Consider the following 115,343-nt stretch of genomic DNA (forward strand, 5'->3'; position numbering starts at 1 on the left):
TCTTCTTTAAACTGCGCCAATACCCTGCCGCCTTTATAAAAGTAACGGCTGTAATAAGCATCGTCAAGGCTGCTTATAGCAACACCTTTCATTGAAGCATGTGCAAACCTGTTATTACCCAGGTAAATGCCGATGTGCGAAATGCTGCGGCTATGTATTTTAAAGAAAACCAAATCGCCTTCTTTTAAATCATCTTTACCAACCGGGCTAACCATGCTAAAAATATCGCGCGAGTTACGTTTAATATCTAAATTAAAAACCTGGTTGTATAACTGTTTTGTAAATGCAGAACAATCAACGCCCTTTTTTGAACTGCCGCCAAAACGGTAAGGGGTTCCTATCCAATCATATACAAAATTAAAAAGCTTCATGTTTGATGTTGCAGATACCGCAACATGCATAATTTGAGAAAGATAATCCTTCGCTAAACTCTCTTGTTCGTCTCCGGGCTTGTCGGCCGTTTGGTTTGGAACACTTTTTGTTTGGGCCTGAACGGCTAAAACGCTGAAAAATAAGGCGATGGCCAATACTGTTTTCTTCATTTATTCCTTGTTTCGTTCTTGTTTAACGGACAAACTGTCCATAATGTTACACACATTGAATAAGGTTGGATACAAAACTATCCATTTTATCCGTAATCACAAATAAAAGCTGATTTTTATTGACATTATTTAGTTTTCCACATTTGGGGATTAACGAGCAGCGGTTTGAAAGTGGAGATCAGGCGATTTACACCGATAATATTTTCGCTTTTGTCGCAAAAAAACAAAAACGCATTGTCATATAAAACTAATCTCTGACCACTAATCCCCAATCACATAAAAATACTTCGCAACAAATCCGTTCGGGTTTCGATAATTTGGAAGATATAATTAGATTTGCGCATTATACTTAAATTGGTTGTTTGACAAATGAGTTCAATCGAAATAAATAAAGACACTTACTTAAAGTGGTACGAGTCTATGCTTTTGATGCGTAAGTTCGAAGAAAAAGCCGGGCAATTATACGGTCAGCAAAAAATAAGGGGCTTTTGCCACTTATACATTGGCCAGGAAGCTGTTTTAGCCGGCGCTATATCTGTGTTAAAAAAAGGCGACAGCATGATCACCGCTTATCGCGATCACGCGCATGCTATAGCTCAGGGCGTAACCTCAAAATCTATCATGGCCGAGCTGTATGGCAAGGCTACCGGATGCTCAAAAGGCAAAGGCGGCTCTATGCACATGTTTAGTAAAGAGCACCACTTTTACGGCGGCCACGGCATTGTAGGCGGGCAGATCCCATTGGGTGCCGGTATAGCCTTTGCCGAAAAGTTTAAAGGAACCGACTTTGTAAACGTAGCCTATATGGGCGATGGTGCCGTGCGCCAGGGTGCATTAAACGAAACCTTTAACATGGCCGCGTTATGGCAACTGCCGGTAATATTTATTTGCGAAAACAATGGTTACGCAATGGGTACATCAGTAGCGCGTACTACTATCCAAACTGATATCTATAAATTGGGTTTACCTTACGGCATCCCTTCATCAGCTGTTGATGGCATGGACCCTGTTGCGGTACATAACGCCATGGACGAGGCTGTACAGCGTGCGCGTAACGGTGAAGGGCCAACCTTCCTTGAAATGCGTACCTATCGCTACAAGGGCCACTCGATGTCCGATCCGCAGAAATACCGTACTAAAGAAGAGCTGGAAAGCTATAAAGCCAAAGATCCGATTGAAATCACAAAAGTTGCTATCGAAAAAAATGGCTACGCCGATGAAAAATGGTTCGAAGAGATCGACGCTAAAATAAAAGCCGAAGTTGACGCAGCGGTACAATTTGCCGAAGAGTCGCCATGGCCGGAAGCATCAGAATTATATACTGATGTTTACGTACAGAAAGATTACCCATATATAATGGACTAACAATTAGCCAATTATTGAATTAATGAATTATGGAATTGTTGATTTAAATCACGGAGGTTTATCAAGAAAACATGCTAAGACATCATTATTCAATGCTATTTTTGCTAATCAATAACTCATTAATTCAATAATTCAATAATATAATGGCCGAAGTAGTTAAAATGCCAAAAATGAGCGATACCATGACTGATGGTGTGGTAGCTAAATGGCATAAAAAAGTTGGGGATAAGGTAAAATCAGGCGATGTATTGGCCGAGATAGAAACCGATAAAGCCACCATGGATTTTGAATCGTACCAGGATGGTGTATTATTATTTATCGGTGTAGAAGAAGGTAAATCTGTCCCGGTTGACGAAGTAATAGCCGTTTTAGGTAAAGAGGGCGAAGATTATAAGACAGCTTTAACGGGAGGCGACGCGCCCCAGCCCCCTAAAGGGGGAGCAACTGAACCAGTTGCAGAAGATAAAAAAGCAGATAAACCAACACAAGATAAAGCACCGGCAGCAACACCGGCCCCGGCAAAGGTAGATACCTCAAGCATCCCGGCAACGGTTATTCGCATGCCTGCCTTGAGCGACACCATGACTGAAGGCATCATTAACAAATGGAATTTTAAGGTTGGTGATAAAGTAAAATCAGACGACTCATTAGCTGATGTTGAAACCGACAAGGCTACTATGGAAGTTGTTGGTTACGAAGCCGGCACACTATTATACATTGGCCCTAAAGAGGGCGAAGCTGCACCGGTAAACGGTATTATAGCCATTGTTGGTAAAGAAGGAACAGATATTACGGCGTTATTGCAAGATGCGCCTGCCGCACCTGCAGCAGCTAAACCAGCCGACGCAGCTCCTGCTGCCGCTGCAACTGAAGAAAAAGCTGCCGAAACTGAAACAACGCATAGCGACAGCCGTGTAAAAGCATCGCCGTTAGCGCGCAAAATAGCTAAAGAAAAAGGCATCGACATCAACGCGGTTAAAGGAACTGCCGAAGGTGGCCGTATTGTTAAAAAAGATATAGAAGACTTTAAGCCAGGTGCCACTCCTGCTGCCGCGCAAGGTGCACCGGCTACCGATAGCGCTCCTGCTGCGGCAAGTGCTCCGGCAAAAGCTGCACCGGCACCGGTTGTTTTACCAACGTATACCGGCGTAGAGAAATTTACCGAGAAACCGGTTAGCCAGATGCGTAAGGTTATTGCCAAACGTTTGTCTGAAAGCTTGTTTACCGCGCCGCATTTCTATGTTACCATGTCGATAGATATGGACCAGGCTATAGCTGCCCGTAACAAGATCAACGAAATTGCTCCGGTTAAAATATCATTTAATGATTTTGTGCTTAAAGCATGCGCCATAGCATTAAGGCAACACCCAACTATCAACTCATCATGGTTGGGCGATAAGATCCGCACTAACGAGCATATCCACATTGGCGTTGCCGTTGCGGTTGATGAAGGTTTATTGGTACCGGTTATCCGCTTCGCTGATGGTAAGTCTTTAAGCCATATCTCTGTAGAGGTTAAAGACTTTGCACAACGCGCCAAGGCTAAAAAACTACAACCTGCAGATTGGGAAGGCTCAACCTTCACCATATCAAACTTAGGTATGTTTGGTGTTGACGAGTTTACGGCTATTATTAACTCGCCTGATGCATGTATCCTTGCAGTTAGCGGCATACAAGCTGTTCCGGTTGTTAAAAATGGCGCGGTTGTTCCGGGTAACATCATGAAGGTAACCCTAAGCTGCGACCACCGTGTGGTTGATGGAGCTTCAGGTGCTGCATTCTTACAAACACTTAAATCATTATTAGAAGAGCCGGTTAGGCTGTTGATATAAGCTTCAGAATCAAGAGTTAAGATTCAAGAATTAAGAGCGATGGGTTTCCTGTCGCTCTTTTATGTTTTAAGAATTGATATCTTCTTTTTGATGATGGACTGCTTGAATTTCAATTAAATCTCCAGTTATAGTATAAAAGATATAGAAATCATTCCAAACCAATCGATAAATACCTTTTTGGCCTGTGTCAATACCCATAAAAGGCAATCTTTTTAACAGATCAAATTCCTTAAAAAGTAGCTTAACAATTTTTCTGGAATATACAGAAGACTTATTTCTAAGGTCATTAAATTCTATAATTCTATCTATATGGAGATAGGCATTCCTGGTAACAGCTAATCTTTTAGCCATTTTTCATATCGCTTCTCCAACTGTTCCAGTGTAAGAAAATCACCATTTTTCATATCCCGCATACCTTGCTCGATACTTGCCATATGTCGTTCAGGAATTTCAATCACTTCGTCTTTTTGATTTATCATGGTATTCAACCGCTCCAAATACTCGGGGTCATTCAGGCTGTCCACCTTTTCGTGAATTGATTTTTTGAGCTCTAATACTGTCATAATATAAAGTTAAATAATTTTCACCTGATATTCTGTCATAAACATCTTATATAATCAACACTTATACCAGTTTTTGTAACTTGGCACTTTGATTGTTAAATCAACATTAATGAAACAAAAATTTTATGATACTGCTGTGAAGCAGGAACGGGCGGTGCTGGTTGGTGTAATTACCGCTAACGAAACAGATGAACGCGCCAGAGAATATTTAGAAGAATTACAATTTTTAGTAGATACCGCCGGTGCAGAAACCGTTAAAATATTTACCCAAAAACTGCAAAAGCCGGATCGCGCGACCTTTGTTGGCTCGGGCCGGTTAGAGGATATTAAGGTATTTGTAAAGGAAGAACAAATAGACATTGTTGTGTTTGATGATGAGCTAACGCCGTCGCAATTACGTAATATAGAGAACGAGCTACAGGTTAAGATCCTGGATCGCAACAACCTGATACTGGATATTTTCGCCAACCGCGCGCAAACCGCGCAGGCAAAAACACAGGTTGAGCTTGCACAACTGCAATACCTGCTGCCCCGCCTTACCCGCCTCTGGACCCACTTAGAGCGCCAAAAAGGTGGTATTGGTATGCGCGGACCGGGTGAGAGCCAGATTGAAACTGACCGTAGGTTGATCCTGAATAAAATTGACCTGCTTAAAGACAGGCTTAAACTGATAGATAAGCAAAACGCTACACAGCGTAAAAATCGTACGGCTATGGTTAGGGCCGCGCTGGTAGGTTATACCAACGTTGGTAAATCAACCATCATGAATATGATCTCTAAATCGGATGTATTTGCAGAGAATAAGCTGTTTGCAACCCTGGATACTACGGTTAGAAAAGTGGTGATTGAGAATGTGCCGTTTTTATTGTCTGATACAGTTGGGTTCATCCGCAAGTTACCGCATGATTTGGTAGAATGCTTTAAATCGACCCTGGATGAGGTACGCGAGGCCGATCTGTTAATTCATGTTGTTGATGTATCACATCCAAGTTTTGAGGACCATATCCGCGCGGTAAACGATACGCTGAAAGATATCGGTGCCAGTGATAAACAAACCATCACCGTATTTAATAAAATAGACGCTTACAAGCCTATCCAAATGAACCCGGATGAGGAAGTTGAACCGTTAACGCTTGAAGATTTTAAACACAGCTGGATGGCCAAAAACAACAGCCCGGCCATATTTATATCCGCTACTGAAAAGCAAAATATCGATGAGTTTAGAAACCTGATCTATAAGTATGTAATGGAATTACATGTGGACAGGTATCCGTATGATAATTTGTTGTATTAACCCCCCCGCCCCCTGAAGGGGGAGTAAGTATGTCAATTTTTATTTATCCTGCTATTCCTCCCCCTTTAGGGGGTTAGGGGGCCTAAGAATATTTCCTGTTCTACCTTTGGTATTATCCCCTTCTCCAAAGCCGTGCTAAACAACAAGTTTATCGCTTTCCTGCCTTCTTCGCCCAAATCAACGGAGTATTTATTTACATACAGCTCAATGTGCTTATACATTACCTCCTCGCTCATTTCCTGCGCGTGCTGGCGAATAAAATCTAATCCTGATTTTGGGTTGGCAAAAGCAAACTCCACCGATTTACGCAGCACCCGGTTTATTTTATGTTGAACGTCCAATGGTAAATTACGGTTGGCCACAATACCCCCAAGCGGGATGGCACAACCGGTTTCTTTTTCCCAATAATCACCCAGGTCAATGATCTTGTTCAACCCTTTATCCTGGTAAGTAAACCGATTTTCATGGATGATCAGTCCAACATCTACCCTATCTTCTAAAACAGCATTTTCAATATCAGAGAATACCAGCTCTACCTTGTTAGTTGCGTTTGGAAATGCCAGTCCCAATAAAAAGTTAGCGGTAGTGTATTTGCCGGGGATACCTATTTTGAGTTGTGAGTTGTGAGTTTTGAGTTTTGAGTGGAGTTCTTCAGGATTGCCTTTGCAGATCAGCATGGGGCCAACGCCGAAACCCAGCGCACTGCCGGCATCAAGCAAAACGTATTGATTAGCCACATACGCAAAGGCATGATAGCTTAGCTTGGTAATATCCAGTTCGCCGCGGAAGGCTTTTTGATTAAGCGTTTCTACATCATCATAAAACACCTCAAACTCCAGGCCTTCAGTATCTATCTTATTATGAATAAGTGCGTCGAATATAAAAGTATCATTGGGGCAAGGCGAAAAGCCGAGAGTCAATTTCATGTTGTACGTTTTACGTGGGACGTTGTACGTTAAAGAACTTAAAAAATACGTACCACGTATAACGTCAAACGTACAACCTTTAAAGCTCCTTTATCAAGTCCAGCGCAAAGGTATTCAGATTTTTAACAGCAAGCCCTATTTGCCAGTTGTCGCGGTTACGTTTTTCTACATAATTTGACACTGCCCTGATCTGTACACAAGGCACCTTCAGTTCGCGGCAGGCATAAAAAAACGCGGCGCCTTCCATGCTTTCTATTTGGGGATTAAAGCGACTGACTATCCCGGCAATACTTGCATCATTGCCATGTACCGTATTTACAGTAATAGCTGTTGCCTTTGGGGGATTAATAGCTGTAAAATGACTAAGGTTGCTGGTTGGATTAAAAATACCGGCGCCAAGGCCCAATCGTTCAATACTGATAAAGCGGGTGTCATCTTCGGCACCCAGTTCGGCAAAGGTGTCTTTGGTTATTTCGTATACTTCGCCAAGCGGGAAACTCCGATCGAACGCGCCGCCCACGCCTAGGTTAATCACCAGGTTGTATACATTGTGGGGCAAATGCTTGCCCAGCGCAAACGCTGTTGGCACCATGCCAGCTCCGGTTATTAACACCGAGCAGTTAGCCACCGATATATGGCGTGGAACAAATAGGTTATCCGCCTCGTCTGACTTTTGCATACCCAATGCATCCATCATTGGTTGAACTTCGCCCTGGGTAGCAGCAACAATTAATATCCGCATGTCATTTTGTTTATTCAACTAAGATAAACAAACGCCCTTATAATTGTTTTGTATATTTGCACCCATTAAATATTATGATGATACACATAACACGCAAGGAACATTTTAATGCAGCACATAAAATGTACCGTGATGAGTGGAGCGCCGAAAAAAATGCTGAAGTGTTTGGCAAATGTGCCAACCCAAACTGGCACGGGCATAATTATAACCTTTTTGTAACTGTAAAAGGAGAGATTACCCATGCAACAGGTTATTTAATTGATTTGAAAGAGTTGAAAGTGATCATTAACGATTATGTTATTGAGAAGCTTGATCATAAAAACATTAACCTTGATGTTGATTTCATGAAAGGTAAAATGGCATCGACCGAATTGCTTTGCATTGAAATATTCAACCAGCTAAAAGCCCCGATAGAAGCTTACGAAGGTGTATTTTTACACTCGGTACGTTTACATGAAACCGAAAATAACTCGGCCGAGTATTTTGGCGACTAAACCTGCACAATGATTTACGACGACGACAACCTTCCGGACAGGAACGACGATATTAACGGCTACGAAAAAGTTGACCGCTATAACCCCGAATTGATTGAAAGCTTATCGGGCCATTATAAACAAGTATTAAAGCAATTGGGCGAAAACCCGGAGCGTGAGGGACTGCTAAAAACACCCGAACGGATTGCCAAAGCCATGCTGTACCTGACCCATGGTTACGACTTAAATCCGAAAGAAATATTAAACTCGGCTTTATTTAAAGAAGAATATAGCCAGATGGTGGTTGTTAAGGACATTGAAGTATACTCGATGTGCGAGCACCACATGCTGCCATTTTTTGGCAAAGCGCATATCGCCTATATCCCTAACGGGCATGTAGTGGGGCTAAGCAAAATACCGCGCGTGGTTGATGCCTATGCACGCCGCCTGCAGGTACAGGAACGTTTAACTAACGAGATCCGCGATTGCATCCAGGAAGCACTACAGCCTATTGGTGTAGGTGTGGTTATTGAGTGCCGCCACCTTTGCATGTGCATGCGTGGTGTACAAAAACAAAACTCAGTTACTACAACATCAGCCTTTTCGGGCGGGTTTTATCACGAAAAAACAAGGGCAGAGTTTTTGCACTTAATTTCGTCAAAACTTAGTTAAGTGGGTGAGTTGTTGATTAAGTGAGTGGTTGCAAGGCCAGGTAATTTGATCAATCTATCAACAAACTAAATTTCTAAATTTGCGTGGCAACTACCCACTCAATCAACTTAATAAACCATTAAACTAACTAATGAAAGCATACATTTTTCCAGGACAAGGGGCACAGTTTGTAGGTATGGGTAAGGACCTGTATGAGCAATCAGAAAAAGCACGCGAGCTATCTGAGCAGGCTAACCAGATCTTAGGTTTCCGCATTACTGATATTATGTTTGACGGTACCGATGAGGACCTTAAACAAACCAATGTTACGCAACCGGCCATATTTTTACACTCGGTTATATTAGCTAAAGTATTACCTGATTTTGCGCCTGATATGGCTGCGGGGCACTCGTTAGGCGAGTTTTCGGCACTAACAGCTGCAGGCGCATTGTCGTTCGAGGATGGGTTGCGCCTGGTTGCGGCACGTGCCAACGCCATGCAAAAAGCCTGCGAGATCCAGCCATCAACCATGGCGGCTATTTTGGGTTTGGATGATTTTACCGTCGAGGATATTTGCCAGCGCATAAGCGATGTAGTTGTACCGGCAAATTATAACTGCCCGGGCCAGCTGGTGATATCGGGTACCATATCAGGTATTGATAAAGCCTGCGAATTAATGACTGCTGCCGGCGCTAAAAGAGCGTTAAAACTGAATGTAGGCGGGGCGTTCCATTCGCCATTAATGGAGGCTGCAAGGGTTGAGTTGCAGCATGCAATTGTAAACACTACCATTAACCAGCCTATTTGCCGTATCTACCAAAATATTGATGCTAAGCCATACACTGATCCGGAGCAGATCAAACATAACTTAATAGCCCAGCTTACCGGACCGGTTAGATGGACGCAAACAGTGATGCATATGCTGGAAGATGGCGCTACGTCATTTACAGAAGTAGGGCCTGGTAACGTTTTGCAGGGCCTGGTTAAAAAAGTAGACCGGGCAATGCCTACAGCAAGTGCCTCATTTCAACAATAATTTTATAAGCCGCAAACTAAAGCGGCTTTTTTTTATTGTAAGTTTACATAAGTCTATTTACAACCTTTGAGTTACGCAGGAAAAATACGTTTAATGCTGGCATTATTGGGTGCCAGCTTGTTGTTAACGGCAATTATTGTGCGGTCTACTTACACGTCTGCCATTAACTTAACGCAGACGGCAAAAATGCTGGAGGATAATCTTTATAAAAAAGAAGGTTATATAAACCAGGCCATAAATACACCTGCAGGGTTTAACAGGTTTAAAAACCTGAGCAACAACAGCGAGGATGGTTTGAAATGCCTGCAGGAATTCACTACAGACCGCAACATTATTGTACTAACATTTAAAGGGAATAAACTTACCTATTGGAGCGATATTACCTATATCCCCAACCGCCCCATCAAAGACGGCTACTCGTTTATTAAACCACCCGAAGCACCTAATGGCTATTACGAAGTAATTAAAAAAAGCGAGGGTGATTTTTCTGTTATCTTTCTCATCCCGGTAAAAATAAATTACACGGTTCAAAACCACTACCTGCAAAACACATTTTCTACAGATCTGCTAAAAGACAATAATATTAATATTGCAGACTTTATGGATGGAAACACCTATGCCATACATAGCCTTACGGGTGTTTATCTTTTTGCTGTTAAGGAAATCCATAACGAGGTTAATTACCGGTTCTTTTATTTCGAGCTGGTTATATGGCTGTTAACCTTTATTGTAATATGCATACTTGTACAAAATATTTGTTTTTACCTGGCCAATAAAGGGCACCTTTTACTGTCGTTTTTTTTGCTGGCTTTATTTATAGTTGGGGTAAGGTTTGTTAACCTGGAATATAGCTGGCCAAATTTTACCTATAAGCTCGAAATTTTTAACCCTAAGCTATATACCACCAACAAAGTTTTCCCATCATTGGGCGACCTTTGTATAAACATACTGATGCTTAGCTGGTTAACCGCCTACCTTTATCGTCAACGGTTTAAATTAATAAGATATAGACCCGGCAAAGCGTTAGGCTATGTTGTAGTTGGAGGCTGTATTCTGGTACTTATAGTCATATCAACCGAGCTGCTAAAAGTATTTTACGGCTTAGTAGTTCGGTCAAATATCAATTTTGATGTAGATGATGTGTTAAGTCTGTCTGTATATAGTTACTGCGGTATATTAATGCTATGCTTTAGTTTCTTTATATTTTATCTGCTCAATGAGGTTTTCTTAACTATTTGCATCCGGCTGCCTGTACCACCAAAACACCAGCTTATATTATTGGGTACGGGCATTTTGCTAACCACAATTTATTATAGTTTTTACCGACACGAATTTATTGCATTTTACCTGTTATGGTCGGTTATAGTAATTATTCGCGGGTACGCTTACCGCTATAAAAACGGCAGAATCACCACGTTTACGTTTGCGGCGGTGCTGTTTATTTGCGCAGTAATTTCGTCGGTAAATCTTACTCACTTTGAAGAGAATAAAGAACATCAAACCCGTAAGGCACTGGTAAAAAAACTGGAGAATCCTAATGATGCGACAGCCGAGTACCTGTTTAAAAAAATAGAGAAGCGCATAACTACCGATCCTATTATCATCCGCTATTTTAGCGACACCCTGCACAATAACGATTACCTTGAAAACCGTTTCCAGAAACTTTATTTTGATAGCTACCTGTCAAAATACGATTTTAAAATCCATGAATTTGATGCTGCGGGACGGCCGCTTTCGGAGGACAAAAATTACCAATTGGATGTTTTTAAGGATATGGTGCTTTATAGCTCCATCAAAGTATCAAGCTATTTTTACCGCGAGAACGAGTCGTTTGGGTTCCAAAATTATTTTGCCATACTCCCTGTTATTCAAAAAGATAAAAACCTGGGCTCAATTGTTATCGAGCTAAAATCCAAAGCGCTTAAAACCTCAAGTTATTTCCCTGAACTATTGGTTGACAGGCAAGCAACGGATGATGATGATTTTAAAGACTATTCTTATGCCTTTTACTCGGATGATAAACTGTTAGCGCAAAGCGGCGAGTTTGTTTACAAGCTAACGCGCGACGAAAAAGTTAAATACCCTTTAAAAACGTATGTTTTTAAAAGGGTAGCGGTAGATAACGCGGCCTGGTACAGCCCTTTTGCAGCCTACAGCCATTTAATTTATAAACCTACAGAGCGTAACCAAATAGTAATAAGCAAGCAGGAAAATACCATTTTTTACAACATCACTTCGGTAACTTTCTTTTTTGTAGTGTTGCTGGCTTTTAGTGTGATAACACTTGCAGCAAGCTGGGCATGGTTGCGTATTAAAATATTAACCATAACCAACAACAAGATTAAGTGGGGAATAAAAATAACGCTCGATAAAATACTGTATAAAACACGCATCCAGTTTTCGATGGTGTTTGCTGTAGTTGTTACCTTAATATTAGTTGGTATAATAACTTATGTATCAATAACTGCCCAGTATCAAACCCAGCAGGAAAAAATGATCCGCGATAAGATCATTAAAATAACCGATGTGTTTGAAAATGGACTGTTTGATAAATCCATGACCAATATTACAGAGCAGAGCCAAATAGCTTTTGATGCTCTGGCCACATCATATTCGACAGACTTGGTTTTGTTTGACAGCCATGGATCATTATTAATTACTACCCAACCGCGCATTTACGATTATGGGCTGATTGCCCGGCACATGAATGCGAAGGCATTTTTGAAACTAAATACCGAGCGGCGGTCTGAGATTATAAATGAGGAAGTAATAGGCGGCCTTAGTTATAAAACGGTTTATGCGCCTTTACGAAATACAAAAGGCGACATAATGGCCTTCTTGCAGCTACCCTATTTTTCGAACGAGTATGATTATAAAGAACGTATTGGCTCATTATTAAATGTAATGATCAATATTTATGCGTTGATATTTATAGCTATAGGCTTGTTTGCAGTAATTATTGCCCGCCAGATAACTAACCCGCTAAGCTTTATACAACAAAGCTTAAGCAAAACCATTTATGGCAAAAAGAACGAACCTATAAAATGGGACCGCGATGATGAGATAGGTGCCCTGGTAACCGAATATAATACCATGATAGCCGCTTTGGAGAATAGTGCTGCAAGGCTGGCACAATCTGAAAGGGAAAGCGCCTGGCGCGAGATGGCTAAGCAGGTTGCGCATGAAATTAAAAACCCGTTAACTCCGTTAAAACTTGGTTTACAGTTATTAGAGAAATCCTGGCGGGAAAAAGATCCTAAGTTCGATCAGAAATTTGAGCGGTTCAGTAAATCGTTTGTGGAACAGATAGAGAGCTTATCGCAAATTGCTTCAGAGTTTTCGGCTTTTGCAAAAATGCCGGATACCCGTATGGAACGCTTTAATATTTTTGATGCGATAAACCAGGCCGTTACCATTTTTAAGCAGATGGATAACTTTAACATTATTTATAAAATGCCCGACACGCCATTTTACGTAAATGCCGATAAGGACCAAATATTACGCTGTTTTAACAACCTGTTAAAAAATGCTACCGAAGCCATGCCAGCCGATAGGTTTGGCTTATTAGAGATCAATAACGAAATAACGGATAAAGATATATTGCTAACTGTTAAAGATAACGGCAACGGTATACCCGAGGGCACACGCGAAAAAATATTTGAACCTAACTTTACCACTAAAAGCTCGGGCACCGGGCTTGGCCTTGCGTTTGTTAAAAACTCTATCGAAAACGCCGGCGGGAAAGTATGGTTTGAAACAGAGTTGGGTGTGGGTACAACATTTTTCCTGCAATTGCCTGGTACAGTTTAAATTTGCCGTGTAATTAATTGCCTAAAATACTTGTATAATATTCATTAAAACTTTTCGTTATATTTACCTTAATTACCAAAACACGAAAAACTCTTGATGAGATTTACTTTCCTTCTGGCTTTTTGTATACTAAGTTTAACAGCGTCGGCACAATTTTGGCGTCGCAAGCCTAAAGCCCCCCAACCCGAATTAGAATCGGTACACCCTGCATTTTCAATAGTAAATAAAATACCTTTAAGTGCCACAGCCGGTAATTTACCTGCCGTGCAATTAACCCACTCTGTTTACCAGCTTGAAATTGCCGAAGAGGCCATGTTAAAAGAAGCTAAACACAACATGCGCTTTAGGATTTACAATTTAGCCAGCTATAACTTTAGCGACCTGGCTGCATTGTATTTACAGCAAAACAGGTTCTCTGAAGCCAAGTGGTATTTATTGCAAAGTAATGCAATTGCCCGCCAGGCCGAAAACACCAGGCATCTTTTAGACAACTTATTGATATTAGCCGATATAAAAACCACCATTGGCGAGAACGCGCTCGCAATGGTCGATCTGCAGGAAGCACATGATGTAGCCACAGCAAAAGCCATGTTAACGGATCTTACAGCAATCGACAATAAAATAAAATACCTGCAAACCAATAAACTTATTGCCGCCAAAGTAGCCTTACGCTATGCCGATGCGGTAGAGGTTGCAAACGCCAATAAAGCCGCGGCCACTGTAAATTAAATCAAGTTTTATAACAATTTCGTAAAATACTTAACGCAATAGCAAAACAGTAAAACATTATTGTAATATTGTTACTTGTTATTAGTCTTACTATATAGGAGGTGGTTTACTGTCTCTTATTTTACAAATAAAAAACAGGCACAAGTATTGATGTACCCAATAAGAACACCCGAATTAACGTTAGTAAAAGATATGTTTAAAAGATTTTATTTTGTGCTGGCCATTAGCGCCGCACTGGCCTGTAAAGCAGCACCCGCCCGACCTGTTACTGTACCGGGTTCAAATAACCTGGAGCCATCCGAGCAACAAAGTATGATTTGCAAAACGGTAGCCAAGTTTATATCGCAATACAACTATAAAAAGGTTGAGTTAAATGATTCCTTATCGGCAGTGATATATGATCGTTATATAAAAAGCCTGGACGAAGGACATAACTACCTTATCGCATCGGATATAAAGGATTTCGATAAATACAAAAATTCGCTTACTGACGATATTAAAAATGGCAATTTAAATGACATTTATTACATCTTCAATGTATTCCAAAAAAGATATACCGAGCGTATTAAATACTCTATTGCGCAATTAGATAAGACTTTTGATTTTACGCAAAAAGAATCATTCACTTATGACCGGGCCGACCTGCCATGGGTAGCGACAGAGGCTGACATGAACGCCGAGTGGACCAAACGCGTAAAATATGATATGCTTAATTTAACCTTAGCCAGTACAGATATGGCTAAGAATAAAGAGAAGTTAAAAAAACGTTACGAGGATTTGCTGGTACAAAACAACAAATTAAACTCAAACGATGTGTTCCAGATCTTTATGGACGATTTCACCAATGCAATTGATCCGCACACTAATTATTTCGACCCATTCCATGCAGCACAGTTTAACATGGAGATGTCAAGATCATTACAAGGCATTGGCGCTACATTAGAAACTAAAAACGAATACATAAGCATTCAATCGCTTGTAGCAGGGGGCCCTGCCGATAAAAGCCACCAGATAAATGTTGGAGACCGGATATTGGCCGTTGCACAAGGCAAAGACGGCGAGTTCCAGGATATAATAGGCTGGCGCATTGATAATGCTATTAAACTGATCCGTGGCACTAAAGGCACGTTGGTTAAGCTAAAAATTCTTCCGCAAGGTAAAACAGCGGCCGATCAGCCTAAAATTGTAGAGATCATTCGTGAGAAGATTGTTTTGAAGGACCAGTTGGTTAAGCAGGAAATTAAAACTTATAACAACAACGGCAAAACTTATAAAATAGGGGTAATTAACGTACCCGCTTTTTATGCTGATTTTGCTGCACACCGCGCCGGCGATCCTAACTACCAGAGCACTACCCGCGATATGCGTTTAGTTATTGACACGCTTAAACGTGCCGGCGTAGACGGTATTGTTGTTGATCTGCGCCAAAATGGCGGCGGTGCGTTAGATGAGGCTATATCACTTACCGGTTTATTTATTAAAACCGGCCCGGTAGTACAAGTTAGAGATACCCGTAATGAAATTGATGCACAGAAAGACGAAGATCCATCTATAGCTTATAGCGGCCCAATGGCGGTGTTGATTGACCGTTTCAGCGCGTCGGCCTCCGAGATTTTTGCCGGTGCTATCCAGGATTATGGCCGTGGCTTAATAATAGGCACACAATCATACGGTAAAGGTACTGTACAAAATCAAGTCGACCTGGATAAGATCATCACCCCATCTGTTGCCGAGCAATTAGGTTTAACAAAATCTAAAACAGTATCAACCGGTAGCGAAAACATGTTTGGGCAGTTAAATTTAACTATTGCTAAGTTTTACCGCATCAGTGGTAATTCAACGCAACATAAAGGTGTTATTCCTGATATCTCGTTCCCATCTTTGATCCCATTAGATAAATATGGTGAGGATACTGAACCATCTGCCTTACCGTTTGACATTATCCCTAAAAGCGATTATGTTAAAGTTGGCGATTTTAGCGGTGTTATACCCCAGCTAACTAAAATGCACGATCAGCGTGTAAGCACCAACACAGGTTATAAAGCGCTGGTACAATCAGTTGAAGATTTCAAAAAAGCCGAGAAAGAAAAAACAGTAAGCCTTAACCAGGAGCAGCTAAAAAAACAACGCGCCGAGGATGAGCAAAAAACGCTCGATCGTGATAACAGTGTTCGCATTTCATTAGGCTTAAAACCTTTAAAGAAAGGCGACCCAAAACCTAAGAAAGAAGATCTTGACCCGCTGAAATTAGAGGCAGGCCAGATATTGATAGATTATATTAACCTGGATAATAAAGTAACCCGTGTTGGTGTTCCTGCTAAAAAATTCTAAGTTATCTTAATAACATAACGACAAAATCCTGGCCCTTGCCGGGATTTTGTCGTTTAAAACCAATTGGGTTTACAAGCGTTAAACTTATATGGCTAAGAAACCGTTGCTTGAGTTTACCGACAGGGGGATATACTGCGCTAAAGGCAAATTTTACATTGATCCCTGGAAACCGGTTGACGATGCCGTAATTACCCATGCCCATGCCGATCATGCCTATTTGGGCCATAAGCATTACCTGGCCCATCACCTGTCGAAAGAAGTATTGCTTTACCGTTTAGGCGAGATCCAATTACAAACTATTGAATATGGCGAAACCGTAATGAAAAATGGCGTGGCAATCTCGCTTTACCCTGCTGGGCATGTAATTGGTTCGGCACAGATAAGGGTAGAATACCAGGGCGAAGTTTGGGTAGTATCCGGCGATTATAAAACCGAGGACGATGGCATCTCTACTCCTTTCGAGCCGGTAAAATGCCATCATTTTATTTCTGAATGCACCTTCGGTATGCCCGTTTATCAATGGAAACCGCAGGTACAGATATTTGACGAGGTAAACAACTGGTGGCGCAATAATGCCAATAATGGGGTGGCTACGGTTATAGTGGGTTACTCGTTAGGTAAAGCGCAACGCATCCTTCAAAATTTAGACCTGTCCATAGGTAAAGTATACACGCATGGGGTAATTGACAATACTAACGAAGCGCTGCGACGTAATGGGGTAATTTTAAACCCGACCGAAAGAATAACGCTTGACACTCCGAAAGAAGAAGTACGTAAAGGCATAATTATCGCTCCGCCATCATCCGTAGGTACGCCGTGGATGCGCAAGTTCCAACCCTACAGTTTTGGGTATTGCTCGGGCTGGATGGCTATCCGCGGAGCGAAAAGAAGGCGCGCAGCCGACAGGGGGTTTATATTATCCGACCATGCCGATTGGGATGGCCTGGTAAGCGCCATTGACGCTACCGGTTGCGAAAAGGTATATCTTACTCATGGCTATACCGCCAGCTTTACCCGTTATTTAAATGAAATAGGTTTTGACGCGCACGAAGTGCATACTTTGTATGGTGATGATGAAGGAGCCCCCACCCAACCTCCCCCGGAAGCGGAGGAGCTTAGTGAGTACGGTGATATAAGAAAAAAAGTCTCCCCTACCGGGGGAGATTTAGAGGGGGCTGGTGTTGCCATATGAGAGCTTTTGCCCAACTCTTCCTGTCATTAGATGAAACCAATAAAACCAACGAAAAGGTTAAAGTATTAAAGGACTATTTTAACAGTGTGCCCGATACGGATAAAATGCATATGCTGGCACTGTTTACGGGCCGCAAGCCCAAACGTGTTATTAACGCTACACAAGTTAGAACCTGGGCCACCGCGATCACTAACATACCCATCTGGTTGTTTGAAGAAAGCTACCAGGTAGTTGGCGACCTTGCCGAAACGATGGCTCTGTTAATGCCACAAAATACCACCGGCACCAGCAGTAAAACTTTAACCGATTGGATAGGCGAACTAAACGAGCTGGCCGCCAAAACCGAAGAGGAGCGCAAGCTTTGGCTCATCGATTCATGGGCGATGCTGGATACGCAGGAACGTTTCGTTTTTAACAAGCTGTTAACCGGCAGCTTCCGTGTGGGGGTATCGCAAAGTTTGGTTATTAAAGCATTGGCTGATATTACCAAACTTGACGCAGCTACGCTGACGCATAGGATAATGGGCAACTGGATGCCCCAGACTTATACCTATGAGCAACTGGTACAGGAACAAGGCGCGTCGGACGATATATCGCGCCCATATCCTTTCTTTTTAGCCTACCCTATACAAGAGACCTCGGAAAAACAAAAATCGGCAGGCGACCTAAAAAACGCTCTGGGCGACGCCAGCGAATGGCAGGCCGAATGGAAATGGGATGGCATTCGTGCGCAACTAATAAAGCGGGATGGCAAGATCTTTATCTGGAGTCGTGGCGAGGATTTGGCTACAGAGAAGTTCCCTGAACTACACCCGTTTTTGAATGCATTGCCGGACGGAACGGCGCTGGATGGCGAAATACTCAGTTTTCAAAATGGGATGCCGATGTCTTTTAATGTTTTACAAACCCGCATCGGCCGTAAAAATCTCAGCAAAAAAATATTGGAAGAAAGCCCGGTTGCCCTGATAGCTTATGATTGCCTGGAATATGCCGGTGAAGATATCCGTACCAAAACACAAAGCGAGCGACGGGAAATCTTAGAAAAATTACAAGGCAGCACTGAGTTTCCGGAGTTATTCAGGATATCGGCCTTAATAAAATTTGATAGCTGGGACGAATTGGCAACGGTGCGCGAACAATCAAGAGCAATGATTGCCGAGGGTATTATGCTTAAACGCAAAAGCGCCACCTACCAGGTGGGCCGCAAGCGTGGCGACTGGTGGAAATGGAAAATAGATCCCTTATCGGTAGACGCGGTAATGATCTACGCCCAAAAGGGTCATGGCCGCCGCGCCGACCTATATACCGATTACACTTTTGCCGTTTGGGATGGTGATAAACTGGTGCCCTTTGCCAAAGCCTACTCGGGCCTTACCGATGCGGAGATAAATAAGGTTGATTATTTTGTAAAACGCAACACACTCGAAAAATTTGGCCCGGTACGCACCGTAAAACCCGAGCTGGTTTTTGAAATAGGATTTGAAGGGATCAACCGATCTACAAGGCATAAATCCGGCATTGCATTAAGGTTTCCGCGGATACTAAGATGGCGGCATGATAAACCAAAAGAAGAGGCTGATACGCTGGATAATTTAAGGGATTTGTTGGGGGATTAATTTATTTCCACGCAAAAACCTCTAACCCAATATCCTTATCCGCCCCGCCTGCAATATATATTTTATGATCTAACGCCGTACCGCCAACACCATTGCGGGCTTTGTTAAGGCTTGGGGCAACTCTCCATTCCTTGTCCACTTCAGGGTCCATGTAAAATACATCAGTTTGCGGGCCGTTTGGTTTGGTTGCTGTAGCGCGTTCGCCGCCTATATAAAATATCTTGTTATCCAGATTTACGCAACTGCCTCCGCCTGTGCCCATAGGCAGCTTTGCAGTAAGCGTACTCCACTTACCTGTTTTAAAATCATAGCAATCTACCTCCAACACTACCTTATCAAAAAACGACATGAAATTATTAGCATCGTGCAAGCTGGTATTGCGCCCGCCTATGGCATATAGTTTATCCTTAACCACTACTGCCATACTATGATCGCGGATATGCGGCGCATCCGGTAAAGCAGCCCAGGTATTTGTTGCCGGGTCGTACACATCAAACAGTCCGTTAGTGCCATTATTGTGCCCGTGTAATATGCCGCATACCAGGTAAAGCTTGCCTTTATGGGTTGCCGCACCTGCCCCGCCACGCCTGCGATCTTCGGGCAATCCGGCTAATTGGTTCCATACGTCGGCTTGGGTATCGTATGCATAAGCGTTAGCTAAGGGTATTTGATTAGGATAATTCCGGTCAGAAAAAGCATCCAGCACATAAAGCTTATCGCCCATAGCCACCGGCTGAAAGTGGTGCATGATGGATGGCGCGGTTGCACCTTTGCTCCAGCTTGACGTTGCAGGGTCATAAATCTGAATGGGCATTGCAGGCGCGTCGCCACCCACTAAATATAGCTTGCTGTTTACTGCTACAAACCCGCATTCGTTACGCGATGGCGGGGCGTAGGTTGATTGTACCAGTGTCCACACACCCTCAGCTTTATAAAATGATAACATTGTTAAAACCAACACGGGCAATAAGAAGATCCACTTTTTCATATTGATAGAATTTACTTTAAATGTAACCTCTTATAAACATCATGGTTTTAAATTACATAAATTAAAGTATATGGGCTAAAAACTATTAAATTGGCTACATGAAAACCTTCAAACCAACATCACTAATTCCTTTAATTGTTTTACTGATTTTTACGGGCTGTAAAAGTTCGGCAATTATATCAAAGAGTAAAAAATCAGCAAATTTAAGCGTGCACTTAGGAGCTCGCAGAGGAGCTATCTTTACTGAAAAATACAGCATTTCAAAGATAAATGCATCAGGCTTTAACCCTTCAAAAAGATTTACCCCTACGCGAAAGGAGATCGATAAAATAGATCGAATACTTTATGCTCAGGTTATTGGTTATGGCAAATCAAAGGGTAATGTTTACAAACCGTCGCCTGTTCTTGATAGAAATTCACATACCTTAAGAAATTATTTTTCTCAGTATGTGGGCTATATAACTCCTGACGGAGAGAAAGTGATACATACCAATTTCGTTTGGAATGAAAATAAACTAATAGGTGTAGACAACGATTACGTGGCTGAAGCCGATACTGAAAATCTTAATTGGCAGGTGGATATTAATTTGACTACCCAAAAAGTTATCGACGTAAGAATTAACAACTTAAACAGATAAGTTACGCCCTTGTATCATTCCCATTATAAATGCTCAAATAGCTTTCATAACGGGATAGTTCGATCTCGCCTTCTTCTAACGCGGCAAGCACGGCGCAGCCGGGTTCGTTGATATGGCGGCAATTGTTAAAGCGGCAATTGTGCATACGCGAGCTCATCTCCGGGAAGTAGCGGCCAAGCTCTTGTTTTTCAATATCTATCACACCTAACTCGCGGATACCAGGGGTGTCAATAATAAATCCGCCTTGCGGCAGCTCAAACATTTCGGCAAAGGTGGTGGTGTGGGTTCCTTTATCGCTCCATTCAGATACCTCGCTGGTGCGCAGTTCCAGATCAGGCAGCAGGGCATTGATCAGGCTTGATTTACCTACACCAGAATGGCCCGAGAATAGTGTTACTTTATCTTTTAGCAGGTCCTGTACCTGGCTCATGTTTGTACCTTCAAGTGCGGATACCTCGTAGCATGGGTAGCCAATGTTTTCGTAAACCGATTTATAATCAGCCAATATTTCCAGTCCCTCGTCGCTAAAAAGGTCAAGCTTATTATAGACTAATTTTGCGGGGATATCATAAGCCTCAGCAGTAACCAAAAAACGATCTATAAACCCCAAAGAGGTCCTCGGCGAAGCCAAAGTAACTACCAATAGCGCCTGGTCTAAATTAGCGGCAATGATCTGCCCTTGTTTTGATAGATTGATGGATTTACGAATGATATAGTTTTTACGCTGATGCAGGTTGGTGATAACCCCGGTTTGCTGTTCGGGTTCCAGATCAAAGTCAACAATATCACCAACAGCAAGCGGATTGGTGGTCGTAATCCCTTTAATCCGGAATATGCCTTTTATACGGCAATCGTATCTTTTCTTATCAGGCGTTTGCACCTGGTACCAGCTTCCGGTTGATTTTGTTATTAGTCCCTGCATTAGTTGCAGTAAAATTAGGCCTTTTTACCTTCAAAGCCACTTTTTTTATTTTATCCTTGCTTATTAAAAAAATATCTACTTACTTTACAGACATTATATGAAACTGTTAAACACAACATCAACAACGATTACAACCACCGGCAAAAGCCACGGAGGAAGCTAATCGTATGGTGTAAAACATAAAAATACAAACCACATGAGCGCCTTCCTCCACACAGAGGAAGGCGCTTCTGTTTTAAATAAGCTAATAACGATGAAAATTCTAAAATTTGGCGGAACATCCGTAGGTTCGGTCGAAAGTATTCAAACCCTGTTACACATCCTTAAGGGTGAGGTTAAACAACCCGCCCGTGATAAACCGGTAGTAGTATTATCAGCCATGAGCGGCGTAACCAACCTGCTTATCAACATGGCGGAGGAAGCAGCCAAAGGCAACGATTTTGCTGCGCAACTGTCCGATCTTGAAAAACGCCATTTCGACGTAGTAAAAGGCCTCTTAGAGATCCGCGATCAAAACCCGGCACTAACCCGTTTAAAGATCAACTTTAATCAACTGGAAGAATTGCTGCAAGGCATTTTAACGCTGCGCGAGTTAACCCCTAAAACCCGTGACCTGGTTGTAAGTTATGGCGAACGTTGCTCGACCCTAATGATCAGTAAGATAGCCGCACAATATTTCCCGGCTGTTTTTGTTGATGCCTCTGAAGTGATAAAAACTGACAGCTCTTTTGGGCAAGCCAAAGTAAATACCGAACTATCAGAACAATTAATTCGCGGATTGTATAGCGAGAATAAAGATAAAACCTTGTTTGTTACCGGCTTCATAGCCAGCAATGATGAGGGCCAGATAACTACCCTTGGCCGGGGCGGCAGCGATTATACAGCCGCAATATTCGGCGCAGCGCTAAATGCATCCGAGATCCAGATCTGGACCGATGTTAACGGCATGATGACCGCCGACCCGCGAATGGTAAAAAAAGCCTTCTCCTTAACCGAGCTGACTTATACCGAGGCGATGGAACTTTCTTACTTCGGCGCTAAGGTTATCTATCCGCCAACAATGATTCCGGCGTTTTTGAAGAAGATCCCTATCGTTATTAAAAACACTTTTGAGCCCGAGTTTGAAGGCACTATTATACAGCATGTTTGTAAACCGTCAAACCTGCCTATAAAAGGCATCTCTACTATCAATAACATCAGCATATTAAATGTTGAGGGTAGCGGCATGGTGGGTAAATCCGGCTTTAGCGGCAGGCTGTTTTCACTACTGGCGCGCGAGCAGATCAACGTAATATTGATCACCCAGTCATCATCAGAGCATAGTATAACCTTCGCCGTATCGCCCGGCGACACCGAGCGTGCCCGCCAGGTTATTGAGCAGGAGTTCGAATTGGAGCTTTTAGCCAAAAAATTGGAGCATGTGGAGATAGAAAAAAATCTGGCCATATTAGCCGTTGTGGGTGAGAATATGAAGGAAACTCCCGGAGTGTCGGGCAAGTTATTCCACTCGCTGGGCCGTAATGGTGTTAACGTTAGGGCCATCGCGCAAGGATCGTCAGAGTATAATATATCTGTTATTGTATCAGCAACCGACCTGGCAAAAGCCTTAAACGCGGTGCACGATGCCTTTTTTGTGCAGCTAACCAAAACCCTGCACGCTTTCTGTTTAGGTACCGGCAATATTGGTAAAACTTTATTCAGGCAGCTAAACGCGCATACTGCGTTCTTACAGGACAACAATGGCATACAAGTTAAAATAGTTGGTATAAGCAATACCCGCAAAATGGTTTTTAATGAGGATGGGGTCTCATTAGATAATTGGGAAGAGACACTTGATCAATCAAACGAGCAGGCCGACCTGGCAACGTTCATCGCCAAAATGAAAGCCCTGAACCTGCCCAACTGCGTGTTTATTGATAACACCGCCAGCCCGGTACCAATCCAGTTTTATGACGAGGTATTAAAGTCGACTATATCTATTGTTACTTGCAATAAAATTGGCAACTCGGGCAGCTACCAGCAGTATAAAACTTTTAGGGACAGCGCCCGGCAGCACGGTGTAGATTTTTTTTACGAAACCAATGTGGGTGCCGGCCTTCCTATCATCCGTACTTTAAAAGACCTGATGAACAGCGGCGACAGGGTGCAAAAGATAGAAGCTATCTTATCTGGCACGATATCTTTCCTGTTTAACAATTTTAAAGGCGATGCTAACTTCCACGATACTGTAAAACTGGCGCAGGACAAAGGCTATACCGAACCCGACCCACGCGACGACCTGCGCGGTACCGACTTTATGCGTAAAATGCTGATACTGGCCCGCGATGCCGGCTATGCTTTAGAAACCGCTGATGTATCGATACAAAGCATGTTACCACAAGCCAGTTTGGATGCTGCAAGCGTTGACGATTTTTATCAAACATTAAAAGATGAGGATGCTTTCTTCGCCGACATTAAGAATCGCGCGGAAGCGGAAAATAAAGTATTGCGCTACATAGGCAAGCTGGAAGACGGTAAAGCGTCCATCACTTTGGAGATGGTTGATGAGAACCACCCCTTCTATATGCTATCGGGCAGTGATAACATTATATCGTTCACTACTGACAGATATAAAGAACGCCCGCTTGTAGTAAAGGGCCCCGGCGCAGGCGCCGAGGTTACCGCCGCAGGTGTATTTGCTGATTTGATTAATGTGGGAAGTAACTAAAGCCCCCCACCCCTCTAAAGCGGGGAACTATAATTCGAAAATAAAATGGAAGAAAATAAATTACAATCAATACAAGCCGCTACCACATCAGCCCCCCCTTTAGGGGGCGGGGGGGGCGTCGCCTCTGGCTCGTCGATTAAGGTTTTTGCCCCGGCAACCGTCGCCAATGTAGTATGCGGATTTGACGTACTTGGTTTCGCGGTTAATGCGCCGGGCGACGAGGTGATTATGCGCGTTACCGATAAACCGGGCATCACTATCAGCAAAATTACCGGTGATGACGGTCGCCTGCCTATGGACCCGGCTAAGAATACGGTGAGCGTAAGTGTCAAGCACTACCTGGAAAGCATTGGCCGTACCGACTTAGGTTTGGATATCGAACTACATAAAAAAATGCCCATAGGCAGCGGCTTGGGCTCAAGCTCGGCCAGTACGGTGGCCGGGTTATTTGCTGCCAAGACTTTGTTAGGCGATACCAGCGACCCGATCCACCAGTTACCTTTTGCCATGAAAGGCGAGGAAATGGCCTGCGGGCATGGGCATGCGGATAACGTTGCGCCTGCCTTGTTTGGCGGTTTTGTATTGATCCGCAGTTATGAGCCGTTGGACGTGGTGCGTTTACCGCACCCTAAAGGTTTGTATTGCGCTATTGTGTTCCCGGATGTTGATGTGCCTACCCGCGAGGCGCGGCAGATCATCCGTAACAAAATAAACATGAAGGATGCCGTGACCCAATGGGGCAATATTGCGGGGCTGGTAAGCGGTTTGTTTATGAATGATATCGACCTGATTGGCCGCAGCATGCAGGATGTATTGGTTGAACCGGTACGTTCTATGTTGATACCCGACTTTTACAAAATGCGCGAAATGGCAATGGAGCTGGGTGCAGTTAGCTTTGGTATCTCCGGGTCAGGCCCGTCTGTATTTGCGTTTACCCGCGATGAGGCAACGGCGCATGCCATCACTCAGAAATTACAGGCTCATTTAACAGGAATTAAGATAGGATCACAAGGGTATGTATCGCCGATAAATGATGCGGGACCCAAGGTGATAGGCTAGTTTGTTTTGTTTCACGAAATTGCGAAGCAAATGAAACAGGTGAAACAAGATTTCGACTTAACAAATTGAAAGTAAGAACATTATAAAAAATAGGTGAAACAAAATGAAACAACTTATCAGTCATCGTTTTTAAGTTCGGTTTTATTATTAAATACTGATAATCAAATAAATACAAAAAAGGTTAAATGAGCGGGGTGAAACACCTATTTTGAAACAAGATGAAACAAAATTAACATCCCTAAATCCGACTAAAATGAAATTCTACAGTACCAACAATACCGCATCGCGGGTAAGTTTTAAAGACGCTGTTTTTAACAGTATGCCCCAGGATAAGGGCCTTTATTTGCCACTTAGTACCCCTATATTACCGGATAAGTTTATCAATAACCTGGATAGCTATACCCTGCCCGAAATCGCTTTTCATGTTGCGCAAAATTTATTGGGTGATGACATTCCCGCCGATGATCTGAAAGCGATAATTGATGATGCCATCAACTTTTACGCGCCGATAGTACAATTGGAAGACGATGTTTACGTGCTGGAGCTTTTTCACGGACCATCATTAGCGTTTAAGGATTTCGGCGCCCGCTTTATGAGCCGGGTAATGAGCTATTTTTTAGAGGAAGGCGAAAAACAGCTTGACGTTTTGGTAGCCACATCGGGCGATACCGGCGGCGCGGTAGCTTTGGGCTTTTTGGGCGTACCAAACACGCGGGTTACTATTCTTTATCCCAAAGGGAAGGTGAGCGAGATCCAGGAACTGCAATTAACCACCAACGGGCAAAACATCCGCGCGCTGGAAATTGACGGCACATTTGATGATTGCCAGGCGCTGGTTAAACAGGCATTTACTGATGCCGAGCTAAATGCCAAATACCGTTTAACATCAGCCAACTCTATCAACATCGCAAGGTTAATACCGCAGACTTTCTATTATTTTAATGCTTATGCGCAGGCTTTAAAGCAAGGCAAAAGCAAGATCGTATTCTCGGTGCCCAGCGGTAATTTTGGTAATATTGGCGCGGGTTTGCTGGCCTGGAAAATGGGCCTGCCGGTGCAGCAGTTTATAGCGGCTACTAATGCCAATGACGCTGTTCCGCAGTTTTTAAAGAGTGGGGTATATCAGCCCAAGCCTTCGGTTGCAACCTTATCAAACGCTATGGATGTAGGCAACCCAAGCAACTGGGTACGTATTGCCGATATGTTTAAAGACGATATGAGCGAGCTTAACAAACTTGTAACCGGCTATAGCTTTAACGATGAGGAAACCTTAGCTGCCATTAATGCAATTTACGATCACGATAAATATGTGGCGTGCCCACACACCGCTATTGCCTGGCAGGCATTGAAGGATTATCAGCAGGACGTACCTATTGACGGCACCGCCGGAATTTTCCTGTCAACCGCGCACCCATGCAAGTTCCCGGATGTTTTCCCGGCGCATATTGCTGCTAAAGTTGATGTACCAACGCAGGTGCAAGAGTTGCAGTTGCGTGATAAGCAGTCAATTGCATTGGGTAAAGATTTTGAGGGATTTAAAGATTATTTATTAAAGAATGCTTAAACAAAACCTATTTGTCATGCTGAGGAACGAAGCATCTGCCCGGCGGCGATTGCAAAGTTCACAGATTCTTCGCTATCGCTCTGAATGACAAAAGAATTGAAAAGCAAAAGCTACCCTTTGTCATGCTGAGGAACGAAGCATCTGCCGAGCGGCGATTGCAAAGTTCACAGATTCTTCGCTATCGCTCTGAATGACAAAAAGAATTGAAAAGCAAAAGCTACCCTTTGTCATGCTGAGGAACGAAGCATCTGCCGAGCGGCGATTGCAAAGTTCGCAGATTCTTCGCGATGCTCAGAATGACAAAACTCTTTTTTAAGGATTATTATCAGGGATAGGCGGCCATTCCATCACTTCGTTGTTTAAGAAAATCCAATTAGGGTTATCTATCTCTATCAAAGTATTTTTCTTAGCCCTTGTCCAACCTTTAATTTCTTTCTCCCTTCTTATTGCGTGATTGATATATTGATATCGTTCAAACCAAACAAGGTAAAAACACTTATACTTACCTGTAAAACTGCCTTTTTGATCTGTACCAAAATAATGTTCATAAAGCCGGCGTTCCAAATCATTGGTAACGCCGGTATATAAATCTTCCTTTCATAATTGGTCAATATATAGGTGTAGAAATTATATTGACGCATTACTTCTTACTTCCTCAACTTCTTAAACTCCGATCCGTCTTTCCATTGCGGGAAGGTGCTTTCAAAAGCAAGGCGCTTACCTATCTGGAAAATCAGCTTCACATCCTCTAAGCCGCCCTCAAGTGTCCAACTTTTGTCGTATTCATCAGATGGCTGGTGATAGTGCTGGGCGGTGTACTCATCCTGTAGCTTCTTGCCGTATTCTTTGCCTTTAACGGCATCGTCCATACCACCGTCTACTGTGATAGACGGCACGCCTACCTTAGCAAAGCTAAAGTGGTCCGACCGGAAATACAGGCCCGCTTCCGGGTGTGCTTCGGGCGCAAGGTAGCGGCCGGTTTTCTTCAGTTCTGCTTTTAGATAGTCTTCAAGGTCTGATTGTCCCTCACCTGATATAGCCACATCCTTGGTCTTTCCGAAAGCCGTTATCCCATCAATGTTGATATTGGCTACGGTTTTATCCAACGGGTAAACCGGGTTCTCGCCATAATATTCAGAGCCTAACAAGCCCTGCTCCTCGGCTGTTACAGACAGGAAAACTACCGTTCTTTCGGGCGGGGTCTTCATGCTTTTAAAGGCTTTGGCAATTTCTAAAAGGGCCGCCGTACCGCTGGCATTATCCAATGCGCCGTTATAAATAGTGTCGCCTTTTTTATCCGGCGCGCCTACACCTAAGTGATCCCAGTGAGCGGTGAAGATGATGTACTCATCAGGGCGTTTGGTACCAGTTATCTTCGCAATAACATTATGCGATTTATTGAACACCACCTTAGTGTTCATGGTAGCCGATACCTTAAGGCCCATATCAAACCCTTTAAAACCTTTGGTATTCGCGGTATGCAGTACGCTGGTATCTTTGCCTGCAGCCTGTAATAATTTAACCGCGCTTGGGTGCGTTACCCAGCCCTGCATAGCCAGTTGATAATCATGGCTGGCGCTTTTATCCAGGTGCAGCTTAACGCCACCGTTTGAGGTTTGTACCACCTGGAACGGATAAGACGCCGCGGCTGTGCTATGAACTATCAAACAGGCTTTGGCACCCTGGCGGGCAGCCTCTTCGTATTTATAGGTCCAGCGGCCATAGTAGGTCATGGTTTTGCCTTTAAACATGGTGGTGTCGCCGGTTTCAAAACCGGGGTCGTTTACCATTACCATTACTACTTTGCCTTTTACATCCAGCCCGGCGTAGTCATTCCAGGCATACTCGGGCGCTACCACGCCAAAACCTGCAAACACCAGCTCATCATTAGCTAAGGTTTGTACGGTATCGGTGCGTTTGGTAAACACCACGTAGTCTTCAATATTTTTTAGTTCGAAACTGCCTTTGGGTCCCTGCACTTTTAGTGATGTTACAGCTTTAGGGCTAATCTCCACCATAGGCACATCCTGCAAATAGCTGCTGCCGTTGCCCGGCTCAAGGCCCAGGCCCTTATAGGTTTTTTGGAGATAGTCGATGGTCTTTACTTCACCATCGGTAAACGGGCGGCGGCCCTTATACTCGTCCGACCCCAGGGTGATGATGTGCTTAGCCAGGCTGTCCTTATTAAAGGTAGCCAGGCCGTCGTTCTCGTCGGGTTTTGAGGTTTGGTTACATGCCGATATAGCGATAGCCGCCGTACCCGCCAATAGCAAATGCTTGATAAACTTAGCCATAGTGAAATTTGATTTTAACGAATATAAGAATTTACCCAATGGCTTTATTAATTTTGGTGCTTAATTAGCGTTATGATAACAAAGGTTTCTTTCAGGCTTCTAACAGGTATATTTTTAGTTTTAGCAATGGCAGGCTGCACCAGCAGCAAGTTCGACCGTGAAAAATGGAGCTACGGCGACGGCCTGGATTACCCGCTGCGTAATGATATCGTGGCCGACCTGATGGACAACCACCATATCAAGGGCCTTACCTTTCGCCAGGTTATCGACTCGTTAGGCAGCCCGCAACGCCGCGACTCGCTGAAATTCACCTACCAGATCATTGACAATAGTTACAACTACGGTAAAAAGCAACCCGTGCATAAAAAGAACCTCATCGTTTATTTTAATAAAGACTCGGTAGCCGTAAAGTTTGAGATCTACGAACATACGGATAAGGAAAAGAAGAAAAAATAACGGTGCTCTGTTTCACGCGCGTGTGAAACAGATGAAACAAGTGAAACAAGATTTCGATCGTACGCATTGATTATCAGCCTATTGCAAAAATAGAGTGAAACAAAATGAAACAAGCTTTTTGAATTAACTATTTGATAATAAAGCGATTGTGAAAATAAAAAATGTTTAAACATGCGAAACAAAATCACTGACAAGTCAGTCAGCGTGTTTAAGCGTGAATTTAGTTTATCATTCTCAAAATCAAACAATTAAAAATCGAGCGTTTTTCGCCATTTTTGATGGATGGATCAGTAAAAGTGGATCACCTGCTTTGATTTTTCAGGGTATTGATGTGGGCGTTTCCCCTCTTTCATCGGGGTCGGGTCATCCGCTCATACTGCGCGAGGCCTTAAGCGCAAGGCCGGTATCCGCTACTGCCCCTAACGCAAATGGTGTAATCACGAGTACACCACGTTATGGCTTGCGCTGCATACTCGCATCAGATGTGGGATAGGTTGACGCTTTCCTGCTATTATTTACTGATGCATCACAAACGGGGCGCTTGCATAGCGAAGTATAATTCCGGCTATTTAAAATAAATGTTGCTAATGTTTTAATAGTTTAATATCTTGCCTAACAATACCGGTACCTAAACCGTATAAGTTAATAACTTTAACCTTATCGCATGACAAAAGAGTTCCCTCGCAAAAAAATATTGTTTAAACTTTCTGTCGTATTGCTAACCTGCTTGATGCTGTTTGTGATACATAGTTGTAAAAAGAATTTTACCGGTAACGGTGCCGAGACGCAAATTACCGACCCCGAAGTATCAGCAGCCAAAAGCTGGTATAACGAAGCTTATCCCGTTAATAAAATTGACAAATCGGGTTTGCAAACTAATAGCGTACAGGAAGTTGACGTGAGCCAAAAAATAAAACCCGACTGGCAACGGCCATCGCATTATAAAAGATTTAACAATGATGTGATTGAGATCCCGCTTGATCCCTCGGCTAAATTTAACGCGGTGCTAAAAAATACCGATTATAATAAGGAGCTTAACACGCCCGAACAAAGCCGCAGTTCATTTTTAATGCTAAAAAACAACGGGAAGTACGAAGCTTATATAATGACCATTATAGGCGATGCTGATTATTTAAAAGGCGATGTGTCTAAACTGGCTCGTAACACCTACAGTAAGCGCGATACTAATTTTAGCGGCCTGGTATTTTATTTTACACCAAAGGGACGTTACTTAAGCGGGTATCGTTATAAAAACGGGCACCAGCTAAAACCGCAGCAGGCCCAGTCGCCACAGGTGCAAAATGTAAAGCTGAAAACAAATAATAATCTTCACGTAGACTGTTATGATGTTATTAATACAATAACTACCAATGGCGTAATAACAGCTCAGTATGTGGCGTTTTCTTTTTGCACTGTAGCTTACAGTGACGAGACCCCGCCCCCCAGCAGTGGGGGAGGATCTTCAGGTGGTGGCGGCAGTACGCCTGTACCCCCGCAATGCCCGCCGGGCACAGTTGTAAATTCCATACATTTACAAGTTAATGGCAATGCGCCGCCGGGCGAGGAACCTATAGATCCCAATAATCCGGGATTTCCGCCGCCGACACCGTCGTCGCAGCAGTGTACAATAATTACGCAACCAACTGCGAAAGTGGACAGCCTGTCAGATGAAAATTTAGAAACTCTAATAGAATGTGATAGCTTACAACTGCTGCAACTTGCAGCCTATAATAACTTTGGAAACATGTATCAAAATGTTGCCAGCTTCCACCCAAGCCAGTCTGTAATGAATAGAATCAGTAGCTTGCAAACCATTTCTACTGAACTTCAATCAATAGACCCTTTTGTTCTTCAAAATTTAGATAACGCATTCGGCACTGTTGTGAACAGCGATTTTTTCCCTATCCAAATTACATCAATGCCAACAGGGATGAATATGGCGACGCTTACCGAATATTTCAGGCAAAATATAAATAATTTTACATCGGGTAAAGCTACTTTTAGTCCGTATGTTGGTTTTGGCGTAAATGAAACGCAGTTATTTAACCAATATGGCGCAGGGTCACTTGGTGCAGTTGTACACATTGATATGGCAGATGATGGTACAGTTATTGAATCCGACTATCAAAGTAATAATTATGGTACATATTTTAAATTTTCTACTATGACATCTCCATTTGATTTTAATCACCCCGTGTCAGGCAACAGAGAATTTGGCATATATCCGGACTCAAATAATCCAGGAACATATACCTTTTATACAATGGGGGTAGATCGCACTTCCGATTGGATGTTTGCTTTTGCGAATAACTTTAATGCGGTATTTAATGGAGCAGATCAACTTTGGACGGCTATGCAAACCAACATGATAAATTATATCAATACCCACGGGGGGCAGGCCAGTTTCTATAATAAAAAAAATTATGTTGCACGGCCTAATTATAATTTGGTAAGGGATTATTTGAATAAGAAAATGACATTAGCACAATTGAAAAGTTTAATAGGATGTTAACCAAAAGAACATATAAAATAATTATAGGAGTACTATTATCAAATTTGATATTAATAATATTAAGCGGTTTTTCTTTGTTTTATATGCAGCCCTTTTTTATAGAAAAATTATATTGGGAAAGTTTAATATCAACCTTTTTTATAACAGCGTTATTTATTATAATAACTACTTTGCTTTTTATACTTTTTTATCACGTTTATTTAAAAAACAAAACTAAAAACTTGTTTTTTTGGGGATTAAGTTGTGTGTTAATTAACACTATTCTCTTACTATTTTCAATGGGCCCATTTTTTGAAATAAATAGATTTTTGATGAGTTCATTATGTATAAGCACATATTGCTTTTTTATACCCTATACGTATGTTAAATTCGGGGGAATATTTAACGAGAAGTAGATAAGTTTATTAACTGGGATCAACCGTATGAAAAAACTTTAATCCCCGTTGGTCCGGATTTGTAATCCCGGACCATATTACGGGGGATTTGCAATCCCCATAGGCAATGCCCCGCGGATCAGGAGATCCGCAACAAATTTAGTCCGGGATTATAAATCCGGACTAACCTGGAAAAAAATTCTGTACAGTTATGCATTCCCTCCCCACGGGAGGGGTGCGGCTGCCTGTGAAGTGGCAGGGAGGGGTTTAGACGCTAATGCATATCGGCTAAACCCCTCCCTACACCCTCCCGTTGGGAGGGATCCGATAGCTATCGGATCGCACGAGCCGCCGTGCTTTCGCGTTAAGGATTGAAGCGGATACTCCGAAGGAGTCCTTTGGACCGGCCTGTGATTAAGGCCTGCGCAGTATGAGCGGAAAGCCTGACCCCGATTTTAATCGGGGGAACGCCCATACCCGTAATTTTAATTAGTAACATTAACCCGGGCAGTTTATAAACATTTGGGAATGATATTTGTATCTTTCTTATAGATTTCCACAAATCTCAAATAAACCCCTACGATGAATCAGCTTTCCCGGTCTTTTAAAAACATGATTGCCGTGGCGCCTTTGCCCATGGCTATCGTGGACACGGAGATGCGGTACCTGGCTGTTTCAGAAAAGTGGATCAGCTTTTATAGTCTCGAAAATACGGTCGTGATCGGCAGATCGCATTATGAGGTTTTCCCCGAGATTGGCGAAAACTGGAAGAGGATCCATACCGGGTGCCTTGCCGGAAAAGATCAACAATGTGACGAGGACCGTTTTGAGCGCGCGGACGGCACCGTGATGTGGCTAAAATGGGAGGTGCGCCACTGGCGGAATGATGAGGGGCAGATAGGCGGGTTGGTGATGAGCAGCGAGGATGTAAGTGACAAAACCCGGATCTTTAGTAACGAAAAGCGGTTCCAACTTTTTATGGACCAGTTGCCGGGCCTTTGCTGGATAACCGATAAGCATAACGTACTGAAGTACGCTAACAAATGTTTTTATGACACCTTCCAACTTACCAGCGACGTAATAGGCAAAAGCAGCGACGAAATATTTGGCCGCGAGATTGCCGGCCATTTCCAGGAAAACAACGAAATTGTTCTAAATTCAGGGCAGGGCAAAGACTTTCAGCAGACTGTAAGGGACGCGCACGGGCACCCTCAAGTTTTTAAAACTCATAAATTTCCGTTCAAAGTGGCGGATGAGGAAATGGTGGGTGCCATAGCTTTTAATATCACCAAAAGCAAATTACTGGAAGAAGAGCTGTACCAGAGTGAAACGCAGTTTAAGCTGGCTTTTGAACACTCCCTGATCGGCATGGCGCTGATTACACCTGACGGAAAATTGAAAAGGGTAAACAAGAGCCTTTGCCAGATGCTGGGCTATACCGAAGCGGAGATGAAGGGCCTGACTATCCAGGGTATGACCCACCCGGATGACCTGGAAAAAAGCGTTATGACGTTAGATGACCTGGGTAACCGCAAGATCGACAAGATCAAATTCGAGAAGCGCTATATGCATAAAAACGGTAAAACCATTTGGGTAGTTATTGCCGCTACCATGCTTTATGACGGATCAGGTCAGCCGCTTTATTATGTTTCGCAGATCGAGGATATCACTAAAAGAAAAGAGATCGAAAATGACCTGGTGCTTAGCGAAAAAAAATACCGAACCATTTTTGAAAATGTGCAGGATGTATTTTACCAGACCGATCAAAATGGCCTGGTAACCGAGATCAGCCCTTCCATCGAGAAATATTCGGGATACCCGCGCAAGGCTATTATTGGGCAGCCCGTGGCCAATTTTTATTTCTATGTGCAGGATCGTGAGCGGATAACCGAGGCCCTGCGCACCCGGGGGTTCGTGATTGATTTTGAGGTGCGCCTAAAAACCAGCGACAACCAGTTGCGCTATGCTTCTGTTAATGCCCACCTGATTATTGAAAACGGGGTAATGATAGCCACAGAGGGCAGCATGCGGGATGTGACCATCCGCAAGTTCCATGAAAATGCCCTGCAAGCTCTTAATACCGAGCTAACTGCATCCAACGAACAAAAAAATAACCTGCTGTCCATTATCGGCCATGACCTGAGGAACCCGATATCCGGGAGCCTGCAATTGCTGGACTATACGCTGGCCGACTTTGAATCAAGCACCCCGGACGAAGTACGCAGTTCTCTTTCACTGATGAAACAGGAATTGTCCAATGCGAATAACCTGCTGGAGGACCTGTTAGCCTGGGCAAAATCCCAGTTTAATGCCGTTAGTTTTAACCCTGTTAAGATCGCCGATCTGGCCGGCCTGGTTGAAAAATGCATGCAAACAGTGCAGCCAATGGCTTTAAAGAAAAGGATCAAGGTTGTACGGCAGATGCCCGATGGGGCCGACCTGACCGCTGATAAGGGTATGCTGGAAACTGTTATCCGTAATTTGCTTACTAACGCCGTTAAATTTACGAACACCGGCGGCGAGGTGGTCATTAGCGTCGCTAAAAACGAGGTGGAAACCTTATTTTCAGTGCAGGACAATGGCAAAGGGATCCCTAAACAAAAGATAGGTGAACTTTTTAATAAGCATACTAATTACACCACCTATGGCACCGCTGGCGAAAAGGGCACCGGCCTGGGCCTGAACCTATGCCATGACTTTGTGCTTAAACATGGCGGGCGGCTGTGGGTTGAAAGTAAGGAAGACGTGGGCAGTACTTTCTTTTTTACTATACCCGCTACCCTTACAATGGCTCAACCGGCGTAATTAGCTTAAAATATTGCTTCGGCTATCCGTTTGGTTGGGCCGGGGTTTCCCATGGTATAAAAATGTAGTACCGGCGCGCCAACTTTTATCAGCTCTTTACATTGGTTGATCATAAATGCTATCCCAACCTCTTTCACTTCGGCTTCTGATTTGCAGGCATGCACCGCGTCGCTAAGGTCGTCAGGGATATCTATATGAAATACCTTGGGCAAAACAACCAATTGTTTTGATGATGTAATTGGTTTAAGGCCCGGAATGATGGGCACGTTGATACCATTATCGCGACAATTTTTTACAAACTCGATGTATTTACTGTTGTCATAAAACATCTGGGTAACGATGAAATCCGCCCCGTTAGCTACCTTTTGTTTAAGATATTTAAAGTCGGTTTTTAAGTTGGGGGCCTCAAAATGTTTCTCGGGGTAGCCGGCAACGCCGATGCAGAAATCGGATTTTACCGCTTCATGGTCTTCGTGCAGGTACTTGCCCTGGTTCATATTGGTAACCTGCTCCAACAAGTCGGTAGCATAGTTATGCCCGCCAGGTGTAGGTACAAATGATGATTCGGTTTTACGGGCATCGCCGCGCAGAACCAATACGTTTTCGATGCCTAAAAACTGCAGGTCGATGAGCGCGTACTCGGTTTCTTCCTTAGTAAACCCACCACAAATTAAATGAGGAACAGCATCAACACCATATTTATTCATGATAGCCGCACAAACCGCCACGGTACCCGGGCGCTTGCGGTAGCTTACCTTCTCCAGCAAACCGTTGGCATGCTCTTTATAAACATGATCCTCGCGCGACGAGGTAACATCAATAAACGGCGGCTTAAACTCCATTAGCGGATCAATGGCATTGTAGATGCCCTGGATGCTTTGGCCTTTTATGGGAGGAAGTAATTCAAACGAAAAAAGGGTTTTGCCTTTGGCGTTTGTTATGTGTTGCGTGATTTTCATTTTTGTTGTAGGTTGTAAGTTTCAGGTTGTAAGTAAATTACTCTGAATAATATCGGATAAACCCGTTTAGCAGCTTGCGTACGGTTTCCAATTGACTTAAAATGTCGTCTAATTGAGTCGAGTTGATGAACCCCAAATCATTACTTAAATAAAGTTAAGTTTCGAGTTCGTATAATGAGCCTCTCGATATATAAAAAAACTGTAAACTATCTTTTTTATGATTACGTCCACAACCTTCGGCAATATTTGATGGGATAGATACTGCGCATCGTCTCATCTGATTGGTTATTCCAAATTGCCCTTCTTTCGGGAATAATTTAGTTATCGTATAAACTATATTGACAAGCTTTCTTGCATCGATCCATACACTAAGTTCAATATATTTTTTATACTCTGTTTGCATACAACTTATAACCTACAACTTGCAACAATATTAATAATTCAAATTAGGGCCCAACCATCTTTCAACAGTTTCTACGCTCATGTTCTTTCTCACTGCGTAGTCTTCGATCTGATCTTTACTAATTTTATTCAGACCAAAGTACCTTGACTGCGGATGCGCGAAATAGAAACCGCTTACGGATGCAGCCGGTGTCATGGCTAAACTTTCGGTTAGGTGCATATGGGCATTTTCTTCAGCTTTTAGCAGATCGAACAAAGTTGTCTTTTCGGTATGCTCCGGGCAGGCAGGATATCCCGGTGCCGGGCGAATACCCTGATACTCTTCTTTAACCAGTTCTTCAACTGTAAGGCTCTCGCCGCTCGAGTAGCCCCAGTATTCTTTACGTACCAGCTCGTGCATTTTTTCAGCGAACGCTTCGGCTAACCTGTCGGCAATGGCTTTGGCCATGATGCTGTTATAGTCGTCGTAATCTGCTTCGTATTTAGCAACCAGCTCATCGCAACCTATACCGGTTGTTACGGCAAAGCCGCCAAAGTAATCGGCCACGCTACTGTCTTTAGGCGCAACAAAATCTGATAACGCGTAATAAGGCTCGCCTTTTACTTTTTCTGATTGCTGGCGAAGGGTGTGGATGCGTGATAATAATTGTGTGCGGCTCTCGTCCGTATACAATTCAATATCATCACCCACCGCATTTGCAGGCCAGAAGCCGATAACGCCATTAGCCTGCAACAGGTTATTATCAACAATTTCCTTTAAAAGCTTTTGGGCATCATCAAATAATTTCTTAGCCTCAACACCTACAAACTTATCATCAAAGATCTTAGGGTAGCTGCCACGCAGTTCCCAGGTATGGAAGAAAGGTGTCCAATCAATATAAGGCACCAAATCAGCCAGTGGATACGCTTCAAAAACCTTGGTACCGGTAAAGGCAGGTTTTGGGGCGACTTTAGCCAGGTCTATCTGGAACTTATCTGCTCGTGCCTGCTCCAGCGTAACAAAGCGTTTGTCGGATTTTTTATTGGCGTGTGCCTCGCGGGCTTTTTCGTATTCGTCTTTTATGCCCTGGATATAACTGTCGCGGGTATCCTTGTTCATCAGGTTACTGCAAACTGTTACGCTGCGTGATGCATCCAGTACGTGTATAGCGGCGCCCGAATAGTTTGGTGCCACCTTTACAGCAGCATGGATGCGGGATGTAGTAGCGCCACCAATAATTAATGGGATGGTGAAGTTTTGACGCTCCATTTCTTTGGCAAAATGCACCATCTCATCCAGCGATGGCGTGATCAAACCGCTTAAGCCAATAATATCAACTTCTTGTTTTATCGCTTCTTCAATTATCCGCTGCGCGGGAACCATTACCCCAAGGTCAATGATCTCGAAGTTATTACAGGCCAGTACTACGCCTACTATATTTTTGCCGATATCGTGCACATCGCCTTTTACCGTAGCCATCAATATTTTTCCGGCATTGGCACGGCTTCCGCTCGAATCCTCGCCGGCATCAATAACACGCTGTTTTTCCAGCTCGATAAACGGTAATAAATAAGCCACCGCTTTTTTCATTACACGGGCCGATTTTACAACCTGCGGTAAAAACATCTGGCCTGCGCCAAACAGATCGCCCACTATGTTCATTCCATCCATTAGCGGGCCTTCAATCACTTCCAGCGGTTTGCTGTAAGCCTGCCTGGCTTCCTCTACGTCGGCATCTAAATACTCAATAATACCTTTTACCAACGCATGCGATAAACGCTCTGCAACGGTCCCTTTGCGCCATTCTTCGTCGCGTACGATCTCTTTGCCTTTGCTTTTTACCGTATCGGCATATTCAACCAGGCGTTCGGTAGCGTCATCACGGCGGTTAAGCAGTACGTCTTCAACCAGTACCAATAATTCCTTATCAATTTCCTGGTAAACCTCCAGCATGCCGGCGTTAACAATACCCATATCCATACCGGCTTTAATAGCGTGGTAAAGGAACGCCGAGTGCATAGCCTCGCGCACTACATTGTTCCCCCTAAATGAGAACGAGATATTACTTACCCCACCGCTAACTTTAGCATACGGCAGGTTTTGCTTGATCCAGCGGGTGGCTTCAATAAAATCAACCGCGTAGTTATTATGTTCTTCAAGCCCCGTAGCCACGGTTAAAATATTCGGGTCGAATATGATATCCTGCGGCGGGAAGCCAACTTCATTTACCAATATATCATATGATCTTTGGCAGATCTCTTTACGGCGCTCTAAACTATCGGCTTGTCCGGTTTCATCAAAAGCCATTACAACTGTAGCCGCACCATAGCTTAATATCTTACGGGCGTATTCTTTAAACTTCTCTTCGCCTTCTTTCAGCGAGATAGAGTTAACAATACCCTTACCCTGGATACATTTTAAGCCAGCCTCAATAACTGTCCATTTGGACGAATCGATCATTATCGGCAGTTTAGAGATGTCCGGTTCGGACGCGACCAAATTCAGGAATTTCACCATTACGGCTTCCGAATCGATCATCCCCTCATCCATGTTGATATCAATAACCTGCGCACCGCCTTCTACCTGCTGGCGGGCAACGGTTAGGGCCTCTTCATAATTCTCGGCCAATATCAGCTTTGAGAATTTTGGCGAACCTGTAATGTTGGTACGCTCGCCCACGTTAACAAAAATGCTTTCGGGGGTTATGGTAACAGCTTCCAATCCGCTTAAGCGCATAAAAGGTGCAACCTCCGGTATCGGGCGCGGCGGATATTTAGCAGCTTTGTCTCCAATACATTTAATGTGATCGGGCGTGGTACCACAGCAACCACCTACAATGTTTACCAGGCCGGCCTTCATGAAGTCGTCAACCTGGTGCGCGGTTTCATGCGCGGTTTCATCATACTGACCAAACTCGTTTGGCAAGCCGGCATTTGGATAGGCCGAGATAAACACATTTGCTTTCTCAGACAACTCCTGGATATGCGGGCGCATTTCTTTTGCACCCAGGGCACAATTTAATCCTACAGATAATAAGTTAGCATGGCTTACCGAGTTCCAGAATGCCTCGACCGTTTGCCCCGAAAGGGTACGGCCCGATGCATCGGTAATGGTGCCTGATATCATTATAGGCAAATGTTTGCCGCTTTCGTTTGCATATCTGTCAACGGCAAATAATGCCGCCTTTGCATTTAAAGTATCAAAAATCGTTTCAATCAGTAACACGTCCGACCCGCCATCAACCAGGCCGCGTACCTGGTCATAATATGCATTGGCCAGGTCATCAAAAGTAACGGCACGGTAACCCGGGTCATTTACATCAGGCGACAGCGATGCAGTACGGTTGGTTGGCCCAACGGCACCGGCCACAAAACGTGGTTTGTCCGGCGTTTTTAAAGTGTATGCGTCTGCGGCCTCACGCGCTATACGGGCACCTTCATAACTTAGCTCATAAGCCAGTTCTTCCAGGTGATAATCGGCCAGCGAAATTACTTGTGTGCTAAAAGTATTTGTTTCGATGATATCCGCGCCAGCATCCATATACTCGGTATGAATAGCTTTGATGATATCGGGGCGCGTAATATTCAACAGGTCATTATTTCCCTGCAGGTCACTTGGGTGATCCTTAAATCTTTCTCCGCGAAAATCCTTCTCGGTCAACTGGTACCGTTGTATCATGGTACCCATTGCACCGTCAATAATGAGGATGCGTTTTTTTAGTTCTTCTTTTATATCCATTGTAGATTAGTAGTTGCAGGTTGAAAGTTAAAAGTTGAAAGAAAGGACGCAAACGTACAACTCACAACATATAACTTACAACATAAAGGCTTATTTCGAAAAAGTCGGGTGTTGATATTGACTTTCACTTATCTGTCCCGTCTGCCTGAGGCAGACTGAGTAGAATTTAGCACCTTGTTAAGTAACAGGTTGCTAAGACATCGCAGGGTCTAATCCCTCCGTCTTTCTCTATAAGCAGTGCAAAGATGCGTAATATTGTTGTAAAGCGCAATAGGTTATCCTTAAGGAATCTCCTCTGTATGCAATAAAAAAAGCTGCCTTTTTTGGAGGCAGCTTTTAATAAATTATTAGGTATTATCTTCTTCTGCCGAAAATGCGCAATAGCATCAGGAACAAGTTGATAAAATCAAGGTACAGGGTTAATCCACCCATCAAGGCATATTTTTTTGCTGACGCATCGCCATACTCAAGGCCGGCACCAATACGTTTTAGCTTTTGCACATCATAAGCAGTTAAGCCTACAAATACTGCAACGCCTACGTAAGATATAATTACATCTAAACCGGTGCTATGTAAAAAGAAATTTACCACGCTGGCTATGATGATACCAAATAGCAGCATGATCATGATAGAACCAAATTTAGTTAAGTCCTGGTGCGTGGTATATCCGGCAATAGCCATAACACCAAATAACAATGATGCGGTTAAAAACACACTGATAACAGAACCAGCTGTGTAAATAAGCAATATAAAGCTTAAACTGATACCTGTTAAAGCTGCATAAGCAATAAATGCCAGTCCTAAAATGGGGTAAGATATGCTGTTTAAGCCAAAGCGAATTAAAAGCACAAATGCCAAAGGCGAAAACATAGCTATATAAGCAAATACGGTTAACTGATGTGTTGATTCATCAACCAATAATTGCAATAATGCAGGTGTGTTTGCAAAAGCATAGGCCGCAAAAGTTGATACGCCCAAAGCCACAAACATCCATAAAAACACATTAGCTAAAAACTTACGCGATGCATCGGCATCGGTTATTTGCATTACGTTTTCGTAAACGTAGTTTGGATTATTGTTTTCCATTTTTAATTATAGTTATTAATTGATATCAAATTTAATATAAAGATCAGAGATTAGTATATTAAAGGTTAGTTGATTTACAATTGGACTACAAAACTTTTCAATTGTTTCAATTTAACCGTTTAATCAGTTGCTCTTCTACCTTCTTAAACAATTGCAGCGGCTTTAAAGCCCGCCAGTTCAAATCATCCAGTTCGCCGCCGAAGTTGATATAGTAATCGATGTTATTGCGTTTAAACTCTTCTATCACATGCTCGCGGAAGTTGATGCCGGCAATCCAGCCATCTTCCACGTCCTGGAACCATTCCTCATAATAACAATCGTCGGACGAGTGAAAGTTCAGCACATTCTCGCCTATCAGGATAAACTGCGTAATGCCATTATCAACCATCAGCTCCAATATCTCGCGCTTTAGCAGCATAATGTCATTGTTAATGGCATCGTTCCATTCGCCAATAAACTCTATGATGGCATAAGAACGGTCATAATCCGCATAAAGTACTTTCATGTACAGCGTGTTCGACCCAAACGAATCCCACTGCGGGTGCAGCAGGAAATTGTACACCTGCTTATCAAACTCAAACTCATTATACTGCGTAGCATAAAAAGGCGAATATTCGTCCTCTGATGCTACATAGTCATCCCGCCATTTATAATATGGTTCTATCTCGTGCATTCTTTCAATTCAAAATTAAAAAGTCAAAATTCAAAAAGCCTGTCCGGCTTATTTATTTTGATTATAATAGTCTACAGCTTTTCTTACGCTATCATTTTTCTTTAACAGTTCTGCCGCAGTTGCTTCATCTACCCCGATTTCGGCCATTACCATTTTGGTGGCACGGTCTACCAGTTTATAGTTTGATAGCTGCATATCGACCATTTTGTTGCCTTTTACCTTACCCAGCTGTATCATTACAGTTGTGGTTAGCATGTTTAAAACAAGCTTTTGGCCGGTGCCTGCTTTCATACGGGTACTACCGGTTAAAAACTCGGGGCCGGTAACTAGTTCAACGGGGTAATTGGCTTCGGCGGCTACCGGGCTGCCACTGTTACAAACAACGCAGCCGGTTGTTATTTTATTTTGATTAGCTGCTTTTAACCCACCAATAACATAGGGTGTTGTGCCCGATGCCGCGATACCAACCACTACATCTTTATCTGTAATGTTATAGGCTGACAGATCTTTCCAGGCCTGCTCAGTATCGTCCTCGGCAAACTCAACCGCTTTTCGGATGGCGCCATCGCCACCGGCAATAATACCTACCACCATATCAAACGGAACGCCAAAGGTTGGCGGGCATTCAGACGCGTCAACCACTCCTAACCTGCCACTTGTGCCGGCACCAATATAAAACAGGCGGCCGCCGGCTTTCATCCGTTCGGTAATAGCTATGGCTAATTTTTCTATCTGCGGCAACGCCTTACTAACAGAAATTGCTACAGTTTTATCTTCGTAATTTATGTCCTTCAGAATTTCGGCTACACTCATCTTATCCAGGTTGTTGTAGTTCGATTCCTTTTCGGTAGTGTTTTGCATTCTTTTGATGGTTTTTTTGCCAAAATTCGGTAAAATTCCTGATATGGTTTAATTATTGAGGTAAGTAATTACAACCCTATGGCTGCAAATTAGTAGTTTTGTAATAGATATTTATGAAGAGAGCGGCAGGTATTATTTTCAGGTCTGTTATCCTGCTTTTACTGGGGGTGTTTATTGGTATTTTGGTAACAAATAAAGACCTGAATACCAACATTTCTTTTGACGGGAAGGATAAGGTTTCCAGGGTTTTAGACTTGGTTAGGCATAACTATGTAGACTCGGTAGATGTGGACAGCATCGAAGGCTCGACCGTAAATAATCTTTTACAAAATCTTGATCCGCATTCGCTTTATTTACCCGCACAACAAGCATCATCAATAAACGAACGGCTGGAAGGTGGCTTTACCGGCATTGGCGTTGAATATATTTTGCTGCGCGATACATTAATTATTACCCAGGTTAGCGCCAATGGCCCTGCTGCTAAAGCGGGTGTATTGCCCGGCGACCGTGTAATTGAGATAGATCATAAAAACTTTTCGGGCACGCATCTAACCGTAAGCAAAGTCAGCAAAGTTTTCAGGGGGGTAAAGGACTCGCAATTGTTAATGGCAGTAATGCCGGCAGGGAGCAAAACAACTAAATTTTATAACGTAAAGCGCGACCATGTTGACCTAAGCAGCATGGATGCTGCCTATATGTTAAACCCGGTTACCGGTTATATCAAAATAAGCAAGTTTGCATCAACTACTGATGCTGATTTTCGCAAAGCACTGATCAAATTAAAAATTGAAGGCATGAAACAGCTGGTGCTGGATATCCGCGGCAATGGCGGCGGCTACCTAAATACCGCGACTGCTTTGGCCGATGAGTTCCTCACAAAAAAACAACTAATAGTTTACACCAAAGGCGTGCATGACCCACGTACGGATTACTTCGCGACAGACTCTGGCAATTTCCAAAACGGCAAGTTAGCTGTATTGATTGATGAATATTCTGCATCGGCCAGCGAAATATTGGCAGGCGCGCTGCAGGACCTTGACCGTGCTGTTATCGTAGGCCGCCGGTCGTTTGGTAAGGGCTTGGTGCAGGAGCAATTTGCTTTTCCTGATGGCTCGGCAGTTAATTTAACTATTGCAAGGTATTATACGCCTTCGGGCCGGTCTATCCAAAAATCATATAGTGCCGGCGTTGAGAGTTATCGTAATGAGCTGGCACAACGCATGCGTAAAGGCGAATTATTTTCTGAGGAAAACAGTTTAAGGGATAGCGCCTTTAACCAGCCTAGTAAATTCCACACCTCAAACGGGCGAAAGGTATTTAGCGGCGGCGGTATTATGCCTGATATTTTTGTGCCAGCCGATACCACACAAAATACTTACATGATAAGGGAGTTAAGCAACCAGCAGCTTTTTAGCGCGTATGTGATCGACCGTATGCAGCCTACACTGAAAAGGTATACTTCCGACGATTTTTTTAAGAATTATATAGTTACCGATAACGACTTTGGCAATTTTATCCAATATGCCTCTAAGACCATAAAACATATGGCCCCAAGCGAATTACTGGCATCTAAAGAAAACATAAAAATAGTATTAAAGGCCTTTGCCGCGCGTTTTAAATGGGGCGATGAAGCCTATTTTAAAACCATTAATGCTAATGATGTAGCGGTGAAAAAAGCGGTAGAAGCCCTGTAGATATGCTTATGTTAAAACATGCAAATAAAGTATGGCAAAGTATTACTTTATCAATGCTTTTAATTTTAATGCAGCCTCATTTTTGGGGTTTATTTTTAAAGATTTGTCCAGGTATATTTTAGCATCTTTTGTGTTTTTTAAATTAAAATAACCTTTGGCAATTTCTGCATTGACATCATCATCGGCCTTACTCAAGGCACCTGAAACAATATGCTTCCCGATCAACATTGACTTTAACAGTTCAATGCCTTTATCAACAGCAATATTTTTGTCGATATAACGATAACCCATAACATGCAGCAGGTTTTCAGTTTTTACCTTTGTATTTAAATATCCTTTCTGTAATATATCCGACGCTTCATCTGTTTTTCCATCGAGGTCATAAACTTTAGCAAGCTGAAAATAAACACTTACATCATCCATAGCTGACTTACCGGTATTTTGCTTTTTTAATAACGCCATTTGATAAGCTTTTTCTGAGTTTTGATACAAACCTTTTGTTTTAAGAACAATTCCTATATTAAACAAGTCTATATCCATGCAATCTTTCATGGCATATACAGAATCAACAAAGGTGTTGACCTCGCTATTACCAGACTTGCTTAGATCTACATATTCCAGAATTTGATTAATAAATCCGTGAAAATTGATATTACCATATTTTTCTGTTTTTTCCTTTAATACAGCGTTATAATAAATAATTAATGCTTCGCCGGGATATTTTTTCCTGATCACGTTATAGTCTTTAAAAGCAAATAAGAGCGCCTGCGGCAAAGCGTAAAGGATACTATAAGAGTGCGTTGCTTCGGCGAAGGATTCCTTCTTTATATTTATATAAGGCGATTTTTTTAGCGAGTCAACCAGTTGATCCGCGAATTTCATTCTTTCAGGGATATCATTCGCAATTGCTATGAAGTAAGCAGTTGTATCTTTTACTTTTGCTGTATAAGATGAAAAATCCGGCTTATAATAAATGGGGCGCTCTAACGAAAAATTTAAATAAGTATTAAAAAGCGAGGGATCATTACGAAGAATATAATTAATGTAATCCGCACCTTGCGAAAGGCCTACTGCTACTCTTAAATTTACAGTATTATACGTTTTTGAAATATAGGGGATAAGTTCGTTTTTAACAAAGCCGTAATACCTTGCCCCCTCGTCGGTAAGGTTAGGGCTTTTGTAATCCTCATTACCTCCTTTAATTTTAGCGTGAACCACTATAACATTAGGTATGTCCCAAATATTATTTGCTGTAGCGGCAATATAATTGGCATGGTCATAAATAAATTCGTATACAGTTGGGTATTTTTCTGTCTTTGAATAGTTTTTGGGCAAGTAAACATCTACCGTAACACTATCCTTTACATAAGCCGAGAAAATTTTCTTTGTTACCAGTGTCTGCGCGCTTACAAATGCTGGGAGTAATACGGACAAGTATAAAATTAGGAATGCTCTTTTCATTTCTGCAACTGATATACCTCAAAAGTACAGGATGAAAATATTATAAAATTGTATTTTTCTGACAGCTAAGGTTAGTTGGCACTTTTAAGAAATTGAAAGATCAACTTGTCATTACCAAGCTTATCTACCGCGTCAAAAAAAGATTTAGGGCGTGTACCGGTAAGTTTTGTATAAACCTTGATGAAGTAGGACTGATCATAATAATTGTTCTCATAAGCAAGATCAGTAAGCTTTTTTAAGCGATCTGCAAAAAGCTTATTTTCCATTGACTTTCTAAAGCGGGCAATTTGTTTAAACTTTACAGGCGGGACACCGAGGTTTTTATTGAATAGACGAATAAGGGTCCGTACATGCAAGCCGCTTAAAGCAGCTACATCATTTATTGAATACTGATTTGTTTCATCAGTCAATAGCATTATTGCTTTTTCCAATAACTGCTGTTCAGGCGATGGTTGAAAAATAGACAAAAGAAACGTTTCTATAACGTCTACTTTTTCTTTATCCGAAGGCTTTAAATAAATATCCTTGCAAAAAGCCTTGTAACCGGGAGCATCTTCCCAAGTTTCAAAAAGTTGTACCTGGCCTTTCATTGTTAGCGGTTGCCCGGAGCGAACAAAATTACAAAGCCCTAACGGTTTAAAGGCTATAGTGATCTTATTGAGTCGTCCACGCCATTCTATTAACAGAGGCTCTTTCCTGATTTCTGTTGCAAAAATGCGAACATCTGTATTATCGCTTTCTTGTATTCGAATGGACGAATTATTAATATCGAAAGAAACACCACGGTGAATATTTATTGCCGTATTGATATTTGGAAACGAAATGTAAGAAAGATTAAACGCGGGATCATCGGATTTAAAAAAGTAGTAATAATCGATGTAGCGTTTAAGCTCGTTTTTGATTGGTCTATAAAAGGGGAAGTTGAGGTTTTTCGGATCAATCATTTTACAAATATCTACGTAATATAATAGTATACCAATCCCTAACAGATCAGTAAATCATCAAACAAGACATTTGCATATATGCACGTTACTTTTGTCTAAACCAAACCTGTATAGGCGCTCCGCTAAAGTCGAAATTTTCTCTTAGCTTATTTTCTATAAACCTGTAATACGGCTCTTTAACGTATTGCGGCAGGTTGCAAAAGAAGGCAAACATGGGCGATGTACCGGCTATTTGGGTAACGTATTTTATTTTAACGTATTTGCCTTTTAATGATGGCGGCGGATAGTGCTCAATTATCGGCAGCATCACCTCGTTCAATTTTGAGGTTGAGATTTTACGGGCGCGATTTTCATAAACCTGGTTGGCTACGTCAATCACTTTTAATACACGCTGTTTTTCTGTTACCGAGGTGAATATGATAGGTACATCTGTAAACGGCTGTAATTTTTGTTTGATCATGTCTTCAAAAACCTTGGTGGTTTTGTTGTTCTTTTCAATCAAATCCCATTTGTTCACTACTATCATTACACCTTTCTTGTTCTTTTCGGCAAGGTGGAATATATTGATGTCCTGCGACTCGATGCCTTCAACAGCATCTACCATCAGGATCACCACGTCAGCCTCTTCAATGGCCTTAATGGTACGCATAACCGAGTAAAATTCTATATTCTCTTTTACCTTGGTCTTTTTACGCATTCCTGCGGTGTCTATCAACATAAAATCATGACCGTATTGGTTATAATGGATATGGATAGAATCGCGCGTAGTGCCGGCAATTGGTGTTACTATGTTACGGTCTGTACCTATTAAAGAGTTAATGATAGATGATTTGCCTACGTTAGGGCGGCCAACAATGGCATACTTAGGGCGGGTGTTTTCTTCAAGCTTAACATCCTCAAAATGTTTAACCACCTCGTCTAATAATTCACCTGTGCCAGAGCCTGTCATTGATGAGATGTTGTAGATCTCGCCCAAGCCTAAACTATAAAACACGGTAGCGTCTGACTGTTGGTTGTTATTATCAACTTTGTTAACTACTACAAACGTTGGCTTGTTACCTTTACGCAATATGTTGGCTATCTCATCGTCCAGATCGGTTATGCCGGTAGTAACATCCACCAAAAACAAAATAACCGATGCCTCTTCGATAGCGATAACCACCTGCTCGCGGATGGCTGCCTCAAACACATCGTTTGAATTAGCTACGTAGCCACCGGTATCAATAACGGTAAACTCGTGGTGTGTCCACTCTGACGTGCCGTAGTGACGATCGCGGGTTACACCGCTAAAATCATCCACAATGGCTTTACGGGTTTCGGTTAAACGGTTATATAAGGTCGACTTGCCTACATTTGGGCGGCCAACTATGGCTACTATGTTACTCATGGAATTTTGTTTTACGTATAACGTTATACGTTCTACGTGTTTAAGAGCTAAGCCCTTGTATATTAATAATTATGATGCGAAGATAAACGTAAAACGTATTACGTAACACGTCTAACCTCTACCTATTCGTACCCAAATTTTTTCAGGTAATTTTTTTTACTGCGCCAGTCGGGTATTACTTTAACAAACATTTCAAGGAAGATCTTCTTCTGGAAAAAATCCTCCATATCACGGCGGGCGTAGGTACCTACTATTTTCAGCATTTTACCTCCTTCACCAATAATGATATTTTTCTGGCTGTCGCGCTCCACAATTATCTCGGCGCTTATGCGGTGCAGTTTTTCGCCCTCAACAAACGCGGTCACAATAACCTCGGCGCTGTAAGGGATCTCTTTTTTATATTGTTTCAGGATTTGCGCCCGGATCATTTCCGACGCGAAAAACCTGTCATTACGATCGGTTAACTGATCTTTCTCATAATACGCCGGATGCTCAGGCAAATGCTCTATCACAAAGTTCATCACCGCGATAACATTATGGCCGTGCAGTGCAGATATAGCGAATACCGCTTTTGGTTTTAATTTTTCCTGCCAGTATTCTACTTTTTTCTTAACCGTTTCTTCGTCGCTTTGATCTATCTTATTGATCAGAATCAATAACGGCGCCTGCGATCCATTTAGTTTTTTAATTACGTCCTCTTCGTCATACTCCTCGTAGATGTCAGTAACCAGTAAGATAAGGTCGGCATCTTCTATCGAGCCCTCTACCTGATGCATCATGCGCTCATGCAATTCATAGTGCGGTTTGATGATGCCGGGTGTATCTGAAAATACAATTTGATACTCGTCTGTATTGACAATACCCAAAATACGATGACGGGTTGTTTGTGCCTTAGGGGTGATGATAGACATTTTTTCGCCAACAAGCGCGTTCATCAGGGTTGACTTACCCGCGTTTGGCTTACCAATTATGCTTACAAAACCTGCTTTATGACCCATTGAAAAATAATTAAAATAATATTTGGACTGCAAAGAAACGAATTATATCTTTGCAGTCCAATTAAAAGGAGGCACAAATTGCTTTTTAGTAATTGAGAAGACCATTTCGGGGTTATGTCCGTTATGTAATACCAACAAAAATAGTGCGGGATGGAGCAGTTGGTAGCTCGTCGGGCTCATAACCCGAAGGTCGTAGGTTCGAGTCCTGCTCCCGCTACCTTTAAGGACAATGCAATGAACTATTATATAAATAGCTTTCATTGCATTTTTCATTTAAGTTCCTTACGATAATTTTAATGGATTTAGCAGTTCGAGTCTTGTTCCTTCAACCGAGCGAGACATAAGCCCCAGCCTCTATACTATAATAAATAAAAAAGGCCCTGATATACCAATATCAGGGCCCGACCAATATCTCTCGGATGAGAGTTTTTCAGGAGAGAGTTTTTATGCTTTTGAATTTTTCGATTATCTGATTTTATAAATTGCTGCATCTATAAAGTAATACACGGTAGATGTGATCTCAACCGGCGATTGCGATTAACTGGGACCCAGCCGATTAGTTTTTCAACTACTATTGAATTATTGCTCCTTCAGCCAGCCAGCTTGTCATTGATTTGAAAGCCGATCCAATAAATACTATTTAATCAAATCAGGATAGTGATGTATTATAACAGAGCGTGCTTTAGCCGAAAGCGAATCCGGAGCAATAGGTTTATCTTGAGGGCGTGTTTGTTTTTGATTGATCTCGCCGAGCAGACTCCATTTGCGCGTCATTTCTGCAGGCTCTTTGGCGACATTTCTGTAATCAGTAAAGTCAATTACTTTTGCCGCAGCTCTATCATCTTTTTGATTAAGCAACGCCAGGCGAAAATCCTTATTCATAAACCAACGGATTTCCTTATCAGCATCTGAACCACCGATACCGGAACCGATTTCTTCAAAACGATAGTTGAAACTGTTGGTTTTATAATGTTTGCGCCAAGCCAAACCAAATTCACCTTGAGTGATAAGTTTAGCATCAGGCCAACGCTCGCGGATAGCTGTTAGCCAATTTTTGAGATAACTGAAATTGTAAGGTAAAGAAAGTTCCCAGCAATTAGTTACCCAGCCAAAACCGTTCAGTTGAAATCCTTTGTCGAAATTGATAGCCGTGGTATGCATCATTTCCTTCAATCCTGTTTCTAAGCCATATCTGCCAAGAGTTTCGATAGGCCCAACACCCATACGGCTATTAAATCGCTGGGCAAACCCGGCCCTGCGCCCCGCTAAAAAATCAACCGACCAACCATCAAGATTTACACAGTCAATAAAATCAGATTTGCTTTGAGCTGGTTTGCAAAAATGCTCGGCAGAAGGATAGTAAGGGTAAGAGATGGATCCATCGCCATCCTGATTATCAATGCTATACTGACTCCATATATTGCCTTGGCACACATGAATATGTTCTTTATCTGCCAGGTATTGCTGGTTTTTGGCCGATAGAAAACCTGCTACAACGCTTTGCGGCCGGTAACCGTTACCAACCATACGTGTAATAATTTCAAGGGCGTCATGCAGATCCTGGTTTACCTGTTCGGTGCTGTTATAAGCATTGGCAAAATATGCACCTGGAATAAATGTAATTTCGTCGCCATATTTGTTGTGATAGCCTATCACCAACCTTCTAATCTCGCGATAGTTTGAGCTCGTATCGTTCAAGGCAAGCCAACTGAAAGCCCAGGTCATTTTACCTCCGGGGAAGCCTTCGGCAACAGCTTCCCGCATAGCGATAACTCTGGCCGGAGTATGCAGGGCTCGTTCGTCGTGCCCGACGTTCCGGTTTCTTGAAACCTCAATCTGGTTAACACGGATGACCGTGTTAAATGTTAAAAATCTATTCCCCATTAGGGTTTGTTTGTTATTTCTCGTTTGACCTTGCGCTGCAAAAAAAAAGGGCAATAGCAGAGACAAGATTCCACTTGTGAGTCTTAAATTCATGGTTTTTAATATTAAAATTCTAATAGAAAGTAGTGCCGGTAAACACCAGCACTACTTTTAGGAGCTACCAATTTGGATTTTGCTGCAATACTTTACCGTTTGTTGTGTAAAAAGCAACCTCTTTGGTTGGTAATGGCTGCAGATAGTTTTTGGCTGGATCAAATTTCCTAGCTTTTTCGGCTATAAGGAATCCGTTAGCATCAACTTTGGTTAAATAGCTTGGATCATTATATGGTGCCCTGGTGGCCCAGTCTGTTCCGGTTATTTTAATGCCTTTAACATCTTGCAATAATTCAACTTCGGCGGTTTTCCAACGGCGCACGTCGTCATACCTAAAACCTTCAAGGCATAGCTCAACAGTTCTTTCGCGACGTATCTCGGTGCGCATATCCAAACCATTAGCAGTAACAAAAGCATTGGTTAGGTGTGGCATATTTACCCTATCGCGAAGTTTGTTGATAGACAAATCAAGATCTGCATTGCTTATCACGCTGTTTTTTTCGTAAAGCGCTTCGGCATATACTAATAATACCTCGGCATAGCGAATAAGATGACGGTCAAACTCACCCAAGCTGGAAGTACCAAGCTGGCCTGAGTTATTAGCAATAGGATCCTCAGACATATACTTATACAATATGTAACCGGTATTAAAGTTACGTTGTGGCGTATTAGGCCAGTTGGCAATTTTTGTTGTTGGATAAAATACACGGTTGGTTAATGTACCCGGGATGATCATGGTCTGCGTCATTCTCGGATCACGATTCTGGAACTCGGACGTAAAAGTGGCGTACCCTTGAAATACGGTACCGGCTGAAGTAATAGGCAAACCGGTGGCATCCAGGTACAAATCGGCCATTTTACGGGTCGGGTTGTAACCTGTGCCATCGTAATCATAAGATGTACTCTGGCCATATATATTACGTGCATATCTCCGGTCAAGTATTGATTCTTTTGAATCGTCGCCCGCCTCAATAAACAGGTAACGATAACTTTGCGCGCCGCTGCCGGTATATAAAGAATAGGTACCACTGCTAATTACAGCTGATGAATTAGTAATAGCCGCATCTAAATATTTAGCGGCACTACCGTCACCTCTGGATTTTTCCCAGGTGCCTTCAAATAAAGCAACCCGGGCTGCCAAAGCTTGCGCCGTACCTTTTGTTATACGCCCAACATCGGCCCCGGCTAAAGCTGTTTGCAAAGGCAGGTCGTTTTTAGCTTCGTCCAGGTCTTTTAAAATAAAATCGGCTGTTTCAATACGGCTCGCTCTTGGGGCAAATAAATCGGGATCCTCAACAGTCAGCACTTTACCAATTAAAGGCACACCACCGTAAAGCCTCAACAGTTTCCAGTAATACCAGGCCCTGAAAAACCTGGCTTCGGCAGCATATCTTTTTATTTCGGTATCAGTAGTACCGGCGGCCTTTGCAAGAATGATATTTGCAGACCGGATGTAAGAATACGGATTTGTCCAGTTACCTGATGTTTCAGATGGTTGCAGGTTACCATTGCTAACCGAGTTTGGTGTGTTAAACGCTATGTCTGATTCTGTATCATCGGTGCCAAACCCATCTAAACCTAAATAAAGCCTGTTAGCTGCAAGTTTAAAATCCGCTCCTGTTTTCCAGAAAGTGGCATCGGTAATATCTTGTTCTGATACCAGGTTAAGATCTTTTTTACAACCGCTCCAGCCAAGGGTCAGCACAAAAGCCCAAAGCATTCCCGCACGTATTAAACCTGTACGCCTGTTTGCCAGCCTGGTTGTTGTTGTTTTATGATATTTATCTGTATGTTTCATAATACTTTTCTAATTAAAATTTAACATTTAAGCCCATTGAATAAACTTTGTTGAAAGGATATGTACCCTCGTTACGATAGCCATCTTCCGGGTCAAAATTTCCGCCATATGTTCCTTTTGATATGGTAAACAGATCCTGGCCGCTCACGTAAATACGGGCAGATTTAATTTTTAAAGTGTTAGTAACAACACTCGGCAAGGCATAGCTCAACGTTATTACCTTAAACCTTAAGTAAGCTACATTTTGTAGTGTTTTGGTTGAAGTGCGATAGTCATAATTTGCCACATCATCATACCCTACACCGAGGGGTACATAACGTGGAAATTGAGCATCTTGCCTGGCTGGTGTCCAGGTTTGGTTATAAAAAAGTGCTAGTGATGGCCAGTAAGATGTATTAGGTCTGGCAATATTACCTTGGTATACAACATCACGTTTGCCCACACCTTGCAAAAATACCTGCAAATCAAAGTTTTTGTAGCCTACGTTAATGTTTGACGAGAAAGTGTACCTGGGCGTTAAGTTACCTAAATAGGTCATATCCCCATCCAATCCTTTTGTTTTATCACCAAAGGCGGTCAGTTTACCGTCGCCATCCAGATCCTTGTACATCACATCACCCAAAGCAATTCTGGCAGGTACGCCTTGTAACAATTTGTACTTATCTAACTGTGCCTGCGTTTGGATAATGCCATCATACACGTAGCCGAAATAAGAATAAATTGCATAGCCTTTTCTGGTGAAATTTAGTCCTTCGGCGTAGCTGTCTGTGTTTTTCAATTCAACCAATTGATTTTTGCTGTCGCTCAGCTGTAAGGAAACACTGTATCGGAAATCCTTAATATTATCTCTCCATGTTACAGAGCTTTCAAAACCTTTGGTTACCAATTTACCCTGGTTGGTTGATGGCGGGGTTGCACCAAAAACAACAGGCACCGCTACGTTAACCAACATATTATTATTTATCTTGTTATAATAATCAAAGCTGAATGATAATCTGGAATTCAACACAGCTACATCAAGACCAATATTTTTATTAGTGATGGTTTCCCACGTACGTTCGATAGATGCCGGGTTAGCAACCGCACCAGGTAAACCTGCATTTGGCGAACCTATTGGATATACGCCGCCTACTGATATTAACGGGATATAACCGTATACACCCAAGGCGCCTAATTCCTGGTTACCCATTTTGCCTATTGATAGCCTTAACTTTAACTGGTCAAATATGTTTAATGATTCGATAAACTTTTCTTTGGACAGGTTATAGGCAAATGCCGCTGACGGGAACACCGCACTCCAACGTTTTTCGGGAGCAAACTTTGAACTACCATCTGCCCGGGCCGTTAAATCCAAAACATACTTGCCTTTGTACGAATAGCTTAACCTGCTAAAATAGGAAGCTAATGACTGGGTGCTAATGCTACCCGTGAAGTTAGCATATGCAACTTTTGTACGATCTGCTAGATTAAGTGTATATATGTCATTGCTTGCAAAGTTATAACCAAAGGTAGTTTGGCCCTCGCTGCGTGATTGCTCTAATGATGCACCAGCGGTAAAGTTAATGTTATGATCAACAGCAAAATCTTTGTTATAATCTAAATAAATTTGGTATAGTTTATTTAGAGATTTACTATTGTCGTACTTTGCAGAATTTGGCGTATTCCTGATGTCCTGTACGCTACCGGTATACGTATAACGGGTTATTGTAGGGTTTGTAGTACTACCGTTTCCATAATTCATTCTTACAGCCGCTTGTGCGGTTAGTTTTAATCCTGGTATTATGCTATAATCAACTTTAAAGTTGGTAGCAAATCTTGACGAGTTGCTTTTGTAGTTACCGCCTTCTTCAAGATATTGCGCCGGGTTTTCATAACCCTGATAGCCATAAAACTGTCCCAGCGGGTTATAAACCGGCTGATACGGATACTGGCGCGTAACGTTGGTTAAGGCACTGCCCAATAAGGTGGGCTCTATGGTAGCTGTGTTATCAAAACTTGTACGGGTCTCTACTGATAGTTTTTTGCTTAAACGGAAGTCATAATTGATCCGTAAATTGTACAGATCTGAGTTGTTTGTGCCGTAGTTTACTATACCACCGTTACGGTTATAACCTAATGATATCAGGTAATTAGTGTTTTCGCCACCGCCTGATACAGCTACACTATGCATTTGTTGCGTAGTATTTTTATAAATCACCTTGTTCCAATCGGTGTAGCCATAAAATGACGGATAGTTTGATAAGCCATAGTTCCACCCGCTTCCCAGTTCGGGCGCTGCACCTGCTTTTATCTTATCAAAAACAGCCGGCGCAAAGCCTGCTATACCTACATTACGAAAACCTTCGTCCATAAACTCGGCAAACTGTAGCGTGTTTTGAATTTTACGCAGATAGGTTGGTGTTTTTATACCGTAGTTTAAAGTATAAGTAACCTCCGGAGCGCTACCTCTTCTGCCTTTTTTGGTAGTTACTATAATTACTCCATCAGCAGCACGTGCACCATAAATAGCAGCGGCAGCATCCTTTAAAACAGATACTTCGGCAATATCATTGGTGTTAATGGTGTTAAGATCACCGGGAATACCGTCTACTAATATTAATGGACTGGCACCGTTCGCGTTAATTGTTGAATAACCACGTATTTTTAATTCAAAGGTATTGGCACCTGGCTGGCCGCTGGCCCTGGTAATAGTTAAGCCGGGTATGGCACCCTGTAACGCGTCAGCAGTACTTAATACAGGTCTGTTCTCAAACACCTCAGACTTAACGGTTGATATTGCACCGGTAATTGCACCTTTTGTACGGGTACCATAACCAACAACAACAATCTCAGCCAATTTGGTATCAACCTTAACCATTTTGATATCTAAAACGGTTTTGTTGCCAACAGTTACTCTTTGTGTTTCATAACCCAGGTATGATACTAACAGCACCGAGCTTGGGCCGGGAACATCTAACGTAAAAGCGCCCTGCGCATCGGTAGTAGTACCAGTGGCTGTGCGTTCAATACTAATGTTTACACCTATTAAAGGTGCGCCGGTTGTAGCATCGCGCACAACGCCGCCTATCCGCGCTGCAACTTCTGTAAGCAATGGGCTTACCGCTTCAGGCTCAGGTTTATCGATAATCAGGATGGTTTTGTTCCTGATCATATAATCAAACGGCTGATTACCAAAACAAAGCACAAGTACTTTGCTAAAGTCCATATTCTGGGCATCTACCGTAATTAGTTTGGCATCTTTTAGTGTCTCATTATTATAAAGAAAATCATAATCGGTTTGCTTTCTTATTTGGGCAATAACATCCGTTACGGTTGCTTTCTTGGCAACAACGGTAATTTTTTGCGCATAGGTCTCTGCTTTTAATTGTAAAAATCCAATCGTTATAAGCAAGAAAGTAAGTTTCATTTTTCGAAAAAAATTGGAATATACATAGGAATCCCTCCTGAAAAGTAATTCAGTAAATTTTTTATACATTTGATAGTTAGGTTTTAATGAAAATCTATTGGTTAGCTTTTAGTTAAGATCGCCTGACATATAACCAGGGGCGCTTCCAACGTCCTTGGTTTATTTTTTAAGGCGAAATTTTCGTGGGTTAAGTCTGTCTCTTTTCTATACTCCCTCCTTTTTATATGGTTTATTTTGTATTAACTGGTCTTATTGTTTGGATTATTGGTTTATATAATTGAGTTACTACCGTTGGTTAATCGGTTACAATAACTTTTTTGGTTTGTATTATAAAATGAACCTTGCCTACACGCTCCAGGTTTTGCAATGTTTCTGATAAGTTGGACGAGCGCGAGAACGTACCGCCAAATCTGTCATGCTCGTTCATCGTATTCTTATATTGAATATCTATATCATACCACCGGCTCATAATTTTCATTATGCTTTTGATCTCCTGGTTGTCGAACAAAAAATAACCGTTCTTCCATGAGATAGCATCTTCAGGGTTAACTGTTTTTATGGTAAACGTATTCGTGTTGCGACCGATCTTGGCTTGCTGCCCCGGTGCTAATAATTTAGCCTCGCCCGAGTGTATGTTCTTTAAATTGATACTTCCGCTAAGTAAGGTAGTGCTTATTCCGCCATCGTCATCATAGCTTTTAACATTAAAATGCGTGCCTAACACGGTGATTTCCTGATTAAAGGATTCTACTTTAAAAGGCTTGTCTGCGTTATGCGCAACCTCAAAATAAGCCTCGCCATTAACAACAACGCGCCTTTCGTTGCCGATAAAAGTAACCGGGTAAGTTATGGACGACGCGGCATTAAGCCAAACCCTTGTCCCGTCAGACAAAGTGAGATTATACTGGCCGCCCCGCGGCGTGGTCATGGTGTTATACAACAGTTTGCCCGGTGCGTTCATTTGTGCCGATAACGGCGCATAAACAACGCGGCCATCAGCTGTTTTATCAATAGTAATGTCGCCCTGCTCGGCAAGTTTGCCGTTCTTAACATCGGTTAGTACTATTTGCTGCCCGTTAGCCAGCGTAAGCATGGCCCTGTTGCCACCGGGTTTAACATCGGGGATGACTTGTTTAACCACAACCGCTTTTTGTTTAGGCTGGTTGGTGTTGGTAAAGTAATAGATAGAAACAGAAAGGATCAAAAGCACGGACGCAGCAGCAGCTATGCGTGGCCATAAAACCTTGCTTACAAACGGTTTAGCCTGCGGTTGTATTGCCTGCCAAACCCCTTCTTTAATGGCTTCCAACTCTTCCGCTGAAACAGCGGCGCTTTCAGGCTGCCATTGCAGGTACCAGTTTTCGAGCATAACAAGTTCATCGGCATTGATTGTGCCTTTCCTGAACTTTTCTAATAGGTCTTGGATATTTATTTGCATCTGTCTTCGGTCTCTTAATAATATAGACAGCGAAGCCAGGGGTTATGGGGGTAATGAAAATTAAAAATTTATTTATAAAAAATTAACATAAGGTAAAACAGTACGCCAAGCCTTGCCCTTAATATCTTCAGCGCGTTCTTTACATGGCTCCTTACTGATTGTTCGGTTAGGTTAAGCTTTTCGGCTATCTCCTTATAGTTCATATTCGCTTTTCGACTCAGCTCAAAAACCTCGCGCATTTTGGGAGGTAATTGTTGTATCTCGCTCTCAATAATGGCGGCCAGTTGCCTTTCGCGTAGGCGATGGTCTGTATGCACTTCGGCCTCTGATAGCCAGTTAGGTAACAACGCGCGATACCTATCTTCTACATGCTTATGAGCAATATTGTTTAGCACCCGGTTGCGCACCCAGGTATATAAATAATTAGAAAAATTATTCTTAGGTTCCAGCACCCTGCGTTTTGACCACAGGTAAGCAAAAAGCTCCTGCACCAAGTCTCTCGCCTCGTCCTTATCTTTCAGGCGCCTGTGGGCATGTAGATAAAGGAGGCTAAAGTACCGGTTGTAAATTTCAGCGAATGCCAGTTCATCGTCAGACCTTAACAAGTTTACCAACTCCAGATCGCTCATTGCGCTATAGACTGTCATTTTTCACTCTCAAATTTATTATGTAACAATACTGTTATAAACCAGCAGACCAAAGCTATATAATATTTTTAATAAACAGTATATTTAAAACCTTACTGCTTTTTAGTACCGGTCAACTTTATCTAATTACTGAAGTGCAAGACCCAGTTGGTTAATAATTACATTAATAGCCGGTAAAAGAGTGTTGGGCCAATATTATTTATCATAGCATAAATTGCAGGGTTTTTATGTTTGTGGTGCGTCTGCTTCAATTGCAATTGCAGGATCAGTAAGGGCTAAAAAAGAACATCCGCCGGTTGCTATAAGCCTGGTAGTAATTTATGCTATCGTTATGATCTTACTGTTATCGTTTATATGCCGTTTGCTGCAATTACCCGCAGGGGACAGCTGCGGGCATTTACTTTTGGAAAAAATCCACCAAAAATGAATTAGTCAAAATATTTGCATCATGTATAGCAGTTAAATCTTCTAAAAAGTTCGAGATTTGACCTGTTCCGTCTACTAAAGGAAACATACCATATGGTATGTTTCCTTTTTTTATGGAGTTATTTTTTGACTGCCAGAAATTAGAGCCTTCATGTAAGCCCGAAAAAAGTGTTCGATGTTAACGAGGGATTTTGCCAATTTTTTCCACTTCAAACCCCGCAAATTAGACTATGGCAAGGAGCTGATCCTGATTGCGCATTCCTGGAGCGCATGTCATTAGTCAATAGCAGACCAAAAATACATCCATTACCTTTATATTAATTAATCGTTATATTTGGTATAATTTTATGATCGGTTATAGCGGGCTTACGGACAGGGAATTAGCAGATCTTTTAAAGGTTGGTGACGAGGCCGCATTTAGGGTGATCTATCAAAAATATTGGGATAAGCTGCTGGTAGTGGGGGGGAGGCGCCTTAATGATGTCGATGAAGCGGAAGAAGCTGTACAGGATATATTCTTGAATTTATGGAAACGACGGGAAAATTTTAGGTTAAGGGTAGGCTTCGATAACTATTTCGCGGTCGCGCTGAAGTTCGAGGTAATTAACCGGTTGGCTAAAAGAGTGAGGGAAAGTCAGCGAAATACTGCTTTTGCAGCTACGCTCTCAGAACAGCAAAAAGAGCTTTTTGAACCTTTCGATCTGGCGAGGCTTGAAAAACAGCTGGAGCATACCATTAACTCGCTGCCACCCAAATGCCAGCTGATCTTCCGGCTGAGTCGTGAAAGCGGAATTCCAAATAAAAAAATAGCAACGGAATTGAAAATTTCAGAAAAAACTGTTGAAAAACATATTACCCATGCGTTAAAAATATTAAAAACGCGCTTTCGTGTACTTTTTGGCTTCCTAGCTATCTTTATTTAAGGTGTTATTTATCATTTGTGTGATGTTTTTTCGTTTTTTCTCTCTTTTAACTGCTTTTTAAAAATATTTACAAAATATGGTAGGGTGTTCTTGTTTTGATTTGGCTATGTATTAAAAGCATAGTACATGAACGAGTCAAACTCACCAGAAAAGATCAATTTAATTGCCAGGAAATGGCAGGACGGCACTATTACTGACCTTGAAAAACAACAGTTTGAGGATTGGTATGCTGATTTTGATAATGAGCTTGAAATATATTCGGGTGAATCACGTGAGGAAACAGAACGTAGATTATACAATCTTATCGCTAAAAAGGGTAATATCGCCCCGAAGCGTCAATCTAAATGGCCGCGAATCGCGGTTGCGGCAGCTATCCTGTTTTCGCTCGGTATCGGCAGTTACTATTATAGCATCAAGCCGGACCAGCCGTCAGTAGCACAACTACAAATTAATGATATTGCACCGGGTGGCAACAAAGCTGTTCTAACTTTGGCCAACGGGCAGCAAATCGTATTGACCAATGCCAAAAACGGGCAATTGGCCGTGCAAGGCAATAGTGAGATTACCAAGACTGCTGACGGTGATATCGTCTATCAGCAGACAAAGGGCCAAACCGCCTTAGCAACTTTAACTTACAATACGGTGAGTACCCCGGTCGGTGGGCAGTACCATTTAACTTTAGCAGATGGAACAAATGTTTGGTTAAACGCCGCTTCTTCCATAAAATTCCCAAGCGCTTTTACCGGTAACGAGCGTAAAGTGGAAATTACCGGTGAAGCGTATTTCGAGGTAGCGCACAATGCGGCCAAACCGTTCCGCGTTCAGTCGAATCAGCAGGTTGTGGAGGTATTGGGTACGCATTTCAATGTTAATTCTTATGCAGATGAAAATGCAACCAAAACCACGCTGTTAGAAGGGTCCGTTAAGGTAACCGGATCAAATGGCTTTAAATTAATTAAGCCAGGCCAGCAGGCTGTTTTAAGCGGGAACAATTTAAGTATAGCTCAAGCCGATGTAGAAGAAGCAGTAGCCTGGAAGAATGGCTACTTTCGGTTTAATGATGAAAAAATTGAGAGTGTGATGCGTAAGCTTTCCCGTTGGTACAATATAGCTGTAACATTTGAAGGAAAAACTTCAGACGAAGGCTTTAACGGTAAAATATCCCGTTACAAGAATATCAGCCAGGCTCTAAAAATGCTTGAGAAAACTAAGGCAGTTCATTTTAAAGTGGAAGGAAGGAGGGTTACCGTAACGCAGTAAACTTACCACTAAAGGTAATCCAAAAAAAGCCATTCCGGTTCGAGCCGGAATGACTTATTGAATGGTTACCTTAATAATCCTAATTATTTACGAACCGTAAGTGCCGCTCATCTGGAAAATGCAAGGGCACCACGATTAAATCCATTCTAGACAAATGTACAAATTTTACCCTAAAATTTTTGTACAGCCACCTGGCTGTATTTCGCAAATCCTGTTGACTATGAAGCTAACCTCACTTCTTTTAATAGCAATCATTTTACAGGTAAGCGCGACTACCCTCGCTCAAAAAGTAACGTTAAATGAAAAAAATGCACCGCTCGGGCAAATTTTCGATAAAATCAGCGCCCAAACCGGCTACGATTTTCTTTTTACTACTACGCTATTAAAAGGCACTAAGCCGGTTAGTGTAAACGTAACTAACGCCGATTTAACCGAAGTGCTCAAACAGATCTTTAATGACCAGCCATTGGAATTTTCTATCGAAGATAAAGCGGTTGTTGTTTCGCCAAAGCAAAAAACTATCCTGGAAAAACTTGGCAACCTATTCGCTTTGCCGGTTGATGTAAAGGGACGTGTTATAGATTCGCTTACGGGCGATCCGCTGTCGGGTGCTACAGTCCGGGTTAAAGGGCTGGCACAAGGTACCAAAACTGGGACAGACGGTAGCTTCTTCCTGCCAAATGTTGAAGAGAACGCCATATTGGTCATCACATTTGTCGGCTATAAATCACAGGAGATTCAAGCTTCAAAAGACGTTGGCGTCGTCCGCCTTGGCGTTGCCGTCGGAAATCTGCAGGAAGTCGGCGTAACGGTAAACACAGGTTACCAGCGCATACGGCCCGAACAAAGTACGGGCGCTGTGTCACAGATCGGCACCAAAGATTATGAATCCAGGATCAGTACTAATTTCCTGGATGGACTAGTGAACCGGTTACCGGGCCTGATGATTAATAACGATGTGGCTTTTACCAGCACTACTCCGGGCAGCCCTAGCTCTAATTCCAGGAGTTTGTTTAATATCCGCGGTATCTCTACTATGTCGGCTAATCAAAGCCCCTTAATTGTGATAGACGGATATCCTACAGAACTTACAATTGATATGATTGATCCTAACGAAATCAAAACGGTAACTATTCTTAAAGATGCCGCAGCTGCCACAGTATATGGTGTAAGGGCATCTAATGGAGTAATCGTTATTGAAAGAAAGAAGGCAGTAGCCGGTAAGCCTAAATTCACTTTTCGCGCAACTACCGGCATTACTCCTAAAGAAAATTATAACCGTTACAGGATAGCGGATGATGAATCAGCTATCGTTGTAAACTACCAGAAAACCATTTATTCAAAAAGCATCGACGCAACCACCTGGTCGCAAATGTCAACTATCGGTAGTAATTCCAGGAGTACGTTTTCCCCGGTGTACTATATTATAGCACAATCAGCTGCAAAAGTTATTACGCCTGATCAGGCTGCAAGCTCTTATGCGGCGTTACAGAATTACGATAACAGGGAAGACTACAGTAAATTATTTTTGCGACCGGCAGTTACCCAGACCTATAATTTAAATGTTTCAGGCGGCAGCGATAATGCACTTTATTATGTTACTGCCAATTATACCAGAAACGGGTTACAGCAAATCCAGAATGATAACAACCGGTTTTCGCTGTCAGGCCGCAGTACCCTTAAGTTATCCAACCGGCTTTCATTGGAGTTAACCATGGATTATCAAGAGCAACGCTTTAACAGTGCGCCTGTGCCGGATTTTAATTCATTTCCTTACGAACATTTTCAGGACGTAAACGGAAGACCCTTAGCTATTTCCAATAAATCTCTTTTCAATCCTTTTTATAACAATGCCCTTATGTCCCGGGGATTAGAGAATACGCTTTATTACCCGCTGATTGATGTTAATGAGCAAAATGATAAAACCCATACCGTTAATAATCGAATTACGGCTAATTTTAATTATAACATTGGTAATGGGTTTGGCCTGTTGTTTGGCGGAATATATGAAACCTCAAAATCAGATACGCGGCACTATGCCTCGGCAAATTCGTCCCAGGCTAAGCAGATTATAGATGCCTACATCCAATTAAATACAGACGGAACACTTAAATATAATATTCCAAAAGGGGGGTATCTTAATCAGGAAACCGATAATACCACTAGTTATACTACCCGCGCACAATTAAATTATAATAAAAGGATAAGCAAACATTCGTTTAACGGTATCCTGGGTGCCGAGGTAAGAGATGTGATCAGCAAAAGCAACCAGGCATCTTATTTTGGATATAGCGATGAGACCTTATTGCAGCAACCGGTAGACTATGCCGGCATATTTAGCGGAATTACCAGGAGTTCATTTTCAGTGTCGTCACCAGTTCTTTTTCAAAGCTATTCCAACTTGTTTAATCAACAATATACCGAAGATAGATTTCTATCGGGCTATGGCAATATGGTATATTCGTTTAAGGATACTTACTCCCTTACAGGAAGTGCTCGCGTAGATCAGTCTAATTTGTTCGGAACAAATCCTAAGTATAAATATAAGCCGCTATGGTCTATTGGCGCAGCTTGGAATATAGACAAAGAAGCCTTTATGCAGGATATTAACTGGGTTGACCAGCTTAAACTCCGCTCGGCGTATGGCTTCAACGGTAATGTGGCAAAGTTGTCGCTGCCTCAGGCAATAGCACAATATGTGCTTAATCCTTACACTTCGCCCAGCAGTACGGCCCTTAAGCTATTCTCATACGCAAACAGTAGTTTACGTTGGGAACAAACCAGGAATTTTAATATTGGGCTAGACTATCGTGTTTTCAAAAACTTTACCGGCAGTATAGATTATTATATTAAAAACAGTACCGATTTACTGGGCAATTCACAAATTGATCCTACCATCGGTGTTAGTCCTTCAATTATTAATAAGGCCTCAATCAGAAACAACGGCCTGGAGTTTAGCTTGCATGCCGACTGGATTGCGAAGAAGGACTTCAACTGGAACACTGGCCTCGTAATTTCGCACAACACCAGTAAGGTATTGGATGTTTACCAGAATGTTGCTTTCACTCCTGAAAAGCTAAATGTATTAGGCTATGTAAAAGGATATCCTGTTGGCGCCCTGTTTGCTTACCGTGATGCCGGGCTTAATAGCGCGGGCTACGCACAGATACAAAATCAGAACGGCAAGATTTACCAGACGGATAACAATTCCCCCGGTTCTCCTCAAACCGCTATTATGTCAAGTGACACTTCAGGTGTGATCCGTTATATGGGATCTGCTATACCTACTATCAACGCAGGCTTAAGTAACCGGGTAGATATCGGCAACTTCTATGTGTTTGCCATGATCAATTATTATGGTGGTTTTAAAGTAAGGGTACCGAGGCCTAACCCTTCTGCAGCCAGACCATTGCCGGGAGCGGGAAATTACTGGAAAGCTCCGGGCGACGAGAACACTACCGACGTAATGAGCCTGACAGCTTTCTCTACCAGTTTCAATTCAAATAGCGCATATAATTTTTCCGATAAATATGTGGTAAACGGCGACTATATTACCTTAGGCGATCTGACGCTCTCTTATAGTTTAGACGATACTAAATTTATTAAAAAACTAGGATTTAACCATTTCGAAATTAAATGTCAGGGATCTAATTTATGGACTCACGGTTTTAATAAATATAACTATAGTGCATCAATGGGCAGTTACCAAAAGTCATATCTAACGCCTACTTACACACTTGGGATTTTCACGAACTTTTAAATCGAAAACAATGAAACAATATAAATATATTTTTATTCTGCTCGTGCTTTGCAGTATGGTGTTGGCCGGATGCAACAAGTTCCTTGATATCAAACCAAAGGGAAAGACATTGCTTAGCACGGTTACCGATTATGATCAGTGGCTTAACGATCCAGCTCTTACGCAGGGATTTGGGCCTCCTTTTGGAACTTTTAATTATTTAGGTGATAATGTAGATGTAACCAGTATTACAACCCCCCCAACGCTGCCGGGCGAATTGCTTTATACCTGGGGGTTGCAGTTTTCTGTTGACTTAGGCATTTCGCCTTTATTTTGGGGAGAACATTATGCCAAAATCAACCAGTTTAACACGGTAGTGAATGGAATTGATGCGGCTACAGGCGGAACAGAAATCCAGAAACGGAGCCTTAAAGCTGAAGCCTTGTTAGGACGAGCACTGGAATATTTTTACCTGGTAAACGAGTATGGAAAGCCTTACGACTCAACAACTGTAAGCAGAGATCTTGCTGTTCCTTTTGTTACTTCAAATGACGTAACACAAAAAGTTCCTCCACGCAGTACCATAGCAGAAGTCTATCAGCACATCATTGGCGATATAAAGACCGCTATCCCCGATCTGCCCTTAGATAACACCACCAACAGGTTCCGGGGCTCAACAGCATCAGCCTACAGCATGCTGGCGAGGATCTATTTTTATGCGCGAAATTATACCGACGCCAGAAAGAATGCAGAACTGGCCCTGGCCAATAGCAAAGCAGTAATGATTGATTTTAATGGTACGCTACCTGCTTCCAATTTAACAAGCATTATGCCAGATGTTATATATGGCAGATATGTAATTGGGAATAGTACCCCTACACTGGATTTTATGCGTTCTTTTGATGCCAATGATCTTCGTGTAAAAAAACTTTACACCAGTATTGAAGGCTACAAATTTATTACCAGAGGGGCGACAAGCTTTGTTCCAACCAATATAACCGCTGTTTTAGCCAACGTAAATACCGGGACTTCTGTTCAGGAAATGAAATTAATTATTGCAGAATGTGCCGCGCGCGCCAATGATTTGACTGTTGCATTACAGCAATTGGACGAAGTGCGTAAAAATAGGTACGCAACTGCCAGTTATGTCCGCTATCAATCAACCGTCAGAGAAAATGTATTGCTGGAAGTTTTAAGGGAGCGCAGTCATGAATTACCTTATAACGGATTGCGTTGGTTTGATATGCGCCGGTTAGATCAAGAGAACAGGATGGGCACAGTAAACAGATATGATGCCCAGGGAAATATCATTGCCACTTTACCGCCACATAGCAACCGATATACCTTACAGATCCCCGTTCAAGTTTTAAGTTTTAACCCGGGTATGCAACAGAACCCATAATAAAGGAAATTATGTATAAAATTTATAGCGTTATGTTTGGCTCGTTAATGTTATTATTAACAGCATGCAGCAAAGAAAAAGGGCCGGCTGTATTGCCCAATGGCAGTGTGTCATTTCAATATGCCGCGGGTAAAGATACCCTACAGCGGTCAATTTCAATATTAAGTGATACGACTTTAGTTATCGGGTTTAGCGCAGCCTTAACGGGTAATGCTTCATCCTCTGAGCACTGGGTAAACTTTGCCGTTGATACAACCAAGATAAGTGCATATCGTGCAAAATACGGAGCTGCAGTTGTACTACCGGGCAGCTCTTATTTCTTTTATAAGCCAATGGCGAATTTAGCCGCGGGTGCTTCGATATCAGAACAGGCACAGCTTAATATTGTTCAAACCACAAAATTAATAGAGTATACTACGTATGTTTTGCCCGTTGTTATCCAATCGGTTGATGGTAAGGTTGAGGGTCCGGCAACAAGCCGGGTGGTGTATTTTGTATTTAAAACGGGTAAGCCCTTGTTTATTAATAAAGTTGGCTGGACTATCGCAGGTTTTTCGTCGGTCAATGGCACATTTGTCGCTACAAATATACTTGACGATAATAACACTACTACCTATTGGACAAGTAATATCCAACAGCAAATGCCGCAATGGATTGCTATCAATTTTAACAAAGAGGTAACCTTTAGCGCGTTGAATTATTATGTCCCTACCGCATTAAAATATCCAACTCTTGGCGGTTATCCAACATCCATACAAATTGAAACAAGCATGGACGGAACTAATTGGGTAAGTAAAGGGGTTTATGCCGGCAACATAGTAGCTGCTACAAATATGCAGACGATTAACACTGGCTTGGTCACAGCCAGATATCTGCGTTTTACTTCATTAGCTTCTATAAAATATTCCTCAACCTATGCCGCCATATTTATTAGCGGCATATCGCTGGTACCATAATAATAGATCATATCATGAAAAAAATAATTTCAGTGTTAGCCTGCCTGTTCCCGCTTATGGGAATGGCGCAAGGCGGCTACACCCTAACCGGTAAATTCTCCGGTTTAAAAGGGCCGGCCAAGGTTTATATTTCGTTTGTCCACGATATGAGATGGCAAACAACAGATTCGACCGAGGTAAAAAACGGTCAATTTAAGTTAGTGGGAAATGTGAGTGTTCCCACCAGGGTTATGCTGACCTTGACACAGGCCAATTCGCCCCGGATAAATAACCAGCAGGATGCGCTGGCTTTGTTTATCGAAAACAAACAAATTTTAATATCCGGTACGGACTCCATTAGTAAAGCAACTGTCAGCGGTTCAAAGTCTGACCGGGAAAACCGGGACTTAGAAGCGTCAATAAAACCATTAACAGATGAATTTATCAGGCTGAATAATGAGTTTCGTGGAAAACCTAAAGACGAGGCCTATAAAAAAGCATGGGACAGGGCGGCAAGCCTGTTGGCCGAAATCAAAAACATTTACTTTAATTTTTCAGAAACACACCTCAATTCTTTCATGGGTTTGTATACCTTCAATCAAAACGTTCTTGATAATAAATTTGATCCGGCAAAGGTAGAACCGTTGTTTCATAAATTTTCTCCGGAGCTGCAGTCGTCGGAATTAGGCAAGTATGCCCTTGGGAGGATTGAAGCCGGCAAGAGGCGTCAAACCAATATAAAGGCTACCGACTTTACCCAGAATGATCTGAATGGAAAACCCTTCACCCTGTCGTCGCTTAGGGGCAAATATGTATTGGTAGACTTTTGGGCCAGTTGGTGTGTGCCGTGCCGTGCCGAAAGCCCTAACCTTTTAAAAGCCTATCAGGTACTAAAGAGTAAAAACTTTGAAGTGGTAAGCGTATCGCTGGATAATTCTAAGGCGTCATGGGAAAATGCTGTGAAAACGGACAAACTTCCCTGGATCCATGTTTGTGATCTTAAAGGAATGAATAATGCTGTCGCGCTCATGTATGCTATCAGTTCGGTCCCGCAAAATCTGCTAATCAATCCACAAGGTGTTATTATAGCTAAGAATCTTAGAGGAGAGAATCTTACGGAGAAATTATCAGCATATATAAAATAACCTCGCCCTAAATTAAAGGTAATCATGAAAAAAATAATATTAACGATAATGTGCGTGTTGCCGTTCGTGGTACTGGCGCAGGATAAATTTGAAATATCCGGAAATCTTTCTAAAACAGTTAACGACAAGCTGGTTGTGCTTAGCTATAAAAATAGTCTCGGCAAGGACAAGAATGATACGGCAGTTGTAAATAATGGAAAATTCATATTTAAGGGCGAAACAGCATTTGGCAACCGGTCATATCTTGCTCTAATACCGCTTAAAAAAGACAGTCTTAAGCGTAATACCCAACCAGATTACCAGGCATTTTACCTGGAAAAGGGCATGTACCGGGTAACGGGTACTGATAGCCTGGCAACGGCGAAAATAACCGGTGCAGAGGCCCAAACCGACTTTCTTTTATACACCAGCCTAATGGACACGATGGTCGCACATTACCGGGTGCTTACCAATAGATATTTGAAGGCAAGATCCGCAAAAGATGAAGCAGCGATGAAACAGGTACAGGTTGAGGGCAGGCCCCTTGGTGTAAGGATGAATGCTGCGCTGGATAGCTTTATTTTTAGTCACCCTGATTCCTATGTAAGCCTTGATCTGGTAGCTTCCGAAAAGGCTGCTGTTATCGATCCAAAGGTTTTTGATCCTTATTATAACTCACTTAGTAAAAGGGTAATGGCCAGCTTCTCGGGCCAAAAACTAGCTGCTAAGTACCAAAAAGCCATGCAGTTATCAATAGGTAAAACATTGGATTTTACACAAACAGATGATAAAGGGAACGAGTTTAAACTCTCTTCATTAAGGGGAAAATACGTATTGGTAGATCTTTGGGCCAGTTGGTGCGCACCTTGCCGTGCCGAGAACCCTAATTTACTAAAGGCCTACAATACATTTAAAGACAAAAAATTTGAAATTGTAGGAATTTCCCTGGACGAAACCAAGGCAGCCTGGTTAAATGCCGTTGCTCAGGACAAAATGCCATGGGCACAAGTGAGCGATCTTAAAGGCTTCAAAAATGAAGTTGCTGTTAAGTTTGGTATTACTGCCATACCTCAAAATGTATTGATAGATCCACAAGGGATGATCATTGCAAAGAACCTGCGCGGCGAAGATCTTACAGAACAATTATCAGCATTAATTAAATAACGCTGCCAAATCATTATATATAGTTATGAAAAAAATAATTTTAATACTAATGTGCCTTTTACCGTTTGTGGTACAGGCACAAAACGGATACACGATAACAGGAAAAGTAGGGGCATTAAACCCGCCGGCAAAAGCTTATCTGGTATATATAGTTCACGGCAAGCGGGTTATTGATTCTGTGGAAATAAACCATGGTGCTTTTCAGTTTAAAGGATCGGTGCCGGCACCGGCTTCGGCGGGTATAACCATTAAACATGATGCTGCGCCCTTTAACAAAAATATTGATGTTTTAGCGTTTTACCTGGAGAACGCTAATATTAAAGTAAGTTCACCTGACTCGGTAAAAAGGGCGGTTATTAAAGGTTCCATTATTAATGATGAAAATAAGGAATTGAATATGACCTTAAAACCAATAAAAACTAAAATAAATGCCCTGAAAGTTGTTTGGACAGGGGTAAAACCACAACCCGAAAATCCGGCTTATGTTAAAGCAGCAGATAGTTTGAGAAAGATGATAGCTGAAGAGAAAGCACTGTATATGAGCTTTATTGGATCGCACCCCAACTCCTACATCGCTTTGCTTACGTTTAATAATATAGCGTTGGGTTATAATTTCGACCCGAACGTTGCAGAGAAAGCGTTTAACAAATTCTCGGCAGCGCTTAAAGCATCCGAGCTGGGTAAACAAGAAGCAGAAAAAATAGCGCTGGCCAAAAAAAGCCAAAATGGCGCAATAGCCACGGACTTTACGCAAAATGATGTAAATGGTAAACCAGTTAAGTTATCGGATTTTAGAGGTAAATATGTATTGGTTGATTTTTGGGCTAGTTGGTGTGGCCCATGCCGAGCCGAAAACCCTAATGTTGTAAAAGCTTATAACCAGTTAAAAGGAAAAAACTTCGAGATCATTGGCATATCCCTGGATGACAAAAAAGAACCCTGGGTCAACGCGATAGCACACGACGGATTACCCTGGGTGCAGGTTAGCGATTTAAAAGGTTTTAAAAATGAAGTCGCACTTCAGTACGGTATAGACGCGATACCACAAAATATTTTAGTTGATCCCACTGGTGTAGTTATTGCAAAAAACCTGCGTGGTGATGAGTTGCTGACCAAGCTTTCCACTTTAGTCAAATGATGATCAATCTGCAATGACAATCATAAACGAAGTTTTAACATCAGGTTTAACCACCGATCTTGAAAAGAAATTTGAAAACCTATGGCACCTGGTAGGTAATACACCTATGCTATTGTTGCAGTATGAATACAAAGGGAAACCCGGTAGTATATACGTGAAATGCGAACATTATAATTTAACAGGTAGTGTTAAAGACCGGATGGCCTTATATATCATGTACCAGGCTTACCTTAACGGTAAAATAAAGCAGGGTGATACCATTGTGGAAGCAACCAGCGGTAATACCGGTATCGCCTTTGCAGCTATAGGTAAAGCCCTGGGGCACCCCGTTAAAATAATAATGCCTGATTGGCTGAGCAAAGAGAGGCTGGACATTATTAAAAGCATGGGCGCCGAAGTGATACTGATAAGTAAAGAACAAGGCGGTTTTTTGGGTAGCATAGCGCTGGCCGAATATATGGCCAAGAAGTCTGATCATATGTTTTTGCCACGCCAGTTTGAAAATCTGTATAATGCCGAGGCGCATGAAAAAACTACCGGACGCGAAATTTGGGAACAACTTCACAGCGTAAACAGGCGCCCCGATGCGGTTGTAGCCGGAGTTGGCACCGGTGGTACCATTATGGGTATCGGTAAATATTTAAAACGGATGCACCCTACCATTAAAATACATCCTCTGGAGCCTGCCGAATCACCGACGCTGACTACCGGCTATAAGGTAGGGAGCCATCGTATCCAGGGAATATCGGACGAGTTTATCCCGGCTATTGTTAAGTTGGGCGAGCTTGACCAGGTAATTCAGGCCAATGATGGCGATGCTATTATTATGGCGCAAAAATTGGCCAGGCAATTAGGGCTGGCTGTAGGTATATCATCCGGGGCCAATGTAATAGGGGCTATCAAACTACAAGCCGAGCTGGGGGAAACCTCAACTATTGTAACGTTGCTTTGCGACGATAATAAAAAATACCTGAGTACAGATCTGATGAAAGATGAGCCGGTAAAAGAAGGCTATATATCATCAAATATTACATTCACTGGTTACCATCCTATTAGTAGGCTTAAAGAATCATTTATACAATAAAATAACTTACTTCAAATGAAAAAATTATTATTTGTGGCAATTGCCATTTTATTTAGTACGCAATTATATGCTCAAATACTTAAACCGGTAAAATGGAGTTACGGTTTTAAAAAGCTTGGTAAAGGCGAGGCCATGATTTTTATGAAAGCTACTATAGACGACGGTTGGCACCTTTACTCTCAAACCGTAAAAGATGGTGGCCCCATTAAAACCACGTTCACATTTCCGGCGTCAGCAGCGTACACTTTAATTGGCAAAACCATTGAGCCAACACCGTTTACCCGCAATGAAAAAGTATTTAACATGGATGTGAGCTTTTTTGAGCACTCGGTTATATTTCAACAAAAAGTAAAACTAAAAACCGGCCAGGCTACGGTAAAAGGCACATTAGAGTTTATGACTTGTAACGATAAGCAATGCCTGCCACCCGAAAATATTGAATTTAGCGTAGCTGTTAAATAAGTGAGGCCACGTAAATTGAAATATATATACCTGTTACTTTTAGTGACACTGAGCCTGATAGCGGGCAATACTGTAAGGGCTTACAGTCAGGATACGGTATCAACAGCTGATGTGCAATTTTCATCGGCTGCTCCGGATACCGCCACAATTAAATCCGTTAAAACTGCCGATACAGACAAACAGGCAATTGTAAAGGAAGACGTTGTAAAGGCAAAAACCAAAGCAGAAGAAAAAAAATCGTTATGGGCCATATTTATTGCCGGCTTAATCGGTGGGTTTGCAGCGGTACTGATGCCCTGCATCTTCCCAATGCTGCCCATGACGGTAAGCTACTTTATTAAAAGCGGGGAAAAGGGCAGCCGGGGAATTGGTAAAGCGCTTTGCTATGGCTTGTCCATTATCGTTATCTATGTGGTTTTGGGCTTAATTGTGACTGTGATATTCGGGCCTTCGGCATTAAACAACCTGTCAACAAATGGGATCTTCAACTTTTTGTTCTTTATGATGCTGGTTGTGTTCGCAGCATCCTTTCTGGGTGCTTTCGACATTACTTTACCGAGTTCCTGGGGTAACAAAATGGATCAGCAATCGGATAAAAGTGGCATGAGCGGAATCTTTTTTATGGCCGCAACATTGGCCCTGGTATCGTTCAGTTGTACGGGGCCAATTGTGGGTTCTTTGTTGGTACAAGCGGCTACTACAGGTGCTTTGTTAGGGCCGGTTATAGGTATGTTTGGCTTTTCATTGGCTTTATCTATACCGTTTGTATTGTTTGCGCTATTCCCCGGAATGATGCAGTCGCTACCAAAATCAGGGGGGTGGTTAAACAGTGTAAAAGTAGTTTTAGGGTTTTTAGAACTGGCGCTGTCATTAAAATTCCTTTCTAATGTTGATCTGGCCTACCACTGGAAATTGTTCGACCGTGAGGTTTTCCTGGTACTATGGATCGTGATATTCGCCTTAATGGGCTTGTATCTTTTGGGTAAGTTAAAATTTAATCATGATAGCCCGTTATTATATATACCGGTTCCCCGGTTGTTTTTAGCTATTATAACTTTAGCATTCACCGTATATATTGTTCCGGGTTTATGGGGCGCTCCGTTAAAGTTTATATCAGCGCTTTTACCACCGCAAAGCACTCAGGATTTTGACTTATATACTGCCACGCTGAATAATAGCGACGCTCAGACTTACAACTTAGCCATTGCCGATCAAAAACCGCATAAATATTCAAACTTGTTTGATAAGCCCGCACGCTTAAATCCTTATTTTGATTACGATGAGGGAATGGCCTATGCCGCCAAAGTAAAGAAGCCGGTTATGATTGATTTTACAGGCCATGCGTGCGTTAACTGTCGTAAAATGGAAGCCAATGTTTGGCCCGATAAGGAAGTTTACCAGCGCATTAGCCAGCATTATGTTTTAATCCAGTTATATGTTGATGATAAAACGGACCTTGCCGAAGCCGAACAATTTATAACCCCACAAGGCCGCCACATCAAAACAATCGGCGATAAATGGAGCGACTTGGAGACCTTAAAATTTGAGGCTAACTCCCAGCCGTTTTATGTGCTGCTGGATAATACCGGTAATTTACTCGTTCCTCCATCCGGAGCTGATTACGATCCGGTAAGCTATCTTAAGTTTTTAGACAGCGGTCTGCAGGCGTACGACAAAATAGTTAAATAATATAGGTTACATGTAAGGGAATAAATAAGTGCTTTTACAACCAATCCTTTAAAACTCAATAAAATGAAAATAAAACGAATTTTTCTGGCTATAGCCGGAATACTGGTAATAGCCGGGAGTGTACTGGCTCAGGAAATGCCGCTACCGCTTGATCCGGCGGTACGCGTGGGTAAACTGCCCAACGGCTTTACCTATTACATTCGTCATAACGAAGAACCTAAAAACCGGGTGGTATTTTACCTGGCCAACAAGGTAGGTTCGATTTTAGAAACCGACGAGCAGCGGGGACTTGCCCACTTTATGGAGCACATGAGTTTTAACGGCACTACGCATTTTCCAAAAAACGAGTTAGTTAATTACCTGCAAAAATCGGGTGTTCGTTTCGGTGCCGATCTGAATGCTTACACCAGCTTTGACGAAACCGTATATCAACTGCCATTACCAACTGATAAGCCGGAAATACTGAAAAACGGCATCCAGATTATGCGAGATTGGGCGCAGGAAGCAACTTTAGACGCAGGCGAAATAGATAAAGAACGCGGTGTTATATTAGAAGAGAAACGATTGGGCCAGGGCGCACAGGAGCGTATGCGCAGTCAGTATTTCCCTATGATGCTAAATCAATCGCGCTATGCCAATCGTTTGCCTATAGGTACTGAAGAAATTTTAAAGAATTTTAAACCCGATGTGATCAAAGAATACTATCGTACATGGTACCGTCCTGATTTACAGGCGCTGATTGTGGTTGGTGATATTGACGTTAATCTTATGGAGCAAACCATTAGAGCCAAATTTAACGACCTGAAAAATCCTCAGCAAGAAAAACCACGCATTCAATATACCATACCATTAACCGGTAAAAACCAATTCCAGATTGTTACCGATCCGGAAATGACAGCTATAGTGGCCCAGATCATGGTAAAGCACCAGGCTAATAAGCTGACGACCGCTTCGGAATATAAGGCTGCAATTACCAGTCAGCTGTTTAACCACATGCTTGGGGCCAGATATGCAGAGTTATCGAGGCAGGGCGAACCGCCCTTCCTTAGAGGGAGTGCCGGTATTGAGGATTTTTTAGGTGGTCTCGATAATTTTGGAGTTAGCGTAACAGTTAAACCTCAGGGTATGGAAAAAGGTATAAAGGCAGCATGGCGCGAAGTTGAACGAGTTAAAAGGTTTGGCTTTACTGCTACCGAGCTTGATCGTGCCAAGACAAACTACCTTAGCCGGCTGGAGGCATCGCTGAAGGAAAAAAACAAGACAAGTTCTGAAAGCTATGTGCAGGAATACCTGAAGTACTTTTTAAAAAATGAGGCTGCACCGGGCATTGATACGGAATATGAACTGGTAAAAACCGCTTTACCGCAGCTTACGCTGGAAGATATGAGTAAGCTTGCGCAAGCTTATATCCGCCATGACAATCGCGATATTTTGCTGCTGGCGCCAGAAAAAGATAAGGCCGAATTGCCAGATGAAACTACAGTTACAACTTGGTTAAAAGCTGTTGAAACCGAAGACATTAAACCATATACCGATGAGGTGAGTACCTTGACCTTATTAAAACAAGAACCCATAGCCGGAAAAATTGTCAGGGAGGAAAAAGATGTGCATTTAGGTATTACCACCCTAACCTTAAGTAACGGTGTAAAAGTGATATTAAAACCCACCGATTTTAAAAACAACGAGATTATGTTTAATTCGTTCTCTGCCGGCGGGACCTCACTTTACCCCGATGCGGATTACCAGAGCGCTGCTAACTCGGGTATTATCCCATCATTTGGCGCAGGTAACTATAATACCACAGCATTAAGCAAATACTTGTCGGGTAAACAAATTAGCATCCAACCATATATTGGCGAGCGTAGCCAGGGCGTAAACGGCGGCGCTGCAACAAAAGACCTTAGAGACGCTTTGCAGCTTGCTTATACTTACCTAACCGAACCCCGAAAAGACGAAAATCAGTTCCAAAGCATTATTAACCGTGCTAAAGCAGGTTTGGCTAACCGTGGCAGCGATCCTGGCACCGTTTTTAAAGATTCGGTAAGTGCTGTTATAGGTAATTACAATATCCGCCGTACGGCGTTAACAACAGCCAAATTAGATCAGATTAAACTGGATAAAGCCTACCAGGTATATAACGAGCGATTTGCCGATGCATCGGCCATGACTTTTACTTTTGTTGGCGCTATTGATATGGTAGCCGTTAAGCCATTGCTCGAAAAATATATCGCTTCTTTACCATCAACCTATAAAAAGGAGCAGGCTAAGGATCTGGGTATTAATCCACCGACTGGCCGTTTAGAAAAAAATATTTATAAAGGCACCGAAGCCAAAGCATCTGTGCAGCTATATTTTACCGGCGATTTTAATTATACGTTAAATGATAAAGTGCAATTGGAAGCACTTAAAGAAACACTTGAGTTTAGGTTATTGGAGCGATTGCGTGAGGATGAAGGTGGCGTTTATACACCGGGTGTGTATGTTAGTGCGGGTAAATACCCTCATTCACGGTATACATTTGCTATTACATTTGGCTGTGCTCCGCAAAATGTCGATAAGCTGATAGCATCGGCATTGGACGAAGTTAACAAACTAAAAACCGAAGGACCGCCACAGTTAAATGTTGATAAATTTAAAACCGAATACCAACGCAGTTATGAAACCAGCATCAAAACCAACAAATGGTGGTTAACTTATTTAGTAGGGAAACTGCAAGATAAGGAACCGCTTAATGATATGGACAGTTATGATGCAGCAGTACAGGCAATTACCCCACAAAGTTTAAAGCTGATGGCTCAAAAATACCTGAGCGGAAAAAACTTTATGCGCTTTGTATTGCTGCCTGAAAGCGGCAATGGAACAACTAATACAAAGGAAAAGTAAATACATCGTAGTGAGTCAAAACAGATAATGTTTTATATGTAACAAGTTTGATTTCGTAACCGAATTTTAAGCGACACTTATGGCTAAAGACGATAGGTTACAATTAAAAGTTGTTCAAAAACTCAACTCGTCGCGTATAAATGTTTATTTAGTTTGCAAAGAATATTTGTTCATTTTTTAGATTAACAAGTGAAAAATATCATGCCTAATAGGTTGCTAAATAAACTATTAGGCAATAGTAAAATGGCCTATTTATAGCTTCTGCTATTGATGTTTGAAAGTTTTAAGCGGTTTAAAATTAGTATATCAGCATTATATCATTGATTGCTTTTAGGTCCTGTAAAAAGTTCGATTTTTCGCGCCTTCCCCCTACCCAGAAGTAAGAAAGCCTCAAGTCGAAAGATTTGAGGCTTTTTTGTTTAAGTAGTCCTGACTACTTATCACGAACAAAAGGCGCTTCCTTACTCAGAAAGCACCCTTAGCAAATTCAATTTTATTAATGCACTGTAGCTTTTATTACCGGGCTATAATTATACCGGGCAACACTTGTTCGTGCGCCTACTCTAAAATAATACTCGCCTTTGGGCAAGTGAGTGGTTACCCAGCCAATGTTATAAGTGCCGGAGATGCCCAAAATGGTATTATCGGCCACACCAGAGACACTCTTTTTCCAAAGATTGATATACATCCCGGTGGTGTTTGAGCTCACGCTTTCGTCCAAAATAGGCGATTTACCAACCAGGAAAATTATTTCCTGCATTTTTGATGTATTACTGGTTGGCGCAGTTATAGTATAAGTAAAAGTGCTATCTACAACACTGGCAGCGATCCTGTAATAAGGATCAACCTTAAAATCCACCTGGGTTTTACCATTAGGCGGCAAAACCGCTTTTACTGTGTCACCAAAATATTGAAACGGGCCGTCCCTCGGTACCACCTTATAAGTGCCGGCAAATAAAAGTTCGGCATTATAATTGGTTTTTGCCTGCAATATAATATCAATGGGCCCTGGGCTTGGGTATTTGGGATCTTGTTGTAAAAGCCTGATACTGCCGCCATTTGGCGATCTTGATTCAAGCGGAAGCCCGGTTTGCGCATCAACAACTTTACCAAATATGCCTGAGTTTGGAGGGGTGTATGTATCTACCTTGCCACATGCCGAAAAAAGCAGGATTAACAGCGGCAGTATTGCAATTAATGATTTTATTTTTTTCATATTAACTAATATTAATAACCTGGATTTTGAACCAATAATGGGTTTTTATTTCTCTCGCTCGCCGGTATCTGGTCGTAATAATGTTTGTCCTGGTATGTTTTTGCGCCACCCATTGGTGTTTTTTGATAGACATAATCGTGTGTATCTATATCATAATACAGGTAAAGGCCGGTTGCCGTCCAAACACTAAATTCAGTTGTAAGGGTACGCCATCTTTTCAGGTCCCAAAAAGTTTTATTTTCCCAGGCCAGTTCAACATTACGTTCGTTACGGATGGCGGCTCTGTCTATACTTCCTAAAAGAGCAACACCGGCGCGCGTGCGTAATTGATTGATTGCGCCTAGCGCTTCCGATGCCGGGTTACCCAATTCAAACGACGCTTCGGCATAGTTTAACAGAATTTCTCCGTAGCGCATATCCATCCAGTCGGTCCTGGATGTCCAGGCTTTTAATAACGACTTATCGGTGGTGGGATCGGTCCATTTTTTTAGCCAAAACATTTGCCCGTTTGAGTTTTCGTTGGAATTACCCGTAGCTAACACCGAGTTGGCTGTTGGCGCGGCTACAATTTTTTGCGTCGGGATGTCAAAATATTGATTTACGTTGTTACCGCGAATAACCACATTGTTATAAATAACACCATTTTGGCCGGTAACCAAGCCTCCTTTAAACGTGCTGAACGTAGTAATAACAGAGCCAAAAAAACGAGGATCCTTATTTTTGAAAAGATCAAGCGGGCTTGCATAATGCACATAGTTAGGCGGCGTACCCACATTTAACGTACCGGGCGAACCATCTACATAATTAAATTTTTCTACCATATCTACGGTAGGTCCAAGCCTGCTGCCATAACCATCGGGCGAACGGATGGTACGGGGTAATACCATCAGGTCCTGCGAGTGAGTATGGGTAGGATTGGCAACAATATTATATCCCTTACATAAAATTGCTTCGGGATTGCTTTGCAGTTCGATAAAAAGTTGTTGGAAGTTTTGAGCCTTATCAGCATATTTGTTAAACAAGCTGTAAACGCCGCTGGTCATTATTGCTTTTGACGCATCGTATGATGCTTTCAAATAATCATTGGCCTTTGCCGGGTCGATACCAACAACACCATTTAACTGCACTGTACCAAATTTTGCTATTGACCCCGCATGCAACATGGCTCTTGATAAAAGGGCTAGCGCCACATACTTATTTGCCCTGCCATAAGCACTTGTGGCAGGTAAATTAGCTGCCGCGAAGTTTAGGTCGGATTGTATCAGGTCCCATACTTCGGCCTCTTTGTTCCTTGGCAAGTTAAGCGATGAAGTATTTGATCCACCGTCAAAAACCTGAGGCGTTGTCAGGATCGGTACCCCGCCAAAATATTTCACTAAACCAAAATAGTAGTAAGCTCTGACAAACCGAGCCTCAGCCACGTAGTTGTTCTTGGTAGCATCGGGTATACTAATAGTGGCTATTTGCTGTATAAAAGTATTTACGTTACGTATTGACTTATAGAGGTAAGCAAAATTATTTCCGTTTTCGGTACCACTATATGCGTTTGAGTTAAATGACTCCCAGGTATAATTAGCCAGGTAAGTATTTCCGTCGCCTGGGAAGTTACCAAAAGTGGGGTTGCCCTGTCCGGGAGTATAGTTAAAGTCCTCCATAGGCATACTACTGTACAAAGAAGCAAAGTACGCGGTTACCGCGTCCGGGCTGTTAAATACCTGGTCGGCAGACAGGATGTTAACTGGCTGGACATCCAGTAGGTTTTTCTTACAGGAACAAAGCCCTGTAAGAAAAACCACGAATAAAATTTTTAAATTTTTCATCATTTCCATTTTTTAAAAAGTGAGTTGAACCCCAAAATTCAAGTTTAGTGTGGTTGGGTAGTTATAACTGTACAAGCGGTTATCAGCATATTCAGGATCTACAAAATCAAGTCCCTTGGTCCAGGTAGCAATATTGTATCCTTGTGCAAATAGCCTTGCTTTGGCGATATGATACTTGCTTGTAAGTTTGGCAGGGAAAGTATAGCCAACAGCTAAACTTTTTATACGCAGATAACTTGCGTCGCGCAGCCAAAATGAGCTGACGGCATAGTTACCCCTATCACCGGTTGAAGGGTATCTACCGGGGATCCATGGACTGGTAGGATCAAAGATATTTTCCCGGTGCCACCTGTCGTTAAACTCTGTAATACCGTTACCGTTGTTAAATAAAGGGCGCCCTAATTGTTCCTGGTAATAAACATAAAATTTGGTGGCTCCCTGTAACAACATAGAAAAGTCAATGCCGCGCCAGGCCGCATCAATAGAAGTGCCGAAGAACATAGCAGGCTTTTGATGGGCGTTACCAATAACGGTTTGATCTTTAGCATCAATGATATTGTCACCATTTAAATCAGCATACTTTAAATCGCCGGGCAATAAAGTTCGGTTACCTGCGCCATCCTGTATGGGCGATGCATATATATCTGCCTGGTTTTGAAAATGGCTTACATATTTATATCCCCAAACTATATCATTATAGCGGTTTTGCGTACTGTTGCGGTAATAATCATTATCGCTTGATGATGGGTTTTGCTCAACATAAATGTTCTGCGTTCTTGAAAAACTAACATTTGAGTTAATGCTGTAAGTAAACCCGCCAATACGATTGTTATGGCCCAGGGCTATTTCATAACCTTGTGTACGATCTGAATTTAGGTTTACCTGCGGCAGGTTTACGCCATAGGTACCCGGGATGGTTGAGTTACGGAAAGCCAAAAGGCCACTTCTATCCCGCCTGAATATATCACCTTCAACGGTTAACAAACCTTTCCAAAATGAGGCGTTAATACCTAAGTCGGCTGTTTTCGAGGTGTACCAGGTGATATTTGGATTGGGTGAGTTTATAAAACCAAGCCCCCCGGTATACGTAGAGCCGGTACCAAACTGGTAACCGCCACTTGGGTAACTATAACCCGTTAAAAATTGAAAAGCCGCTGCCTGGTCATCGCCCGATTTACCATAGGTAGCACGCAGTTTCAGGTTATCAAGGAAAGTAAATTTGTTTTTAATAAAGGACTCTTCCGAGATGTTCCAGCCTAATGATCCATACGGGAAAAAACCCCACCTGCTGTTAGGCGGGAAATTGGATGAGCCATCATACCTGAAACCAAATTCGGCCAGGTATTTACCGCTGTAGTCGTAATTTATCTTACCAACATAGCTTCGATTGGCACTCTCTGAGTAGCCTGAGTTGATGGCGTCGGTTGCGCGGTTACCTGCTGCAAGCTGGTCAACCGCGTCGATAATAAACTGCGTTTGCGCGGTATTCGAATTAAATATCCTGTCTATTTGCTCATATAGCCCCAGCACATTAATATGATTTTTGCCAAAACTGCGATCATAATTTATCGAAAACTGCTCATCGATCCTTACGTTTTGGTTAAAATCTTCTGATAGAGTTGAAGGGTTGTTTTGAACATTCGCGTTGTAATAAGGCGTGTTAGCCGGAGCTGGTGTAAACAAGTAGTCATATTGCGAAAACTTCTTTTTAAATCGCTTACGCAACCCGTAACTTTTGTCGTAAGCAAACAAAGCTTTAACTGTTAACCCTTTTAAAAACGGCGTTTTATAAGTAAGATCAAAGGTTGAGGTAAAGTAATTATCGCTGTTTTTATTATAGCCGCTAAATGACTGCGTGGTTTCGGCAATAGGATGCAGTAATCCGCTTACAAACTGGGCCAGATAGTCCGGGTTATCATTGGCATAGATTTTTTCGGTAGGGTCTATCCGCCAAATATTTTTCAGGATTGACCAGGTATCTTCTGACGTTGAATTGCTGTTTGAATTGATATACGACAGGTTTGTACCGAAGGTAAGTCCTTTGGCAAGCTCGGCCTGAATATCACTTCTAAAATTATATTTCTTTTCGCCAAGGATACCGGAGTTATACAGACCGCCACCATTAAAATAACCGCCGGACAAGAAATACCTAACCTTATCGCCGCCGCCATTTACAGTTATGTTCTGTTGTTGCTGCTCGGTAGTCTTTTTTAATACCAAGCTTAAAAAGTCGGTGCTTTTTGATTTACCGGTTTTGAAATCCTCCAGCTGGGCGGCTGTGAAGCGTGGCTGTATTAATTGCTGGTTACCACTTATAAAGCCGTTTATTTGCTGCTCATCCCATATCGTGGCATATTCGTAAGCGTTGTCCAGTGATGGATACTTGGTAATGATTTGCCGGCCCCATTGCCCGGTGTAATTCACACTTAACGCACTTGCCGAACCTTTTTTTGTAGTTACCAATATTACACCATTGGCTGCCTTAACACCATATATGGCGGCCGTAGCGTCTTTTAATACGGATATGCTCTCGACCTCATTTGCATCAAGCCGGTCAAAACCCGATTTGTCTCTTTGAACCCCGTCAATGATAAATAACGGGCCGCCGGTTTGAGTTTGCAAGACGTTACTACCCGGATTGGGGTCGATATAACTGAAGCCGCGTATATCAATTTGCGTGTCGAATTTCCCCGGCTCACTTGATAACTGTTGTATCCGTACGCCTGGTGCACGCCCGGTAAGCGCGTTGGTAAGATCATTGTTTGATACCTTTACCAGGTCTTTACCTGACACCGTACTAATGGCACCCGTAACCAATGGTTTTTTCTGACTACCGTAAGCAACTACTATTACTTCATCCAGATCTTTTGCTTTTGATGCCAGCAACCCAATATTGATAACATTGCGGCCATCTATAGTAATAGTTTGTTCATCATAACCCAGGTATCTAAAAGTAAGGGTGCCTTTAGTGTCAGCACTTAAAGTATAATCTCCGTTAGCATTTGTAATGCTGCCAGTTGTTGTTCCTTTTAACAATACACTAACGCCGGGCAGCGGCAATCCTTTCTCGTCGGTTACTTTGCCCGTAACATTGATTTGTGCCTGCGCATAACTATTAAAAGCTATTACCTGTATAATAACCAGCAACAGGTAAATCTTTATTTGGGGCAGACACTTAAAAAGGGAGAATTTATCTCCATTATTAGTAGATCTTCTTTTCATAATTTATTAAATAATTGGTTTTAAATGGAATAGGCTGGTCAGATCCGCAGATCTTCCAATAAAATACATCTAATGCGATCTCCTCATAGGCATCGAATTTTGCTCTTAAATAATATTAGAAAAAAAGCCTTTACCTGCAGGTTATGGGCTTGGTTTATTGCACAGGAATTAGTTACCTGGTTGGTTTATAATATGCAAATATTGAGGAGGGCGCATAACAGAACATTAACAGTTTAATAACAGTTGGTTAATGCTTAAAAAACTTATGCATTTAGTTAAAAAAGCTCGGTTGTAAACAGTGAATTATTGAACATCCGGAAATAAATAAGTTAAGAGACACTAATGTAGCCTCGCTGTTAGAATAATAAAACAAATAATTTTCAAGAAACGATACGGTTAACAACAGGTTAACATTTTATTATTCCCCGGTTAATGGCTTTTTTTTTCTTTGTATGATAATAGTTAAGGGTAACCCCTGTGGGTTAAAAGGAAGCTCTTAAAAAGCTCTTCTGCACGGCAAGTCTGCCACGCTAAATTGGTCTTAAAATAAAAAGGGCACGCTAGTGCCTTTTTTATTTTATTAACTAATGTGTTATTTTAAAATTGATTGAAAATCCTTTTTAAAATCTTCGGCGTAAATATTTCTATATTCTTTTTTAAAGTTTTCGAAAGTAGTTTTAGCTAACGAGTGTTTACCTAAAAATACAAGTGCCTTACATTTTAGCTCCATAGCTTCTTCGTTCACCGGATCAAGATGGAAAATATAATTAGCAATTTTTACAAAGAATTCAGGATCATCTTCCAGGTTGTTTTCTGTTGCAAACTTTAAGTAAGTATCAATAATCTCGTTTGATATTTCGGATTTATATTGGTCCAGCCACTCATATTCACAGTTAGATAACAAACTCCCTCGCTGTGTAATCTCATTAAGTTGTATTATTTTTTGTTTCCCCAGTTTTTCTTTACTCGAAATGATATTTAAATAATTGCAATAATCTACATCGATGTACTTCTGGTCTATCTCTATTTTCCAGTAACCTGTATCTTTTGATACACTGCAATGCCCCATTTGATCGAGCACCCTTTTTAACTTGGCCATATTAACCGACCGGTTATTACGGGCACTTTTTTCGTCCTTGTCAAACCAAAGTATTTCATTCAGTTTTTCAGAGCTAACACCCCTGTCCCATTTAATGGAGTGCAATACCAGGTATACAAACAGCTCTTTTGTTAAAGTTGTAAATGCATTCACTATTTCGTTTCCATTTTCGGTTATCAGTTGCAACTCCCCAAATAGAAAAATATATGCTTTCGGTATCCCGGTTTGTTGTGAATTATTTATTGACAATGTTTCTGCAATTATATCATTATCCGGGTTGGCGACAACAGCAGTTTGCAAACCACCCTTGTGGGGTGACGCTTTTTTATTGCCCTTTTTAACTATTATAATAAAGGTTCCTGCTAAAAAAAATCCGATGCCGCCCAACAACCACCAGTATTTGTGTGAAGTGGTTAAAGTAGGTGCTTCTGTCTCCACATTCTCAGGCGGGGCCGCAATTGCAAATATCCGCACCTCTGTTTCCAGGTTATTGCGGTTTCTTAAAAGCGTTACGGCTAAAAACAAATTACTTTCGGGGCTATAAAAAACATCAGCAAAAGAGCGAAGGTCATTAAATGAATACGGGATGGCATTCCCCACCAATGTGTATGAATTGTTTAAAAGCGATCCTTTTATCAACCGCAGATTAGAATTAAACTTTAGCTGCGGAAATACCAGCCCGTAATAGGTTTTTGTATGATCATCCACGATCAAAGAATTGGCAAATGCCAGGTTCTGATCTTTTAGGTTAAGCGCAAAGATCTTTTTAAATGTGCGATCCTTAGGGGTAAATCGCATCATATCGTATAAGCTTTTAGCGTTCAGCACTTGTTGCCCTGTGGCGCTGCCGTAGCCCCCTAAAATGTAAGCCGTATCCTGTTTGGCGTTACTACCCGATGCGGCCAAGTAACGTGGTGTAAAAAAATCACCTTTAACATTTATATCTTTCCACAGGCGTGATTTAAGATCATATTGCTGAACTTTGTTGCGGTACATATGGTGGCCATAACCGCCAAAAACATACAACGAGCTATCAGCGTATGACAGGAATTTATTTATCTGTATAAAATCTGTTATGAAACCAGGGGTACCTTTTTTTTGCCAATCCCTCTTTTTGACATCATAAGGTGTAACAAATTTTTGATCCGTATAAAAGTTATAAAGTGTGCTATCGCGCCTGCTAAAAAGCGATTGGTTCCCAATATTTAAATTCTGCTTTCCGGCGCTATAAACAATGCCCTTTAACAATGAATTTTTAACGGTATACGTAAATAAAGAATCGTTGCCAACCACATACAATATTTCCTTCGCCGGGTCGAAAGCAACGCTGGCTGATCCGGTTACGATAAAATTGCGCACTTGTTTCCAATAAAAATGCGCTGCCTTTACCCATAAAGGATTAACAACAATGCCATTATTTTGCGCCACCGTTTCGGCAGCAATAACTCCGTTCCCTTCGCCTAATGGCCAATGGAATTTAATCATATTTTTTTCGGTGATCTTAACATCCCTTATTTTCATAGCGGGGACGTCAGTAGTGCTAAATTGTTTGTAACTGTTAGCGCCAAAAAGCATTTTATAACAATTGTTTCTTTTTAAACGCAGCCCGCTTTCGATAAATGAACGACTGCCGGAGAACACAGTGATACGATCATTATCCACATCAAACTTTATCTTGATATTGTTCCACTGTTTATACAGTTTATTCTTGTCGGCGCTAAAGGTGATCTTTGATAGTTTTTCACCTATAATTAGCTTAAACACGTCCGTCTCGTCATCATAAACCAAATCGATATTGCGTTTATCGTCCTCGACGATCCTGATAACATAACCAAAATAGATTTTATTGGCACGCAGGAAAGAAATATCAAAAGAAATATCAAAATTATTACTGAAGCAAAGCTGGTGTTGGGGGCTTAAATCAAGAGAAGTTCGTTTATTCTGATCCACCTCATCACTATTGAAACCCAATCCGTACGACTGGCTATACCCCACTTTGTACGACCCTATTAATATAAAAAGGAATAAGAACAAGTTTTTAAATACGAAACGAGTTTTCATAGCTCTAAATATAAACATTATAAGATTGATCTTTTGATTTGAAACCTTAATATGCATAGATTTCGGGCTGTATGTAATTAGTTATACTGGTATGATCTGTCTCAAAGAAACATAATAAAAACTAAAATTATTGGCGGCTCGTTTAATTTAACAAGCCTTTATTCCCGTTAAAATACGACTAAACCTCCATTTATATTTTCGACATTACTATTTGGATTCTTATTTCGTAATTAAGTTAAACTGTTAAGCAAGGATAATCACTATACAGCAACAAATAAAGATACGTTAAACTAAAAACTACGCAATCGTTCCCGGGGAAGCAAATTAAATGCGTGTTGAATACTTAATATATCCTCCAAAAAGTTCGAGATTTGACCTGTTACGTCTACCGAACGAGGTAAACTCGAACAGGGGCATAGTTAAATTGACTATGTCCCTGTTTTTTTTCAATGCAATTTACTCAATATACAACACCTCATTAATCCGTTCTATTGATAGTTGCCAAACGGTTTCAACCGACTCGATTTGATTGAAATTGCCCTACCTCTAAATGTAGCTTAAAATTGAGCAGCTAAAATGCCTGCTAAGTTTCTATAATAAAAAAAGGCCCTGATAGAGCAATATCAGGGCCAACCAATTTACAGCTCTCGAACGAGGTGCTTAGGAAGGCCGTTTAAGTTTCTGTTTGTAATGAATGGTTCTGCCTGGAAACAATCTCTTTACGGTTTATATGTCCGGATCCTCCAATAAAGGCTTTGCTGCAGGAATAAGATGATGAAAATATGGCGCAACGAATTGACCATGGGTAAATTTATCATAATTGGTTTTTTGAATGTATACACGCATTAACCTGTTCACATCACCATGTTGCGCATATTTGTGACTGAAATACCTATTTATCTAATACATCAATATCAAAAAGTAATGGAGTATAAGGCTCAATGCCTTGGTGTGCATATGCGCCATAACCAATTTTTGAGGGTATGATAAGCCTTGCCTTTGTCCCTCTGTTAAAAAGCAGCAGGGCTTCGTCAAGCCCGGGAAATGCTATACCCGAACCTGCTTTGATATGAAGTATATCATAATGATCCATCGCTGCCTTTTTAGCAATTTGTGGTGATGTGGTTATGTATGGCTGCCCGCTTAGGTACATGCCCGTATAGTTTACATACAAACTATCGCCGGTAGCCGGCCTGGCCCCGTGCCCCTGCTGCGTAATTATATACTGTAAACCCGAAGCAGTTACTGTTGGCTTGATGCCATTAGCCATAATATAATGTCTTATCTTGGCCGCTTCCCTGGGCCGTTCCGTTTCAGCAAGTTCGTTTCTAAGTGCTTCGTATTTGGCGGTGTAGGCGCTATCTGTCTGGTTTCCGCGCGACACTACCCTGTTCACTTTGATAGTATACAAAATGTACTGGCCTTTAGTACCTGCGGGTTTTTGCCCAACACGGATCAGCGAATCAACTCTGATCTTAAAAGTAGCGCTATCGCCTTGGCTGAGTAACCCTAAAGCCGTATTAAAATCTCCTTTAAAAAGCGACTTTGATTTGAAGGCGACCATCGGCCGGTCGTCATAATCGTAACTGCTGTATAACTTAACTCCGGTCTCGGTTTGTTCAACGGTTGATATGGCAGCCATATCACCATCTTTAATAACCGGCCCGTTTTCATCATGGTGTATCTCATATTGCATTCCATTATCTGTTTTAAAGCCGCCGCATGCTGGCAACAACAGGATGATAAGCGCTGATCCTAATAGTATTTTTTTCATAAATATGGGTTTATTAAAATCAGTTCAGCGCCTTTGCGCCGAACTGATAGGTTAGGTAATTTACGGGAAAAACACGCGTCTAACCGGGTAAGGCAGGTTTATGATCTTGTCGCCGCTTGCAGCAGGCATGGAGGTTGCTACGCCTGTGGTAGAATTGTAGATCTTTCCATCGGCCGGATTGTAATAGGCTTTTTCAAAATCACCATCACCGTCATAATCACCGGGGCATGGTATAACACCCGCTATTGGTGTTGTTGGCCATTTAGAGGTGGTCATTCCATTAATGATCCATTCGCCTGTTGAAGGGCGATAGATGGCTACGGTATTGGTGATACCACTAGCATTATAATCTCCCGGAACCGGAATATCGGCAGCCGTCGCCCCCGCGAAGGTAACGTTAGGCAAGCCGCCATTACGGTAAAAAGTAAAGTTTGATGGGCGATAAACCGTCAGGTCGGCTTGTCCATCACCATTATTATCACCCACCAATGGGATATCGCCATTTTGCCCGAGCACATAATTACCTTTTCCTTGTATATACCATTTTCCTTCTGCCGGCCTGAAGATAGCCAAGTCAAACTTGCCATCACCCGTGTAGTCGGCCGGGACCGGAATATCGGCGGAATTAGGGTCGCCCCAAACAGAGGTGGCCCCACCGGGGAGGTTATACCAGGTAGCATTTGAGGGCCGGAAAAATACCATATCTGTTTTACCATCGCCATCATAATCGCCGGGACATGCAATATCACCCGCCAGGCCAACGGTTTGATCAGCCTGTCCGTAAACTTTCCATACGCCGCTGTTAAAAAACGACAACTGACTTTTCCCCTGGTTTACATAATCGTACAACCTCACACCGGTTGATGAATGCCACCAAGTCCTAACAAAGTTGCTTTGCGGTGATGACAACCAACCATTGAGGTATGGCGAATATGACCTGGTGGTAATGAGGTCATTAGCTGCTGAAAACTTCATCAGGCGAAAATACCCGTTACCTCCTGCGGCCCAACTCTGATAATCGGTTTGAAAAGTTTTGATGGTTTTACCATTATAGGTATCCTGGCGGTAGCCTTCGCCTGTAAGGTGCCCGCCGGCAAACATAAACACGTTACTTAGGCCTTTAAGTTTGTTCCATATGGCCAGGCCCTGTGTGCTCCAGATAGCGGGAATGCTTGTATCGGTTATATAATGTGTAATAACTATTACCTTGCTGCTGGGGTTAGCCGAGCATAAATTATAGGCCCATTGGGTTATAGCGGGCACATCATGGTTAAGGTCGTAATTAATGTGGATAACCAGAAAATCCATTTTATTGGGCGCTGTACCTACACTAAAACGCTGATAATGGCTGTTGTTATTAGCGGTTGAATAACTGCCGGCCCAATACGGATGCGAAGCATTATTAAAATGTGTACGCCCAAAAACATTATTATACTTAGCGCAGGGCTTATCCGGCCCTTCTACACCACCGCTTATGCGCTGATCATGATTGCCGGTGCATAAGCCATAAGGTATACCATTTGGCAAGCCGGTCTGTGGGGTTTCGAGTCCATTGGCATATCCGCTTTTATTGCCATAAAAATTGTTTTGCGCAACCACCCATTGCGGATCAGACCAGCTTTGATCGCCACTGTCTGAAATATCGCCAAGGCCACCTACGTATACAATATTTTCGGCTACGCGGTTGTCCATTATCCATTTTATCTCCTTGGTCAGCATGACTTCCAGGCCACCTTCGGGCCCTGGGTCGGTGTAAAACTGAATATCCGGAAGCAGAGCAATCGTAAAATCAGGAGGGGTTATAGCTGCCAGCCCCGTGGAAAATGCTTCGCTGTTAGTCACCAGTGTAGACGACTTTGAGTCGACTTCCAATTTCTCTGCTTTTTTGCACCCTGCAAAAGTTAGGGCAATAGCAGCCATAATGGCTGTTTTTTTTAGCTTCATTTCTTTCATAATGGGTTTTTTAAGTGATTATTTTTTAATAAACAGGATTTTGTTTAAGGTTAATATTGGCCTTTACTGTGGCGATTCCCGGATCATTTCCCATCTAGTTCCGGAACTGCAAACAGTAAAAGCTGTAATACTTTTAATTATACCAGTTAAAGTCTCTAAGTAATACCCGGTCTCCCCTTCTATCAATCAACAACAGTAGACATAGATGGAGGTGTATCGCCTGGCTTACTACCCCAGGCCATATTAGGCTTTGGCCCCATCATCAGTATTAGTTTTCCTCCATTTACAATATCGGCATGGTATAGCCATGGTTTATTAAGCGGTTTGCCGTTCAGGATAGCCGATTGAATATATCTGTTAATGTTCGATACCTTCTTCGCTTCAATAGTAAAGGTCTTGCCTGAATAATAGCTGCCATCAAGTTTGATAGTAACCTTAGGAAATAGTGGGCTTCCAATCTCATAAATGGGTTTTGAAGCCGCGCCGCCATCGGTCTCAAACAAACCCATGGCGCTCATGGTAAACCACGATCCCATTTGGCCTTCATCCTCGTCGCCCGGCCAGCCGTTATACGGATTATCGCCATAAAATTTATTCATGATCTCCCTTACCCAGTATTGGGTTAACCATGGCTTCCCCGCATAGTTAAAAAGGTAAGCAGCCTGCATATTTGGCTGGTTGCCGTGATTAATGTACACCAGCTCGGGTTTATCGCCTACGCCATTGAAATTAAGCTTTGCCGATTTTTGAAAACCATCTACCAAGCGGGCCGAAAAATCATCTTTGCCAATTAGCTTTACAATGCCGTTCACATCATGCGGCACAAAGAAAGTATACTGCCAGGCGTTACCCTCTGTATAGCCACCAGTATTTATGGGGTCAAATTTCTCCAGCCATTTCCCTTCTTTATCTTTTGGGCGCATGTATTTGGTTTGCGGGTCAAACATGTTTTTATAGTATCCGGCCCTTTTTATATATGTTTTATAATCATCGGTTTTGCCCAGGGCTTTGGCAAACTGCGCAACGCACCAGTCATCATAAGCATACTCCAGCGTGTTTGATACGCGGCCCGGATAAGGGATATAACCCAATTGCATATAGGTTTGGATATCTTTATTGCCGGCAAACCCGCTACACTCGTGTTTGATGCCGTTGGTAGTTTGCTGATGCATCATCGCCTCATAAGCCTTATTTACATCAAAATTGCGGATGCCTTTTTGGTAAGCGCTCACAATAAGAGAGATTTCGTGCGAGCCCTCCATAATACCCGAGTATTCCATACCGGCAGGGCCGCGGGGCAGCCAGCCGCCATACTTATACATCTCCAGCAAGGAGTTTACCCATTGGTTGGCATAATCCGGATTTACCAGTGTCCACAGTTGGTTAAGGTTCCAAAAAGTGTTCCAGAAGGCATCGCAGCCGAACACCGGGGAATTGGGATTAGCCAGTTGCCTTACGTTTTCGCAAACATCAACATATTTTCCGTTCACATCGCTCAGAATGCTGCGTGCGCAGTAGGAGCGGTATAAATTAGTATAGAATTTCTTTTTGTTCACTTCTGTACCGCCGTCTACCGATATTTTGCTCAGCAAATTATTCCAAACGTTGCGGGCACTTTGATGCGCGTGTTCAAAATTCCATTTAAATGGGTCCATTTCCTGTTGCAGGTTTAAGCGGGCCTGTTCAATGCTTACATAGGAGATGCCTGTTTGCATCAGTATCACTTCTCCATCTTTTGTTTCAAAATCCACATACGCGCCAATATCATCGCTGCCTTCTATTTGCTTTATATCTTTGCTTATCGCCTTACCTTTCCAGCCGCCAAAATGTTTAAAGGGCTTACTAAAGCGGGCAACAAAATGCACGATGTAATCATTAAAACCACCCAACTTCATAAAATTGCCGCTTTGCTGTTTGGAATAGCCTTCTATCTCGGTATCGCTCACCCTGGTTATTTTAGCATCTAACACACTAAACGGGTATTCGGCCGGGAATAGCAGGTTAAACATTACATGCGCTTCCTGGCTTTCGGGGAAGGTGAACTTAAAAAAGCCCCCCCGGGTAGTGCTTGTCAGTTCGGCTTTGATACCGTAATTTATCAGGTCGGCGGAGTAATAGCCGGGACTTGCTTTTTCGGTGTTTTTATTAATTCTTGAGCGATGCCCTGCCGTGCTGCCGGTTGTACTGGGCGCATCAGGCGGATATATTTTGGGGTTGAGCATGCCAGTTGTAGGCATTACCGATAACCCAGCCATGGTCCAGGAGTGGATATGGCTAAAGCCGGAAATACTGCCAATTGTATACTCATAGCCCGCTTTCCAATCAGTGCTTTGATTATCCGGGCTTAATTGCACCATACCAAACGGCATTGACGCACCAGGATTAAGCATCCACCGCGATTCGGATGTGCCGATCATCGGGTCAGCGTACCCTACCGGTTGTTTTTTTTGCGCCTGCGGCGATAGTGGGATACCTGTCGACTGCCCGAAAACCGGAGCAGTAAGCAGGATATATAAACAAAATAACGAATATGCACTCTTCATAAAAATGATTTTTATTCCCAGGTTATATTGGTGGCTACAGCCGTAAATTTCCCTACAGAAGATGGCACAGAGTTACCCAGGTTAAGGTCAAACGGCCAGTAGGCAATTAAGCCTGTTTCCGTACCGGTCAGTGTTTTGCTCATATTGGTATTTACTTCAACTTCTGTAAGTGCGTAATTCCAGAAACGAACGTCTTTAAGATTGCCGTGCATGCTCCGCAGGTCTGTAGCAGTCCATATATTATTGCGCGACATACCCAGGCGCACCGGTGATCCTGCCGCGATATTAGCCGGCTTAGGCCCGCCACTGATGTTAGCCGTTGCCTTTTTAACACCATCAACATAAATAGTGATAACGCTGCCATTAAATGTGTAGGTGAGGTGATACCATTTGTCCACTGTTAATGTATTGGCGGGTGTGGTAGCGCCGATATACCCACCATTGTGGATGTAAGCGGCAATAGCGCCCGTATTGGTGTAACGGAATAGTATACCCAGCGACTTGTCATCAATAGTAATAAAGCCGCCTAATTTGGCGGTGCCATCGGTAAGTAAGTCGCTTAATTTGACTTTTAACTCCATGGTAAAGTTAGATTTATTGGGTACCAGGTCATCTACCGAACCCAACTCAAAAAATGAATTGATCGCAAATTTTGGTGTGCCGGGTTTTACTGTATTCGCTTTAAAACTGGCAGTGGCATCTTCTAACGTTTTTTTAGCATTCAGGTAGGCCACATCATTGCCCGAGTTATTTTTGATAAAGTTGGCCCAATCTATTTTTGCTTGCAGATTGGCTTTTGACCCGGGCGCATATTGGCCAAGGGTAACACCTTCTTTAGCCGAATTAACAAGGTCTGATGCTGCCTGTATGGTAGCTGTCAGTGGCCCAATGGCTGTTGAAGCAGTTTCTTTTTTGCAGCCCGCAATACTTAAGGCCAATCCAAGCATTATTATATGTAATGCCAGGGGGCGTAGTTTAAAAAATCTTTTCATGTTTAATATATATGATCGTTTATACTATTAATATCCTGTGTTTTGTCCCAGGGTTGAAGGATTGGGCATACCATCAAATTGTGCCTGTGGCACCGGCCGCAGGTTATGGAAATCTTTAATGTATGGTGCCGCTTCGGGGTTATATAGCTTCACCCGCTCAACTAGTTTGCCGGTACGCTTAAGGTCAAACCAGCGCATGTCTTCGCCGCCAAGCTCCCTAGCCCGCTCATCCAAAATAAAATTAAGGTCGATATCGGCAGCGGTAACATTAGTCATCACTGCCTCGTAACCCGGTACTGCCGCACGTAGCCTTATGGCTTTAATATCGGGCAGCCCTTGTTCTGGATGCCCAAGCATCATGTAGGCCTCTGCACGCATCAGCATCACATCGGCTAAGCGAATTACCGAATAATCTTCGCCTACCAGGTTGGTGGATAAAGGGGTACCACGATTATGGTCATCGAATTTTTTAAAGCCGATAAATACTTTGGGGTCTTTAGCTATGCCATTTGCACTATATAAATCATTCACATCGCGCGCTAAATACCTGTTAGTAGCCCTGTTTTTTTGTGCCGTGGTAAGCGCGTAGGGTACAAAAAACAGCGCGGTATCAACATGGATGATATTTTGTAAAGGCAACTTATTAGCCGGTTTATTATAGTACCAAACGGTTTGGTAACCATCTTTCCAGCGCGCATCCGCATCGTGGTTAAACAGGTTAAGGTTATACAACGTTGGGTATAACTGGCAACCGCCGTAGCCGGTCCAGCCCAGCTCGGTTTGAATACCCGTAAACTGATCTATAAAAGGTGCATATATTACAAAGGTGTAATTCTCATTTTCGCGGGTATACCTTTTATCCAGCCCAAAATTGACCTGCCAAATAAATTCCTGCCTTCTGTCTGCACCATTATTAATCAGGCTTTTCCAGTCGGGAATAAGGCTATAGTTGTATTTGGTAATTACGTTTGTTGAATAGGTTATTACATCCTGCCAGTCTTTATGGAACAGGTGTACGCGCGCCAGCAGGGCCTCAACCACTGGCTTGGTAATGCGGCCCGATTCAGGCGATGAGGCAGGTACCAAAAGAAGTGCCTGGTCAAGGTCTTTAATGATCTCTTTATAAAAATCCTCTTCCGAGCTGCGCTTGGCCTGCAAGCCTTGATTATAATCTGTTGTGGTTGGCAAATATACCCCGCCCCAAATGTTTACAATTTGAAACAGGAAGAACCCTTTTAAAGCCAGCGTCTCGCCTTTGGCCTGGGTTTTAATGGCATCGCTGCTCCACTGTATTTTTTCTGACTGCTCTAAAAAGTAGTTGGCATCATAGACACCTTTGTAAATGTGGTTCCAGATATTTGCGTCGGCCCCCAGGGTGGCATCAAGGGTGCGGTACTCGCCCAATTGAATATTGGTATTGTTACCGCCGCGCAGCCACATATCGGTACCCATTTCGCTAAAATAAGCGAAGGTTTGCGAGCCGTAAAGGTTATTAAGGCGAAGACGGTCATACAGCGTATTCACAAGCGTTAAAGCGCCTTCTTCTGTATTAAAAATGGCATTGGTAGCACCATAACCTTCCTCATTAAGAAAAGATTTTTTACAGCTTGAAAAAGTAAGCGCCGTTATAATGATAAGTGATAATATTTTTTTCATGGCTTTAATTATAATGAAAAGTTTAAACCAAGGTTAAATAGTACGGTCTTGTCTGAGAGGCCGCCTTCGTCTAAATACGACCACCATTGTAGTGGGCCGGTTGCCGCGGCGTATACCCTGAGCTTACTGATTCCCGGTATCATATTTTTTGAAAAAGTATACCCTAACGTTATGTTCCTTAACCTGATATAATCGTTCGAGTGGCGGCCAATTGAAGCAAGGTATTGTATGGTGGTACCGTTGCGGGGCTGAGGCGCATTATTGGTTGGGTTGGTTGGTGTCCAGTAATCTATTACCGGCACATTGTACCGGGCAATACTGCCCCCATAGGTACCTCCTGTCCAGCCATCACTTGCAATAGCGCCTATCTCTGAATAAAAGTCCATAGACATATCAAGTTGCTTCCAGCTGAAGTTCGTGATTAGTGATGATTGTAATTGAGGGCGCTCTGTACCTATTATTTCACGGTCATTGCCATCTATTTTGCCATCGCCATTCAAATCCTTAATTTTTATTTCTCCCGGCGTGCGGCCATAAATAGCGGCAACATTAGCTTCAAGGGTTTGCCATATGCCTACTGCCCTGTAATCATAAGTAACGCCTGTTACCGGATAACCTACAAACCAGTTATTTTGTATGTCCTGCGTCAAGCGGGAGTCATACAATTCAACCAATTTTTCCTGATTGTGATAAAAGCTTAAGCTTAGGTTCCATTTAAAATCGCGCGTATCAATGGCGCGGGCGTTTAATGTTATCTCGAAACCCTCGTTACGTGTGCGGCCAATATTATCCCATACGGTATTAAAACCGGTGGTATAAGGCAGCTTACGTTGAAAAAGCAGGTCGGACGTTTGCGACAAATAGTAGTTTAAACTTCCGTTAATACGGTCGTTAAACAAGCCAAAATCAAGGCCTGCGTTAAACATACGGGTATTTTCCCACTTCAGGTCAGGTACTGCCTGCTGGTTAGGTTCATTAGTGGCGTACGGTACGTCGCCGTTGGTACCCGCAAATATCAGGTAACGGCTGGTAAGGCTGCCCTGGGTGGCATAAGCAGCTATGGCGCTGTTACCGGTTAAACCATAGCTGGCACGTAGTTTTAAATCAGAAAACACTTTGAGGGATTTAATAAAAGGCTCCTCAACCATACGCCAGGCCCCTGCTATTGACGGGAAAAGTTCCCATCTGTCTGTGGCCGATAATGGCGAAGCACCATCATACCTGGCTGTAGCGGTTAGCAGGTATTTATCTTTAAAACCATACTGAACACGACCAACGTACGACAGCATTTGGTTACGGGTAAAACCTGATTCAATAGTTTGATTTTGCAAAGAGGCGCCCATGTTAAACCACTTGTATTGTGAAAGCGTGATATCCTGACCTGTTTGCTTACTGCTGTTTGCCTGGTTATTTTGTAACTCAAATACAGCGGTGGCATCAATACTGTGCTGGCCGAAACTCTTTTTGTAAGCCAGCACGTTATTCCAGGTCATTCTTGACTGTCTTCCATTGCTTATGCTGGCGGTATTTAAGGCGTTATTATAGGTTGCCGCGCGATTATCTGTGTAAGAACCTGCCCAAGTAAATACCTGGTCCATAGATACGTTACTGGTTAAGCTCAGATCTTTGGTGATATCGTATTTTATAAAGCCCTTTAAAAAGGCCTGCCATGCGCGCGTTTGTGAGTCATTATAATCGCGGTTAAGATCAAGGTAAGGATTGCGCATGTTTGGGTCGCCAATAGGCGCTATAATGATATTGCCGTTATCATCAAAAAACTTTACCGTAGGCGGATACCTGAACAAGGCATTACCAAAACCTGAAGGCGCAACTTGTTGGAACTCGTAAGATATTCGGCTGGTTGCGCCTATGGTCAAATTGCGCGTTGCCTTATGATCAATGTTGCTTGAAAACAGGTAACGGTCATAATTGCCCATGTTGTCGCCGCGATCTTTATTATTATAAAAATTGAGTGATACTTTTTGCGAACCGCGATCGCCGGTATTAGAAAATGTTAAGGTATTATTGCTTTGAAAGCCCAATTTGTCGTAATATTCCTCGGCGGCTTTATTATCCACTTTTCCAAATCCGGCAATCTCCACCGCAGTAAATATCTTAGGGTCATCTGCAGGTGATGCCCATATCCCAACTGCCTGGTTAGCATCGCGTTTAAACTGGATGTATTGCTGAGCATTCATTGGGTGCAGGTTGCCATCCATATGCACATTCGCACCCGAATAAGAGTCGAATGAAAGCAGGTTTTTACCCTTGGCTGCTTTTTTTGTGGTGATAATAATAACGCCGTTGGCACCACGTGAGCCATACAGGGCTGTGGCCGAAGCGTCTTTTAATATATCTAATGAGGCAATATCATTTTGATCAATGGTGTTTAATGAGCCATAATAAGGCATCCCATCGATAATTACAGTGGGCGTATTGCTGGCATTAACCGATCTGTTACCCCTTATCCTGATATCTCCAATATCACTGGCTCCACCATTCACCCTTATACCGGCTATACCTACCAGACTTTGAACCAGGTTATTGCTCTGCACGCGGGTAATTTGCTGGGCGTTAAGCGAAGAAACAGCACCTGTAAGATCCTTTCGAATAACAGTTGTATAACCCAGCACGGCAACCTCATTAAGTGTTTTATTAGCCATTACCAGTTTCACATCAATTTTTGATTGATTGTTAATCGGGATTTCCTGGGTTACATAGCCCAGGAAAGAAACTACCATAATACCAGTGGTTGTGGGTGAGGTAATGCTAAAATTCCCGTCTTTATCGGCTATGGTGCCCACCTCTGTGCCTTTTATGATAATGGTTGCGCCAGGCAGCACCTCTCCTTTTTCGTCGGTTACTGCACCTTTAACGATAATGGGGGCGGCAGCGGCCAGCCTTTCGAGCATACTGATATCGCCTTTTTTATTAATAACCACCGTATGATCTACAATGTGATAAGACAGGGGCTGGTTGCTTAAACAGGCCACAAGCGTTTCCTCCAGCGAGGCCTGGTCTACCTTTACCGTTACGGGCGAAGACATAGACAACAAATCGCGATCGTAAAAAATAATATAACCGCTTTGCTGCCTAATTTTTCTCAATACGCTTTCCAGCGTTGATCTCTTTTCATTTAAAGTGATCTGTTGTGCAAAACTGGCGGCCGAAACGTGTAAACACACTACGGTTGTTGCTAAAATAATAAGTTTTATAACCATGATGGTTTTAAAAAGGTTACCTCGTTTTTTCACGCACGAGGAGTACGCGTATAAAAATTTCATACTTTTACATGTTTGGGTTGAATGTGATTGTCAATTGCAAATTTTTCCTTTTGGGGAAATAGGGTCAGCCCAGATATTTAACCGGCGGTGTTACAGCACCTCCGGTTTTTTATTGAGCAGCCCTCGCTTAAGTAGTTATAGAAAAAAGTTCCGGGCTTTAATCATAGGCTTTGGTGTTTAAACGGTTCATTATTTTGATTTTAGTAATTGGTTTCATTTGATAATGATCTTACGGCCTTGCAGTTTATAGTTAATGCCATTTAATTTCAGCACCTTAAGCACTGCTGACAGATCTGATTTCCTTGAGATACCACCGTCAAACCGTCGATCGGAGATATTGCCTTCATAAGCTATATCTATATCATACCATCGGGCTACCTGCCGCATAATGGTTTGTATATTTTCATTGGTAAACAAAGTTTGCCCATTTTTCCAGGCTATCGCCTCATCCACATCGGCGTTATTAACTTTAATAGTTGGGTCTGCCGTTTTTATCAAAGCTTCCATACCCGGGGCTATTAAAGCTTCGCGCCCATCATGATGGATCTTAATACTGCCCGATACCAGGGTAGTGCGCATCAGAGGTTCGTCGGCATAGGCGTTAACATTAAATTCGGTACCCAGATCCTCAATAGCAACATCATTAGCAATAACTCTAAACGGTTGCCTGGCATTATGCATCACCTCAAAATAGGCTTCGCCGGTTATTTGCACCTCGCGTTTGCTGCTGCCCGCAAATGATACCGGGTACCTTATAGATGACGACGCGTTTAACCACACTTTAGTTCCGTCGGCAAGTATCATTTGGTATTGACCGCCCCGTGGCGTGGTTAGTGTATTGTACATTCCTTCTCCGGCTGTAATAAATCCGTCAGTTTGATAATCAATCTGGCCATTAGCTGCTTTACGCACAGATGTTGCACCTTGTACCGCTAACTGCCCGCTTGATGCATCATTTAATGATATTTGCTGGCCATTGTTAAGTGTAAGAATGGCCTTATTACTACCCGCTGGAATAATAACAGGTTTATTAAGGGCACTAACTTTTGGAGGAACCTGCGCGTTATTTGGCAGTAAAAAATAAAGACTGGCAGCAAATACAAACAATATTGTAGCTGCGGCAGCCATACGCGGCCAACGTGCCGGCAGCCTTACTACTTTATTCTCCTGCGCAATCTGTTTATTGATAGCCGCCCGAATAGCAAGCTTTAGCTTTTCCTTTTCGTGTCCGTCCAGCAGTTCCATTACATCCTTGTCGGTAATAAATACGTTATAATAAGCATGCAAAAAAGCTGTTTCTTCGGATGTGGCCTTACCTTCAAGGTGGCGCTGCAGTAGGCTTAAAAATTGGGTTTTGTTCATATCTTCTTACCACATGAGTACCATGAAGTAAAAAGTCCCACAAAAAAAATAAAAAAATTTAAGCCTATTTTTTTACAATAGTAAGAATGGCAATTGCCGCCATTAGCGACGCACGTAATAGCGCTACGGCCCTGGTAAGCTGATTTTGTACCGTTTTACGCGAGATATTTAAGTGCGAAGCTATCTCGCTGGTAGATAGGTCTTCCTGGTAACGCATTTTAAATATTGTTTGTTGAGCCGGTGGTAATGATTTTACCAGGCGGCTATATGCATGCAGCAATTCATCGTGCAGCAAACGGGCATCCGCGGCGCTAGCATAGCACTTTAGTGTTTCAATTAAGTCAGGAATGGGAATGAATAATTGTTGTTGTTTTAACTGCCTGAATACATTATTACGTACCGATGAAAATAAATAAGCCGGAAGGTTTTGAATACGCAAAGACTGACGGTTTGTCCAAAGATAAACAAATACCTCCTGGGTAATATCTTTGGCCATATCGGCATCATGCAGCCCTTTAAAGGCCTGACTATAAACCTTGTCCCAATGCCTTTCGTATAGTTTATCAAATGCGTCGCCATCCCCTGTTTGCAGGAGTTTTAATAGTTCAGCATCCGAATATCGGTAAAATAAAGGCATTGATTGGTTTTTCAAATGTATAACTTACTTTGACAAAAAAAAGCTTTTCATGTGAAGTAGATGTTAATTTTATTAAAAAAACATTATAAATGTACATACATTACAATAAACAATGCTTTTTAAATGAAAAAAATACCATTTTTATAGACAAATGAATTAAATTCCGTTTCAAAATAAAAAAATAAAGACGTTTAAACTTTCGAAAAGGCGCCAGATATGGCAATAATTTTGCTATTATTGTATAATAGTTAGTATTTGTTTGTACAAAGTTTTTGCTGAATTACATGGTAACCAACCCCAACTTTCTTGTCGCTGTAATGACTATAAAAAAGTTCGGTTTGTAATCTAAGAACACCTCACGATAAAGGATAACCCTGCCAAAACCATAAATATGAGCTTAAAAAGAACCAGTTTTTTGGCCACCCTACTGTTTTTTTCAGTTGGTATGTGCCAAGCCCAAACGAAAGATTTTTTTAATAAAAGCGACCTGATGCCCATCGGCTCTTACTATTATCCCGAGCAATGGCCGCATGAATACTGGGAGCGTGATTTAAAAAAGATGGCCGAAGTAGGGTTTGACTTCACTCACTTTGGCGAGTTTGCCTGGGCTTTTATTGAACCAGAAGAGGGCAAGTTTGATTTTAAATGGATAGATGAAGCGATAGACCTGGCCAGATCTAACGGTATCAAAGTTATCATGTGTACATCAAGCCCAACACCGCCCGCCTGGCTGGCCGAAAAACACCCCGAAATATTAATGGTGAACGATATGGGCATTACTATGCAGCATGGGTCAAGGCAGCAAATATCATGGTCCAGTCCGGTTTATCGTCAGTATGTCAGCAAAATGGTAGGGGCAGTGGCTAAGCATTTCGCTAACGACAAACGCATATGGGGCTGGCAGTTGGATAACGAACCATCACACTATGGCCAGTATGATTACAGCCCTGCAGCGCAGATCAGTTTTCGTAAATGGCTGAAAGTAAAGTATACCACTATAGATAACCTGAACAAAACCTGGGGAACTGCTTTTTGGAGCCTCGTTTATAGTAATTTCGATCAGGTGCGCATCCCCAACAGCAAAGAATTAATAGCACAGCCAAACCCAAGTGCCGTGCTCGATTTTAAACGCTTTAGTAACGATGAAGTGAACGACTTTTTGGCCATGCAGTACAAAATATTGCGCAAGTACATCGCGCCCGAGCAATGGATAACCACCAATCTTATGCCTGGCGAACCACCGGTTGATCCCACAAAAATTACCAGTCTTGATTTTAATAGCTATACCAAATACCTTGTTGCCGGGTACGATAAAGGTATAGGGCCGCAAGGATTTCGAATTGGATCGTCAACCAGCATCGCTTTTTCAAATGATCTGTTCAGATCTATCAACGGCATTACAGGGGTGATGGAACTGCAGCCTGGCCAGGTTAACTGGGGCAAATTTAACCCGCAGCCCATGCCCGGCGTGGTGCGTATGTGGATATGGCATGCTTTTGCCGGCGGCAATAAATTTGTGTGCAACTATCGTTTTAAACAACCCTTAATTGGCGGCGAACAATACCATTACGGCATTATTGGCCCCGACGGTGTTACACCAAGCACCAGCGGGCTCGAATATATTAAGGTGATTAAAGAACTGAAGGGCCTTAAAAAATTGTACAATTCCAATGCGCAAATACCTAAAGAGCATGCCGCACGCTTAACGGCATTGCTTTATAATCCCGATAATCGCTGGGAAGAAGATAACCAGCCGCAAAGCAATCAATGGAGTTTTGAAAAACATATGATGCATTATTACAACGCGCTTAAACAATTGGGCGCACCTGTAGATGTTATTACCGAGGATAAAGATTTTTCTAAATACCCGGTGATGGTAGCGCCATCATACCAGTTGCTGGATGCAGATTTAGTAACGCGCTGGACTAAATATGTTGAAGATGGCGGTCATTTGGTAATTACTACCCGGACCGGACAAAAAAACCGGAACGCTAAATTATGGGAGATGAAGTTTGCAGAGCCTATTTACAAATTGATAGGCGGCAAGATATCTTTTTATGATTTATTACCTGATACTGTATTTGGCACTATAAAAATGAGCACCCGAAACTACAAATGGAACAACTGGGCAGATATTATTACCCCGGATCCGGGCACAGAAGTTTGGGCAAGCTATACTAATCAATATTATGCAGGCAGTGTGGCCGTAATGTCGCGCAAGTTGGGTAAAGGCACAGTAACCTATGTAGGCCCCGATACCGATGACGGCAGTTTAGAAAAAGCGGTATTACAAAAAGTATATCAGCGTGCAGGCATTGTTGTGCGTAATTTGCCCGAGGGGGTGATGCTGGAATGGCGCGATGGTTTTTGGGTTGGCGTAAATTATTCGCCCAAACCTTACACAGTGCCTCTATCCACAAAAGATAAGATTTTAATTGGCACCCAAATACTAAAACCGGCGGATGTAATTGTTTGGCAGTAGTAGTTGAATTGGATGCATTATAGGCATATAACTTAATCTATAAAATATTATGGCGAGGATGTATAGGATTATTAATAAATCCTTTTAACGATGTCAAATCCCCCAAAAAGTTCGAGATTTGACCTGTTCCGTCTACCTGAAAGCCTCTGATGAAGAATCAGGGGCTTTTTTATGTCAAAATTTGCGATGTGTCCCTCTACGCTCATGTGTTGAGGTAGAGGGACACATCGCAAAAAGAAAAGTGATCATTTGACCGATTGTTGCAAGTCATTCAATTTCTTTCTTGCTTCAGTATCTTCTTTCAGCTCTAACGCTTTTCTGTAATTCCCTACAGCAGTTTTTTTGTCGCCCCTGGCCGCAAACAGATCGCCAAGGTACCGGTAAGCCAATGAACCGGACGGATAGTTTTTTATATTCATCGTAAACATTTCCTCAGCCTTCCCAAACTGTTTTCGTTGCATCATAAAAAAGCCAAGGTTATTCACCAAGTCTTCCGGAGGCAGCAAAGAGCGACTATCTTCAGATACAAACCCATACTTGGCACTGATATGTGCATAATGCGCCTGAAGGTATGCGGCAAGTTTAAAACCGGGATCAGTAAAATAGCTGTCCTGGAACTTTAAAGCATAATCCTGAAAAATAAAATGCAGGGCATCATAAGTGGCGATCAAAGGGGCAGAAGAATGGGTATCATCCGGATAGTATTTGAAACTTGCGTCTAAGCCATTTTGCGGGTTTCTCATCAGATAGTTGTGTAATTGCAATATGGAGCGCGGGTGAATGGTTCCGGGAACGGTATCCTTTTGAACCGCCGCTGTATCCATACCGGGTGGCAACGTATTGGCCATAGCCAAAAACACTGATTGGCCGGTGTAGTTACCTGACTGAAGGGCTTCCGCAGTTTCCTTTAAAAGTTTTTGATGATCCCACCACATGCTGGGTTCAATGGCCAAGTATGCTTTAAAAATATGCGGATGATGGACCAGGGTATTGATTACTAAGATCCCGCCGAGCGAATGTCCGACCAGCATCCGGTAGGGCAAAGTATGATAAAGTGAATCAATATGAGGGACAAGTTCTTTTTCCATAAAAGCGGTAAAGGCTTCGCCACCGCCTGAATTGGCGGCCATATTTTGATCAATGAACAGGCCGTTGGTCACTTTAGTTGGCGTAAGGTCCCGTGTGCGGTTGGTATTAGGTACGCCCACAATGATCATTTCGGGGCAAAAATTGTTTCCGTTAATGGCGCTTAAAAAATCTATCATGCCAGCAACACCGTTAAAATTCCATTCGGCGTCTAGCAGATATAGAACAGGATATTTTTTCTTTTTGTCAGTACTCGCCGATGTGGGCAGATGTATCCAGATCTTTCTTTTTTCATGTAGGATTTTGGATTGAATACTGTCTATAGTAGCGATATTCACAGCTTCGTTTTGTTGCGCATGAAGTGGCAAAGAAAAGCTGTATACGAAGCACAGAAATAGCAAAAGTTTCATAATTTTATGGACGAATTTTTATTAGTATACAAGACTCACTGCTAAATAAAAAGTTACATGGAACTTATTTTAATCGCTTGCAGATCATCCAAAAAGTTCGAGATTTGACCTGTTCCGTCTACCGAAAGAAGATGAAGCCTTTAGAGATGATCTAAGGGCTTTTTTGTTTGGGAAAGTAGCGGATTAGGTACACAATTCAAAATGGGCAATACTTCCAACAAAATCGTGGCCTCGCTTTATCAACCATCTCATCATTGTCTATTTTTAAGAAAGGCTGCAGTTGTGTACAATATTTTTATTCAGGATTGCTTCCTGGTCACTTCACCGGTTTGTTGGTGTTTTAGGATCAATATTTTTTTGCCGTCAGGCAATATTTCCTCTTTTATCAGGTAGTGCTCATTATCATAATTAATAAAATGAGATGTAGTAGCTGCTATATCATTGCCTCGCCAGTCATCAATTTTTACAGGTTCCCAGGCACGTGTTTTTACCGACAGATAGGCCGCATCTAAAATGCAATTAACAATATAGCCGTCATAAAAACTTTCACGCGGCTGTCGGTTTGCTTCAATGGCATCAAACATATCTGTAAACATATTTGAGTAACCCAAATCGTGCACTTCATCGCCAACAGGAAAAAGCCAGCCGCTATCAGTTTCAGATTTTTCGGCCACGTAGCCCCCTTTCCCGGTGCTGAACATTTCAAAACCGGTACGCAGAAATCCATTTAGCCAGATAGTCCCTTCGGTACCCATTACTTCATCGCGCAGGTCCATACCGCCACGAAATGCCCAGCTTACCTCGAACTGACCAATAGCGCCATCGGCATATTTTACGAGGCCAATTGCATGGTCTTCTGCCTCAATAGGGTGTACCTGGGTATCAGCCCAGCACATTACCTCAATCGGGCGGGTGTTTTTACCTATAAAATTTCGGCTTATCTCTACGCAATGGCACCCGAGGTCTATTATCGCCCCACCGCCTGATTGGGCTTTATCCCAAAACCATTCGCTGTGCGGGCCCGGATGCGTTTCTCTTGATTTTGCCCATAATATGCGTCCTATACTACCAGCCCTGATGCTTTCGCATGATTTTAGGAATTTTGGTGTGTAACATAAATCTTCCAGGTACCCTCCAAATACACCAGCATTTTCTACCGCTTCCAGCATGCGTTTGGCTTCGGCTGCTGTCCTGCCTAATGGTTTGGTGCAAAGCACATGCTTTTTTGCTTTAACGCAAGCCAATACGGCTTCCTCATGCAAATTGTTAGGCAATGCAATAACCACCACATCTGTTTCAGGGTGGCTAACCGCTTCATTTATATCAGTAAAGTAGTATGGCAGATGATAATCATCGGCAAATTTTTTGGCACGGGCTTCGTTCCTGGAATACGCTACGCGTACTACATCTTTACGACGCTGACTTTGTAACGCGTCTGCATAAAAACGGGCTATAAAACCGGTCCCAAGTATGGCTATATTCATGTTTTTTGATATTAGTTTTCCCAGCCTGTTTCTTTTAAGGCCTCGTCATTTTCTTTCTTTAAAAAATCCGCATCCGATAGTGAGCCCGCCTCCCATTCCAGTATTGCCCCATCGGGCACTAAGTTAACCGGAGTTTTCCACGATCCTGATGGTTCATTATAAGCCAGGTTGGACTGTAGGGAATAAACCGAAATAAGCGACCAGCGCGAATGATCGGATAGATTAGCTTCAGAGCGATGCAATAAGTTACTGTGGAAAAACACAGCATCGCCGGGTTCAATTTCGCAGTAAACCAATTCCATGGTTTTTAATGCATTATTTACCATTGTCATATCGGCGCCCACCTGTTCGCCTGCAAAGCCGTGATTTACGCGCCCCAACTTATGCGAGCCTTTTATTACCTGCAAACATCCGTTTTGTTTGCTGGCGGGCGTTAATGCTATCATTATGCTCATCATCTGATCAGGAAACATAAACTGATTTTTATACCAATAACCATAGTCCTGGTGCCATTCCCAGGCGCCGCCAACTTTAGGTTCTTTCTGCATCAGCTTTGAATGAAAATGGCAAACCGAGGCATCACCATCCAATAATTGGGCTACCGATCTCACCACTTTTTCGCTTCGGATAAAGTAACTAAAAACATCATTGCCGGGGGTATACCAAAGTGAAAGCCTGGTTTTTTTGCCCGATTGGTCGTTTAAATCGAGCGCATTTTTGGTCATAACATCATCGGCTATAGCAACTTTGTATAAAGCATCAATTTCCTTAGGTGCGCAAAAGTTCTTGACCACCAAATAACCGTCGTGCCGGTAATCAGCTATTTGTTGCGTTGTTAGTTTCATATAGTAATTGGTTTATATAATCAAAACTATAAAAATCTGACTGGTTGAACAAGATAATAGAATATGTGACCAATAACTTTTCTGACCAGACATGCCGGGTATATATAAAATTAACATTACCATTTGATAAACTTCACCCTTGTCTAAACTTATCAGATCATCAGGTGTTGACTGTTAGTGACGTTTAAACATATCCATTTTATCATTAACCCTGCATCGGGTAAGGAAGAGCCTATTTTGTCCTATATTAATAAGACGTTTGTGAACAGCCGGATAAATTGGGATGTTTCGGTGACGAAGAAGGATAAGGGTGCGGGAGAGATTGCGCGTTCTCTTATCGGCAAAACAGATTTGGTTGCAGTATATGGAGGCGATGGCTGTGTAACAGCGGTAGCGGCTGCATTATACGGGACGGCATTACCGATAGCCATCATCCCGGGTGGTACAGCGAATGTGATGGCAAAGGAATTGAATATCCCACTGGATACGATGGAGGCGCTGGAATTACTGCGCGCGGGGAGGCATAAAATCAAAGCAGTAGATATGGGTTTGGTTAACGGCGAACCTTTCCTGTTGCGGGTAAATCTGGGGATCATGGCGGCTATGGTGACGGAGGCAGACCGGAGCTTAAAGGATAAGATAGGGCAGCTGGCTTATGGACTAACAGCGGTTCAAACAGTGGCGGCGGCAAAGCCTGTTAATTACCTGCTGGAGATTGACAGGAAAAAGGTGGACGTTAGCGGGGTTGCTCTGACGGTAACTAATTCCGGCAATATGGGGATCGGTGATTTTGAGCTGCAGCCGGGGATTAGCGTGACCGACGGCCTGCTTGATGTAATTTTAATGCAGGATACGAATTTTAGCTCGTTGCTAAGGGTGGCGGGCAGCGCACTATTACAACAGAAGTCTTCGGTGTTACAGCATTGGGCATGTAAAAAGGTAGTGATCCACATGTCTAAGAAACAAACGTTTATTTGTGATGATGCGGAACGGTCCGCCAAAAAATTAAAGATCGAAGTAGTACCGGGTTCGATCTGGTTGCTGGTTCCTGTTCAAAAAAATAGTTTATGCTAACAAAACTTAAGAGTGTTATTACATTGGCGGGTTTATTCCTACAGTACAGTTCAGATAATATTTACCGGGTAATGTTTGGCATGCCACGCCTGAAGCGCTGCCAGATAACGGCTAACCTTTTCCTGGGCAGCCAGTATAATTTGGTGGGTTTACGCAAACTGAAGGCCTTAGGCGTGACGGCTATTATCAATATGCGGATGCATTCGGTATACAGCGAGGCGCAACACGAAGGTTTTCATTATCTACATCTGCCAACACCCGATAATACGCCACCACCGCTGGAGGTTTTGCAACAAGGCGCCGATTTCGCTGATGCGGAGATCAAAAACGGCGGCAAAGTATATATCCATTGCCGCCAGGGACTGGGCCGTGGACCGACCATGGCAACAGCCTACCTGCTTAAAACCGGGCTGACCTTAGAAGATGCGCTTGCTCTCATCAGGAAGGCACGACCATTTATCAATCCAAGACCCGGCCAGTTGGCGCGTTTAAAAGAACTGGAAACGTATTATACCAAGGCATGATCCAGAACAGCAACACAAACAATTAATACAGACGAAAACCGTTCAATAATTTATGCGTGGCGCATCAAAAAAATCAATATTCATAATCGCCGGGCTTGCTTTGTCATTTATAGCTGCGGCGCAAACCAGATCATAGTGAAAGTATTCGTAATGTAGCCGAAGACTACGGGCATAATGGCCTGAGGTTGCAAACTTCAGACAGCGAAGTGATTTAAGATCTAAGTAAATGGTTAGCAATCATTTGTGTTTCTCCTTTAGAAAAACACGGATCAAAATAGCTGACATATCTTATTAAATCATCTGCCGTTAGAATTTTAACATACTTGAACTCCTCGATAGGTTTATGATTTATCAAAACGATCAGATTTCTTATCGAAACTTTTCTGTCGCCCCAATGATGTTCTTTTAATCTTAATTTTTGATTTGAAAATTCTCCATTTAATATTCTATATATAGCAAAGTTCGCACGTTTTATTTGTTGAACAGGAGAATAAAGATTTAAATTATGTAATGATTGTTCACTCCAGTTTTTTGTTTCTATTAAAAAAATACCTGAAGGGGCTATTAAGAGATGGTCTATTTGAACAGATTTAATGTAATCGTTTTCATTTTTATTATAGATAGCAGGATGAAAGTTGCAGGTAAAATCATTGATCAAAATATAATCATCGTTTAATTTTTCTAATTCTCTTACCACTTTTTGCTCGCCTATAGCGCCGTAAATCGAATTATTTATTTCGTCAATAATATTCTTTTGCCTGTCAAGCTCTTGCAATTCTGAAGAACAACTTTGCATTACTGCAACTTCAGGACTTGAATTTAAAAACTGAAAACGGTCGTTTTTCTTATTATACTCCTGAGCCAAGTTTTCAACAGCATCTGAAATTTTAGAATTAAAACTATGTTTGTGAAAATCTATTTCTTGCTTGAGTCGGATTTTTTTAATGTAACAAATAATTGTTTGAATGAGGTTCCCTTTCGTAACAGACAAGTTTTCTAACCTATGCTTTAAACTTTCAAGGCTCGATGTCAGTTGGTATTCAACTTCAATTTTCTTCGCCTTGATAGCTTCATTTAATTCAACTACCTCAATAGCAAGCAAGTTTCTTTCTTGATCTATTAAAGGCTGATGATTTGAAATGATTTGTTGTCGTTTAACAATGTAATTTTCCTTAAAAGTGATTAGTTCATTTACCGATTGATATCCCTTAACATTGTTTGTGCGCAAATGAGCCTTTATCGTAGTTAAACAGCCTATAGTGTTGTAAACCTTACACATATTAGTTTCCGAACATTTAATTTATGGCACCTTATTAATATAAAGCTACAAACAGCGATGGTAATAACAAAAAAACCTCAAGCCTTCCGGCCTGAGGTTTCCAATTATTTTGATGCTTTTATTAAACTTTCTTAATTGGCTGTCCTGCGCCAGATATATTGCCGTTCCCTAAAAGTGTTTTACGGGTAAGGCTTTCTATTTTACCCTGTGCATCGCGGTTTATATACACGCGCGACACATTAGGACCAATATTGGCATTTAAATCGGTTATAACCAGCACGTCGGGCTTAACCTCTTTTAACATGTAGCTTTCAACCGGTTTACCGGGTTCAGCCCTGTTCCATAGTAAATTACCTTTTTGGTAGGTAACAGTAATGTCGCTGGTGTATTTTCCAACCAGGTCACCATATTTACTTTTCATATTTACCGCGGCGTTTGCGGCAATGCCATCGTTGTCTATCACCCATTGGGCGGCCGCTTTTTGTAGGGTATCAGTTGATGTTTTCAGAATATCCTGTAATATCAGTTTGCGGGTTGCTACCAGGGCATCTTCTTTGCCGGTTAGTACTTCGGGGATCACGCCGATACCTTCCCAGCCAACATTATCATTTGGGCCTACCACCATTTTAATAGGTACAAATGCCTGCAGGTTGTGCCCTAACTGTACATTACCGCCGGCGATGCCCGCGCCCGCGCTGGTATCGCCAACTATAGTGGCGCGTTTCAGTTTCTGCATCGCGTAAGCAAACCCTTCTGAGGCCGAACCAGTGCCCCTGCCCGTTAAGATGTAAACCTTAGCATCGGGCATGTGTTTGCCAGGTGTGTATGCATAGGTCCACTCCTGTTCATCGCGTTTACGATCTTTGTAGAAACCGTTCAAATAAAATTGCTCGCGCCCCGGGTTGTAAAAATACGAAGCCAGGAAACGGCCCATTTGCCCGGTACCACCCGGGTTATGGCGAACATCCAGTATAATATATTTGCTGTAAGCACACATGCCCATGCTGGCGGCAGCCATTTCAAAAGCTTCCTGCGAGCCAAGGAACGGCCCGGGTATTTCCACATAAGCTGTTGAGGTTGCACCGTCTATTTCAACTTTCTTAAATCCGTAGTTCGACTTTGCGTCGGTATTAACCTGTGGCCTTGCTCCTCCTCTTGCACCGGCATTCATGCTTCGCGAAACGCGCAGATGCACATCCTTATGTGTTTTGCGCAGGTCCTCGGTCAGTTTTGAGGCAAGCTCCTGTTCAGTCAAATTGTTATAATGGCCATCGGCTTCAAATTTGGTCAAAGCTTCTTTATACTTTGCGCTAATCTCCGGGAAGGGATAAACTGCCACTAATCTATCGCCAAGTTTGGTGACTATTTCGTGCCTGTCGGCATCATTTATCGTTTGTGCGAATGAGGGCAAATTGCCTAACAGCAATGCCAATGCCGCGCATAGCACACGGCCTGTTTGTTTGATCGGTGTTGGTTTCATCAAGTGAGTTTAAATATGAGGTAATTAATCGGGGGTAAATATAAAAGTCCTGCGTATCAATACAAACACCCACTTACTTACTGCCGGTCCGCAATTGATCTAATTATTATTTTAAAAAGAAATCCAGCAAGGCTTTTTGAACCTGGGCAGTTTGCTCTTGCACAACCCAGTGTCCCGCATCTTTAATAATTGCTTCCTGCACATTTGAAGCTACCAGCCTGGAATGTGCAGCCAAATATGATCCTGCAGAATGGTCAGCGCCCAGCGCTAATAAAGGCATTGGCAGTTTGTTTTTTGCAAATTTCATATTGTCTTTAGCATCTTGCGAAAACTCGCCAAACCAATGGAACGCACCGGTTGTAGCGCCCGGTACTGAATAGGCCCTGATAAACTCATTTCTTTCGGCTTGGGTAAAGGAGTTGTTTTTAAACCCTACAGTCGGCCAAAAATCTGTAAAAAAAAGGCCTACTTTTCCTGATACCAGTTCGCCTGAATGAGGCTGTCCAAAAAAGCCAAACCACCAGGCTTGTGCCCTAACCTGGCTCCAAACCGGCTCAATGCCCGGCAATAGCGCATCCATCAAGGCAATCTTTTTTACGTCGGCCGGGAACTGCGCAGCATAGGCATACGCTACCATAAGGCCAATATCATGCCCGGCGATTTTTGTACGTTGGTACCCCAGTTTTTTCATTAGCTCATGCAGATCTACAGCCATGTTCTTTTTGCCATAACCACCGACCGGTTTACCCGATTCGCCGACACCACGCAAATCGGGTGCTATAACGGTAAAGTGTTTAGAAAGCTCTGGTAATAAGCGGTTCCACATGTACCAATTTTGGCCGAAACCATGTACCAGTAACAAAGGTTCGCCTTTGCCGCCAATAACATAATGGATTTTTACACCATTAACCGTTGCATACTGGTTTTTAAAACCGGCAGGCGGTGTTGCCGGCTTAACAACGGCGGCAAATGTAAGGGTAGTTGACAAGATAAACAGGCAGATTAATGCCACGTATTTGATGCGTGTTGGCGTTTTCATGATTTTATCTAATTATGTATAAGTTAAGGTAATTTCCGTAATGCAATATACCGATTTACTTCAAAATGCTTCGCTGGTAATCCCGCTACAAGCTAAATTTGTATTTTGCACCAACATAACTAACTAAACATGGCATCGGGTTTTTTTGCAATTTTGGATGATATAGGTGCATTGATGGATGATGTAGCGGTTACAACTAAAGTAGCGGCAACCAAAACTACCGGCATATTGGGCGATGACCTGGCGGTAAATGCCGAAAAAGCTACCGGCTTTTTATCATCACGCGAGTTGCCGGTGCTGTGGGCCATCACAAAAGGATCATTTATTAATAAATTGATTATCGTCCCCATAGCCTTACTGTTAAGTGTGATCTTTCCGGTTGCTGTTAATATCGTTTTAGTTTTAGGGGGATTTTACCTGGCTTACGAAGGGGTTGAAAAGATAATTGAATACTTTTTTCATCACTCAAAAACACCTCACGAGGTAACAAAAGAGAAAGAACAGCACGACCTCGATGCTGAAAAAGTAAAAATCAGATCTGCTATAACAACCGACTTTATCCTGTCAATAGAGATCGTAATTATCGCGCTGGGAAGTGTTACGGAAAAAAGTTTAGCTATTCAGGCTGTAACCGTCTCGGTGGTTGCAGTGCTGGCCACTATAGGCGTGTATGGTATAGTAGCGCTAATTGTACGGATGGATGATGCCGGCCATAAATTGATAAAACATGCTAATAACAAAGGTTTTCTTTCAGCCGTTGGTATGTTATTAGTTAAATCCTTACCCGTTATTATTAAGATCCTGAGTGTTGTGGGGACAGTTGCGTTGATCTTAGTCTCCGGCGGAATTTTCGTCCATAATATTGAATACTTACATCATTTGTTGCCGAACATACCGGCTATAATTATGGATTTTGCTATTGGACTGGTAGCCGGATTAGCTATGGTAGCAATTATAACCAGCGGCAAGAAGGTGTTTTCTGTATTTAAAAAATAATCTTCTCATATCGATAACATAAGCCTCAATTCGAATGAATTGAGGCTTATGTGTGCTTTTAATTTTCCTGGTTAGTTATCCTTCGATTAAAAAATCTAACAAAAAATTTGCGTAGTTAAATAACTACATATATATTTGTAGTCAAATAGCTACGCAATGAATTTAAGACGAGATGTATTCCAGGCCATAGCCGACCCTACCCGCAGGGCAATATTGTTATTGGTTGCTACGCAAACCATGACAGCCGGCGCTATAGCGGCCAACTTTGATACCGCCAGGCCAACAGTATCTAAACATTTGCAGATACTTACCGAATGCGAGTTGTTGGGTCAGGAACAAAATGGCCGCGAAATTTACTATCGCCTAAACGCAAAAAACATGAAACAGGTAGCCGACTTTATTGAGCCGTTCCGCCAGCTATGGGATGACCGGTTTAACAAATTGGAAACCATCATGAAAAACTATAAAAGCAAATAACATGGAACTAAAAACAAAGATCAACGCCGAAGATGGCAAGCAGGATCTGAGGATAACAAGGGAGTTTGATTTGCCCATAGCATTACTATTTAAAGCCTATGCCGAGGCCGAAATTATTGAGCAATGGATGGGGACCAAAGTATTGAAGCTGGAAAGTAAAAAACACGGCAGCTATCAATACGAAACCACCGACCCCAAAGGGAATACACACCGGTTTAACGGCGTGATTCACGAGTTTATCCCGAACCAGAAGATCATAAAAACCTTTGAAATGGAGGGCACACCTTTTGGCGTACAACTGGAGGTTTATGAGTTTGAAAAGCTGACGGAAGAGACCTGCAAACTCAGTATGCATGTGGTATATGAGTCGGTTGCACAAAGAGACCAGGTACTACAGTTGCCATTTGCACAAGGCATAAACATGGCGCATAACCGCATACAGGACATCATAAGCAAATTAAAATAACAGATCATGGAAAAGCGTAATAAGATCATTTATTGGATAGCTACAGTGTGGCTTGCCCTGGGGATGCTAGCAACCGGTGCGGTACAATTGTTTAAAGCAAAAGAAGGCGCCGGTGGACTGGATAGTTTAACCCGTTTGGGCTATCCCGTTTACCTGTTGACGATATTGGCCGTTTGGAAAATCATAGGTGTAATAACCGTGCTAATCCCTAAATTTACTTTATTGAAAGAATGGGCATACGCAGGTTTTTTCTTTGCCATGTCGGGAGCGATATTTTCGCATTTAGCGGTAGGTGATGATTTAAAAGAATTGTTTGGACCGGTATTATTATTGGTGCTAACTATAGTATCATGGTATTTCAGGCCTGCGGATAGAAAGATCAATTTGTTAATTAAATAATAGCATGAAAAAGGAATTATCACCTCAACAACGCGAAGAACTATTGGGGACATTAAAAGCTCGTTTCGATAAAAACAGGAACCGTCATAACAATATTAATTGGGCCGATGTACAGGCAAAGCTGGAAGCTAACGCTGAAAAATTATGGTCGCTTAATGAAATGGAAGTAACCGGCGGTGAGCCGGATGTAGTTGGTTACGATAAAAATACGGGCGAATACATTTTTTATGATTGCTCGGCCGAAAGCCCGAAGGGACGCAGAAGTGTTTGTTATGATAACGCGGCCTGGGAATCGAGGAAAGAACATAAGCCGGAAAATACAGTTATTGATATGGCTACAGATATGGGTATTGAGCTGTTAACCGAAGAACAATACCGTGAGCTGCAGCAACTTGGCAAGTTCGATCTGAAAACATCAAGCTGGGTAAAAACACCTGCCGATATCAGAAAACTTGGGGGAGCCATTTTTTGCGATAGACGTTACGATACCGTATTTTTATACCATAATGGCGCGGAGTCTTATTATGCTGCCAGAGGTTTCCGTGGATCGTTAAGCGTATAATTTTTGCATAAACACCAGCTAT

Annotated in this window: 82 protein-coding genes, 1 tRNA gene and 1 riboswitch (1 of these 84 only partly in view); of the genes, 41 read left to right on the forward strand and 42 right to left on the reverse strand. The window is 42.3% G+C overall.

The features are described from left to right. Positions 1-542 carry the 5' portion of a C40 family peptidase gene (locus ABIB50_RS07800; protein WP_429378673.1) on the reverse strand. Its footprint begins 40 nt before the window's first position, so the window shows 542 of its 582 coding nt (coding positions 1-542); the start codon lies at positions 540-542; its stop codon lies beyond the left edge, outside the window. Positions 543-911: 369 nt separating this feature from the next. On the opposite strand from ABIB50_RS07800, the gene pdhA reads away from it, so the two are divergent. Together pdhA and ABIB50_RS07810 are read left to right on the forward strand one after the other, a co-directional pair. Next, positions 912-1,907 carry a pyruvate dehydrogenase (acetyl-transferring) E1 component subunit alpha gene (gene pdhA, locus ABIB50_RS07805; protein WP_429378675.1) on the forward strand — a complete coding sequence of 332 codons (996 nt, stop codon included), beginning with the start codon at positions 912-914 and terminating at the stop codon, positions 1,905-1,907. A 143-nt stretch (positions 1,908-2,050) separates the two neighbouring features. Beyond that, positions 2,051-3,739, forward strand: coding sequence for a 2-oxo acid dehydrogenase subunit E2 (locus tag ABIB50_RS07810; RefSeq protein ID WP_429378677.1), 1,689 nt, complete (start codon positions 2,051-2,053; stop codon positions 3,737-3,739). A 66-nt stretch (positions 3,740-3,805) separates the two neighbouring features. Here ABIB50_RS07810 and ABIB50_RS07815 read toward each other — a convergent pair whose 3' ends face one another. Both ABIB50_RS07815 and ABIB50_RS07820 read right to left on the reverse strand, forming a co-directional pair. Next, entirely contained in the window at positions 3,806-4,090 is a 285-nt protein-coding gene (locus tag ABIB50_RS07815; RefSeq protein ID WP_429378678.1) for a type II toxin-antitoxin system RelE/ParE family toxin, read from the reverse strand. Continuing rightward, positions 4,075-4,302 (reverse strand): hypothetical protein, encoded by a 228-nt coding sequence (locus tag ABIB50_RS07820; RefSeq protein WP_429378689.1) that lies wholly within the window; start codon positions 4,300-4,302, stop codon positions 4,075-4,077. Before ABIB50_RS07820 ends, ABIB50_RS07815 begins: the two co-directional genes overlap by 16 nt. A 109-nt stretch (positions 4,303-4,411) precedes the next feature. Here ABIB50_RS07820 and hflX point away from each other — a divergent pair, with 109 nt between their 5' ends. Next, positions 4,412-5,596 (forward strand): GTPase HflX, encoded by a 1,185-nt coding sequence (gene hflX / locus ABIB50_RS07825; RefSeq protein ID WP_429378691.1) that lies wholly within the window; start codon positions 4,412-4,414, stop codon positions 5,594-5,596. A gap of 65 nt (positions 5,597-5,661) precedes the next feature. Here the strand turns inward: hflX and ABIB50_RS07830 are convergent, their stop codons facing one another. Then, complete coding sequence (locus ABIB50_RS07830; protein WP_429378693.1) at positions 5,662-6,522, reverse strand: menaquinone biosynthesis family protein; 861 nt, start codon at positions 6,520-6,522, stop codon at positions 5,662-5,664. A gap of 79 nt (positions 6,523-6,601) precedes the next feature. Beyond that, positions 6,602-7,264, reverse strand: a complete 663-nt coding sequence (gene mqnB / locus ABIB50_RS07835; RefSeq protein WP_429378695.1) for a futalosine hydrolase — start codon at positions 7,262-7,264, stop codon at positions 6,602-6,604. Positions 7,265-7,341: 77 nt separating this feature from the next. Here mqnB and ABIB50_RS07840 point away from each other — a divergent pair, with 77 nt between their 5' ends. From ABIB50_RS07840 to ABIB50_RS07875, 8 genes are all read left to right on the forward strand, one after another. Further along, positions 7,342-7,758 (forward strand): 6-pyruvoyl trahydropterin synthase family protein, encoded by a 417-nt coding sequence (locus tag ABIB50_RS07840; protein ID WP_429379241.1) that lies wholly within the window; start codon positions 7,342-7,344, stop codon positions 7,756-7,758. 9 nt (positions 7,759-7,767) lie between these two features. Beyond that, positions 7,768-8,409 carry a GTP cyclohydrolase I FolE gene (folE, locus tag ABIB50_RS07845; protein WP_429378696.1) on the forward strand — a complete coding sequence of 214 codons (642 nt, stop codon included), beginning with the start codon at positions 7,768-7,770 and terminating at the stop codon, positions 8,407-8,409. Positions 8,410-8,539: 130 nt separating this feature from the next. After that, positions 8,540-9,424 carry an ACP S-malonyltransferase gene (gene fabD / locus ABIB50_RS07850; protein ID WP_429378698.1) on the forward strand — a complete coding sequence of 295 codons (885 nt, stop codon included), beginning with the start codon at positions 8,540-8,542 and terminating at the stop codon, positions 9,422-9,424. 66 nt (positions 9,425-9,490) lie between these two features. Continuing rightward, complete coding sequence (locus tag ABIB50_RS07855; RefSeq protein ID WP_429378699.1) at positions 9,491-13,234, forward strand: ATP-binding protein; 3,744 nt, start codon at positions 9,491-9,493, stop codon at positions 13,232-13,234. A 96-nt stretch (positions 13,235-13,330) separates the two neighbouring features. Beyond that, a complete protein-coding gene (locus ABIB50_RS07860; protein ID WP_429378701.1) occupies positions 13,331-13,963 on the forward strand; it encodes a hypothetical protein in 633 nt (210 codons plus the stop codon). Positions 13,964-14,113: 150 nt separating this feature from the next. Beyond that, the gene (locus ABIB50_RS07865) at positions 14,114-16,294 is read left to right on the forward strand and encodes a carboxy terminal-processing peptidase (RefSeq protein WP_429378702.1); all 2,181 of its coding nucleotides are present in this window, start codon (positions 14,114-14,116) and stop codon (positions 16,292-16,294) included. 88 nt (positions 16,295-16,382) lie between these two features. Continuing rightward, positions 16,383-17,486 (forward strand): ligase-associated DNA damage response exonuclease, encoded by a 1,104-nt coding sequence (locus ABIB50_RS07870; protein ID WP_429378704.1) that lies wholly within the window; start codon positions 16,383-16,385, stop codon positions 17,484-17,486. Continuing rightward, entirely contained in the window at positions 17,483-19,102 is a 1,620-nt protein-coding gene (locus ABIB50_RS07875) for an ATP-dependent DNA ligase (RefSeq protein ID WP_429378706.1), read from the forward strand. Before ABIB50_RS07870 ends, ABIB50_RS07875 begins: the two co-directional genes overlap by 4 nt. Before the next feature lies 1 nt (position 19,103). On the opposite strand, the gene ABIB50_RS07880 is transcribed toward ABIB50_RS07875, so the two are convergent. Continuing rightward, a complete protein-coding gene (locus tag ABIB50_RS07880; protein ID WP_429378708.1) occupies positions 19,104-20,090 on the reverse strand; it encodes a Kelch repeat-containing protein in 987 nt (328 codons plus the stop codon). A 98-nt stretch (positions 20,091-20,188) separates the two neighbouring features. Here ABIB50_RS07880 and ABIB50_RS07885 point away from each other — a divergent pair, with 98 nt between their 5' ends. After that, complete coding sequence (locus ABIB50_RS07885; RefSeq protein WP_429378710.1) at positions 20,189-20,728, forward strand: hypothetical protein; 540 nt, start codon at positions 20,189-20,191, stop codon at positions 20,726-20,728. Position 20,729: 1 nt separating this feature from the next. Here ABIB50_RS07885 and rsgA read toward each other — a convergent pair whose 3' ends face one another. Beyond that, positions 20,730-21,650: a ribosome small subunit-dependent GTPase A gene (rsgA, locus tag ABIB50_RS07890; protein WP_429378712.1), complete on the reverse strand. Its 921-nt coding sequence runs from the start codon at positions 21,648-21,650 to the stop codon at positions 20,730-20,732. Positions 21,651-21,903: 253 nt separating this feature from the next. On the opposite strand from rsgA, the gene thrA reads away from it, so the two are divergent. The 3 genes from thrA to thrC all read left to right on the forward strand — a co-directional run bounded on the left by thrA (position 21,904) and on the right by thrC (position 26,980). Then, entirely contained in the window at positions 21,904-24,357 is a 2,454-nt protein-coding gene (gene thrA / locus ABIB50_RS07895; RefSeq protein WP_429378713.1) for a bifunctional aspartate kinase/homoserine dehydrogenase I, read from the forward strand. A gap of 45 nt (positions 24,358-24,402) precedes the next feature. After that, a complete protein-coding gene (locus ABIB50_RS07900) occupies positions 24,403-25,416 on the forward strand; it encodes a homoserine kinase (RefSeq protein WP_429378714.1) in 1,014 nt (337 codons plus the stop codon). 253 nt (positions 25,417-25,669) lie between these two features. Next, positions 25,670-26,980 (forward strand): threonine synthase, encoded by a 1,311-nt coding sequence (gene thrC, locus ABIB50_RS07905; protein WP_429378716.1) that lies wholly within the window; start codon positions 25,670-25,672, stop codon positions 26,978-26,980. A 312-nt stretch (positions 26,981-27,292) separates the two neighbouring features. Here thrC and ABIB50_RS07910 read toward each other — a convergent pair whose 3' ends face one another. Continuing rightward, positions 27,293-27,544 carry a GIY-YIG nuclease family protein gene (locus ABIB50_RS07910; RefSeq protein ID WP_429378717.1) on the reverse strand — a complete coding sequence of 84 codons (252 nt, stop codon included), beginning with the start codon at positions 27,542-27,544 and terminating at the stop codon, positions 27,293-27,295. An 83-nt stretch (positions 27,545-27,627) separates the two neighbouring features. Beyond that, the gene (locus ABIB50_RS07915; protein ID WP_429378719.1) at positions 27,628-29,274 is read right to left on the reverse strand and encodes a M28 family metallopeptidase; all 1,647 of its coding nucleotides are present in this window, start codon (positions 29,272-29,274) and stop codon (positions 27,628-27,630) included. Positions 29,275-29,346: 72 nt separating this feature from the next. On the opposite strand from ABIB50_RS07915, the gene ABIB50_RS07920 reads away from it, so the two are divergent. From ABIB50_RS07920 to ABIB50_RS07930, 3 genes are all read left to right on the forward strand, one after another. Continuing rightward, positions 29,347-29,730: a hypothetical protein gene (locus ABIB50_RS07920; RefSeq protein WP_429378720.1), complete on the forward strand. Its 384-nt coding sequence runs from the start codon at positions 29,347-29,349 to the stop codon at positions 29,728-29,730. Between the two features lie 664 nt (positions 29,731-30,394). After that, positions 30,395-32,242: a hypothetical protein gene (locus tag ABIB50_RS07925; protein WP_429378722.1), complete on the forward strand. Its 1,848-nt coding sequence runs from the start codon at positions 30,395-30,397 to the stop codon at positions 32,240-32,242. 956 nt (positions 32,243-33,198) lie between these two features. Further along, a complete protein-coding gene (locus tag ABIB50_RS07930) occupies positions 33,199-35,421 on the forward strand; it encodes a PAS domain S-box protein (protein ID WP_429378724.1) in 2,223 nt (740 codons plus the stop codon). Between the two features lie 5 nt (positions 35,422-35,426). On the opposite strand, the gene metF is transcribed toward ABIB50_RS07930, so the two are convergent. From metF to murQ, 6 genes are all read right to left on the reverse strand, one after another. Next, entirely contained in the window at positions 35,427-36,380 is a 954-nt protein-coding gene (gene metF / locus ABIB50_RS07935; protein WP_429378726.1) for a methylenetetrahydrofolate reductase [NAD(P)H], read from the reverse strand. A gap of 154 nt (positions 36,381-36,534) precedes the next feature. After that, positions 36,535-36,783 (reverse strand): four helix bundle protein, encoded by a 249-nt coding sequence (locus ABIB50_RS07940; RefSeq protein WP_429378727.1) that lies wholly within the window; start codon positions 36,781-36,783, stop codon positions 36,535-36,537. A 30-nt stretch (positions 36,784-36,813) separates the two neighbouring features. Beyond that, a complete protein-coding gene (gene metH, locus ABIB50_RS07945) occupies positions 36,814-40,500 on the reverse strand; it encodes a methionine synthase (protein WP_429378728.1) in 3,687 nt (1,228 codons plus the stop codon). Positions 40,501-40,625: 125 nt separating this feature from the next. Further along, positions 40,626-40,737, reverse strand: a riboswitch (SAM riboswitch). 117 nt (positions 40,738-40,854) lie between these two features. Continuing rightward, positions 40,855-41,586 (reverse strand): Bax inhibitor-1/YccA family protein, encoded by a 732-nt coding sequence (locus tag ABIB50_RS07950; protein ID WP_429378730.1) that lies wholly within the window; start codon positions 41,584-41,586, stop codon positions 40,855-40,857. 106 nt (positions 41,587-41,692) lie between these two features. After that, the gene (locus ABIB50_RS07955; RefSeq protein ID WP_429378732.1) at positions 41,693-42,259 is read right to left on the reverse strand and encodes a hypothetical protein; all 567 of its coding nucleotides are present in this window, start codon (positions 42,257-42,259) and stop codon (positions 41,693-41,695) included. Positions 42,260-42,307: 48 nt separating this feature from the next. After that, positions 42,308-43,120, reverse strand: a complete 813-nt coding sequence (gene murQ / locus ABIB50_RS07960; protein WP_429378734.1) for an N-acetylmuramic acid 6-phosphate etherase — start codon at positions 43,118-43,120, stop codon at positions 42,308-42,310. A 113-nt stretch (positions 43,121-43,233) separates the two neighbouring features. On the opposite strand from murQ, the gene ABIB50_RS07965 reads away from it, so the two are divergent. Continuing rightward, complete coding sequence (locus ABIB50_RS07965; protein WP_429378736.1) at positions 43,234-44,814, forward strand: S41 family peptidase; 1,581 nt, start codon at positions 43,234-43,236, stop codon at positions 44,812-44,814. A 42-nt stretch (positions 44,815-44,856) separates the two neighbouring features. Here the strand turns inward: ABIB50_RS07965 and ABIB50_RS07970 are convergent, their stop codons facing one another. The 4 genes from ABIB50_RS07970 to era form a co-directional block, all read right to left on the reverse strand. Next, a complete protein-coding gene (locus ABIB50_RS07970; RefSeq protein WP_429378738.1) occupies positions 44,857-46,275 on the reverse strand; it encodes an alpha/beta hydrolase-fold protein in 1,419 nt (472 codons plus the stop codon). Positions 46,276-46,346: 71 nt separating this feature from the next. Continuing rightward, a complete protein-coding gene (locus ABIB50_RS07975; RefSeq protein WP_429378740.1) occupies positions 46,347-47,219 on the reverse strand; it encodes a helix-turn-helix domain-containing protein in 873 nt (290 codons plus the stop codon). A gap of 85 nt (positions 47,220-47,304) precedes the next feature. Then, complete coding sequence (gene der, locus ABIB50_RS07980) at positions 47,305-48,606, reverse strand: ribosome biogenesis GTPase Der (RefSeq protein WP_429378742.1); 1,302 nt, start codon at positions 48,604-48,606, stop codon at positions 47,305-47,307. Positions 48,607-48,728: 122 nt separating this feature from the next. Further along, entirely contained in the window at positions 48,729-49,604 is an 876-nt protein-coding gene (gene era / locus ABIB50_RS07985; protein ID WP_429378744.1) for a GTPase Era, read from the reverse strand. 144 nt (positions 49,605-49,748) lie between these two features. Between era and ABIB50_RS07990 the strand changes: the two genes are divergently transcribed. After that, positions 49,749-49,821 (forward strand) — tRNA-Met (locus tag ABIB50_RS07990). Positions 49,822-50,240: 419 nt separating this feature from the next. On the opposite strand, the gene ABIB50_RS07995 is transcribed toward ABIB50_RS07990, so the two are convergent. The 5 genes from ABIB50_RS07995 to ABIB50_RS08015 all read right to left on the reverse strand — a co-directional run bounded on the left by ABIB50_RS07995 (position 50,241) and on the right by ABIB50_RS08015 (position 58,870). Next, positions 50,241-51,488 carry a DUF3863 domain-containing protein gene (locus ABIB50_RS07995; RefSeq protein ID WP_429378746.1) on the reverse strand — a complete coding sequence of 416 codons (1,248 nt, stop codon included), beginning with the start codon at positions 51,486-51,488 and terminating at the stop codon, positions 50,241-50,243. A 157-nt stretch (positions 51,489-51,645) separates the two neighbouring features. Continuing rightward, the gene (locus tag ABIB50_RS08000; RefSeq protein WP_429378748.1) at positions 51,646-53,379 is read right to left on the reverse strand and encodes a RagB/SusD family nutrient uptake outer membrane protein; all 1,734 of its coding nucleotides are present in this window, start codon (positions 53,377-53,379) and stop codon (positions 51,646-51,648) included. A 13-nt stretch (positions 53,380-53,392) separates the two neighbouring features. Further along, entirely contained in the window at positions 53,393-56,785 is a 3,393-nt protein-coding gene (locus ABIB50_RS08005; RefSeq protein WP_429378750.1) for a SusC/RagA family TonB-linked outer membrane protein, read from the reverse strand. Between the two features lie 295 nt (positions 56,786-57,080). Then, positions 57,081-58,223: a FecR family protein gene (locus tag ABIB50_RS08010; protein ID WP_429378752.1), complete on the reverse strand. Its 1,143-nt coding sequence runs from the start codon at positions 58,221-58,223 to the stop codon at positions 57,081-57,083. Positions 58,224-58,291: 68 nt separating this feature from the next. Beyond that, positions 58,292-58,870 (reverse strand): RNA polymerase sigma-70 factor, encoded by a 579-nt coding sequence (locus ABIB50_RS08015; protein WP_429378754.1) that lies wholly within the window; start codon positions 58,868-58,870, stop codon positions 58,292-58,294. A gap of 214 nt (positions 58,871-59,084) precedes the next feature. Here ABIB50_RS08015 and ABIB50_RS08020 point away from each other — a divergent pair, with 214 nt between their 5' ends. The 13 genes from ABIB50_RS08020 to ABIB50_RS08080 all read left to right on the forward strand — a co-directional run bounded on the left by ABIB50_RS08020 (position 59,085) and on the right by ABIB50_RS08080 (position 77,099). Beyond that, entirely contained in the window at positions 59,085-59,297 is a 213-nt protein-coding gene (locus tag ABIB50_RS08020; protein WP_429378756.1) for a putative sulfate exporter family transporter, read from the forward strand. Positions 59,298-59,643: 346 nt separating this feature from the next. Then, positions 59,644-60,219 carry an RNA polymerase sigma-70 factor gene (locus ABIB50_RS08025; protein ID WP_429378758.1) on the forward strand — a complete coding sequence of 192 codons (576 nt, stop codon included), beginning with the start codon at positions 59,644-59,646 and terminating at the stop codon, positions 60,217-60,219. Between the two features lie 126 nt (positions 60,220-60,345). Further along, positions 60,346-61,479, forward strand: a complete 1,134-nt coding sequence (locus ABIB50_RS08030; protein ID WP_429378759.1) for a FecR family protein — start codon at positions 60,346-60,348, stop codon at positions 61,477-61,479. Positions 61,480-61,699: 220 nt separating this feature from the next. Beyond that, the gene (locus ABIB50_RS08035; RefSeq protein WP_429378760.1) at positions 61,700-65,239 is read left to right on the forward strand and encodes a SusC/RagA family TonB-linked outer membrane protein; all 3,540 of its coding nucleotides are present in this window, start codon (positions 61,700-61,702) and stop codon (positions 65,237-65,239) included. 10 nt (positions 65,240-65,249) lie between these two features. Next, positions 65,250-66,620, forward strand: a complete 1,371-nt coding sequence (locus ABIB50_RS08040; RefSeq protein WP_429378762.1) for a RagB/SusD family nutrient uptake outer membrane protein — start codon at positions 65,250-65,252, stop codon at positions 66,618-66,620. 11 nt (positions 66,621-66,631) lie between these two features. After that, complete coding sequence (locus tag ABIB50_RS08045; RefSeq protein ID WP_429378763.1) at positions 66,632-67,576, forward strand: discoidin domain-containing protein; 945 nt, start codon at positions 66,632-66,634, stop codon at positions 67,574-67,576. 14 nt (positions 67,577-67,590) lie between these two features. Next, positions 67,591-68,700, forward strand: a complete 1,110-nt coding sequence (locus ABIB50_RS08050) for a thioredoxin-like domain-containing protein (protein WP_429378764.1) — start codon at positions 67,591-67,593, stop codon at positions 68,698-68,700. A gap of 24 nt (positions 68,701-68,724) precedes the next feature. Next, the gene (locus ABIB50_RS08055) at positions 68,725-69,843 is read left to right on the forward strand and encodes a thioredoxin-like domain-containing protein (protein WP_429378765.1); all 1,119 of its coding nucleotides are present in this window, start codon (positions 68,725-68,727) and stop codon (positions 69,841-69,843) included. 25 nt (positions 69,844-69,868) lie between these two features. Continuing rightward, positions 69,869-70,981: a redoxin domain-containing protein gene (locus ABIB50_RS08060; RefSeq protein ID WP_429378766.1), complete on the forward strand. Its 1,113-nt coding sequence runs from the start codon at positions 69,869-69,871 to the stop codon at positions 70,979-70,981. A 13-nt stretch (positions 70,982-70,994) separates the two neighbouring features. After that, positions 70,995-72,065 carry a PLP-dependent cysteine synthase family protein gene (locus tag ABIB50_RS08065; protein WP_429378768.1) on the forward strand — a complete coding sequence of 357 codons (1,071 nt, stop codon included), beginning with the start codon at positions 70,995-70,997 and terminating at the stop codon, positions 72,063-72,065. Between the two features lie 15 nt (positions 72,066-72,080). Next, a complete protein-coding gene (locus tag ABIB50_RS08070) occupies positions 72,081-72,527 on the forward strand; it encodes a protein-disulfide reductase DsbD domain-containing protein (RefSeq protein WP_429378770.1) in 447 nt (148 codons plus the stop codon). Between the two features lie 42 nt (positions 72,528-72,569). Continuing rightward, positions 72,570-74,216: a protein-disulfide reductase DsbD family protein gene (locus ABIB50_RS08075; RefSeq protein WP_429378772.1), complete on the forward strand. Its 1,647-nt coding sequence runs from the start codon at positions 72,570-72,572 to the stop codon at positions 74,214-74,216. 63 nt (positions 74,217-74,279) lie between these two features. Further along, positions 74,280-77,099, forward strand: coding sequence for a M16 family metallopeptidase (locus tag ABIB50_RS08080; protein ID WP_429378774.1), 2,820 nt, complete (start codon positions 74,280-74,282; stop codon positions 77,097-77,099). Positions 77,100-77,595: 496 nt separating this feature from the next. On the opposite strand, the gene ABIB50_RS08085 is transcribed toward ABIB50_RS08080, so the two are convergent. From ABIB50_RS08085 to ABIB50_RS08140, 12 genes are all read right to left on the reverse strand, one after another. Further along, positions 77,596-78,315 (reverse strand): DUF3823 domain-containing protein, encoded by a 720-nt coding sequence (locus ABIB50_RS08085; RefSeq protein WP_429378776.1) that lies wholly within the window; start codon positions 78,313-78,315, stop codon positions 77,596-77,598. Positions 78,316-78,326: 11 nt separating this feature from the next. Further along, on the reverse strand, positions 78,327-80,138 hold the full coding sequence (locus ABIB50_RS08090; protein WP_429378778.1) for a RagB/SusD family nutrient uptake outer membrane protein: 1,812 nt from the start codon (positions 80,136-80,138) through the stop codon (positions 78,327-78,329). Positions 80,139-80,147: 9 nt separating this feature from the next. Next, positions 80,148-83,357 (reverse strand): SusC/RagA family TonB-linked outer membrane protein, encoded by a 3,210-nt coding sequence (locus ABIB50_RS08095; RefSeq protein WP_429378780.1) that lies wholly within the window; start codon positions 83,355-83,357, stop codon positions 80,148-80,150. Between the two features lie 592 nt (positions 83,358-83,949). Beyond that, positions 83,950-86,517, reverse strand: coding sequence for a galactose oxidase (locus ABIB50_RS08100; protein WP_429378781.1), 2,568 nt, complete (start codon positions 86,515-86,517; stop codon positions 83,950-83,952). Between the two features lie 892 nt (positions 86,518-87,409). After that, on the reverse strand, positions 87,410-88,291 hold the full coding sequence (locus ABIB50_RS08105) for an FKBP-type peptidyl-prolyl cis-trans isomerase (RefSeq protein ID WP_429378782.1): 882 nt from the start codon (positions 88,289-88,291) through the stop codon (positions 87,410-87,412). Between the two features lie 60 nt (positions 88,292-88,351). After that, positions 88,352-90,235, reverse strand: coding sequence for a hypothetical protein (locus ABIB50_RS08110; RefSeq protein WP_429378783.1), 1,884 nt, complete (start codon positions 90,233-90,235; stop codon positions 88,352-88,354). A 191-nt stretch (positions 90,236-90,426) separates the two neighbouring features. Then, positions 90,427-92,787, reverse strand: coding sequence for a GH92 family glycosyl hydrolase (locus ABIB50_RS08115; protein ID WP_429378784.1), 2,361 nt, complete (start codon positions 92,785-92,787; stop codon positions 90,427-90,429). Between the two features lie 11 nt (positions 92,788-92,798). Beyond that, positions 92,799-93,779, reverse strand: a complete 981-nt coding sequence (locus ABIB50_RS08120; protein WP_429378785.1) for a LamG domain-containing protein — start codon at positions 93,777-93,779, stop codon at positions 92,799-92,801. A 27-nt stretch (positions 93,780-93,806) separates the two neighbouring features. After that, a complete protein-coding gene (locus tag ABIB50_RS08125) occupies positions 93,807-95,435 on the reverse strand; it encodes a RagB/SusD family nutrient uptake outer membrane protein (RefSeq protein WP_429378787.1) in 1,629 nt (542 codons plus the stop codon). 8 nt (positions 95,436-95,443) lie between these two features. Next, positions 95,444-98,656 (reverse strand): TonB-dependent receptor, encoded by a 3,213-nt coding sequence (locus ABIB50_RS08130; RefSeq protein WP_429378789.1) that lies wholly within the window; start codon positions 98,654-98,656, stop codon positions 95,444-95,446. A gap of 276 nt (positions 98,657-98,932) precedes the next feature. After that, positions 98,933-100,081 (reverse strand): FecR family protein, encoded by a 1,149-nt coding sequence (locus ABIB50_RS08135; RefSeq protein ID WP_429378791.1) that lies wholly within the window; start codon positions 100,079-100,081, stop codon positions 98,933-98,935. A gap of 64 nt (positions 100,082-100,145) precedes the next feature. Then, complete coding sequence (locus ABIB50_RS08140; RefSeq protein ID WP_429378793.1) at positions 100,146-100,718, reverse strand: RNA polymerase sigma factor; 573 nt, start codon at positions 100,716-100,718, stop codon at positions 100,146-100,148. A 391-nt stretch (positions 100,719-101,109) separates the two neighbouring features. Between ABIB50_RS08140 and ABIB50_RS08145 the strand changes: the two genes are divergently transcribed. After that, positions 101,110-103,200, forward strand: coding sequence for a beta-galactosidase (locus ABIB50_RS08145; protein WP_429378795.1), 2,091 nt, complete (start codon positions 101,110-101,112; stop codon positions 103,198-103,200). A gap of 245 nt (positions 103,201-103,445) precedes the next feature. On the opposite strand, the gene ABIB50_RS08150 is transcribed toward ABIB50_RS08145, so the two are convergent. From ABIB50_RS08150 to ABIB50_RS08160, 3 genes are all read right to left on the reverse strand, one after another. After that, entirely contained in the window at positions 103,446-104,696 is a 1,251-nt protein-coding gene (locus tag ABIB50_RS08150) for an alpha/beta hydrolase-fold protein (protein ID WP_429378796.1), read from the reverse strand. Positions 104,697-104,995: 299 nt separating this feature from the next. Then, positions 104,996-106,180: a Gfo/Idh/MocA family protein gene (locus ABIB50_RS08155; RefSeq protein ID WP_429378797.1), complete on the reverse strand. Its 1,185-nt coding sequence runs from the start codon at positions 106,178-106,180 to the stop codon at positions 104,996-104,998. A gap of 11 nt (positions 106,181-106,191) precedes the next feature. Then, entirely contained in the window at positions 106,192-107,025 is an 834-nt protein-coding gene (locus tag ABIB50_RS08160; RefSeq protein WP_429378799.1) for a phytanoyl-CoA dioxygenase family protein, read from the reverse strand. A gap of 177 nt (positions 107,026-107,202) precedes the next feature. Here ABIB50_RS08160 and ABIB50_RS08165 point away from each other — a divergent pair, with 177 nt between their 5' ends. Together ABIB50_RS08165 and ABIB50_RS08170 are read left to right on the forward strand one after the other, a co-directional pair. Beyond that, the gene (locus ABIB50_RS08165) at positions 107,203-108,099 is read left to right on the forward strand and encodes a diacylglycerol/lipid kinase family protein (protein WP_429378800.1); all 897 of its coding nucleotides are present in this window, start codon (positions 107,203-107,205) and stop codon (positions 108,097-108,099) included. Then, positions 108,093-108,623: a protein-tyrosine phosphatase family protein gene (locus ABIB50_RS08170; protein ID WP_429378802.1), complete on the forward strand. Its 531-nt coding sequence runs from the start codon at positions 108,093-108,095 to the stop codon at positions 108,621-108,623. The genes ABIB50_RS08165 and ABIB50_RS08170 overlap by 7 nt, the downstream gene beginning before the upstream one ends. A 211-nt stretch (positions 108,624-108,834) precedes the next feature. Here ABIB50_RS08170 and ABIB50_RS08175 read toward each other — a convergent pair whose 3' ends face one another. The 3 genes from ABIB50_RS08175 to ABIB50_RS08185 all read right to left on the reverse strand — a co-directional run bounded on the left by ABIB50_RS08175 (position 108,835) and on the right by ABIB50_RS08185 (position 112,421). After that, positions 108,835-109,902, reverse strand: a complete 1,068-nt coding sequence (locus tag ABIB50_RS08175) for a nuclease-related domain-containing protein (RefSeq protein WP_429378804.1) — start codon at positions 109,900-109,902, stop codon at positions 108,835-108,837. A 121-nt stretch (positions 109,903-110,023) separates the two neighbouring features. Next, positions 110,024-111,382 carry a S41 family peptidase gene (locus tag ABIB50_RS08180; protein ID WP_429378805.1) on the reverse strand — a complete coding sequence of 453 codons (1,359 nt, stop codon included), beginning with the start codon at positions 111,380-111,382 and terminating at the stop codon, positions 110,024-110,026. Between the two features lie 106 nt (positions 111,383-111,488). Next, entirely contained in the window at positions 111,489-112,421 is a 933-nt protein-coding gene (locus ABIB50_RS08185) for an alpha/beta fold hydrolase (RefSeq protein ID WP_429378807.1), read from the reverse strand. 129 nt (positions 112,422-112,550) lie between these two features. On the opposite strand from ABIB50_RS08185, the gene ABIB50_RS08190 reads away from it, so the two are divergent. The 5 genes from ABIB50_RS08190 to ABIB50_RS08210 all read left to right on the forward strand — a co-directional run bounded on the left by ABIB50_RS08190 (position 112,551) and on the right by ABIB50_RS08210 (position 115,321). Next, positions 112,551-113,417, forward strand: a complete 867-nt coding sequence (locus tag ABIB50_RS08190; RefSeq protein WP_429378808.1) for a DUF808 family protein — start codon at positions 112,551-112,553, stop codon at positions 113,415-113,417. A gap of 156 nt (positions 113,418-113,573) precedes the next feature. Continuing rightward, positions 113,574-113,894 carry an ArsR/SmtB family transcription factor gene (locus ABIB50_RS08195; RefSeq protein WP_429378810.1) on the forward strand — a complete coding sequence of 107 codons (321 nt, stop codon included), beginning with the start codon at positions 113,574-113,576 and terminating at the stop codon, positions 113,892-113,894. Between the two features lies 1 nt (position 113,895). Next, positions 113,896-114,360: an SRPBCC family protein gene (locus ABIB50_RS08200; protein WP_429378812.1), complete on the forward strand. Its 465-nt coding sequence runs from the start codon at positions 113,896-113,898 to the stop codon at positions 114,358-114,360. Positions 114,361-114,366: 6 nt separating this feature from the next. After that, positions 114,367-114,759, forward strand: a complete 393-nt coding sequence (locus ABIB50_RS08205) for a DoxX family protein (RefSeq protein ID WP_429378814.1) — start codon at positions 114,367-114,369, stop codon at positions 114,757-114,759. 4 nt (positions 114,760-114,763) lie between these two features. Beyond that, positions 114,764-115,321 carry a DUF4256 domain-containing protein gene (locus tag ABIB50_RS08210; protein WP_429378816.1) on the forward strand — a complete coding sequence of 186 codons (558 nt, stop codon included), beginning with the start codon at positions 114,764-114,766 and terminating at the stop codon, positions 115,319-115,321. Positions 115,322-115,343: the final 22 nt, after the last annotated feature.

Origin of the sequence: Mucilaginibacter sp. UYCu711, assembly GCF_050433825.1 — a bacterium.
Lineage (GTDB): Bacteria > Bacteroidota > Bacteroidia > Sphingobacteriales > Sphingobacteriaceae > Mucilaginibacter.

Excerpts from the sequence above, each read along its gene's own strand:
- ABIB50_RS07810 (WP_429378677.1), top strand. The coding sequence starts at position 2,051 with ATGGCCGAAGTAGTTAAAATGCCAAAAATGAGCGATACCATGACTGAT.
- ABIB50_RS08180 (WP_429378805.1), bottom strand. The coding sequence starts at position 111,382 with ATGAAACCAACACCGATCAAACAAACAGGCCGTGTGCTATGCGCGGCA.
- rsgA (WP_429378712.1), bottom strand. The coding sequence starts at position 21,650 with ATGCAGGGACTAATAACAAAATCAACCGGAAGCTGGTACCAGGTGCAA.
- fabD (WP_429378698.1), top strand. The coding sequence starts at position 8,540 with ATGAAAGCATACATTTTTCCAGGACAAGGGGCACAGTTTGTAGGTATG.
- ABIB50_RS07875 (WP_429378706.1), top strand. The coding sequence starts at position 17,483 with ATGAGAGCTTTTGCCCAACTCTTCCTGTCATTAGATGAAACCAATAAA.
- ABIB50_RS07830 (WP_429378693.1), bottom strand. The coding sequence starts at position 6,522 with ATGAAATTGACTCTCGGCTTTTCGCCTTGCCCCAATGATACTTTTATA.
- ABIB50_RS08125 (WP_429378787.1), bottom strand. The coding sequence starts at position 95,435 with ATGAAAAAAATATTATCACTTATCATTATAACGGCGCTTACTTTTTCA.
- ABIB50_RS08150 (WP_429378796.1), bottom strand. The coding sequence starts at position 104,696 with ATGAAACTTTTGCTATTTCTGTGCTTCGTATACAGCTTTTCTTTGCCA.
- era (WP_429378744.1), bottom strand. The coding sequence starts at position 49,604 with ATGGGTCATAAAGCAGGTTTTGTAAGCATAATTGGTAAGCCAAACGCG.
- ABIB50_RS08130 (WP_429378789.1), bottom strand. The coding sequence starts at position 98,656 with ATGGTTATAAAACTTATTATTTTAGCAACAACCGTAGTGTGTTTACAC.
- ABIB50_RS07930 (WP_429378724.1), top strand. The coding sequence starts at position 33,199 with ATGAATCAGCTTTCCCGGTCTTTTAAAAACATGATTGCCGTGGCGCCT.
- ABIB50_RS07975 (WP_429378740.1), bottom strand. The coding sequence starts at position 47,219 with ATGATTGATCCGAAAAACCTCAACTTCCCCTTTTATAGACCAATCAAA.
- ABIB50_RS08105 (WP_429378782.1), bottom strand. The coding sequence starts at position 88,291 with ATGAAAAAAATACTATTAGGATCAGCGCTTATCATCCTGTTGTTGCCA.
- ABIB50_RS08175 (WP_429378804.1), bottom strand. The coding sequence starts at position 109,902 with ATGTGTAAGGTTTACAACACTATAGGCTGTTTAACTACGATAAAGGCT.
- ABIB50_RS08035 (WP_429378760.1), top strand. The coding sequence starts at position 61,700 with ATGAAGCTAACCTCACTTCTTTTAATAGCAATCATTTTACAGGTAAGC.
- ABIB50_RS08085 (WP_429378776.1), bottom strand. The coding sequence starts at position 78,315 with ATGAAAAAAATAAAATCATTAATTGCAATACTGCCGCTGTTAATCCTG.
- ABIB50_RS07880 (WP_429378708.1), bottom strand. The coding sequence starts at position 20,090 with ATGAAAAAGTGGATCTTCTTATTGCCCGTGTTGGTTTTAACAATGTTA.
- murQ (WP_429378734.1), bottom strand. The coding sequence starts at position 43,120 with ATGCAAAACACTACCGAAAAGGAATCGAACTACAACAACCTGGATAAG.
- ABIB50_RS08055 (WP_429378765.1), top strand. The coding sequence starts at position 68,725 with ATGAAAAAAATAATATTAACGATAATGTGCGTGTTGCCGTTCGTGGTA.
- ABIB50_RS08025 (WP_429378758.1), top strand. The coding sequence starts at position 59,644 with ATGATCGGTTATAGCGGGCTTACGGACAGGGAATTAGCAGATCTTTTA.
- ABIB50_RS08000 (WP_429378748.1), bottom strand. The coding sequence starts at position 53,379 with ATGAAACATACAGATAAATATCATAAAACAACAACAACCAGGCTGGCA.
- ABIB50_RS08170 (WP_429378802.1), top strand. The coding sequence starts at position 108,093 with ATGCTAACAAAACTTAAGAGTGTTATTACATTGGCGGGTTTATTCCTA.
- ABIB50_RS08015 (WP_429378754.1), bottom strand. The coding sequence starts at position 58,870 with ATGACAGTCTATAGCGCAATGAGCGATCTGGAGTTGGTAAACTTGTTA.
- ABIB50_RS07915 (WP_429378719.1), bottom strand. The coding sequence starts at position 29,274 with ATGGCTAAGTTTATCAAGCATTTGCTATTGGCGGGTACGGCGGCTATC.
- ABIB50_RS08190 (WP_429378808.1), top strand. The coding sequence starts at position 112,551 with ATGGCATCGGGTTTTTTTGCAATTTTGGATGATATAGGTGCATTGATG.
- ABIB50_RS08185 (WP_429378807.1), bottom strand. The coding sequence starts at position 112,421 with ATGAAAACGCCAACACGCATCAAATACGTGGCATTAATCTGCCTGTTT.
- ABIB50_RS08210 (WP_429378816.1), top strand. The coding sequence starts at position 114,764 with ATGAAAAAGGAATTATCACCTCAACAACGCGAAGAACTATTGGGGACA.
- ABIB50_RS08030 (WP_429378759.1), top strand. The coding sequence starts at position 60,346 with ATGAACGAGTCAAACTCACCAGAAAAGATCAATTTAATTGCCAGGAAA.
- folE (WP_429378696.1), top strand. The coding sequence starts at position 7,768 with ATGATTTACGACGACGACAACCTTCCGGACAGGAACGACGATATTAAC.
- ABIB50_RS08145 (WP_429378795.1), top strand. The coding sequence starts at position 101,110 with ATGAGCTTAAAAAGAACCAGTTTTTTGGCCACCCTACTGTTTTTTTCA.
- ABIB50_RS07955 (WP_429378732.1), bottom strand. The coding sequence starts at position 42,259 with ATGCACGAGATAGAACCATATTATAAATGGCGGGATGACTATGTAGCA.
- ABIB50_RS07925 (WP_429378722.1), top strand. The coding sequence starts at position 30,395 with ATGACAAAAGAGTTCCCTCGCAAAAAAATATTGTTTAAACTTTCTGTC.
- ABIB50_RS08110 (WP_429378783.1), bottom strand. The coding sequence starts at position 90,235 with ATGAAGCTAAAAAAAACAGCCATTATGGCTGCTATTGCCCTAACTTTT.
- metF (WP_429378726.1), bottom strand. The coding sequence starts at position 36,380 with ATGAAAATCACGCAACACATAACAAACGCCAAAGGCAAAACCCTTTTT.
- ABIB50_RS08080 (WP_429378774.1), top strand. The coding sequence starts at position 74,280 with ATGAAAATAAAACGAATTTTTCTGGCTATAGCCGGAATACTGGTAATA.
- ABIB50_RS08095 (WP_429378780.1), bottom strand. The coding sequence starts at position 83,357 with ATGAAAAGAAGATCTACTAATAATGGAGATAAATTCTCCCTTTTTAAG.
- ABIB50_RS08090 (WP_429378778.1), bottom strand. The coding sequence starts at position 80,138 with ATGATGAAAAATTTAAAAATTTTATTCGTGGTTTTTCTTACAGGGCTT.
- ABIB50_RS08115 (WP_429378784.1), bottom strand. The coding sequence starts at position 92,787 with ATGAAGAGTGCATATTCGTTATTTTGTTTATATATCCTGCTTACTGCT.
- ABIB50_RS08065 (WP_429378768.1), top strand. The coding sequence starts at position 70,995 with ATGACAATCATAAACGAAGTTTTAACATCAGGTTTAACCACCGATCTT.
- ABIB50_RS07865 (WP_429378702.1), top strand. The coding sequence starts at position 14,114 with ATGTACCCAATAAGAACACCCGAATTAACGTTAGTAAAAGATATGTTT.
- mqnB (WP_429378695.1), bottom strand. The coding sequence starts at position 7,264 with ATGCGGATATTAATTGTTGCTGCTACCCAGGGCGAAGTTCAACCAATG.
- ABIB50_RS08005 (WP_429378750.1), bottom strand. The coding sequence starts at position 56,785 with ATGAAACTTACTTTCTTGCTTATAACGATTGGATTTTTACAATTAAAA.
- ABIB50_RS08200 (WP_429378812.1), top strand. The coding sequence starts at position 113,896 with ATGGAACTAAAAACAAAGATCAACGCCGAAGATGGCAAGCAGGATCTG.
- der (WP_429378742.1), bottom strand. The coding sequence starts at position 48,606 with ATGAGTAACATAGTAGCCATAGTTGGCCGCCCAAATGTAGGCAAGTCG.
- ABIB50_RS08155 (WP_429378797.1), bottom strand. The coding sequence starts at position 106,180 with ATGAATATAGCCATACTTGGGACCGGTTTTATAGCCCGTTTTTATGCA.
- ABIB50_RS07995 (WP_429378746.1), bottom strand. The coding sequence starts at position 51,488 with ATGGGGAATAGATTTTTAACATTTAACACGGTCATCCGTGTTAACCAG.
- ABIB50_RS08060 (WP_429378766.1), top strand. The coding sequence starts at position 69,869 with ATGAAAAAAATAATTTTAATACTAATGTGCCTTTTACCGTTTGTGGTA.
- ABIB50_RS07965 (WP_429378736.1), top strand. The coding sequence starts at position 43,234 with ATGAAGAGAGCGGCAGGTATTATTTTCAGGTCTGTTATCCTGCTTTTA.
- ABIB50_RS08135 (WP_429378791.1), bottom strand. The coding sequence starts at position 100,081 with ATGAACAAAACCCAATTTTTAAGCCTACTGCAGCGCCACCTTGAAGGT.
- ABIB50_RS08050 (WP_429378764.1), top strand. The coding sequence starts at position 67,591 with ATGAAAAAAATAATTTCAGTGTTAGCCTGCCTGTTCCCGCTTATGGGA.
- ABIB50_RS07860 (WP_429378701.1), top strand. The coding sequence starts at position 13,331 with ATGAGATTTACTTTCCTTCTGGCTTTTTGTATACTAAGTTTAACAGCG.
- ABIB50_RS08040 (WP_429378762.1), top strand. The coding sequence starts at position 65,250 with ATGAAACAATATAAATATATTTTTATTCTGCTCGTGCTTTGCAGTATG.
- thrA (WP_429378713.1), top strand. The coding sequence starts at position 21,904 with ATGAAAATTCTAAAATTTGGCGGAACATCCGTAGGTTCGGTCGAAAGT.
- pdhA (WP_429378675.1), top strand. The coding sequence starts at position 912 with ATGAGTTCAATCGAAATAAATAAAGACACTTACTTAAAGTGGTACGAG.
- ABIB50_RS08120 (WP_429378785.1), bottom strand. The coding sequence starts at position 93,779 with ATGAAAAGATTTTTTAAACTACGCCCCCTGGCATTACATATAATAATG.
- ABIB50_RS07815 (WP_429378678.1), bottom strand. The coding sequence starts at position 4,090 with ATGGCTAAAAGATTAGCTGTTACCAGGAATGCCTATCTCCATATAGAT.
- ABIB50_RS07940 (WP_429378727.1), bottom strand. The coding sequence starts at position 36,783 with ATGCAAACAGAGTATAAAAAATATATTGAACTTAGTGTATGGATCGAT.
- ABIB50_RS08205 (WP_429378814.1), top strand. The coding sequence starts at position 114,367 with ATGGAAAAGCGTAATAAGATCATTTATTGGATAGCTACAGTGTGGCTT.
- ABIB50_RS08100 (WP_429378781.1), bottom strand. The coding sequence starts at position 86,517 with ATGAAAACTCGTTTCGTATTTAAAAACTTGTTCTTATTCCTTTTTATA.
- ABIB50_RS08140 (WP_429378793.1), bottom strand. The coding sequence starts at position 100,718 with ATGCCTTTATTTTACCGATATTCGGATGCTGAACTATTAAAACTCCTG.
- ABIB50_RS07885 (WP_429378710.1), top strand. The coding sequence starts at position 20,189 with ATGAAAACCTTCAAACCAACATCACTAATTCCTTTAATTGTTTTACTG.
- ABIB50_RS08010 (WP_429378752.1), bottom strand. The coding sequence starts at position 58,223 with ATGCAAATAAATATCCAAGACCTATTAGAAAAGTTCAGGAAAGGCACA.
- ABIB50_RS08160 (WP_429378799.1), bottom strand. The coding sequence starts at position 107,025 with ATGAAACTAACAACGCAACAAATAGCTGATTACCGGCACGACGGTTAT.
- hflX (WP_429378691.1), top strand. The coding sequence starts at position 4,412 with ATGAAACAAAAATTTTATGATACTGCTGTGAAGCAGGAACGGGCGGTG.
- ABIB50_RS07870 (WP_429378704.1), top strand. The coding sequence starts at position 16,383 with ATGGCTAAGAAACCGTTGCTTGAGTTTACCGACAGGGGGATATACTGC.
- thrC (WP_429378716.1), top strand. The coding sequence starts at position 25,670 with ATGAAATTCTACAGTACCAACAATACCGCATCGCGGGTAAGTTTTAAA.
- ABIB50_RS08070 (WP_429378770.1), top strand. The coding sequence starts at position 72,081 with ATGAAAAAATTATTATTTGTGGCAATTGCCATTTTATTTAGTACGCAA.
- ABIB50_RS07920 (WP_429378720.1), top strand. The coding sequence starts at position 29,347 with ATGATAACAAAGGTTTCTTTCAGGCTTCTAACAGGTATATTTTTAGTT.
- ABIB50_RS07950 (WP_429378730.1), bottom strand. The coding sequence starts at position 41,586 with ATGGAAAACAATAATCCAAACTACGTTTACGAAAACGTAATGCAAATA.
- ABIB50_RS07820 (WP_429378689.1), bottom strand. The coding sequence starts at position 4,302 with ATGACAGTATTAGAGCTCAAAAAATCAATTCACGAAAAGGTGGACAGC.
- ABIB50_RS07840 (WP_429379241.1), top strand. The coding sequence starts at position 7,342 with ATGATACACATAACACGCAAGGAACATTTTAATGCAGCACATAAAATG.
- metH (WP_429378728.1), bottom strand. The coding sequence starts at position 40,500 with ATGGATATAAAAGAAGAACTAAAAAAACGCATCCTCATTATTGACGGT.
- ABIB50_RS08195 (WP_429378810.1), top strand. The coding sequence starts at position 113,574 with ATGAATTTAAGACGAGATGTATTCCAGGCCATAGCCGACCCTACCCGC.
- ABIB50_RS07970 (WP_429378738.1), bottom strand. The coding sequence starts at position 46,275 with ATGAAAAGAGCATTCCTAATTTTATACTTGTCCGTATTACTCCCAGCA.
- ABIB50_RS07900 (WP_429378714.1), top strand. The coding sequence starts at position 24,403 with ATGGAAGAAAATAAATTACAATCAATACAAGCCGCTACCACATCAGCC.
- ABIB50_RS08045 (WP_429378763.1), top strand. The coding sequence starts at position 66,632 with ATGTATAAAATTTATAGCGTTATGTTTGGCTCGTTAATGTTATTATTA.